We start from the raw sequence: 110,883 nt of genomic DNA on the forward strand, positions 1-110,883 counted from the left end.
GGGGTTGGGGGTGGGGTTGTGTTTCTGGGGCGGGGGGGTCTGGGTGGTGGGGGCGGGGGGCGGGGGCGGGGCGGGGGCGGTGGCGGGTTCGGGGCCCCTGTTGTCGCTCCGTTCTGGGCGCGCCGCGCCCCCCCCCCCGCCCCTCCTCGTGCACGTCGGCCGTGCGCGCCGAGGACTGGGGCCACGCGCCACGACCGTCCCTTCCGCCGCCGGTCGGCGTGGGAACGTGCCGAGGCCCGGCGCCCCTTTCGGGGGGCCGGGCCTCGGGGGTGACTTGCGTCAGTGGGAGTGGCCGTGGCTGTGACCACCGGCGGCCGGCTCCTCTTCTTCCTTCTTCTCGACGACCAGGGTCTCGGTCGTGAGGAGGAGGGAGGCGATGGAGGCGGCGTTCTCCAGGGCGGAGCGGGTGACCTTGACCGGGTCGATGACGCCGGCCTTGACCAGGTCGCCGTACTCGCCGGTCGCGGCGTTGAAGCCCTGGCCCTTGTCGAGCTCGGCGACCTTGGAGGTGATGACGTAACCCTCCAGGCCGGCGTTCTCGGCGATCCAGCGCAGCGGCTCGACGGCGGCCTTGCGGACGACCGCGACACCGGTGGCCTCGTCGCCGGTCTTGCCGAGGTTGCCCTCGAGGACCTTCACGGCGTGGACGAGCGCGGAGCCACCGCCGGAGACGATGCCCTCCTCGACCGCGGCGCGGGTCGCGGAGATGGCGTCCTCGAGGCGGTGCTTCTTCTCCTTCAGCTCCACCTCGGTGGCGGCGCCGACCTTGATCACGCAGACGCCGCCGGCCAGCTTCGCGAGGCGCTCCTGGAGCTTCTCGCGGTCCCAGTCGGAGTCCGTGTTCTCGATCTCGGCCTTGATCTGCGCGACGCGGCCGTGGACTTCCTCGGTCTTGCCGGCACCGTCGACGACCGTGGTGTCGTCCTTGGTGACGGTGACGCGGCGCGCGGAACCCAGCACGTCGACGCCGACCTGGTCGAGCTTGAGGCCGACCTCCTCGGAGATGACCGTGGCGCCGGTGAGGACCGCGAGGTCCTGCAGCATCGCCTTGCGGCGGTCACCGAAGCCGGGGGCCTTCACCGCGACGGCGTTGAACGTGCCACGGATCTTGTTCACGACCAGGGTGGAGAGCGCCTCGCCCTCCAGGTCCTCGGCGATGATCAGCAGCGGCCGGGAGGAGTTGGTCTGGATGACCTTCTCCAGCAGCGGCAGCATGTCGGCGATCGAGGAGATCTTGCCCTGGTTGATGAGGATGTAGGGGTCCTCGAGGACGGCCTCCATGCGCTCCTGGTCCGTCACGAAGTACGGCGACAGGTAGCCCTTGTCGAAGGCCATGCCCTCGGTGAAGTCCAGCTCCAGACCGAAGGTGTTGGACTCCTCGACGGTGATGACACCGTCCTTGCCGACCTTGTCCATCGCCTCGGCGATCAGCTCGCCGACCTGCGTGTCCTGCGCGGACAGCGCGGCCACGGCGGCGATGTCGGACTTCTCCTCGATCGGGCGGGCCGAGGCCAGCAGCTCGTCGGAGACGGCCCTGACCGCGGCGTCGATGCCCTTCTTGAGGAGGGCGGGCGACGCGCCGGCGGCGACGTTCTTCAGGCCCTCGCGGACCAGCGCCTGGGCGAGCACGGTGGCGGTGGTGGTGCCGTCACCCGCGATGTCGTTGGTCTTGGTCGCCACCTCCTTCACCAGCTGCGCGCCGAGGTTCTCGTACGGGTCATCGAGCTCGACCTCGCGGGCGATCGTGACACCGTCGTTGGTGATGGTGGGGGCACCGAACTTCTTGTCGATGACGACGTTGCGGCCCTTGGGGCCGATCGTCACCTTGACCGTGTCGGCAAGCTTGTTGACGCCGCGCTCGAGGGCGCGACGGGCGTCCTCGTCGAACTTCAGGATCTTCGCCATGACAGCGGGAGCCCTCTCGGGATCTGGTGGGTGAAAAAGACACTGCGCCCCGGGCGCCCGGGTTCTTATGTGGTCGCGGGGGCCAGGGGCGCAGCTTGAAGCGGAATGCTTCCGGTGAATCCGGGTGAATTACTTCTCGATGATCGCGAGAACGTCGCGAGCCGAGAGGACGAGGTACTCCTCGCCGTTGTACTTCACCTCGGTGCCGCCGTACTTGCTGTACAGAACGACGTCGCCGACCTTGACGTCGAGCGGCAGGCGCTCGCCGTTCTCGAATCGGCCCGGACCAACGGCGAGGACAGCACCCTCCTGGGGCTTCTCCTTCGCAGTGTCCGGGATGACCAGGCCAGAGGCGGTGGTCTGCTCGGCGTCGAGCGGCTGGACCACAATGCGGTCCTCGAGCGGCTTGATGGCAACCTTGGAGCTGGTGGTCGTCACGATCCGACCTCCCCCTTCGGAGATCTCACGGGGTTAACTGTCTGAGGTGGCGACCAGGTGGATCCGTCGTCGCGGGTGCCGGACCTGCCCGTCGCGTTGTTGGCACTCTCCACTGGGGAGTGCCAGAGCTGAGACTATGACCGTGGTTAGCACTCGGTCAAGCGGAGTGCCAGATCGGTGCGGCGGTTCAGCCTGGATCGGGGCTCCGGGCGGGCCGTCAGCCGGGGCCCGCCTCGGCCGAATCTTCTGACCGGCGCTCAGAGGTAGTTCTCCAGGCGCCCCACCGTCAGGCCCTGTCGCTGGATCTGCCGCAGCAGTCTCGCCGTGCGTTCTCGCAGGGGCGGGCCCCTCGTCTCGTCCGGGTCCACGGCGATGATGTCTCCGGGGCGCAGGCGGTGGGAGCCGTGGGTGTAGCTGAGGTCGGTGGGGCCCATCGAGGCCCGCCACAGGACGACCGCGGTGATCCCGCAGTCGGCGGCGGCCCGCAGGGTGGTCGTGTCGTATGTGCCGTAGGGCGGGCGGAACAGGCGGGGGCGCAGGCCGAAGCGGGACTTGAGCTTGTTCTGCTGGCCGCAGATCTCGGCGCGCTGGCCGGCGTACGGCAGGCCGCGCAGCGCGGCGTGGTCCAGCGTGTGGTTCTGGAGGCCGGCGCCCACCGACCGCAGCCGGGCGAAGTGGGCGTAGCCGGGGCCCACCACGCTGTCGGTGAGGAACATGCTGACGGGCAGGCGCAGCTCGCGGACCATGTCGACGAATCGGGGGTCGCGTTCGGCACCGTCGTCGTAGGTGAGGAAGACGACCTTGTCGCGGGTCGGGATCCGGTCGACGACCGGGGGAAGCGCCGGGTCCGCCGGGCGTCCCGGGCTGCCTGCGAGGGGGGCGGTCGCCGGGGTGGGGGCGGCGGCGAGCGGGGCGGTCAGGCCCCAGCGGCGGTACGGCTGCTGCGCGGCGGGCGCCGCCGACCGCACACGTTCCGTCGCCTTGCGGCCCAGGGGTTCGATCGGGTCGGCCGACCGGGCGCAGCCGGTCAGCGTCACGGTCATGGCCAGCGTCACGGCCGTCCCCGCCCCCGTGGCCCCCCGCCTCCTCACAGGTAGTCCTCCAGTCGGGCCACCGCGTAGCCCTTCTGGGTGACCAGGTCCATGAAGCGGCGGATCATGTCGGGCATGGTGCCCTTCCAGTCGGCGTGGCCGCGGAAGTGGGTGAGGACGATGTCGCCGGGGTGGAGGTCGCGGTCCCACTCCCGGTAGTCCCAGTGGTCGACGAAGACCTCCTCGCTCCACAGCGGGGCGTACTTCACGCCGCAGCTCTTCGCCGCGCGCAGGGTGTCGCGGTTGTAGTTGCCGAAGGGCGGGCGGAAGAGTTCGGGGCGTTTGCCGTAGTGCTTCTCGATGACGTCCTGCATGCCGCAGATCTCGTGTTTCTGGCGGCTGTAGGAGAGGTCGGGCAGGTAGGGGTGGTGGAGGGTGTGGTTGTTGAGGGTCACTCCCCTGTCCTGCATCTTCTTGAAGTAGCCGTAGTCCTCCTTGACGAGGTAGTCGCTGAGGAAGGCCGTGTAGGGGATCTTCAGGTCGCTCATCATCCGCAGGAACGCCGGGTCCTTCTCGGCGCCGTCGTCGATGGTGAGGAAGACGACCTTGTCCTTGGTGGGGACGGTGGTGAAGACCGGCGGGAGGTCCAGTTCCTCGTGGTCCTCCACCTCGAAGCCCTCGCGGGTGGTGATCGCCGGTTTGGTCGCGGGCGGCGCGGGGGGTGTCAGCGGGACCTTCCTCAGCCCCCAGCGTCTGGCCGCGGCGGCGCGGGCGGCGTAGGTGTGCTTGGCGCCGGCGGCCTGCTCCTGGGGTGACTGTCCGCCGGGGGCGGGACGGGTTCCGGCCGCGCCGGTGGCGCCGGGGCCCGTGGCGCCGGGCCCTGTCGTGCCCGGTGCGCAGCCGGAGGCGACGGCGGCCAGGGCGAGGACGGCGATGCCGGTCCTGACGCCCACACGCCGCATCCCCTTTTTGTCATTTTGTACGACTGATCCTGATCCCATGGCGCCGGATCCTCGCAGGCACCGCCGCCCAACCCCGCCCGACACCGCCGCCGGAGGCGCACCATCCACCGACTGGCCCACAATGACCCGGTGAACGACCTCGCCCCGCTCCTCACCCCCGAGGGCCGCGCCCTCCTCGACGCCGTACGCGGCACCGCCCCCGCCGACGAACTGGCCGTCGCCACCCGGCTGCGCCGCGAGCACCCCGCCGAGCTGGTCTCGGCGGCGCTCGGACAGGCCCGGCTGCGGCAGCGGGCGGCGGCGAAGTTCGGAGCCGAGGACGCGGGGCGGATGTTCTTCACGCCCAACGGGGTCGAGCAGTCGACCCGGGCGAGTGTCGCCGGCCACCGGGCCGAGCGGATGAGGGCGCTCGGCGTGACCTCGGTCGCCGACCTGTGCTGCGGGATCGGCGGCGACGCGATCGCGCTCGCGCGCGCGGGCATCAGGGTCCTCGCCGTGGACCGCGATCCGCTGACGGCGGCGGTGGCGCGGACCAACGCCGAGGCGCTGGGGCTCGCCGGCCTCATCGACGTACGGGAGGCGGACGTCACGGAGGTCGACACAGGGGGGTACGACGCCGTGTTCGTCGATCCGGCGCGGCGGGGCGGCCGGGGGCGGATCTTCGATCCGGAGGCCTACTCGCCGCCGCTCTCGTGGGCCATCGGGGCGGTTCTGAAGGCTCCGCACGGGGCGTTGAAGGTCGCGCCCGGCATCCCGCACGACGTCGTTCCCGCCGGTGCCGAGGCCGAGTGGATCTCCGACGGCGGGGACGTGAAGGAGGCCGTGCTGTGGTTCGGCACCGAGCCGGGGGCCGTGCGCGCCACCCTCCTTCCCGGCCCGCGCACCCTGCTCGGCACCGGCCTGCCCGACCCTCGGGTCCGGCCGGTCGGGCGTTATCTCTACGAGCCGGACGGTGCCGTCATCCGGGCCCATCTGGTCGCCGAGGTCGCACGGGACCTGGACGGCGGGCTCGTCGACGAGACCATCGCCTACATCACCGCGGACACGCTCCGGCCGACGCCGTACGCCACCGCCTACGAGATCACCGACCGGCTGCCCTTCAACGTGAAGAAGCTGAAGGCGCTGCTGCGGGAGCGCGGGGTGGGGATCCTGACCGTGAAGAAGCGTGGCTCGGCGGTGGAGCCGGAGGAACTGCGCAAGAAGGTCAAGCCGCAGGGGCCGCACTCGGCGACCGTGTTCCTCACCCGGGTCGCGGGGGCGCCGACGATGCTCGTCGGTCACCCGGCCTGAGCGGCCCGCCGCAGCATCAGCTCGCGTTCCCGTTCGTTGCCGGTCAGGCTCGCGGCCCGCTCGAACTCCGCGCGCGCCTCCGCCGTACGGCCCAGGCGCCGGAGCAGGTCGCCGCGGACGCTGGGGAGCAGGTGGTAGTCGCGCAGGGCCGGTTCGGCGGCGAGGGTGTCGACGATCCGCAGGGCGGGTTCCGGGCCCTCGGCCATGGACACGGCGACCGCGCGGTTCAGTTCGACGACCGGGGACGGGACGCGGGCCGCGAGGAGGCCGTACAGCGTGGCGATGGCACGCCAGTCGGTCTCCTCGTAGGAGTACGCGTGCGCGTGGCAGGCGGCGATGGCCGCCTGGAGGACGTAGGGGCCGGGCGCGCCGGTGGCGGCCGCCTCCGCGCGGCCGAGGGCGGTGATGCCACGGGAGATCAGCATGCGGTTCCAGCGGCGGCGGTTCTGGTCCTTCAGGAGGACGGGTGTGCCGTCGGGGGCGGTGCGGGCGGCCGTGCGGGAGGACTGGAACTCCAGCAGCGCGGCCAGGCCGTGCACCTCGGGCTCCTTCGGCATCAGGGCGGCCAGCCGACGGGCCAGCCGCAGGGCGTCCTCGCACAGGCCGGGCCGCAGCCAGTCGTCGCCCGCGGTGGCCGCGTACCCCTCGTTGAAGATCAGGTAGATGACCTCCAGGACCGACCCGAGCCGGGCCTCGCGGTCGGGCCCGTAGGGCACCTCGAAGGCGACGTTCTTCCTGGCCAGGGTGCGTTTGGCGCGGACGATGCGCTGGGCGACCGTCGGCTCGGGGACGAGGTGGGCGCGGGCGATCTCGGCCGTGGTGAGGCCGCCGAGCAGCCGCAGGGTGAGGGCGATGCGGGCCTCGGCGGACAGCACCGGGTGGCAGGAGGTGAAGACCAGGCGGAGCAGGTCGTCGTCGATGTCCTCGGGGTCCGAGGGCTCCGGCGCGGGCGTCGTCGTCTCCAGGTCCCGGCCGATCTCCGCCAGCTTGCGGGCGTACGTCTCCCGGCGGCGGACCAGGTCGACGGCGCGGTGCCTGGCGGTGGCGGTGAGCCAGGCTCCGGGGTTGTCGGGGACGCCCTCGCGGGGCCACCGTTCCAGGGCGGCGACCAGGGCGTCCTGCGCCAGCTCCTCGGCGATGCCGACGTCCCGGACGATCCGGGCGACGGCGGCGACGACGCGGGGCGACTCCAGGCGGAAGACGGTTTCGATGGCGGCCGTGGCGCTGCGGGGGCCGGCGGCGGGCTGTTGGTCCACAGCCCACCATCGAACACCCTGCCGGGGTCGCGGGGAAGGAACTTCAGCCCCCCTCGGTCTCAACGCCCCTCGATCTCAGCCCTCCTCGATCTCCCGGACCTCCAGGGTCAGGGTCCAGTCGTCGCCGTGGACCTTCAGGAAACGCTTGGCCCACTCGAGCGCCTCGGCCTTGTCCTTGCACTGCATGATCGCGTAGCCGCCGACGACCTCCTTGGTCTCGGTGAAAGGGCCGTCCGTGAAGGAGACCTCGCCACCCTTGAGGTGGGCGCGGGTGCCCTGCGCGGAGGGCAGCAGACCGGCGGTGTCGAGCATGACGCCGGCCTTGGTGATCTCCTCCAGCAGCTCGCCCATCCGCTGCATCAGCTCGGGGCTGGGACCCTCGGCCGGCACGTTCGACTCGTCGATCCTCACCAGGGACAGGTAGCGGGGCATGGTGGCTCCTCGGGTGGTGCGGGGACCGGGCTCCTCCCGGCCTCTCACCCATGCGTCGAACGGGGAACGGCCGGATCGACACCCTCGCCGACATTTTCCGAAGCTTTTTTCCGCAGGCCGCCGCCGAAGTCGTTTCCGCAGGTCGCGGCTCAGCCCTGCCGGAGCGACTCCCACAGGTCACTCGCCTCGGGCTCGTCGGGGACGACCCGGTTGCGGTCCGACGGCGCGGGCAGCACCGGCATGGTGACGGTGGTGACGTTCGCGGCGGACAGGCCCTTGAGGCTCTGGCCGAGTTCCATCAGCTGGGCGAGGGAGTCGAGGCCGGTGTCGGTGGTGAGGCTGCCGGTGACCGCGTCGGCGACGCGGTAGAGCCGGGAGGGGCTGGTCAGCAGGTCGGTCGCGGAGATCTGCTCCAGCAGGGCCTTCACCAGGGTCTGCTGGAGGCCGATGCGGCCGAGGTCGCTGCCGTCGCCGATGCCGTGCCGGGTGCGGGCGAGGGCGAGTGCCCGCGTGCCGTCGAGATGGTGGGTACCGGCCGCGAGGCTCAGGTGGCTGTCCTCGTCCTCGATGTCCTCGGTGGTGGTGACGGTGACCCCGCCGAGCGCGTCGACGAGCTTCGCGAAGCCGGCGAAGTCGACCTCGACGAAGTGGTCCATGCGGACGTCCGTGAGCGATTCGACGGTCTTGACCGCGCAGACCGGGCCGCCGAGCGAGTAGGCGCTGTTGAACATCGCGCCGTGGGAGACCTCGCTCGTGCCGCCGGAGGGCAGCGGGCAGGAGGGGCGGGTGACGAGGGTGTCGCGCGGGATGCTGACCACGGTGGCGCTGGTGCGGCCGGCGTCGATGTGCACGACCATCGCGGTGTCGGAGCGGGCCCCGGAGCTGTCGCCGCCGCCGAGTTGCTGGTTCTCGTCGCCGCTGCGCGAGTCCGAGCCGAGGACCAGGATGTTGACGGCCTCGGTGGGCAGCGGGGCGGCTGAGGCCGTACCGGACGGGGACGGGGTGGTGACCGCGCGGGGCGGGCGATTGTCGCCGAGCGCGCTGTCGACGTCGACGCTCCGGATGTTGTCGTTCAGTTGCCAGTACACCCCGCCCGCCGCCGCCACGCCCAGCACGAGGGTGCCGGCCAAGGTGAGGCCGACGGCCTTGAGCGTTCTCGACCGCCGGCCCCGCTGTCTTTCCCCGTGCCCGTCTCCGTGCCCGTCTCCGGGCTCGCGCCCGTGCCCGCTCGCATCGTGTCCCGTCACACAAGGAACGTACGTCCGAATTATTAGCGGACTGTTAGGAACGACGGCCCGAGCGGGATTTCTTCGGAAAATCTCACGCTCGGCGAGTCACCGTTGCCCCTCTCACCCCGCTCATCCCAGCGTCACCGTCGGCACCGGATTGCTGCCGCTCCACGAGCCGTTGAATCCGAAGGTCACCGAACCGCCGTCGGGAACCGTCCCGTTGTACGAGGCGTTGGAGCAGGTGACGGCCACCCCCGTCTGTGCGCAGGTCGCGTTCCAGGCCTGCGTGATCCGCTGCCCCGCACCGAAGTTCCAGCTCGCCTTCCACGACGACAGTGCCGCCCCCGAGCAGGCGACCCTCACCTGCCCGGTGAAGCCGGTGCTCCACTGGCTGGTGACGCTGTAGGCCGCCGTGCAGGCACCCGTGGGCGGCTCGGTCGTGGTCCCGCCGAGCGCCTCGGCGATCGCGCGGTACGCCGGTTTCGGCGCGTAGTTCTCGTCGTACGGCGTCGCCGCGCCCTGCCCCGGGAAGGTGTCCGGGATCCAGGAGTCGGAGTCGGTGAATCCCCACACCGTGACACCGGTGCAGCGGGTCACCGCCAGGCAGGCGTTCATGACGGCCTTGTAGTCGGCGGCCTGCTGGGTGAGCTTGGCGCTGTCCGAGGGCAGCTGCATCCGGATGTCCAGCTCGGTGATGGCCACGTCCACACCGAGGTCGGCGAAGCGCTGGATGTTCTGCTGGAAGGTGGACGGCACCTGACCGACGATCAGGTGAGCCTGGAGGCCGACGCCGTCGATCGGGACGCCCCGCTCCTTCAGCGACTTCACCAGGTTGTACAGGGCGGTGGACTTCGCGTTGACGCCCTCGACGTTGTAGTCGTTGATGTACAGCTCGGCGGCCGGGTCGGCGGCCCGCGCCCAGGTGAGGGCGCTGGCGATGTAGTCCGCGCCGAGGCCGTTGTACCAGAGGGTCGGGCGGTAGGTGCCGTCCTCGTTGAAGGGCTCGTTGACGACGTCCCAGGCGGCGACACGGCCCTTGTAGCGCCCGACCTCGGTGTTGATGTGGTTCTGCATCAGCGTGCTGAGCTGGGCGGGCGTCCAGCTGCCGTTGGCCAGCCAGTTGGGGTTCTGGCTGTGCCAGACCAGGGTGTGGCCGCGCACGTCCTGGTCGTGGGCCTCGGCGAAGTTCACGATCTGGTCGGCCTCGGCCCAGTTGAAGCTGCCCTGGGTGGGCTCGACCGAGCCCCATTTCATGGCGTTGCCCGGGGTGAGCCAGTTGAACTCCCGGCCGGCGATGTCGCCGTAGGTGCCGGTGAGCTTGGAGCCGGTGACCGCCGTGCCCATGACCTTGCCCTTGGCCGCGGCGAGGTCGCGCAGCGGCGTGTCGGCGGCGTGGGCGGTGGTGGCGCCGGCGGAGATCAGTGCGCCGACGGTGGCCACCCCGGCGAGCAGGGCGGCGAGACGGGTGCGGAACGACGGACCGGACGCTCTCGTGGACGGACCGGACGGTGCCCTGAGCGGACGGGAGGGTGTCGTTGACGGACTGGAGGTTCTCATTGCGGGTGCCTCCGAAAGTTTCGGTCGTACAACCGATTGACTTCGGAGGAGTGTGGAGGCCCCCTCCCCACCCGTCAATACGTCAACTTCCGGCCAACGGCGGTGCTCCCGTGCTCGCCCGCACCACCAGGCTGGTCGCCAGCTCCACCCGGGTCGCCGCGGGCGCCTCGACGGCCCGCCCCAGCTCCAGCACCAGCCGGGCCGCCGCCTCGGCCATCTCGGTCAGCGGCTGCCGTACGGTCGTCAGCGGCGGGCCGACCCAGCGGGCCACCGGCAGATCGTCGAAGCCGACCACGCTCACGTCCTCGGGGATGCGCAGCCCCAGCTCACGGGCGGCCTCGTAGAGGCCGAGCGCCTGGAGGTCGTTGCCGGCGAACACGGCCGTGGGCCGGTCGGGGCGGGCGAGGAGTTCGCGGCCGAGCCGGTAGCCGGTCTCGTGGTGGAAGTCGCCGGTCTTGACCATCTCGGGGTCGACCGGCAGCCCGGCCGTCTCCAGGGCGGCACGGTAGCCGTCGACCCGGGCCCGGCTGCACATCATCTGCGGGGGCCCGCTGATCGCCCCGATCCGCCGGTGGCCCAGTTCGACCAGGTGCCGGGTGGCGGCGAGGCCGCCCTGCCAGTTGGTGGCACCGATGGAGGGCACATCGGCGCCGGGGTCGCCCGCCGGGTCCATCACCACGAACGGGATGGACCGGCTGGTCAGCAGCGCCCGCTGGGACTCGTCGAGCCCGGACAGCACCAGCACCACGCCGTGCGGGCGGCGGGCGGCGACCTGGTCGGCCCAGGTCCGTCCGGGGGTGAGCCGCCCGGCGCTCTCGCTGAGCACCACGCTCAGCCCGGCGTCCCGCGCGACGTTCTCCACGCCCCGGATGACCTCCATCGCCCAGGCGCTCTCCAGCTCGTGGAAGACCAGGTCGATCAGGGGCGAGCGGGTCGCCTCGGCCCGGCGGCGCCGGTAGCCGTGGGCGCGCAGCAGCCCCTCGACGCGGGTCCGGGTGGCGGGGGCGACGTCGGCGCGGCCGTTGAGGACCTTCGAAACAGTCGGCGCCGAGACGCCCGCCTCGCGCGCGATCTCCGCAAGGGTGGCCGTCTGTGCCGCCGGTCGCCGTGTCGGCCGGTCTTCCGTCCGCGTCTCAGCGGGCTCCGAGGGTGTCATGGCGGCGATCGTATCCCCGCACTCCCTCTTGACGAACCCATGGGGACGCCATAGGTTCCCGGAACATTCGGAGTAAAGCTCGAAACATTCGTTGTGGTTGGATTCCAGCTCTGGTGGCTCACCGACCTCTGACAGGAGTTTCATGACCACCGCCCCCTGGCGTGACCCCGCCCTGCCCGCCGTCGCCCGCGTCGAGGATCTCCTCTCCCGGATGACCCTCGAGGAGAAGACCGCCCAGCTGTACGGCGTGTGGGTCGGCGCCGATACGGACGGCGACGGAGTCGCCCCGCACCAGCACGACATGACCGCGGAGTACGACTGGGACGAGCTGATCAGCCACGGCCTCGGCCAGCTGACCCGCTCCTTCGGCACGGCCCCCGTGGACCCGGCGCTCGGCGCTCGCGCCCTGGCCCGCGCGCAGCGCCGGATCGCCGCCGCGGGCCGCTTCGGCATCCCCGCGGTGGCGCACGAGGAGTGCCTGGCCGGTTTCACCGCCTGGCGCGCCACCGCCTACCCGGTCCCGCTCGCCTGGGGTGCCGCCTTCGACCCGCCGCTGGTCGAGGAGATGGCCCGGCGCATCGGCCGTGACCTGCGCTCGGTCGGCGTCCACCAGGGCCTCGCGCCCGTCCTGGACGTCGTACGCGATCCGCGCTGGGGACGGGTCGAGGAGACCATCGGGGAGGACCCGTACCTGGTCGGCACGGTCGGCGCGGCCTATGTGCGCGGGCTGGAGTCGGCGGGGATCGTCGCCACGCTCAAGCACTTCGCCGGGTACGCCTCCTCGGTGGGCGCGCGCAATCTGGCCCCCGTGCGGGCGGGCACCCGCGAGTTCGCGGACGTGACCCTGCCGCCGTTCGAGATGGCGCTGCGCGAGGGCGGCGCCCGCTCGGTCATGGCCGCCTACACCGAACGCGACGGCGTCCCGGCCTCCGCCGACCCGGAACTGCTCACCCGGCTCCTGCGCGAGGACTGGGGCTTCACCGGCACGGTGGTCGCCGACTACTTCGGCATCGGCTTCCTCCAGACCCTGCACCGGGTGGCGGGCACCCCCGCGCGCGCCGCCCACCTGGCGCTGGAGGCCGGCATCGATGTCGAGCTGCCGACCGTGAAGTACTACGGCGACGCGCTGATCGCGGCCGTCCGCGCGGGCGAGGTCCCCGAGGACCTGATCGACCGGGCCGCCCGCCGGGTCCTGCTCCAGAAGTGCGAGCTGGGCCTCCTTGACGAGGACTGGCAGCCGGAGACCCCGGAGACGGTCGACCTCGACTCGGCGGCGAACCGGGCGGTGGCCCGCCGGCTGGCCGAGGAGTCGGTGGTCCTGCTGGACAACCCGGACGGGCTGCTCCCCCTCGCCCCCGACACCCGGATCGCGGTCGTCGGCCCGAGGGCGGCGGACGCCCTGGCGATGCTCGGCTGCTACTCCTTCCCCTCCCACGTCCTCACCCACCACCCCGAGGCCGAGCTGGGCATCGAGATCCCGACGCTGCTGGAGTCGCTGCGCGCCCAACTCCCCGACGCCAAGGTCACGTTCGCCGAGGGCTGCCCGGTCTCCGACCCGGACACCACGGGCATCGAGGAGGCCGTCACGCGGGCCGCCGAGGCCGACGTGTGCCTGGCGGTCCTGGGCGACCGGGCGGGCCTGTTCGGCCGGGGCACCTCGGGCGAGGGCTGCGACGTGGCGGACCTGCGGCTGCCCGGCGTCCAGGGCGAGTTGCTGGACGCGCTGGTGGCGACGGGCGTCCCGGTGGTCCTGGTCCTGCTCACCGGCCGCCCCTACGCGCTCGGCCGCTGGCACGGGCGCCTGGGCGCCGTCGTCCAGGCGTTCTTCCCCGGCGAGGAGGGAGGTCCGGCGGTCGCGGGAGTGCTCTCGGGCCGCGTCAACCCCTCGGGCCGGCTGCCCGTGAGCGTGCCCCAGGTGACGGGCGGCCAGCCGTGGACCTACCTCCAGCCGCCCCTGGGCCTCGCCGGAGAGGTCAGCAACCTGGACCCGACCCCGCTGTACCCGTTCGGACACGGCCGCTCGTACACGACGTTCGCCTGGGAGGACGTCGACGGACCGGAGACCGCCCTCGGCACGGACGGCTCGTACGACCTCTCGCTGACCGTCCGCAACACCGGCGACCGGGCGGGCGCCGAGGTGGTCCAGCTCTACCTGCACGACCCGGTGGCCGGCGTGACCCGCCCCGACGTACGGCTGATCGGCTACCAGCGGCTGGAACTGGCCGCGGGCGGGTCGGCCCGCGTGACCTTCCACTTCCACACCGACCTGTCGGCCTTCACCGACCGCGGCGGGCGGCGCGTGGTGGAACCGGGCGACCTGGAACTTCGCCTCGGCACGTCCAGCGCGGACGTACGGCACACGACGCGGCTCAGCCTCACGGGGCCGGTACGGGTGCTGGGACCGGACCGGCGGATGCGCTGCGAGACGAGGGTGACGGGACAGGCGTAGAGCCCCGGCTCAGTCCGGTTCCACCGCCTCGAACCGCCATCGGTGCACGGCGCGCGCGACCAACTCGCCGTCGGGCTCCGGCAGTTCCGGGAGGTCCGCGTCGAAGTCCGCGTCCCACCAGGTGATGACGAGGACCCGGTCCTGCGGGGCGCGGAAGGTCTCGCGGCGTACGGGAGGGCGCGGGAGCCGCTGCTCCCGCGCCCACGCCAGCAGTTCCGCGCCCCGGCCGTCCGCCGCGCGGGCCTCCCACATCAGCGCCACCGTCATGAGTACAGGTTGTCCTTGCTGACCTCGTGCACATGGTCGTGATCGTGGTCGTGCGCGCGGCCGGGGACGTGCGGGTCGGTCACCGGCAGGGACGAGTCCGCCGACAGGTCCCAGTCGGAGGCGGACCGGTTGCGGGCCACCATCTCCGCGCCGAGCGCCGCGACCATCGCGCCGTTGTCCGTGCACAGCTTGGGCCGGGGCACGCGCAGCCGGATACCGGCCGCCTCGCAGCGCTCCTGGGCCAGGACGCGCAGCCGGGAGTTGGCCGCGACGCCGCCGCCGATCATCAGATGGTCGACGCCCTGGTCACGGCAGGCGCGGACGGCCTTGCGGGTCAGCACGTCCACCACCGCCTCCTGGAAGGAGGCCGCCACGTCCCGCACCGGCACCTCCTCGCCCGCGGCCCGCTTCGCCTCGATCCAGCGGGCGACCGCCGTCTTGAGACCGGAGAAGGAGAAGTCGTACGCCGGGTCGCGGGGGCCGGTCAGGCCGCGCGGGAAGGCGATCGCGGACGGGTCGCCCTCGCGCGCGTACCGGTCGATGACGGGGCCGCCGGGGAAGCCCAGGTTCAGCACGCGGGCGATCTTGTCGAAGGCCTCTCCGGCCGCGTCGTCGATCGTCGCGCCCATCGGGCGCACGTCGGAGGTGATGTCCGAGGAGAGCAGCAGCGAGGAGTGCCCGCCGCTCACCAGCAGGGCCATCGTCGGCTCCGGCAGCGGGCCGTGCTCCAGCTGGTCCACGCAGATGTGCGAGGCCAGGTGGTTCACGCCGTACAGCGGCTTGCCGAGGGCGTACGCGTACGTCTTCGCCGCCGACACGCCGACCAGCAGCGCGCCCGCCAGACCGGGGCCCGCCGTCACGGCGATGCCGTCGAGGTCCTTCGCGGAGACGCCCGCCTCCTTCAGCGCCCGTTCGATGGTCGGGACCATCGCCTCCAGGTGCGCCCGGCTCGCCACCTCCGGCACGACCCCGCCGAACCGGGCGTGTTCGTCGACGCTGGAGGCGACGGCGTCGGCCAGCAGAGTGGTGCCGCGGACGATGCCGACGCCGGTCTCGTCGCAGGAGGTCTCGATGCCGAGGACGAGCGGTTCGTCAGTCATTGATCTCGGTTCCTTGTACTGATGTCGATTCCGTGGCGGAGCCACTGTCGGATGCCATGGTCAGGCGCATCACGAGGGCGTCCACGTTCCCCGGCTGGTAGTAGCCGCGCCGGAAGCCGATGGGCTGGAAGCCGAAGCGCTGGTACAGCTTCTGCGCGCGGACGTTGTCGACGCGGCACTCCAGCATGACCTCGGCACACTCGAAGGCGGTCGCGGCCCGCAGCAGCTCGGCCAGCAGCCGGCCGCCCAGTCCGGTGCCCCAGTGGTCGGCCGCCACGGCGATGGTCTGGACGTCGGCGAGGTCTCCGGCGGAGGCGAGGCCCGCGTAGCCGACGACGCGGTCGCCGTTCTCGGCCACGACGTACCGGCGGGTCGCCTCGGGGCCGCGGGAGTGCGCCAGCTCGGACCAGAACATGCCGCGGGACCAGGCGTCCTCGGGGAAGAGGGCCTTCTCCAGTTCGAGGACGGGATCGATGTCCCACCAGCGCATCTCGCGCAGCGCGGGGATGACGGGCTCGGTCACTTGGGGGTGACCACCTTGTAGTTCTTGGGGACCTGGGCGTCGGGCCGGCGCAGGTAGAGCGGGCGGGGCTCCGCAAGCTCCTCCCCCGCGGCCAGCCTCTCGGCGGCCAGCGAGGCGAGGGCGGCGGCGGACACGTGCTCCGGCTCGTGCGCCGCGGGGAAGGTGTCGGGGTAGAGCAGCGCTCCGGCGCCGACCGCGGGGACTCCCGCCACCTGTTCGGCGATGTCGGCCGGCCGGTCGACGGCGGGGTCGGTGACGCGGGTGCGGGAGTCGGCGTAGCGCGCCCAGTAGACCTCCTTGCGGCGGGCGTCGGTCGCCACGACGAAGGGGCCTTCGAGGTCGGTGGCGTACGCGAGGCCGTCCAGGGTGCACAGGCCGTGCACGGGGACGCCGAGCGCGAGCCCGAAGGTGTCGGCGGTCATCAGGCCGACGCGCAGCCCGGTGTACGGGCCTGGGCCGATGCCGACGACGATCCCGGTGACGGCGTCGAGCCGCTGCCCCGCCGCGGCGAGGAGACGGTCGACGGCCGGCAGCAGCAGTTCACCGTGCCGACGGGCATCCACCTGGCCGGCCGAGGCGAGGACGTCCGTGCCGTCGTGCAGGGCGACGGTGACGGCGGGGGTGGCGGTATCCAGAGCGAGCAAGAGCACGCGAACAGCCTACGGCTCCGCGGGCTCCGGGCACGGCCGCCCGGGTAAGGGGCCCACCGGCTGCTAACGTCGCCGCGAGCACGGACGTACGACGAAGAGGTGGTCGCGGTGGCAGGCAGCAGCTCGACTTTCGTGGCCGCGCTCACCGCGGCGGCCGTCGCGACCGTCGGGTTCCTCGCCTTCCAGGCCTCGGCGAACGTGCCGGTCGAGCTCACCACGCCGCAGGCGGCCGCCTCCTCCACGACGACGAAGGCCCCGCGCGACACCAGGAACCCCACCGCGCTGCCGGCCCGCTCCGGCACCGGTGAGCGGGTCGTGTACTCGGTGGACGACGACCGGGTCTGGCTGGTGACCGAGGACGGCAGGCCCACGCGCACCTTCCAGGTCGCTCCCGGCAGCGTCGACCCGCTCCCCGGCACCTACGCCGTCACCTCCCGCTCCAGCGCCGTCACCGGCACCGACGGCACCCCCATCGAGCACGTGGTGCGCTTCACCGACGTCAAGGGCGTCTCGATCGGCTTCAGCGCGGCCGTCGACGGTTCGAGACCGGTCGTCGACCCGACCAGGAAGACGGGCGGCATCCGCGCCTCACGGGCGGACGCGAACGCGCTCTGGAACTTCGCGACGATCGGGCAGCGGGTCGTCGTGATCCGCTAGGGCCTGGACGGTCAGGCGGCTTCCCGGTGCTGGACGTGCCGCTTCTCGACGGTCGTCGTCGGGTCCGGCTCGCGCGGTGGCCGGGAGACGGCCTCCGCGGCGGCGCAGGACGCCAGCAGGTCGCGCATGGACACCCCGGCGAGGGCGGACGGCCGCCGCGGGGCCTTGGGCTCGGTGGCCGGCATGGGCGCCTCCTGAGGGCCGGGGCGGACCTAGTTAGGTAGACCTAACCAAGGGCGGGATACCATGTGACCACGCCCAGGACACCGAACGCAACATCTTGCCGACGTCTTGTCGGAACCGTTCATGTGCGGCACGATCCCGCCGGCCACCGCCGCGCGCTCAGGCCGACAGCACGCCCAGGTCCGCCGAAGCCCACCGTTCACCCAGACCGGTGACCGTCACCTGCCGGACCTCGTCCGTCGTGTCGCCCACGGCCCGGTGGATACGCACCTGGAGCCGCTCCTCGGTCAGCTCCTCGACCTTCCCCTCGCCCCACTCCACGACGATCACGGACTCGGGCAGGGACACGTCGAGGTCCAGGTCCTCCATCTCGTCGAGCCCGCCGCCCAGGCGGTACGCGTCGACGTGGACGAGCGGCGGACCGTCCCCGAGGGACGGGTGGACGCGGGCGATCACGAACGTCGGTGAGGTGACCGCGCCCCGTACGCCGAGACCCTCGCCGAGCCCGCGCGTCAACGTCGTCTTGCCCGCGCCCAGTTCCCCGCTGAGCATCACGAGATCACCGGCGCTCAACAGTCCGGCCAGGCGCCGGCCCAGGTCCCGCATCTGCTCGGGGGAGGTGACCGTCAGCTCGGTCTCAGCCTTGCGCGCTGCTGCTGGTGCTTCCATAGCCACCCACGGTAACGCCTGCCGGTACGGCGCCCGCGCGGGTGAGCAGGTCGGCGAGCCGGTCGGTGACGACCTCCGGGTGCTCCAGCATCACGAGGTGCCCGGCGTCGGGGACGAGGACCAGTTCGGCGTCCGGCAGCAGGCCGGCGATGGCCTCGCTGTGCTCGCTGGGCGTCACCAGGTCCCCGATGCCGGCCAGCACCAGCACCGGCATGTCCGTGAAGCAGGCGAGCGCCTCGGTCTTGTCGTGATCCGTGAAGGCCGGGTAGAACTCGGCCACCACGTCGATCGGCGTGCCCTCGATCATCCGCTCGGCGAACCGGGCGACGGCCGGATCGACGTCCCGCGACGCGAACGAGTACCGCTTGATGATCCCCGCGAACAGATCGGCGGTGGCCCGCCGGCCCTTCTCCACCAGCGCGGCCTGCTGCCCCAGCGCCTTCAGCACGCCCGGCAGCACCCGCCGCACGGCGTTCACCCCGGCGACCGGCAGCCCGAAGTTCACCTCGCCGAGCCGCCCGGACGACGTACCGACGAAGGCGGTGGCGACGACCCGCTCGCTGATCAGCTCGGGGAACTGGGCGGCCAGCGCCATGACGGTCATCCCGCCCATGGAGTGCCCGACGAACACGATCGGCCCCTCCGGCACGGCCGCGTCGACGACCGCCTTCAGGTCGCGCCCCAGCTGGTCTATGGTCAGCGGCTCGCCGTCCCGCAACTGGGCCGCACCGCGCGCGGACCGGCCGTGGCTGCGCTGGTCCCAGTGCACGGTCCGTACGACGCCCCGCAGGGCCGCCCGCTGGAAGTGCCAGGAGTCCTGGGAGAGGCAGTAGCCGTGGCTGAAGACGACGGTGACGGGGAGCGGGGACTTGCGGCCGAACAGGCGGCGCCGCCGGTTCGCCGGTCCGCCCTGCGGCTCGACGTCGTCCACCTCGTAGTACAGCTCGGTGCCGTCGTCGGCGTACGCCTTGCCGGGGGTGCCGCGCAGCGCGCCGTAGGGGCCCGTCGAGTCCAGGGCGAGGCGGGCCTTCGCCCGCATGCCCCGGCCGACGGTCATCCGCTCCAGGGCGACTCCGGCGGCGGCGCCCGCGGCGATCACACCTATCGCGGCGCCCGCGACGCCCGTCGCCCGGCGCCAGCCGCCGGCCCCCGTGGCGGAGGCGGCGTCGACGACCGCCGAGGCGGCACTCGCCACTGCCTCCGCGCTGCTCTCGCTCACGTACCGCTCCTCTTCACCTGGTGTCGCCGGATGCCGGGGTGCCCCGCGCGCGGGTACCCGTCTGGTTCCTCTGGTTCCTCGTTCACCTGAACCGCATGCACGCGCATGACATCCGCGGGAATGAGCGCGCGGGCGCGCTCAGGGAAACACGCTCACGGAGTCCGGTCCGCCTCGTCCGCCTCGTCGACGTAGACGCGGGGAACGCGCGATCCGATGCGCGTGACGATCTCGTAGGCGATGGTGCCCGCGGCCTGCGCCCAGTCCTCGGCGGTGGGCTCGCCGCGGTCGCCGGGCCCGAAGAGCACGGCTTCCTCGCCGGGGCCCGGCTCGTCGCCGCCGAGGTCGACGACGAACTGGTCCATCGCGATCCGCCCGGCGACCGTACGCCACTTGCCGCCGACGAGGACGGGACCGGTGCCGGAGGCGTGCCGGGGAACGCCGTCGGCGTATCCGAGGGGGACCAGGCCGAGGGTCGTCTCGCCGGGGGTCGTGTAGTGGTGGCCGTAGCTGACGCCGTGGCCGCCCGGGACGTGCTTCACCAGGGCCAGCGAGGCCGCCAGCGTCATCACCGGGCGCAGCCCCAGGTCGGCGGAGGAGCCCAGCTCGGGGCTCGGCGAGACGCCGTACATGGCGATGCCCGGCCGGATCAGGTCGAAGTGGGTCTCGGGGAGGGTGAGCGCGGCCGGCGAGTTGGCGATGTGCCGCACCTCGGGCCGTACGCCCCGCTCCTCGGCGTACGCCAGCATCTCGTGGAAGCGGGCGAGCTGGGCGGCGACGGAGGGGTGGCCGGGTTCGTCGGCGCAGGCCAAGTGGGACCAGAGGCCGGTGATCCGGACCAGGCCCTCGCGCTCGGCGTCCAGGGCCTCGGCGACCAGTTCGGGCCAGTCGGCGGGCTGGCATCCGTTGCGCCCGAGGCCCGTGTCGGCCTTGAGCTGCACGCGGGCGGCCCGCCCGGCGAGCCGTGCGCCCTCGACGGCCTCGCGCAGCGCCCACATGCCGCTCACGGACACGTCCAGGTCCGCCTCGACGGCCTCCCGCCAGGGGCCGCCCGGCGTCCACAGCCAGCACATGATCCGGATGTCCGCGGGCAGGCCCGCCCCGGCGCGCAGTGCGAGGGCCTCCTCCGGGGTGGCGGTGCCGATCCAGCCGGCGCCCGCGTCGACGGCGGCACGGGCGCAGGCGACCGCGCCGTGGCCGTATCCGTCGGCCTTCACGACGGCCATGAAGGCCGCACCGGGCGCCTTCGCGCGCAGCGCGCGCACGTTGGCCCGCAGCGCGGCCAGATCGATCTCGGCACGGGCACGCTGCGGGGCGGCGGTCGGCTGTGCAGTCTCACTCATCCCGCCCAGTCTCTCAGAGCCCCCGGACGCACCCTAAGAGCCGGGCCGCATCACCTGACCGCCACCTGGGGCTCCGCCGCCCCGGACCCCCGGCCCATGCCCACCCACCGGGGGCGGACTCGGAAGCACCGGCCGGCTACGACCCGCCCGTCGGGCGTTCGAGGACAAGGCCCGTTCAGGGCCGGCAGCGGGGGTCCGGGGCGGCAGCCCACAGGGACGGGAAGGGGCGCCGGGGTGAGGAAACGCCCCGCCCTCACCCCCGTACGACATCCCGCCAAGCCCCCGCCACCGCCTCCGCCACCTCATGCGCCCCCACCGGCGCCCCCGCCGCCGCGAACCGCCCCGCCAGCCCATGCAGATACGCCCCCACACTCCCCGCGTCCACCGCGGACAGCCCCGCCGCCAGCAACGACCCCGCCAGCCCCGACAGGACATCCCCGCTCCCCGCCGTGGCCAGCCACGCCGTCCCCGTCGGATTCACCCGCACCGCACCGCCGCCGCCCGCCCCCGCGACCACTGTCGTAGCCCCCTTCAGCAGCACCGCGGCCCCGTACCGCCCCGCCAACTCCCGCACCGCGGCCAGCCGCCCCGCCTCGACCTCCTCCCGCGACACGCCCAGCAGCGCCGCCGCCTCCCCGGCATGCGGAGTCATCAGCGTCGGCGCCGAACGCCCCCGCACCGCGTCCACGTCGGCGAGCCGCAGCCCGTCCGCGTCGATCAGCACGGGCACGTCGGCGGCGAGCACCTGCGCCACCGTGCCGGCGTCCTCCCCGGCGCCCGGCCCGACGACCCACGCCTGCACCCGCCCGGCCCGTTCGGGCCCCTGGTCGGACACGAGCGTCTCGGGGTAGCGCGCGAGCACGGCGTGCCCGGCGGGCCCGACGTACCGCACGGCCCCGGCGCCGCCCCGCAGCGCCCCGGCGACCGCGAGCACGGCCGCGCCCGGATAGCGCGCGGACCCGGCCGCGATCCCGACGACCCCTCGCCGGTACTTGTCGCTCTCGGCGCCCGGCACGGGCAGCAGCCGGGCCACGTCGGCGTGTTGGAGGGCCTCCAGTTCCGCCTCGCCGGGCAGGTCGAGGCCGATGTCGACGAGCCGCACCGACCCGGCGTACTCGCGCGCCGGATCGACCAGCAGCCCCGGCTTGTGCGTCCCGAAGGTGACGGTGAGGTCGGCCCGCACGGCGGCGCCCCGCACCTCCCCCGTGTCGGCCTCGACGCCGCTGGGCAGGTCGACGGCGACGACGGCGGCCCGGGACCCGTCGGCCAGAGCGGCGAGCCGTGCCGCGTCCTCACGCAGTCCGCCCCGCCCGCCGATGCCGACGATGCCGTCGAGGACGAGGTCGGCCCGCCGGATCGGCCCGGCGGCGTCCTCGGGCGCCACGGTCCGGCCACCGGCCCGCCGCAGGGCGGCCAGCCCGCCGGCGTGGGTGCGTCCGGGGGCGAGCGGTACGGCCGTCACGCCCGCGCCGCGCCGGGCCAGCCGGGCCCCGGCGTACAGGGCGTCACCCCCGTTGTCGCCGCTCCCGACGAGCAGCACGACCCGGCGCCCGTACACCCGCCCCACCAGGTCGGCACAGGCGGCGGCGAGCCCGGCGGCGGCCCGCTGCATGAGGGCCCCCTCCGGGAGCCGCGCCATCAGGTCCCGCTCGGCGGCCCGAACGGTGTCCACGCAATAGGCAGTACGCATACACCCAGTCAAACACCGAGCCCCCCGCCGGTCGCGGACCCGGCGGACCCGGCGGACCCGGCGGACCCGGCGGACCCGGCGGACCCTGAGGACCCGGCGGATCCACCCCGTCCGCCTACCCCTCCGCGACGACCACCGCCGAGGCGACGCCCGCGTCATGACTCAGCGACACATGCCATGACCGCACGCCCAGTTCGGCGGCCCGCGCGGCGACACTCCCCCGTACCCGCAGCCGCGGCTGCCCGCTGTCCTCCACGTACACCTCCGCGTCGGTCCACAGCAGGCCCGCGGGAGCGCCCAGCGCCTTGGCGAGGGCCTCCTTCGCCGCGAACCGGGCCGCGAGCGAGGCGGCCCCCCGCCGGTGCCCGCTCGGCAGCAGCAACTCGCTGTCCAGGAAGAGGCGTTTGGCCAGTCCGGGCGTGCGCTCCAGCGATGCCGCGAACCGGTCGATCTCGGCAACGTCGATGCCGACCCCGATGATGCTCATGCCGAGCACCCTATGGCGGCGGAACCGCCCACCCCGGTCGCCCACGCGATTGTCGGAGGCGACTGCTAGCCTGCGGCGACTTGATCACACAGTCGCACCGATCAAACAGATACCGACAACAGACGTCACGCATCATTCGCCACAGGTCACACCACACACGTCACACCATCACTTCACCGCCCGCGCCCTGGGGGGCCAGTCGGCGCGCGCGGACGGCATCGCCAGGGGGCGGGGGCATGAGCAGTACCACCAGCGGCAGATCCACGGGCTCTCCGGGACCGACCTTCGACCCGTACGACAACACACCCGAGCTGATCCCGCTGCGCACGGCCGCGCAGGCCGGTGACTGGCCCGCGGTCCGGGCCTTCGCCGCGCGCCAGGACTCCGCCGACCAGATCTCCGCGGTGTCGTCCGTCCTCGCCGAGATCCCCGGCGTCGAGACCTTCCTGGAGCGGGCGGCCGCCGAACTCCCCGGCGACCCGCTGCCCCGCACGCTGCTCGCCGAGCGGTACGTCCACATCGGCTGGGACATCCGCAGCGGCGCCCGCGCGCAGAACGTCTCGCAGGACCAGTTCGCGCAGTTCCACTCCTGGCTGCGCCGGGCCGAGCAACTGCTGATCGACGTGTGCGCGGAGCAGCCGGCGTACGCCCCCGCCTGGACCGTGCGGCTGACCACCGCGCGCGGCCTCCAGCTGGGGCAGGCCGAGGCGCGCCGCCGCTACGACCGGCTGGCCGCCCACCACCCGCACCACTACCGGGCGCAGACGCAGCTGCTCCAGCAGCTCTGCCCCAAGTGGGGCGGCACCTGGGAGGCCACGCACGGCTTCGCCCGCGAGTGCGCGACCGCCGCGCCGGACGGCTCCACCTCCGCGGCCCTGGTGGCCGTCGCCCACGTCGAGCACTGGCTGGACCTGGACAGCCCCGAGGACACGGCCTACATGCGGGGTGTACCGGTCCGCGACGATCTCCGGTTCGCCGCGCAGGTGTCGGTCCTGCACCCCGGCTACCGCCCCGACTGGTACTCCGTCGGCGCGCACAGCGTCTTCGCGTTCGCCTTCTCGGTCGGCGGCCACCACGCGGACGCGGCCCGTCACTTCGCCTTCCTCGGCGACCGGGCGACGGAGTTCCCGTGGCAGTACACGGGCGACCCGAAGGCGTCGTTCCTGAAGTTCCGCAAGCTCGCGGCACAGGCCTGAGGGGGCACCCGGCACATGACCACCGACCTGCACGACCAGAGCGGCCTGGCCGCCCTCGACGGCCTGCTGTCGCACACCACCACCCAGGGCGTCCCCACCCTCTACGCCGCCCGCTCCGGCCACGAGGTCACCGCCGGCCTCTTCTTCCGGGTGGGCCGCGCCGACGAGACCCTGGCCACCGCCGGGATCACCCACCTCGTCGAGCACCTCGCCCTGCACCGCCTCGGGCTGTCCGACCTGCACTACAACGGCACGACGGCGAACGCGTACACCCTCTTCCACGTCACCGGCAGCGAGGAGGAGGTCGTCACCTACCTCAACAGCGTCTGCGCCGGCCTGCGGGACCTGCCGATGGACCGGCTGGAGACCGAGAAGGAGATCCTGCGCACCGAGGCGGCGAGCCGCGGCAGCGGCCCCGGCTCCCCGCTCGCGCTGTGGCGGTACGGCGCCCAGGGCTACGGCCTGTCCAGCTACAGCGAGCTGGGCACCTGGGGCCTCACCCCCGACCGGGTACGGCACTGGGCCGAGACCCGCTTCACCCGGGACAACGCGGTGCTCTGGATCACCAGCGAGCGCATACCCGAGGGCCTCGACCTCAGCCTCCCCGCGGGCACCCGCTCGCCGGCCCCGGCCGCGACCAGCGCGCTGCCCGTCACCCCGGCCTACATCCACGGCGACGACGGCCAGGTCGTCCTCACCTCGGTGCTGCGCCGCTCCACCGCGGCCTCCGTCTTCGCGGACGTCCTCGGCCGGGCCCTCTTCCAGGACCTGCGCCAGGAGGGCGGCTACTCCTACACCGCGGAGGCCGACTACTCCCCGCGCGACGCCGAGTTCGCCACCCTCACCGCCTACGCGGACTCGCTGCCGAAGAAGCAGGACGCGGTCGTCGGTGGCTTCGTCGACACCCTCGCCCGGCTGCGCGCGGGCCGCATCGAGCAGTCCGAACTGGACTCCGCGCGCGGCAGACTCCTCAAGATGTACGACGCCCCCGACCTCGGCGCCGCCGGCCTCCCGTCGTACGCGCTGAGCCTGCTGCTCGGGCACCGGATCCTCTCCCCCGAGCAGCACAGGGCCGAGCTGGAAGCGGTGACGGTCGCCGATCTGCACGAGGTCGCCCGCCGGACGTGGGACGGCGCACTGCTCCAGGTGCCGGGCCGGGGCGTCGACTGGGCGGGCTTCACCCTCGCCCCGCAGTACTCGCCGGCCGCCGTCACCGGCACCCGGCACACCTCCCTGGAGGACGAGGGGGTCGCGCTGGTCATCGGCACCGAGGGCGTCACCCTGACGACCCCGAAGGGCCCGGTCACGGTCCGCTACGACGCCTGCGCCGCGATGACCACCCGGCCGGACGGCGCCCGCGCCCTCACCGGCCACGACGGCTTCGCGGTCACCGTCGAGCCGACCCTCTTCGAAGGCGTCACCGCCGAACGCGTCGCGGCCCTGGACGCGGCCGTTCCCGCCGAGTCCGTGGTCCCCATGCCGGCCCGCGACCCGGAGCAGATCCCGCAGCCACGCGAACGGACACGGGAGTCCGCCGTCAAGCGGCGCACGGCGGGCAGTTGGGGCTGGACGGCGCTCGCCGTCCTGCTGGCCGTGCTGGCCGTGGCCTGGGCCTCACTGGGCGTGTACCTGATCGTCGACCGGATCGACGAGGGCCGCATACCGCCGATCACCGGCACCCTGGGCATCATCGCCCTGGAGCTGGCCCTGCTCCGCTGGACCCGGACGGCGAACCGGCGCCGCAAGCAGGCACGCGGCTGACAGGCCGGGCCTTCCCACGGGTGGACGCCGTCGCCTCGACGGCACTCCACCCGTGGGAACGGCCACACCTCACTCCACCGTGACCGACTTCGCCAGGTTGCGGGGCTGGTCCACCTCGTTGCCCCGCGCCGTGGCCAGCTCGCACGCGAACACCTGCAAGGGCACCGTCGCCACCAGCGGCTGCAACAGCGTCGGCGTCACGGGAATCCGCACCAGATGGTCGGCGTACGGCACGACCTCCTCGTCCCCCTCCTCCGCGATCACGATCGTCCGCGCCCCGCGAGCCCGGATCTCCTGGATGTTGGACACGATCTTGTCGTGCAGCACGGACCGCCCCCGCGGGGACGGCACCACGACGACGACCGGCAGGTCCTCCTCGATGAGCGCGATCGGCCCGTGCTTCAGCTCACCGGCCGCGAAGCCCTCGGCGTGCATGTACGCCAGCTCCTTCAGCTTCAGCGCGCCCTCCAGCGCCACCGGATAGCCCACGTGCCGCCCGAGGAACAGCACGGTGTCCTTGTCGGCGAGCGACCGCGCCAGCTCCCGCACGGGCTCCATGGTCTCCAGCACCCGCTCGACCTCTCCGGAGATCCGCGCCAGGTCCCGCACGACGGCCCGGATCTCGTCCCCCCACTGGGTGCCGCGCACCTGGCCGAGGTACAGGGCGACCAGATAGCAGGCCACCAGCTGTGTCAGGAACGCCTTGGTGGAGGCGACGGCCACCTCGGGCCCGGCATGGGTGTACAGCACCGCGTCCGACTCGCGCGGGATCGTCGACCCGTTGGTGTTGCAGATCGCCAGCACCTTGGAGCCCTGCTCGCGGGCGTGCCGCAGCGCCATGAGCGTGTCCATGGTCTCGCCGGACTGCGAGATCGCGATGACCAGCGACCGCGCTCCCAGGATGGGGTCCCGGTACCGGAACTCGCTGGCCAGCTCCACCTCGCACGGGATGCGCGTCCAGTGCTCGATGGCGTACTTGGCGATCAGCCCCGCGTGGAACGCCGTACCGCAGGCGACGATGACCACCTTGTCGACCTCGCGCAGCTCGGCGGCCGGGATCCGCACCTCGTCGAGGGTCAGCGCCCCGGAGACGTCGATCCGGCCGAGCAGGGTATCGGCGACAGCCTTGGGCTGCTCGGCGATCTCCTTGAGCATGAAGTAGTCATAACCCCCCTTTTCCGCGGCCGACGCGTCCCAGTCGACGTGGTACGACCGCACCTCGGCCGGACTGCCGTCGAAGCCGGTGACCGTCACCCCGTCCCGGCGCAGCTCCACCACCTGGTCCTGCCCCAGCTCGATCGCCGACCGCGTGTGGGCGATGAACGCGGCGACGTCCGAGGCGAGAAAGGCCTCACCCTCCCCAACGCCCACCACCAGCGGCGAGTTCCGGCGCGCGCCGACCACCACGTCCGGTTCGTCGGCGTGCACCGCGACCAGCGTGAACGCCCCCTCCAGCCGCCGGCACACCAGCCGCATGGCCTCCGCGAGGTCGCCGGTGCCCGAGTACTCCTCGGCGAGCAGATGCGCCACGGCCTCGGTGTCGGTCTCGGAGAGCAACTCGTGGCCGCGTTCGGCAAGTTCGGCCCGCAGCAGGGCGAAGTTCTCGATGATCCCGTTGTGCACGACGCAGACACGTCCGGCGTTGTCGAGATGGGGATGGGCGTTGGCATCGGTCGGCCCGCCGTGCGTGGCCCAGCGCGTGTGCCCGAGGCCCGTCGTCCCGGCCGGCAGCGGCCGGGCCCCCAGTTCCTTCTCCAGATTGACGAGTTTCCCCGCCTTCTTGGCGGCGGCGAGCCCCCCGTCCGCCAGGACGGCGACACCCGCCGAGTCGTATCCCCGGTACTCCAGCCGCTTCAGCCCGGCCATGACGACGTCGAGAGCCGACTGAGACCCCACGTATCCCACGATTCCACACATGCCCGGCAGCGTACGGCGGGACAGCGCCCCGAAAGAGCCTCCACGTGCCCGAATTCGGAAATTCCCACGGGGGTACGCACGCCTCGAAGCTTCTCGACAGCTTCTCGGCAGTCACCCCGAAACTCCCTTGCCGCCTCGAACACGCGTACCTAGACTGGCTTCGCGCCCGGCTGATCTTGACCAGATCGGCCATCGCGCAGTCCGGTCGGCGACCGGGGGAACAGTGTCGCTACGGGGAGGACCTTGCATGTCGCAGTACCTGCGGGCGGTGTGTCTCACGCCTGCCCACGCGCAGCGTCTCGAACGGCGGGCATGGCCAAGTCGACTGTCGTCGACACCACTTGAGCCACGCTGACCGACCGTCATATCCAGGCGATCGACTTCTCGGCCCACGCCGGTCGACACATCCACGCCGGTCACGTCCACACCAGTCACGTCCACGCCGGTCACGCCGCCGTCCACACGTCCGGCGCCTTCAGCCTGAACGGCCAAGGGCGGAACCGGCACGACCTGCGTGCCCGGTGTGATCGGCATGCCCGGCGCGCCCGGCACAACCTGGACGTGGGCATCGGCGTGCCCGGCACGCCCCAGGCGCGGGCGTGTGCCGCCGAGATGAACCGCCGTCCCGACGATCACTGTCACCCCTCCAGCACGACGAGCATCTTGCGTCACGCTCGGGGCCGTTGCTCGGCCCCAGAAAAGAGGAACCCGATGATCAGGTCCACCATCACCCGCGTTGCCATGGTCGGCGCGGCTGCCGCCGCCCTGGCGGTCTCCATGGCGGCTCCGGCCCAGGCCGCCAGCGACAAGACCATCAACCTGCCGAGTGGCCGCGGCTACATGAAGTTCATCGACGACGGAGACGTCTTCCAGGCCTGCGACACCAAGGCCGACGGCTACGGCGTCTCGGGCACCCTCTTCGTCCGCAACGCCAGCGGCCTGGTGTCGGTGGCGACGACCGTCGACGACGGCGGCGACGCCGGCTGCGACAAGAAGGGCTACAACATCGGCCAGCTGGCCAGCTACCAGATGCGGATCTGCTGGAACGGCGGCGGCTGCGTCTCGTCCGAGTGGTTCAACGAGTGAGCCGCTGACCAGCGGGACCGCTGAGCAGCCCGGTGCCCGTGTCCCCTTCCCGGGGGCGCGGGCGCCGCGCGGGGTGACGGATCCCACCTGCCATCCCGTTCAAACTCCGTTAACAATGGACTGTGATCTCTCCGGTCTCCTCGGTACCGCGGAGCGCCCACCGGCAGAAGCCGGAGGCGACTCCCTACGTCGACCTCACCCGTTCCGAGTGGAGCGCGCTGCGCGACAAGACGCCGCAGCCACTCACCGCCGAGGAGGTCGAGCAGCTGCGCGGCCTCGGTGACGTCATCGACCTCGACGAGGTCCGTGACATCTACCTGCCGCTGTCCCGGCTGCTGAACCTCTACGTGGGCGCCACCGACGGCCTGCGCTCGGCCCTGAACACCTTCCTCGGCGAACAGGGCTCCCAGTCCGGCACCCCGTTCGTCATAGGAGTGGCCGGCTCGGTGGCGGTGGGCAAGTCCACGGTCGCCCGCCTCCTCCAGGCCCTGCTCTCCCGCTGGCCGGAACACCCGCGCGTCGAGCTGGTCACCACCGACGGCTTCCTGCTCCCCACCAAAGAGCTGGAGTCCCGCGGCCTGATGTCGCGGAAAGGTTTCCCCGAGTCCTACGACCGCCGCGCCCTCACCCGCTTCGTCGCCGACATCAAGGCCGGAAAGGACGAGGTCACCGCCCCCGTCTACTCCCATCTAATCTACGACATCGTCCCCGACCGGCGCCTCACGGTCCGCCGCCCCGACATCCTCATCGTCGAGGGCCTGAACGTCCTCCAGCCCGCGCTCCCCGGCAAGGACGGCCGCACCCGCGTCGGCCTCGCCGACTACTTCGACTTCAGCGTGTACGTCGACGCCCGCCTCGAGGACATCGAGCGCTGGTACCTCAACCGCTTCCGCAAGCTGCGCGCGACCGCCTTCCAGGACCCGCACTCGTACTTCCGGAAGTACACCCAGGTCTCCGAGGAAGAGGCACTCGACTACGCCCGCACGATGTGGCGCACCATCAACAAGCCCAACCTGACGGAGAACATCGCCCCCACCCGCGGCCGGGCCGCCCTCGTCGTCCGCAAGGGCCCGGATCACAAGGTGCAACGGCTGAGCCTGCGCAAGCTGTGATCTGAGCCTGTTAGAAAGGGCGCCATGCTGCACCTGCGCCTGATCACTCCGCCCGACAGCACCGACGACGCGGTCCGCCTGATCGAGAACACCGTCGGCACCACCCACCTCGTGGTGATGACGGGAGCCGCCCGCAACCCCGAGGGCGACGTCGTGACGTGCGACGTGGCCCGCGAGGCGGGCGACCAACTCCTCAGCGGCCTCCAGAAGTTGGGCCTGGACAAGAGCGGCTCGATCGCCGTGGAGAACATCGACCTGTCACTGTCCGCGCGGGCCGACAAGGCCGAGTCGGACGCTCCGGGCGAGGCCGCCGACGCGGTCCTGTGGGAGCACCTGGTGGACGCCACCCACGAGGAGTCGACGCTCTCGGTCACCTACGTCGCCTTCATCACGCTGGCCACGATGATCGCGGCCTGCGGTGTGGTGCTCGACAACGCGATCCTGATCGTGGGCGCGATGGCGGTCGGCCCGGAGTTCGGCCCCCTGGCCGGTATCTGCACGGCCGTCGTTCAGCGCGCCCCGCGCCTGGCGCTGCGTTCCCTGATCGCCCTGCTGGTGGGCTTCGCCGCGGCGATGGCGGTCACGGTGGTCTTCAGCTTCTTCATGGACGCCGTGGGCCTGTTCACCAAGGACCAACTGGAGGCCGACCGTCCGAACACGGGCTTCATCTACGCCCCGGACTGGTTCTCCTTCGTGGTGGCGGTCCTCGCCGGAGCCGCCGGCACCCTCTCACTCACCTCGGCGAAGTCGGGCGCCCTGGTCGGCGTCGCCATCTCGGTCACCACGGTCCCGGCCGCCGCCAACGCGGCCGTGGCCCTGATCTACGGCGACACCAACCAGACCCTGCGCTCGTCGGAACAACTCCTGCTGAACCTGCTGGGCATCGTCCTGGCGGGAACCCTGACCCTGCTGATGCAGAAGTGGCTCTGGAGCCGGCAGCAGAACAGCGCCGCAGCCCGTAACGCTCAGCTCTCCACCGAGAACCGCCCCCGGAATTAACCGAGCGCCGACTTCACCGCGTCAGCCAACCGCCCCGCGACAGACCGAGCCTGGTCGATGTCCGCCGCTTCCACCATCACCCGCACCAGCGGCTCGGTCCCGGAGGGCCGAAGCAGAACCCGCCCGGTGGCCCCCAGCTCCCGCTCCGCCTCGCCGACCGCGGCCGCGAGGTCGGCCGAGCTGGCGACCCGGGACCGGTCCACGTCGGGCACGTTGATCAGCACCTGCGGCAGCCGCTCCATGACGGACGCCAGCTCCCGAAGCGTCCGTCCGCTCTGCGCGACCCGCGCCGCCAGCATGAGCCCGGTCAGCGTGCCGTCGCCGGTGGTCGCGTGGTCGAGGATGATCACGTGGCCGGACTGCTCGCCGCCGAGGGCGTACCCGTGCTGCTTCATCTCCTCCAGCACGTACCGGTCGCCCACGGCGGCCTGCACGAGCGAGATGCCCTGGCGTTCCATCGCCAGCTTGAAGCCGAGGTTGGACATGACGGTCGCGACGACGGTGTCCGAGCGCAGGGCGCCCCGCTCCTTCATCGCGAGCGCGAGCACGGCGAGGATCTGGTCCCCGTCGATCTCCTCGCCGGTGTGGTCCACGGCGAGGCAGCGGTCGGCGTCACCGTCGTGGGCGATGCCGAGGGCGGCCCCGTGCTCGACGACGGCGGCCTTCAGCTTGCCCAGGTGGGTGGAGCCGCAGCCGTCGTTGATGTTGAGCCCGTCCGGCTCGGCACCGATCGTGACGATCTCGGCGCCGGCCCGGGTGAAGGCCTCCGGCGAGACACGGGCGGCGGCACCGTGGGCCTCGTCGAGGACGATCTTCATCCCGTCGAGCCGGTTCGGGAGTACGGCGATCAGGTGGGCGACGTAGCGGTCGAACCCCTCGTCGTACGAGCGCACCCGGCCGACGCCGGAGCCGGTCGGACGGTCCCAGGGAGCGCCGGTGCGGTGCTCGTCGTAGATCGCCTCGATCCTGTCCTCCAGCTCGTCGGCGAGCTTGTGGCCGCCGCGGGCGAAGAACTTGACGCCGTTGTCCGGCATGGCGTTGTGGCTGGCGGAGAGCATCACGCCGAGGTCGGCACCGAGCGAGCCGGTCAGGTAGGCGACCGCCGGCGTCGGCAGCACGCCGACCCGCAGAACGTCGACGCCCGCGCTGGCCAGACCGGCCACGACGGCCGCTTCGAGGAACTCCCCGGACGCACGCGGGTCCCGTCCGACGACTGCCACCGGCCGGTGGCCCTCGAACGTGCCCGCCTCGGCCAGCACGTGCGCCGCCGCGACGGAGAGGCCGAGCGCCATCTCCGCCGTGAGATCCACGTTGGCGACACCGCGCACGCCGTCCGTGCCGAAGAGTCGTCCCACTTGTCCTCCTGAGGAAGCGTCAGTTTCGAAAGCCGTGCGGCGCGTCGGTGGATCAGCGGCGGCTCCCGCGTTCAGGCATTTGATGCCCTGAACATCCGATCACACAAGCCTTTGAGCACCTTGTGCCGTTATACGCCCACGGCTGCGAGAAAACGAACGCCCCGGCGGCACTGTGGCGTGCCGCCGGGGCGTTCGGAGTACGTAGGAGCGGGCCGATCGGCCCACAGCCCGTACGAGCAGGCAGCGAAGCTTAACGCTTGCTGTACTGCGGGGCCTTGCGGGCCTTCTTGAGACCGGCCTTCTTGCGCTCGACCGCACGGTCGTCACGCGTGAGGAAGCCGGCCTTCTTGAGGGCGCCGCGGTTGTTGTCGACGTCGGCCTCGTTCAGCGCGCGGGCGACACCGAGACGGAGCGCACCGGCCTGACCGGAGACACCGCCACCCGAGATGCGGGCGATGACGTCGTAGCGACCCTCGAGCTCGAGGACCTTGAACGGCTCGTTGACTTCCTGCTGGTGCACCTTGTTCGGGAAGTAGTCCTCGAGGGTGCGACCGTTGATCTTCCACTTGCCGGTGCCCGGAACGATCCGGACGCGGGCGATGGCGTTCTTACGACGGCCCAGGCCGGCGGCCGGCTGCGGCTCGCCGAAGCGGGAGGCCAGCGACTCCGAGGTGTACTCGCCCTCGACGGGCACCTCGGACTCGGTGGTGTAGCTGTCGATGTCAAGCTCTTCGAGCGGCTGCTCGGCAGTGGTCTCGGCCACGGTTCTCCTCAGATTCTCTTAGCTTGGGGTGGTGTGGCCGGACTTACTGCGCGACCTGGGTGATCTCGTACGGCTGCGGCTGCTGCGCGCCGTGCGGGTGCTGGTCACCCCTGTAGACCTTCAGCTTCGAGAGCATCTGACGGCCCAGCGTGTTCTTCGGGAGCATGCCCTTGACGGCCTTCTCGATGGCCTTCTCGGGGTTCTTGTCCAGCAGCTCGTCGTAACGGACGGAGCGCAGACCACCCGGGTAGCCGGAGTGGCGGTAGGCCATCTTCTGGGTCCGCTTGTTGCCGGACAGGTGCACCTTGTCGGCGTTGATGATGATGACGAAGTCACCGGTGTCGACGTGAGGGGCGTAGATCGGCTTGTGCTTACCGCGCAGGATGGAGGCGGTGGTGCTGGCGAGACGACCCAGGACGATGTCCTGAGCGTCGATGACGTGCCACTGGCGCGTCACATCGCCGGGCTTGGGGCTGTACGTACGCACGGTTCGTAGCCTTCGCTTCGAGTGAGTGGTCCTGACAAGGTCACCGAAGACGATCACGACAGCCCTGACCGCACTGCGGTGACGCATACCGCGTGCAGGTCGCTGGTCATCGGCCCGGTGGACCGGTGTAAGGGCCCGTCCCGTGAGAATGAGCAAGCCAATACACAACGAAGATGCAGGATACCTGCGGTGGCTGGGCCGGGTCAAAACGAGGCCTTCGGCCGCCGGGCATCACTGCTTCTTCTCACCCAGTGTAAATGTGATCGCCGCCGGGAGCTGCCGCCCGCCGGCTCTCACCCGTCGGCCCGGACGGTCCCGTCCTCGGACGCCGGTCCGGCCGGTGCGCGGCCACCGTGACCATCAGCACGCACAACGTCACCGCGTCCTTGAAGGCCCGGCGCTGCACCTGTTCCAGATAAGGCCAGGTCAGACCGGGTAGCTGGGGCACCATCGCCAGCCAGAACCACGGCCCCCGCGCCACCGAGCCGGCGTACGGCAGCCCGGCCAGGAGCAGTGGCACGACGACGACCAGATAGTGGTCGTACGACGGTCGTGAGACCAGGAACACCGAAAGCATCAGCCCCGCCGCGGTCTCGGAGAGCCTCAGCGGGCCGGGATCGGCACGGCCCCAGCGCCGGTACGCCGCGGCCAGTCCCACCGCACAGGCCGCCAGCGCGAGCGTCCGGGCCGCGAGCCGCGGCACCCCCAGCCGCGGCAGCACGGCCCCCGGGGAAGCCTCGTAGAGCCGTACGAAGGCGTCCTGGCCGTGCAGCAGGAAGGGCAGGGTCCGGGTGAGGAAGCCGGCCGGGTCGGGCAGCAGCAGGGCGCACGCGCCCGAGAGCAGCGCCGGGACCGCGGCCAGGACGGCGAGCGCCTTCCAGCGGCCCGCGAAGAGGAACAGCAGCGCCAGCGGGGCCAGCAGCGGCTTCAGCGCCAGGGCCGTACCGAGCACCGCGCCCGCCGCCGTCCAGCGGCCCCGGCTCATCATCAGCAGCCCCAGCGGCAGCGCCAGGACCGCCGTCGCCGTCCAGTTGCCGAGCCGCACCAGGTGCCCGAAGGGCGCGAAGCCGGCCGCGAGCACGATCAGCCCGAGCGCCGAGAGCCGGCTGTCCAGCGGCACCCGGTGCAGCCTCAGCGCGCACGCCCAGCCGCCCACCAGGCAGGCCAGGACCGCCGAGGGCACCAGCACGCGCAGCAGATCCGGCGGCAGCAGCGCCTGCGGTACGGCTGCGAGCACCGCGCCCGGCAGATACAGGAAGTGCGGGTCGTCGTACGGGGAGTGCCCCGCCAGCCAGGCCTGTGCCGCCCGGACGACGATCGCGTTGTCCATGCCGCCGTCCGGGGTGGCCCGCGCCACATGCCCGGTCAGCGCGCCCAGCACCGCGACCAGGCCCAGCCACGGCGGCCAGGGAGAACGCCGTACCAACCACCCTGAGATGTCGTCTTTGCCCGTACTCATTCCCTGAACGCTAGGGGCAGCGGAGCTTGTTGAGGCGGAACAGCACACCTCCGGCCCCGTCTAAGATGCGGCCCATGAGCTATGGGCAGGGGGGACCTCAGTCCCAGTGGGATCCCTGGAAACGGAACTCCGAGCAGCCGTGGACCAGCGGCGCCACGGACCCGACGCCGGACTGGGCCGCGCTCGCCGAGGCGTCGGAGTCGCGCAACAAGCGCCGCCGGCTGCTGCTGATAGGCGGGGGCGTGCTCGCGACGCTCGGCGTCGGCACCGCCGTCGCCATGGCCGTGGTGTCGGCGAACGGCGGTGACGAGGCGTCCAACCGGCCGTCCTCCTCGCTGCCCGCCACCGCCGACCTGCCGAGCGCGTCCGCGACCCCGTCCTTCGCCCCGACCAGCGCCCCGCCGCCGCTGGACCCGAAGGAGTTCGTCTCCAGCAAGGCCAAGGACAGCGCGCCCAACGGCCCGGACATCATGTTCCCGGGCAGACAGTTGACGATGGGCTCGGCCGTCTACAAGAAGGCCGCGAAGGCCGACACCACCAACTGCGTCACCGCCGTCCAGGGCACCCTGCCCAAGGTGCTCACCGACAACGGCTGCACCCGCCTGATGCGCGTGACCTACGTCAAGGACGGCGTCGCCGTGACGGTCGGCGTGGCCGTCTTCGACACCGAGGCCCAGGCACTCAAGGCCAAGGGGCAGGCCGACAAGAGCAGCATCGTCAAGGCGCTGACCGGCACCGACGCCAAGTCCTTCTGCGCCGGCGCGATCTGCCGCTCGACGACCAACTCCTACGGCCGCTACGCCTACTTCACGATCACCGGCTTCACCGCCGGCAAGGACGTGACGACGAAGGACACCCAGGTCTTCGCCGCCGGGGACGGCCTCGCGGAGTTCACGTTCCAGCAGATCCGCCGCCGCGGCGAGACCCAGGCATCGGCGGCGGCGAACCAGTGACCCACTCCCCCGGGGCGGGTCAGCAGCACCCGGCCCCGGGCAGGGTGCGCCTGTTCCGCGCCTCCTTGTTGCGCGCGGCCAGCAGCTCGTCGGCCGGATAGCCGACCTCCTCCAGCGTCAGCCCGTGCGGCCGTACGACGTGCACCGCCGAGTCCCGTACGCCCGCGGCCAGCACCTTCCCCGGCCACTCCGGACCCCGGTGCCCGTCCCCCACGAACAGCAGCGCCCCGATCAGCGAGCGCACCATGTTGTGGCAGAAGGCGTCGGCCCGCACGGTCGCCGTGACGATCCCGTCGTCACCGCGCACCAGGCTCAGCTCCTGGAGGGTGCGGATCGTGGTCGCCCCCTCCCGCCGCTTGCAGTAGGCGGCGAAGTCGTGCTCCCCGAGCAGCCGCTCGGCGGCCTCGTTCATGGCGTCGACGTCGAGGGGCCAGTCGTGCCAGAGGACGTGACCGCGCAGCAGCGGGTCCACCCCGCCCGGGTTGTCGGTGACCCGGTACGCGTACCGCCGCCAGATCGCCGAGAACCGGGCGTTGAAGCCGCTGGGGGCCTCCCGCAGCGCCCACACCCGTACGTCCTTGGAGAGCCGTCCGGCGAGCCGCTTGAGCAGCTTCGCGTGATGCTCCGCCCAGACCTCGCGCGGCAGATCGACATGCGCGACCTGCCCCCGCGCGTGCACACCGGCGTCCGTACGCCCGGCCACGGTCAGCTCGTACGTCTCCCTCGACCGGGTGACCGTACGCAGGGCGTCCTCGATCTCCCCCTGCACGGTCCGCCGCCCGCCGGCCTGCTTGGCCCACCCGGAGAACTCCGCCCCGTCGTAGGACAGGTCCAGCCGCACCCGTACGAAACCGGGCTGTACTTCGTCACTCACCCCTAGATCCTCTCGACAACGCGAGAGCGGGCCCGCCCCGAAGGGCGGACCCGCTCACACGCAAGGCAGAGCCTCAGGCGTCCTTCGACTCCTCGGACGCGCCCTCGGCCTTGGCCTCGGCAGCGTCCTCGACGACCTCGTCGGACTTGGCCTCGACGGCCTCGTCCTTCTTCAGGGCGTCTTCCTTGACCGCGCGCTTCGTCGCGGCCTCGGCCTCACCGGTCGCCAGCTGCGCCACCGTCAGCGCCTCGACCAGCTCGATGACAGCCATGGGCGCGTTGTCGCCACGGCGGTTACCGATCTTGGTGATACGGGTGTAACCACCCGGACGGTTCTCGTAGCGCGGACCGATCTCGGTGAAGAGCGTGTGCACGATGCTCTTGTCCGAGATGACCTGGAGCACCTGGCGACGGTTGTGAAGGTCACCCTTCTTCGCCTTGGTGACCAGACGCTCGGCGTACGGCCGCAGACGGCGGGCCTTCGCCTCGGTGGTGGTGATACGGCCGTGCTCGAACAGCTGCTTCGCGAGGTTCGCGAGAAGCATCTTCTCGTGCGCGGCGCTGCCGCCCAGACGGGCACCCTTGGCGGGCTTCGGCATGGTCTTTCTCCTCAGTGTCTGCCCCGGCCGTACCAGGTACCGGAGTCAGTATCCGAGCGGGCGGTCGCCCGTCGGAGACCCCGCGCCCCCAGGGGGCGCGGGGAACTGCGCGACCAGCCGAAGCGGTCCCGCAGCCAAAAACGGATCAGTACTGCTCGGTCTCGACGAACCCGGCGTCCACGTCGTCATCCGCGCCGAAGGCGTCGGCAGCGGCCGTGGGGTCGAATCCGGGCGGGCTGTCCTTGAGCGCGAGGCCCATGCCGGCCAGCTTCGCCTTGACCTCGTCGATCGACTTCGCACCGAAGTTGCGGATGTCGAGCAGGTCGGCCTCGGAGCGGGCCACGAGCTCACCCACGGAGTGGATGCCCTCACGCTTGAGGCAGTTGTACGACCGAACGGTGAGCTCCAGCTCCTCGATCGGCAGCGCGAGATCAGCGGCGAGAGCGGCGTCCGTGGGAGACGGGCCCATGTCGATGCCCTCGGCGTCGATGTTCAGCTCGCGGGCGAGACCGAACAGCTCGACCAGGGTCTTGCCCGCGGAGGCCATGGCGTCACGGGGACGCATCGACTGCTTGGTCTCGACGTCGACGATCAGCTTGTCGAAGTCGGTGCGCTGCTCGACACGCGTCGCCTCGACCTTGTACGTGACCTTGAGAACCGGCGAGTAGATCGAGTCGACCGGGATGCGCCCGATCTCCTGACCGACCTGCTTGTTCTGCACGGCGGAGACGTAACCGCGGCCACGCTCGACCGTCAGCTCCATCTCCAGCTTGCCCTTGCCGTTGAGCGTGGCGAGGACCAGGTCGGGGTTGTGCACCTCGACACCGGCCGGGGGCGCGATGTCGGCGGCGGTGACCAGACCCGGACCCTGCTTGCGCAGGTACATCACGACCGGCTCGTCGTGCTCCGAGGAGACGACCAGCTGCTTGATGTTGAGGATCAGGTCGGTGACGTCCTCCTTGACGCCCGGCACGGTGGTGAACTCGTGCAGCACGCCGTCGACGCGGATGGACGTGACAGCCGCACCCGGGATCGAGGACAGGAGGGTCCGGCGGAGAGAGTTGCCGAGGGTGTAGCCGAAGCCCGGCTCCAGCGGCTCGATCACGAACCGGGAGCGGAATTCGTCGACGACCTCTTCGGTCAGTGACGGACGCTGAGCAATCAGCATGGTGCGTTCCTTCTGTCAGGGGCGACCGCTATTTGACGCCCTGATATGAGACAAGGGTACGGGCGATATGACTCAGAAGAGCCATACCGCCCGACAACCTCAGTCCGACAAGCAGCCGTGCGTCAGACGCGGCGGCGCTTCGGCGGACGGCAGCCATTGTGGGGCGTCGGGGTGACGTCCTGGATGGAGCCGACCTCGAGGCCCGTGGCCTGCAGGGAACGGATGGCGGTCTCACGACCGGCGCCCGGACCCTTGACGAACACGTCGACCTTGCGCATGCCGTGCTCCTGCGCGCGACGGGCAGCCGACTCGGCGGCCATCTGCGCGGCGAACGGCGTGGACTTGCGCGAGCCCTTGAAACCGACGTGGCCGGCGGAGGCCCACGAAATCACGTTTCCGGCCGGGTCCGTGATGGACACGATCGTGTTGTTGAACGTGCTCTTGATGTGCGCCTGGCCATGCGCGACGTTCTTCTTTTCCTTGCGGCGCACCTTCTTGGCAGCGCCCTGACGACCCTTGGGGGGCATCTAATACTCCTACGGGAGGTGGTCGGTCCTACAGCGAAGACCGCTGATGAGCGTCCGCTGAGGACTACTTCTTGCCCGGCTTCTTCTTGCCGGCAATGGCGCGACGCGGGCCCTTGCGGGTACGAGCGTTCGTGCTGGTGCGCTGACCGCGGACGGGCAGACCACGACGGTGACGGAGACCCTGGTAGCAGCCGATCTCGACCTTGCGGCGGATGTCGGCCTGGATCTCGCGACGGAGGTCACCCTCGGTCTTGATGTTGGCGTCCACGTACTCGCGGATCGCGACGAGCTGCTCCTCGGAGAGGTCGCGAACGCGGGTGTTCGGGTCGACGCCGGTCGCAGCCAGCGTCTCCTGGGACAGGGTTCGGCCGATGCCGAACACGTAGGTGAGGGCGACCTCCACGCGCTTTTCGCGCGGGATGTCAACACCGGAAACGCGTGCCATTCAATGGCTCCTGGTGATCTTCGGAGGTCTTCCGCAGAACCGTCTCCCAGCCGCCGGCCTCTTCCCTGGGAAGATTTGGTACGGACTGGGTCCCCGGCCTCCGAACCGGGGGTGTCAGACCAGAGGTCTGGGTTCTGCGTATGAACATATTCAGCTCGCGTCGCGCGAAGTTCTGCGTGATGCAGAGGGTGGGATCTGTGTGCGATCAGCCCTGGCGCTGCTTGTGGCGCGGGTTCTCGCAGATCACCATGACCCGACCATGACGGCGGATCACCCTGCACTTGTCGCAGATCTTCTTGACGCTCGGCTTGACCTTCATGGGATGTGAGGTTCTCCGGGTCAGTTGCCGGTCACCCCGTGCGGGAACGCACGGGGGGCCTGGGCAAGATCTACTTGTACCGGTAGACGATCCGGCCACGCGTCAGGTCGTACGGAGACAGCTCCACCACGACCCGGTCGTCAGGGAGGATGCGGATGTAGTGCATGCGCATCTTGCCGCTGATGTGCGCCAGGACCTGGTGGCCGTTCTGGAGCTCAACCCTGAACATGGCGTTCGGAAGAGACTCGACGACAGTGCCCTCGATCTCGATGGCACCTTGCTTCTTGGCCACGCTTCGCCCTTCGAATCGACTACCTTGATCGACTCCTGGGCTTTCCCTTACGGGCGCATACAGACATGCGGGTGCACAAGAGCCGACGAGTCAGTCTACGTCAGCACACCCGGAAACACGAATCGAGGAAGGAAGTGTGCCCCGCGAAGGAGATCCTTAAGCGGCCCTCGGCCCGTCCGGCGTTCGAGGACGAGGCCGACGCGGCCGTTCAGGGCCGGAAGGGGGGTCGGGGGGCACATGTCCGGGGGCACAGCCCCCGGGTTCTGGACGGAAGGGCGGCGGGGGCGAGCAGACCTCGAGCCCCCGCCCGCACTCTCTAGCCCAACGGGTCCGGCGCGGCCGCGACCCCGTGCTCGGCAAGCTTCGCCTTGCCACCGTCCACAGCCGTCAGCACCAGCGGCCCCTGCTCCGTCAACGCGACGGAGTGCTCCCAGTGCGAGGACCAGGTCCCGTCCGTCGTGATGACGGTCCAGTCGTCCGAGAGGACCTCCGTCCGCGGCGTCCCCAGCGACACCATCGGCTCGATGGCCAGGCAGAAACCGGGAACCAGCTTCGGCCCCTTGCCCCGCTTGCGGTCGACGTAGTTCAGCAGGTGCGGGTCCATGTGCATCTCGGTGCCGATGCCGTGGCCGCCGTAGTCCTCGATGATCCCGTAGCGACCGCCGCCCGGCTTCGGCTGGCGACGGATGTACGTCTCGATGGCCCGGGACACGTCCACCAGCCGGTTGCCCGGCTTCATCGCGGCGATGCCGGCCCACATCGACTCCTCGGTCACCCGGGAGAGCTCGATCAGCTCCGGCGCGTGACCGGAGCCGACGAAGGCGGTGTAGGCGGCGTCGCCGTGCCAGCCGTCGACGATCGCGCCGCAGTCGATGGAGATGATGTCCCCGTCCTTGAGGACGACCTCGTCGGAGGGGATGCCGTGGACGACGACGTCGTTCACGGAGGTGCAGATGGTCGCGGGGAATCCGCCGTAGCCGAGGAAGTTCGACTTCGCGCCGTGCTCGGCGAGGACCTTGCGGGCGACCTCGTCGAGGTCCTTGGTCGACGCCCCCGGCACCGCCGCTTCCCGCGTCGCCGCGTGGATGGCGGCGACGACCAGGCCCGCCGCACGCATCTTGGCGATCTGCTCGGGGCTCTTGATCTGGACCATGGGGGGCCTGCGCTCTCCGTCACTCAGGTCGGTCGATGACACATACGTACACAACAGTACGGCCGTGGCGTCCCGGAGGACTCCACGGCCGTACCCGGGACGGAACCTACTGGCCGTCGTCCTCGCGCTTCAGCGCCGCCAGCGCGCGGCCGGTGACCTCGTCCACCGGGCCCATGGCCTCGATCGTCACGACCAGACCCTGTGCCTTGTAGTAGTCGATGATCGGCTCGGTCTGCGTGTGGTAGACCTCCAGCCGCGTGCGGACGGTCTCCTCGGAGTCGTCGTCGCGCTGGTACAGCTCCCCGCCACAGACGTCACAGACGCCGTCCTTCGACGGCTGCTTGTACGTCACGTGGAAGACGTGCGAGGAGTCGTTACGGCAGATGCGCCGGCCGGCGATCCGCTTGACGACCTCCTCCTCGGGGGCCTCCAGGTCCAGTACCGCGTCCAGCTTGATGCCCTCGGTGGTGAGGAGCTCGTCCAGCGCCTCGGCCTGCGAGACATTGCGCGGGAAACCGTCGAGCAGGAAGCCGCGCTCGGCGTCCGGCTGCTCCATGCGGTCCTTCGCCATGGCGATGGTGACCTCGTCGGGGACGAGGTTGCCGGCGTCCATGTAGGACTTCGCGAGTTTCCCGAGTTCCGTCTGCCGGCTGATGTTGGCGCGGAACAGGTCGCCCGTGGAGATGTGCGGTACGCGCAGCTTCTCGGCTAGGCGAGTGGCCTGCGTTCCCTTACCGGCACCCGGCGGCCCGACGAGGACGATACGCATCAGCGGAGGAACCCTTCGTAATTGCGCTGCTGGAGCTGGCTCTCGATCTGCTTCACCGTCTCGAGCCCGACACCCACGATGATCAGGATGCTGGTGCCACCGAACGGGAAGTTCTGGTTTGCCCCGAAACCAGCCAACGCCATCGTCGGCACGAGAGCGATAAGCCCCAAGTACAGCGAACCCGGCCAGGTGATCCGGTTGAGTACGTAACTCAGGTACTCAGCGGTCGGTCGGCCAGCCCGGATGCCCGGGATGAAGCCACCATACTTCTTCATGTTGTCGGCTACTTCCTCGGGGTTGAAGGAAATGGCCACGTAGAAGAACGCGAAGAAGACAATCAGGAAGAAGTAGAGAGTGATGTGCGCGGGCGCCGCCGTGTCGGCCAGGTTCTGTGTGATCCAGGTCGCCCAGCCTGCCTGCGAATTGGAGAACTGGACGATGAGCGCCGGAATGTAGAGCAGCGACGAGGCGAAGATGACCGGGATCACGCCGGCCTGGTTCACCTTCAGCGGGATGTACGTCGACGTGCCGCCGTAGGACCGGCGGCCGATCATGCGCTTCGCGTACTGCACGGGGATGCGGCGCTGGGCCTGCTCGACGAAGACCACCAGGCCGACCATGACGAGGCCGACCAGGATGACCGTGCCGAACTCGATCCAGCCGCCGGCCAGCGTGCCCTGCTTCTTGATGGCCCACAGCGCGGAGGGGAAGGTCGCGGCGATCGAGATGAACATCAGGATCGACATGCCGTTGCCGATGCCGCGGTCGGTGATCAGCTCACCGAGCCACATGACCGCGGCCGTACCGGCGGTCATGCAGATGACCATCGTGATGGTGGTGAAGATCGCGCGGTCCGGGACGATCTGGCCGGCCACCGAGCAGCCCGAGAACAGCGCGCCACTACGGGCGGTGGCCACCAGGCCGGTGCCCTGGAGGATGGCGAGCGCCACGGTGAGGTACCGGGTGTACTGGGTGATCTTCGCCGTACCGGACTGGCCCTCCTTCTTGAGCGCTTCCAGCCGTGGAATGACCACGGTCAGCAGCTGAAGGATGATGCTCGCCGTGATGTACGGCATGATGCCCAGCGCGAAGATCGTGATCTGCAGCAGCGCGCCGCCGCTGAACATGTTGACCAGACCGAAGAGGCCCTGGTTGCCGGATGCCTCGTCCACGCAGGTCTGGACGCTCTTGTAGTCGACACCCGGGATCGGGACATGGGTGCCGACCCGGTAGACCACGATGATGCCGAGCGTGAAGAGCAGCTTGTTGCGCAGGTCGGGCGTCTTGAACGCCCGGGCGAACGCGGTGAGCACGGTGCCTCCTGCGACCCCCGCGCGTCTGCGTCAAGGGTGACGGTGTTGAGGTTCCAATAAGAACAACGACATGTGTAACGGTCGACTGCCGCCCAAGGTGCCCCATCGGAAGCACCTTGTGAAAGAGGGCAGTGCAGGCCACCTTACCGGCGAGACTGCCGCCCTAGGAACGACCAACCGGGGATACCCCATTTGTGGGGTATCCCCGGTCGGGATCGCTCAAGTCATCGAGACGCCTGTGGTGTTCAGACGAGCTCGGTGACGGTACCGCCCGCGGCGGTGATCTTCTCCTTGGCGGACCCGGAGACGGCGTCGACCGTCACCTGGAGCGCCACGGAGATCTCGCCCTGGCCGAGGACCTTGACGAGGCTGTTCTTGCGAACGGCACCCTTGGCGACGAGACCCTCGACGGTGACCTCGCCACCCTCCGGGTACAGCTCCGCCAGCTTGTCGAGGTTCACGACCTGGAACTCGGTCTTGAACGGGTTCCGGAAGCCCTTGAGCTTCGGAAGGCGCATGTGGAGGGGCATCTGCCCACCCTCGAAGCGCGCCGGAACCTGGTAACGGGCCTTCGTGCCCTTGGTACCACGACCGGCCGTCTTACCCTTCGACGCCTCACCACGACCCACACGGGTCTTGGCGGTCTTGGCGCCCGGGGCGGGACGGAGGTTGTGGATCTTGAGCGGGCTGTTTTCCGCCATGATCAGTCGACCTCCTCGACCGTCACGAGGTGGCGGACGGTGTGAACCATTCCGCGGAACTCGGGGCGGTCCTCCTTGACGACCACGTCGTTCAGGCGCTTGAGCCCGAGCGAACGCAGGGTGTCACGGTGGTTCTGCTTGCTGCCGATGTACGACTTCGTCTGCGTGATCTTGAGCTGAGCCATTACGCAGCACCAGCCCCGGCACGCGCACGCAGCAGAGCCGCGGGAGCGACGTCCTCGAGCGGCAGACCACGGCGAGCCGCGATCTCCTCGGGACGCTGCAGGCCCTTCAGGGCCGCCACGGTCGCGTGCACGATGTTGATCGCGTTCGACGAACCGAGCGACTTCGACAGGATGTCGTGAACGCCGGCGCACTCGAGCACGGCACGCACCGGGCCACCGGCGATAACGCCGGTACCGGGGGACGCCGGCTTGAGCAGGACGACGCCCGCCGCCTTCTCACCCGTGATCGGGTGCGGGATGGTGCCCTGGATACGGGGGACCTTGAAGAAGTGCTTCTTGGCCTCCTCAACACCCTTGGCGATGGCGGCCGGCACCTCCTTGGCCTTGCCGTAACCGACACCGACGGTGCCGTCACCATCGCCCACCACGACCAGCGCGGTGAAGCTGAAGCGACGACCACCCTTCACTACCTTGGCGACGCGGTTGATCGCGACAACGCGCTCAACGTACGCGGTCTTCTCGGCGGCAGCTGCGCCACCGTCACGGCCCTTCCGGTCCCGCCGCTCGCCGCCACCGGCACCGCCACCGCGGCGCTGGGGTCCAGCCATTGGAATTACCTCTCTCTGTCTCCGCTAGCTACGGAACCAGGACTCAGAACTTGAGTCCGGCCTCGCGGGCTGCGTCCGCCAGAGCGGCAATGCGCCCGGCGTACTGGTTACCACCACGGTCGAAAACGACGGCCTCGACACCGGCGGCCTTGGCACGCTCTGCGACCAGGGCGCCGACCTGCTTGGCCTGCGCCGACTTGTCGCCCTCCGCACCGCGGATCGACGTGTCCAGTGTGGACGCCGAAGCCAGGGTGTGACCCTTCAGGTCGTCGATCACCTGCGCCACGATGTGGCGGTTGGAGCGAGTGACGACCAGACGCGGGCGCTCCGACGTACCGGCGATCCGCTTGCGGATCCGGATGTGTCGGCGCTTGATCGCGGCGCGCTTGTAGGCGTCGCCCTTCAGAATCTTCTGCCCGTATGCCATGGCTTACTTACCCGCCTTTCCGACCTTGCGGCGGATGACTTCGCCCTCGTACTTGACACCCTTGGCCTTGTACGGGTCGGGCTTGCGCAGCTTGCGGATGTTGGCCGCAACCTCGCCGACCTTCTGCTTGTCGATGCCCTCGACCTGGAAACGGGTCGGGTTCTCCACCTTGAAGGTGATTCCCTCGGGGGCTTCGACGGTGATCGGGTGGCTGTAACCGAGCGCGAACTCGAGGTTCGAGCCCTTGGCGGTCACGCGGTAACCGACACCACTGATTTCGAGCTTCTTCACGTAACCCTGGGTCACGCCGGTGATCATGTTCGCCACCAGCGTGCGGGACAGGCCGTGCAGGGCCTTGCTCTGACGCTCGTCGTTGGGGCGGGTGACGTTCAGAACGCCGTCCTCACCCTTGGCGATCTCGATCGGCGCAACGACGGTGTGGGTCAGCGAGCCCTTGGGGCCCTTGACCGAAACCGTCTGGCCGTCGATGGTGACGTCCACGCCGGCGGGAACCGTGATAGGGAGCTTGCCAATGCGCGACATAGCTGTTTCCTCCGTTCCCTTCCGCTACCAGACGTAGGCGAGAACTTCTCCGCCTACGCCCTTCTTGCCGGCCTGCTTGTCGGTGAGGAGACCGTGCGACGTGGAGATGATCGCCACGCCGAGGCCGCCCAGCACCTTGGGCAGGGAGGTGGACTTCGCGTAAACCCGGAGACCGGGCTTGGAGATCCGCTTGATGCCCGCGATGGAGCGCTCACGGTTCGGACCGAACTTCAGCTCGAGGGTGAGGTTCTTACCCACCTCGGCGTCCTCGATCTTCCAGCCCGTGATGAAGCCCTCCTGCTGGAGGATCTCCGCGATGTGAGACTTGATCTTCGATGCCGGCATCGTCACGGAGTCGTGGTACGCCGAGTTCGCGTTCCGCAGACGCGTCAGCATGTCTGCGATCGGATCAGTCATGGTCATGAGTTGGCCTGTGGCCTCTCTCGCCGGGGTTTCCTGGTGCGCCATCCCTCTCCCCGATCCGAGACGGGACGGGTGCGGCGCGGTGGACCTACGGCGTAGTAAGTCGTACGGGCGTCAGGCGCCCAACCCTCCTAGCCTAAGCCATGGAGGGGCGGGCACCTGACACTGCCCTTTACTTACCGAGAGCTCAGGAATCCCGAATTACGGGATTACCAGGAGCTCTTGGTCACGCCCGGCAGCTCGCCACGGTGAGCCATCTCACGAAGGCACACGCGGCAGAGGCCGAACTTGCGGTACACGGAGTGCGGACGGCCGCAGCGCTGGCAGCGCGTGTAGCCGCGTACTCCGAACTTGGGCTTACGAGCAGCCTTGGCAATCAGAGCCTTCTTCGCCATCTCGCTCACGCCTCCTTGAAGGGGAAGCCGAGGTGACGAAGGAGCGCACGGCCCTCAGCGTCGTTGGTCGCCGTGGTGACCACGGTGATGTCCATACCCCGGACGCGGTCGATCTTGTCCTGGTCGATCTCGTGGAACATGACCTGCTCCGTGAGACCGAAGGTGTAGTTGCCACGGCCGTCGAACTGCTTGGGGGACAGACCACGGAAGTCGCGGATGCGCGGAAGCGCGAGCGACAGGGTGCGGTCCAGGAACTCCCACATGCGGTCGCCACGGAGCGTGACGTGAGCACCGATCGGCTGACCCTCGCGCAGCTTGAACTGCGCGATGGACTTGCGGGCCTTGGTGATGGCCGGCTTCTGACCGGTGATGGTGGTCAGGTCACGGACGGCACCGTCCATGAGCTTCGAGTCACGGGCGGCGTCGCCGACACCCATGTTGACCACGATCTTGACGAGACCGGGGATCTGCATGACGTTCTCGTACTTGAACTCGTCACGCAGCTTGCCCGCGATCTCCTCGCGGTACTTCGTCTTCAGACGCGGAGTGGTGGTGGTAGCCATCAGATGTCCTCACCCGTCCGCTTGGCAACGCGGATCTTGTTGCCCTCGTCGTCGAAGCGGTAACCGACACGCGTGACGACCTTGTTGCCGTCCTTCTCCACGACCAGCTGAACGTTGGACACGTGGATGGGGGCTTCGGTGGTCACGATGCCGCCGGCCTGGGAACCGCTGGCGGTGGGGCCGGCCTTGGTGTGCTTCTTGACCCGGTTGACACCCTCGACCAGGACACGGTCCTCACGGGGGAAGGCCGCAATGACCTTGCCCTGCTTGCCCCTGTCCTTACCGGTGATGACCTGGACCAGGTCGCCCTTCTTGATCTTCATGCTTACAGCACCTCCGGCGCGAGCGAGATGATCTTCATGAACTTCTTCTCGCGCAGCTCACGGCCGACCGGGCCGAAGATACGGGTGCCGCGAGGGTCGCCGTCGTTCTTCAGAATGACGGCGGCGTTCTCGTCGAAGCGGATGTACGAGCCGTCCGGACGGCGGCGCTCCTTGACGGTGCGAACGATGACCGCCTTGACGACGTCACCCTTCTTCACGTTGCCACCGGGGATCGCGTCCTTGACGGTGGCGACGATGACGTCACCGATGCCCGCGTAGCGGCGACCGGAGCCACCGAGCACACGGATGCAAAGGATTTCCTTCGCACCAGTGTTGTCGGCGACACGCAGTCGCGACTCCTGCTGGATCACGTCTATCTCCTGTTTGTCTGCCGGTTCCCGGCAGGGGCCGCCTCTTCACGAGGTGAAGCCCCTGCCGAGCCTGGCGGAACTGTCCTGCGGGGTTGCCCGCAGGCGTACTGGTGGAGGCTCCCTTGCGGGAACCGCCTACTTGGCCTTCTCGAGGATCTCGACGACGCGCCAGCGCTTCGTGGCGGACAGCGGACGCGTCTCCATGAGGAGGACACGGTCGCCGACGCCGGCAGCGTTCTGCTCGTCGTGAGCCTTGAGCTTGTTCGTACGGCGGATGACCTTGCCGTACAGCGCGTGCTTGACGCGGTCCTCGACGGCGACGACGACGGTCTTGTCCATCTTGTCGCTGACGACGAGACCCTCACGGGTCTTGCGGAAGCCGCGGGCCTCTGCAGTCTGCTCAGTCACGTTGTTCTCACTCATCAGGCGCTCTCCACCGTCTCGATGCCCAGCTCGCGCTCACGCATCAGGGTGTAGATCCGCGCGATGTCCTTTCGGACGGCCTTCAGCCGACCGTGGTTCTCGAGCTGACCGGTCGCCGCCTGGAAGCGGAGGTTGAACAGCTCTTCCTTGGCTTCGCGGAGCTTCGCGAGAAGCTCCTCGTCACCCAGTTCGCGCAGCTCGGACGCCTTGGTACCGGCCGACATCACGCTTCACCTGCCTCGCGCTTGACGATCCGGCACTTCATCGGCAGCTTGTGCGCTGCGCGAGTGAGGGCCTCACGGGCGATCTTTTCGTTGGGGTAGGACAGCTCGAACATGACCCGACCCGGGTGCACGTTCGCGATCCACCACTCGGGCGAACCCTTACCGGAACCCATGCGGGTCTCGGCGGGCTTCTTCGTGAGCGGGCGGTCCGGGTAGATGTTGATCCAGACCTTGCCGCCACGCTTGATGTGGCGGGTCATCGCGATACGAGCCGCCTCGATCTGGCGGTTGGTCACGTACGCCGGCGTGAGGGCCTGAATGCCGTACTCGCCGAACGCGACCGTCGTACCACCCTTGGCCTGACCGCGGCGCTTCGGGTGGTGCTGCTTGCGGTGCTTGACCCTACGGGGGATCAGCATGTCGGTCAGGCCTCCGTTCCGGTGCTCTCAGCCGGAGCGGCGGCGGGAGCCTCGGCCTTGGGGGCCTCGGCACCGGCAGCCTGCTGCGGCTTGCGACCGCGCCGCTCGCCACCGCCGCCACGGCCACCACGGGCCGGGCGGTCGGCGCCGCCGCCACCGCCACGGGCCGGGCGGTTGCCGGCGCGGGCAGCGGCGTTCTCGGCACGGACCTCGGCGATGTTCTTCACATCGCCCTTGTAGATCCAGACCTTCACACCGATGCGGCCGAAGGTCGTCTTGGCCTCGAAGAAGCCGTAGTCCACGTTCGCGCGGAGCGTGTGCAGGGGCACACGGCCCTCGCGGTAGAACTCCGAGCGGGACATCTCGGCGCCGCCGAGGCGGCCACCGCACTGGATCTTGATGCCCTTGGCGCCGGCCTTCATCGCCGACTGCATGCTCTTACGCATGGCGCGGCGGAAGGAGACGCGGGAGGAGAGCTGCTCGGCGACGGCCTGGGCCACCAGCTGCGCATCCGTCTCGGGGTTCTTGACCTCGAGGATGTTCAGCTGGACCTGCTTGCCCGTGAGCTTCTCGAGGTCGCCGCGGATGCGGTCGGCCTCGGCGCCACGGCGGCCGATGACGATGCCCGGACGAGCGGTGTGGATGTCCACACGCACGCGGTCACGGGTGCGCTCGATCTCCACCTTCGAGATGCCGGCGCGCTCCATGCCGGACGTCATCATCCGACGGATGGCGACGTCTTCCTTGACGTAGTCCTTGTACAGCTTGTCGGCGTACCAACGGGACTTGAAGTCCGTGGTGATGCCGAGCCGGAACCCATGCGGGTTAACCTTCTGGCCCATTACCGGGTTCCTTCCTTGCTGCTGACGACCACGGTGATGTGGCTGGTCCGCTTGCGGATCCGGTAGGCGCGGCCCTGGGCACGCGGCCGGAACCGCTTCAGGGTCGGACCCTCGTCGACGTAGGCCTCGGAGATGACAAGGCTGTCGACATCGGTGTGGTCGTAGTTGTGCGCGGCGTTGGCGATGGCGCTGTCAAGCACCTTGCCGACCGGCACGCTCGCGGCCTGCGGGGCGAAACGCAGGACCGCCTGAGCCTCCGTGGCATCCATGCCACGGATAAGGTCCACCACGCGGCGGGCCTTCATGGGCGTAACGCGGATGTACCGCGCCTGGGCCCTGGCTTCCATGGTTGTCCTTCCAGTGTCTGTCATGGTCGATTCCACCCCGCGTTAGCGGCGCTTCGACTTCCGGTCGTCCTTGACGTGACCCCGGAAGGTGCGCGTCGGCGAGAACTCGCCGAGCTTGTGGCCGACCATCGACTCGGTGACAAACACCGGAATGTGGGTCTTGCCGTTGTGCACCGCGATCGTGTGGCCGAGCATGGCCGGGATGATCATCGAGCGACGGGACCAGGTCTTGATGACGTTCTTGGTGCCTGCCTCGTTCTGTACGTCCACCTTCTTGATCAGGTGGTCGTCGACGAAGGGCCCCTTCTTGAGACTGCGCGGCATCTAAACCCGCTCCTAGCGCTTCTTGTTCGTCTTGCGGCGGCGGACGATGTACTTGTTCGAAGCCTTCTTCGGCGAACGAGTACGACCTTCCTTCTGACCCCAGGGGCTGACCGGGTGGCGACCACCGGAGGTCTTGCCCTCACCACCACCGTGGGGGTGGTCAACCGGGTTCATCGCCACACCGCGAACGGTCGGGCGGACGCCCAGCCAGCGCTTACGGCCGGCCTTGCCCCAGTTGATGTTGCTCTGCTCGGCGTTGCCGACCTCGCCGACCGTGGCGCGGCAGCGCTGGTCGACCAGGCGGATCTCACCGGACGGCATGCGGAGGTGGGCCATGGTGCCCTCCTTCGCGAGCAGCTGCACGGAGGCACCGGCGGAGCGGGCGAACTTGGCGCCGCCACCCGGACGGATCTCGATCGCGTGGATCGTGGTACCGACCGGGATGTTGCGGAGCGCCAGGTTGTTGCCCGGCTTGATGTCGGCCCCGGGACCGTTCTCGACGCGGTCACCCTGCTGCAGGTTGCGCGGGGCGAGGATGTAGCGCTTCTCGCCGTCCGCGTAGTGCAGCAGCGCGATGCGCGCGGTGCGGTTGGGGTCGTACTCGATGTGCGCGACCTTCGCCGGCACGCCGTCCTTGTCGTGACGACGGAAGTCGATCACTCGGTAGGCGCGCTTGTGTCCGCCACCCTGGTGGCGAACGGTCACACGACCGGCGTTGTTACGGCCGCCCTTGCTGTGCAGCGGGCGGACCAGCGACTTCTCCGGCGTGGACCGCGTGACCTCGACGAAGTCGGCGACGCTGGAGCCACGACGGCCCGGCGTAGTCGGCTTGTACTTGCGGATTCCCATTTCTCAGTCCTCGTCCGATATCGGACGATCCGACCCGCTTACGCGGTCGGACCGCCGAAGATGTCGATACGGTCGCCCTCAGCGAGGGTCACGATCGCGCGCTTGGTCGCAGCGCGCTGACCGAAACCGGTCTTGGTGCGCTTGCGCTTGCCCTGGCGGTTGATCGTGTTGACCCCGGTGACCTTGACCGAGAAGACCGCCTGGACGGCCTGCTTGATCTGGGTCTTGTTGGCGTTCGGGTCGACGATGAACGTGTACTTGTTCTCGTCGAGAAGCGCGTAGCTCTTCTCCGACACGACCGGCTTCAGCAGCACGTCACGGTGATCCGTGTACGCCTTGCTGGGCGCGGTGACGACGGTGTTCTTGCCCTCGGCGGCGTGGCGGCGGGCCTTCGCGAGACGCGCGGCCTTGGCGGCCTTCGCAGCCTTGGGGGCGATGCTCGGGTGACGCGTAGCCATCAGGCGTCACTCCCTTCGGTGTCGTTGGCCTTCGGGCCGGCGACGAAGGACTCGAGAGCGGCCTGGGTGAAGACCACGTCGTCCGAGACGATCACGTCGTACGTGTTCAGCTGGCCCGGCTCCAGGATGTGCACCTGGGGCAGGTTGCGGGCGGACAGCCACGCGGCCTCGTCGGAGCGGTCGATGACCAGGAGCACGTTCTTACGCTCCGAGATCTTGCCGAACAGCGTCCGAGCGGACTTCGTGGACGGAGTCTCACCCTCGATCACGCCGGTGACGACGTGGATCCGGTTGTGGCGGGCCCGGTCGGTGAGGGCGTGGCGCAGAGCGGCAGCCTTCATCTTCTTCGGGGTCCGCTGCGAGTAGTCACGCGGCTGCGGGCCGTGGACGACGCCACCGCCGGCGAACTGCGGCGCGCGGGTCGAGCCCTGGCGGGCGCGGCCGGTGCCCTTCTGGCGGTACGGCTTCTTACCGCCACCACGGACTTCACCGCGGCGCTTGGTCTTGTGCGTGCCCTGACGGGCAGCGGCGTTCTGCGCGACGACGACCTGGTGGATCAGCGGGATGCTGATCTTCTCCACGCCGAAGATCTCCGCGGGGAGCTCGACGCTACCGGTCTTCTCGCCTGCAGGCGAAAGGATGTCAACAGTGCTCATCGGTTACCTCAGGCCCCCTTGGCCGCGGTGCGGACCAGGACGAGGCCGCCGTTCGGACCGGGAACCGCGCCCTTGATGAGCAGCAGACCCTTCTCCGCGTCAACGGCGTGGACGGTCAGGTTCTGGGTGGTGACGCGCTCGTTGCCCATGCGACCCGCCATGCGGAGGCCCTTGAACACGCGGCCCGGGGTGGCGCAGCCACCGATGGAACCGGGGGAGCGGTGCTTGCGCTGGGTGCCGTGTCCGGCGCCGAGGCCCTTGAAGTTGTGACGCTTCATGACACCGGCGAAGCCCTTGCCCTTGCTCTTGCCGGTCACGTCGACCTTGATGCCGGCCTCGAACACCTCAGCGGTGATCTCCTGGCCGAGGGTGTACTCGCTGGCGTCAGCGGTACGGATCTCGACGAGGTGGCGGCGGGGAGTGACGTCGGCCTTGGCGAAGTGGCCCTTGAGGGGCTTGTTCACCTTGCGCGGGTCGATCTCGCCGAAGGCGATCTGGACGGACTCGTAGCCGTCGGCGTCGTTCGTACGGACCTGGGTGACGACGTTGGGTCCGGCCTTGACGACGGTGACGGGAACAACACGGTTGTTCTCGTCCCACACCTGCGTCATGCCGAGCTTCTCGCCCAGGATGCCCTTGATCTGCTTCGTCATCTTCAGATCACCGGCCTCAGAGCTTGATCTCGATGTCGACACCGGCCGGGAGGTCGAGTCGCATCAGAGAGTCAACGGTCTTGGGCGTCGGGTCGAGGATGTCGATCAGGCGCTTGTGCGTGCGCATCTCGAAGTGCTCGCGCGAGTCCTTGTACTTGTGCGGCGACTTGATGACGCAGTACACGTTCTTCTCAGTGGGCAGCGGCACCGGGCCCGCGACCGACGCACCAGTACGCGTCACCGTCTCGACGATCTTCTTCGCCGAGCTGTCGATGACCTCGTGGTCGTAGGCCTTGAGCCGGATGCGGATCTTCTGTCCCGCCATGGCTACTCAGTAGTCCTGTCTCTTCTAACGCTCTGGACCTGGTCGGCCCCTTACCGTTCTCCGACCCACGCGGTCGGGCGTGTCGCTCTCCCACTGACACGGATGTCCCACGTTCGAACATCCCTGCGGGGAATGCGCACGGCCCTACCGGAACCGCAGACCGAGGGCGGAAGGCCCACCGGGTGCCTGATCGGTGTCGCGCCCACGCTTCCCGGAAGATTCCCGTACGTCCGCCCCAGCGCTGCCGTGAGGCAGTTAGGGCGACGAGTACTGTGGGACTCGCTTCCAGTCCTCCCGGCGGGAGGCGCGCAGCATCAACACTCGACCGAGCAACTCGGACAGTCTGCCATATGGGGCAGCCCCTCCGCCAATCGAGCCGGAGACAATACCCCGGACGTGACGCAGGTCAAACGCGAGGCGCGACGGCGCCTGTGACCCCTGTGTGGAGGAGGCGTAGGGGCGTTGTGCGTTCCCGGCCCAGACTCCACCTCCTCACGAGCGGCCGCCATAATCGTCGGCATGTCTGAACACGGGGGCACAGGGAGCGAGCCGCCGGGGAAGATCGTTCCCAGGTCACGGCTCGCCGAGTACGCGGAGATGACGGTCCCCCCGGGCGATCCGGGCGATCCGGGCGACGGGCGGGTGCCGCCCCCCGCGGGGCCGGACACACGGCCGGCGCCGGAGCCGGCACCCGCTTCGGCGTCGGAGGACCCCGAGGTCGAGGCCCGTCGGCAGCGGTTCGGCGAGTTGCTGGAGGAGTTCCGCGTGACGCCGGTGCTGGTGCCACTCGGTGACGGCCCCGGCCCGGACGGCGAGCGGGGCCTGCTCACGGCCGACTGGAACGGCGTGCGGTTCATCCTGGCGTTCTCCGACGGACAGGCACTGGCCCGCTACGCCCGTGCACGGGGCGAATACCACCGCGAGTGGATCTACCAGACGATTCTCGGGGCCCGTCTGCTGGATGTGGCGGTGCCCGCCGCGGGCGTGCCCTGCGGGGTCGCGCTGGACTGCGCGGACGGCCCGGACGGCGTGGTGTTTCCGCCGGTGCTGGGCGTCGTACCGGACGCGGTGGCCGTGGACCGTGAGCGGGGGAACGGACTGTGACCGGCGGCGAGGTGCCGGTGAGCGGCGGTGGAGGTGCCCGTGAGCAGTGACGGCGTGCCCGTGAGCGGTGGCGGGGTGCCCTCGGACGGCGGCTGGGTGCCGGCGCAGGGCGGCGGCGGTCCCGACCTGAAGGCACAGGGCCTGAATCTGGTCGCCAAGGGCCTGACCGAGGCACTGGGCGAGCTGAAGGAACTGGGCATGGTCGGCATGGCCGGTGCCGGGCGCGGCTTCGGCGACATCGCCCTGAACGGGCTGGATCTCGGGCACGAGGGGCTGACCGGGACGTTCGGCTCGTTCTGTGAGCGCTGGGAGTGGGGGGTGCGCTCTCTGATCAACGAGGGCAACGCGTTCGCCGTCAAGACCGGCCTGGCCGCGGGCACCCTGCACGAGACCGAGGAGTACGTCGAGGGCACCTTCAAGGTCGTCACCAACGCGGCCATCGGCAATCCGTACGCCTCCGAGGACGAGGTCACGCAGATGGGCTGGGGCGACATCGCCACCTCCGGCGTGTACGGCGGTGACGTCGACTACAGCAAGGAGTCCTTCGAGGAGGCGCTGGCGAACAGCGGGCAGGGCTGGAAGGACGCGGGCCGCGACGTGATGACCTCGCACACCGTCGGCCCGGTCGGCCTCAACCCCCAGAACCTGCACGAGCAGTTCGGGGTCTCCGACGCCGAGTACGACAAGATGCTCGACGACACCTTCGGGCCCTCGCCCGAGGCCCGCGCCGAGGCCGCGCAGCGGCAGGCCGGGGCTGATCGCTGATGGGCATCGTCGGTGACATCAAGGACGGCCTCAACTCCGGTCTGGAGGTCGGCGAGGACCTCTTCGACGAGGGCAAGAAGAAGCTCGGCGAGGGCATCGACTACGTCACCGACAAGGCCGGTGACGGGCTCGACCACGTCGGTCTGCACGACGCGGCCGACGCGGTGGAGGACTTCGGCGACGAACTGGCCGCCGACCTCGGTGCCATGCCCGGCGAGCAGCAGCTGGGCGAGACCGAGGAGGCCGGCGAACTCGTCCACGGCAACCCCGCCAGGATCCGGGAGAGCGCCAAGCACCTCAAGGACTTCCAGGCCGCCTTCGACAAGGTCGGCACGGGGATGAAGAAGGTCGACTCCTCCGGCTGGAAGGGCGAGGGCGGCAGCGCCTTCCGCGAGAAGTTCGGCGTGCACCCCGCCAAGTGGCTGCACGCGGCCGACGCCTGCGAGACGGCCGCGGGGGCGCTGGACTCGTACGCCGAGACGGTCAAGTGGGCGCAGGGGCAGGCCAGGGAGGCCGTCGAACTCTACAAACAGGGCAAGAAGGCCTCCGTGCAGGCCGTGGAGGCCTACAACAAGAAGGTCGACGCCTACAACGCCAAGATCAGGGCGGACCAGGACCCCGGACCACAGCCCGGACCGTTCCACGATCCGGGCATCGACGACATCCGGGCGGCACGGGAGAAACTGGCCCAGGCCCGGAAGCAGCGCAACTCCGCCGCCACCGACGCACAGACCCAGGTCAAGGCCGCCCTCGCCCACGCTCCCGCCGAACCCCCGCCGCTCGACCGGCTCGGCGGCAACATGATCGACGGCTACCAGGCCCTCAACACCGAGCTGACCCATGTCGTCGGCGGCGCCCTGAAGGGAACCGCCGGCCTGCTCAACTTCGTCCGCGGCCTGAACCCCCTCGACCCCTACAACCTCACGCACCCGGCCGCATACCTCCAGAACGTCAGCATGACGCTCTCCGGCCTCGTCTCCACGGCCGCCCACCCCGAACGCGTCGTCCAGGCCGTCGTCGACGGCTTCAAGAAAGACCCCTCCGAATTCGTGGGCCGCCTCCTCCCCGAACTCATCGGCACCAAGGGCGCCGGGTTGGGACGCACGGCACTGCGCACCGGCCTCAAGGAAGGCGCGGAGGCCGGTGCGTCGAACCTGGCGTCCAAGGGGCTGAAATACGGGGACGAGGCGGTCGGCTCCGCACCGAAGGACTGGAGTGGACTGGCGAAATCCACGGATCAGGTCGGCGAGAAAGCCATTCACTATGATTCCGTGGATCCGAAGGCGGCCAAGGATTTCCTGGACAGCGAATACCCCTGGTTGAAGGACGTCAACAACACCGGTATGCCGGGTTACACGGACAACTGCAGTCACAATGTCGTCGCGGTGGACCGCAGGATGGACGGCGCGGAGGTCAGCGCCGCACCCAAGCAGGCGGGCGACCACATCCCGCCCGAGCAGCTCGGTCTGCCGAACCGGGCCAAGGGTCACTACGACATGGTCAACAGCTACGATGACATCGTCAAGGACCTCCAGGCCCGCGGCGAGGGTTCCCGCAGCGCCGTGTACATCAGCCGCCCGGACGGCACGGCACACGTCTTCAACGCTGTGAACACCAAACACGGTGTCGTGTTCCTCGACGGGCAGAGCGGGCAGCTCGGAATGCTGGAGAAAAACGTCTCCTCCATCGGGCACATCCCTTATCGCGACGGAGTCAAATAAATGGTGACCAAAGAAGAAGCCGTCCTGGCGGGAGCCCACTTCCTGAGGACCGCCGGATATCCGGACCGGCCGGACTCCATCGTCATGCTCCCGGAAACCGCAGTCGAATTCCCTTACGGCTGGACCGTGCGCTTCGATTTCAAGGAGCACATCGAGACCGGCGACTCCACGCAGGCCCCCTTCTCATCCGTCGTGGTCGTCCCCCACGACGGAACGCCTGCCCACTTCGCCCCGACGTTCCCTCCGGTGGCGACGTACATGGAGATGCGCGCCGCGGGCAACTGGCCCCCCAAGAAGGGATAGGGAGTGACTGTCCCGCACGACCGCGCCGCTGGCTGGCTCGCCGCCACCTACGGCGGTCTCGTCCAGCTCGCCGCCCCCCACCCTGTGCACGAGACCGCCACCGCCTGGCTGATGTCCTGCCGGACCGTGCCGCAGCCCGGCTATCCGCAGACGCCGATGCTGGCGGCCTCCGTGGTGGTGCCGAAGGACGGCGGCACCCCGTTCCACCCCGCGCCGAGCGATCCTCTCGCAGACCTGGCCCCGGCCTCCTCTCCCGAGGAGGCGGCGTTCCGGGTCGAGGGCCAGTCCCGCCGGATCAACTCCCGCGGCTGCACGGTCACCCTGCACAGCATGATCGGCGGCGCCCCGTCGGCTCCCCTGCCGTGGCGTCCGTCCGACGAGGCGCCGGGCTGGGTGGCGCGGCTCGCGCGCCGCTACTTTCCCGAGTTCACGCGTATCCCCGTCGACAGCTGGGACGACGTGGTGAAGGCCGTCGCCGAGCCCGGTCCGGACACCCGGGGCGTGGTCTGGGTACGCCGGGAGATCGGCGGCCAGGAGGCGACCGGCAACCTGCTCTACGCGCACAACAACAAGGGGCAGGTCGCCCTGCTGGACGGGGTGGCGTCGTCACTCGCCCGGCTCGACACCTCCTCGGTGCGCGAACTGCTCCTGCTCAGGGCCCTGCCCGCCGCCCAGGCACCCCGCCGGCTGCCGTGGGAACGGCCCGCGGCGGACTTCACCTCCGCGGTCGACAAGGCCCGCCTCTGGCTCGATGACGCCTACCACGGGCAGGTCGGCCTCGCGGCGCCGACGGCTCAGGACGAGATCCGGCGCGGCTGGGTCTTCTCCTGCAACACCGAACGCTTCCTGACCGACGGTCAGTGGCAGGACGCCCTGCTCGACGCGACGGTCGTCGTCCCCAAGGACGAGGCCGCGCCGTTCGGCCTGCCCAACTCGGATCCCTGGGCCTGGCTGGCTCGTTGGGACGCGGGCGGGAACCCCGGCTCGCCGGACCTTCCCGCCCCGCCTCGGCCCGGCCGTGCCTCCTGGTTCGAGCCGACGCTCTCGGCGCTGGGCCCCGTCCTGTCCGCTTCCACGCACGAGGACTGGCCGGGCGCCCTGGAAGCCCTGTCCGCCCTGCCCGCCGACGCGCGGGCGCTGGTCTGGGTGCGTCGTACGGACGGCCGGTCGCGGGAAGCGGTGGGGTGGCTGGTGAACGCCCTCAGGACCGCGGACGGCGTCATCCTGGTGGACGGCGCGACCGGCGCCCCGGCGGCTCTCGACGCGACGGGCGTCCACCGGCTGCACGTGATCCGCTACCGGTGATCGAGCGGACTCACGAGAATCCGGGTGCCGACCGCCCGCCGGCTCGGGTCTTCGCATCACGGCCCGTACAAGGAGGTCCCGTGCTCGTCGATCCCCTCTGGACGTCGGGCGGCAGGCCCAGTGACAGCGGATCGGAGACCCGCAGCGGGGTTCACGGGACCAGGTGAACGGGCTGGCGTCTGGCAGGCTGCCGATGACGTCGCCCGGCGTGGCGGCCTGCCGCCCTGGCCCGCGGCGTCCGCCGGCCTGCGGGACACCGGCACGCTCCTGGACCACCGGGGCGTGAGCCGGGTCCACCGGTTCGGCCCACGGCGCCTGGACGCCCGGGGCGCCTACGCCCTGGCCGTCCTCCGGACCGCGGGAGGCCCTCGCCGCCCCGTCCCCGGGGTCACCACTTGGACAGCACCCCGCGCCAGGTCCACCCCGCGTCGAGGACCGCCTCCACCAGGGGGTCCCGCATGTCCCGCGAGTCGAAGCGAAACGTCTCGACCCTGCGCCTGCGCCCGTCGGGCCCCCGCTCGTAGGCCCACCGCCGGGCGACCTTGGTCCCCGGTCCCCGCCCGTACCGCTTGCCGCCGCTCTCGGGCGAACGGTCCCACCGCTCGTCGAGGGTGCGCACCTCATGGCTCTCGGGCACGAGCCGCATCCGCGTCTTGAGCCGCAGGCGCAGCTCAGGAACCTGCCACTCCGCCACGACATCGGCCTTCTCCTCGGGAAGCGCGGCTCGCACCAGGAACGGCACACCGGCCGCGTTGACCGCGAGCAGCGCGTCACGGACCTCCCCGGCGGACAGCGGAGCGATCCCGCTGTCCGGGTACCTGGTGCCGGTTCGCCGGTCCCGGTATCTGCTCCAGAAGCCCATCGCTAAGCCGCCGTTCCGGTGTCCGGCCGCACCGTGCGCAGGAACTCCTGGAAGTCCGCGAGGACGGCGTCGTGCTGGGCCTCCGTCGCCGTCAGGGCCAGCCGGACGACCGCCCGCTTGTGCGGATCGTCCACGTCCGTCAGGGACAGGTACACCTGGGACTGGGCGAGGTCTCGGCGGGCGCCGCCGGTGACGGCCGAGAAGGTCAGCCGCTGTGTCAGGGCGGGCGCCTCGGCGGAGCCGACCTCGTGGCGCGCGGCCACCGACACCGACGTGGCGATCTCACGCAGGTGGTCCACGGACTCGTCGGCGAGATCGGCCAGCGTCGACGCGTCCGGCGGAATCTCGCCGTCGATGGTGATGTTGGCGCTGAACCCGGCGTCCGGTCGCGGGTGCACGGCGGCGAAGGCCACCCCCGGGGCGGCTTCCCACCCGTCTCCCGGCTCGGGACGGACCGGGAGCCAGCCGTCCGGCAGGCGGAACCGGATCGGCACCGGCAGTGTCGCGGGCATCTGGGGCCCTCCTTCCATACGGGAGTACATCAGAACCAGCCGCCGACGGTGTTCCTGACCGAGCCGGCGGTGTCCGTGACCGCGTCGATCCCGTCGCCCACCGCACCGGCAGCGGCGCCGACGCTCTGGGAAACCTTGTCCGGGTCGACGGTGATCTCGAGGCCCAGACTGCCGCCGAGGCCGGGAGAGACGCCCGCGTCCGCGCCGATCGTCCATACCCCGGTGTCCTCGTCCTTCTTCCAGCCCGCCCAGGCCTCCGCGCCGGGGCCTTTCCATCCCTCGGCCGATCCGCCGACACCGATCCCGAAGACCTCCACGCCGCCGGCCACACCGCCCTTCGCCCCGGCGAACGCCTTCGCGCCGACAGTGGCCTCCTCCTTGGTCGCCTTGAGGCTGACCCCCGCCTCCCCGCCGGCGAATCCCTCGGCACGCCCGTAGACGCCCCCGTACGGCCCGTACTCGGCGCGTCCCTCGGCCAGGGCACGGATGCCCGCGGACGCCTCCGCCTTGGCGACGAAACCCTTGTCGGTGAAGCCGTAGTTGGCGGTGGCTCTGGCTCCGCCGTAGACGTCGGTGATCCCGGAGAGCTTCCACGGCCCGTTGGTCAGCGTGCCCTTCGCGGTCAGGTGGAACAGGTCGGCGTACGCCTTGACCGTGCCCTCCTTGCCGTACTTGGGCCCGGTGGCGGTGAAGCCGACTCCGGGTCCGGTCACCGTGAACTCGCGGGACGAAACCCAGCCGTTGATCCTCAGTCCCGCCTCGGCCGCCGCCTTCTCGGCCTCGTACCGCTCGATGTCGCCGTAGGCCTTGCCGTTGAAGCCGTTGAGAGTGCCGTCGTTCACGTCGGAGTCGATCACGACCGCGGCGAGGGCGGTCTCGACGCCCCTGTCGGCCTCTGCCACGTCCTTCACGAGCTGGTCGATCCGCTGCTGCCAGGAGGCGGCGGCCTTGCGGCAGCTTTCCTGGTAGTCGGGGTCGTGGACGTAGGCGGTGTACTCGCCCCGGCTCAGCCGCTCCGTGTCGAAGGTGACCACGCCCTGGTCCGACACCTTCATCCCGGCGTCGACGGCGTCCTGACGGGCCGACCGCAGCTTGCCGCGCAGATCGACGAACTGCGCGTGCGCGTCCCGCAGGAGGGAGGCGATCGCCTTGGCCTCGACCTGGGCGTTCTGGAACTCCTTGAGCGTGGTGGCGAAACGCTTGCTGGCGGCGTACGCGCTCAGGCCCACCCAGGTATCGCCCATCGAGATGCGGTGCACATCCCGCCGGTAGGCCTTCTCCTGCTTGAGGAACTCCGCGGCCATGCCGTCCCAGCGGTCGGCGGCCGTCGTGAGCGTGGACAGGTCGGTGGTCATCACCTCGTGGTACGTCGGCATGTCAGTACCCCTCGATCGGTGAGATCCGGCGAACACCCGTCCCGACTCCGAGGTCCGTGTTCTGGAGCACGGTGTCGGTGCTCCGCAACGCCGACTTCTCCGACGCGAGACGGCTCATCAGGTTCCTCACCTGCCCGTCCCACGTCTCGTGGGCCTTCTTCAGCGCACCCGACGTGACCCACCCGTCGCCGTCCTTCGGCGCGAACGCCCTGACGGCCGCGTTCGTTTCGGTGTCCGCCCAGTCGCCGGCCTTCTTCGTGTCCGGTTCGATGTGGTCCTCGATGGCCTTCGCCGCGGCCTGCTTCTCCGCGGGCGACGACGCCAAGTCCTTCCGCCCGCCCGGAAGTTGACCTCCGCCGGAGGAGGAACCCCCGGGATCGAGCGGGACCTGGTTCAACCGCGTGCCTACGGCGCTCTGTTCCCCGCCGCCGGTTATGTCCGGCACTCCTGCCGACTGCGCCATGACTGTCAACCCCCGTGTGTTCAGTTGGCGTACGGCGGTCAGGTTAGCAACGTGAGTACAGCGGCACGAGGGACATGAGTACGCATCCCGATGGCCTCGGCGTCCGGCATCGATGGGATGGAACCCATGACGAACCCGACCGGAGCGTCCCGTCCGCACACCCCTGACCGGACCTGGTGGAAGGCCCCGCTCATCGCCTCCGTGCCCGGCCTGCCGCTGCTCGCGCTCGAGTACGGCGTGCTCCGGTCCCACGCCGGCATGGGTCAGTACGGAGGCGGGGTCCATACGGCCCTGGCCCTGTTCACCCTGGCCTGGGCCCTGCCCCACCGCCGCTCCCTGCGGACGCTGCGCGTGGTGGCAGCCGGCGCGGCGCTGGTGGTCACGGTGCTTCCGGTGGCGCTCGTCGTGATGGTCTCGGCCTGACGCGGAGGAGGGCGGGAGGTCCGTCCACGGGCCCTATCCCCCGGCCCGAGCCCGGGAGAACGCCGTCTCCAGTCCCCGCTTCACCGCCCCCGCCAACGGCCGTTCCACGAACCGGTGCACGGCCCAGCTCAGTGCCAGGAACCCGGTGATGACCGCCGCCACCAGCAGGCGGGCGTCCATGTCGTCGCGCAGGCGGCTGATGATCGCCGTACCGGCCGCGTAGTGCATGAGGTAGAGGGGATACGTCAGGCTTCCCGCCGTCACCAGCCAGCGCCACTGGATCCGGTCGGTGTAGCCCAGGGCCACCGCGACCATCAGCAGCAGGAACGCGGTGAAGATGAGTACCGCGCCCCGCCAGCTCGACACGTGTTCGACCTCGTCGACCCGCATGCCCAGCTCGCGCTGGCCCATCAGCCAGGCCATGGCGAGGATGCCCCAGAGGAGCAGGTCCTGGCCGAAGCGGTGCATGAGGTAGAGGGCGAGGCCGGCGATGAAGTACCAGGCGCCCTCGGGGTTGGCCACCAGGTCCAGCAGGGGCAGGCGGGACACCGGCGCGAGCATCGCGGCCGCGCCCCACACGCAGCAGAAGAGGACGACCTTGCGGTATGTCAGGCCGGTCGCGACGACCAGCAGGAACAGCAGGTAGAAGCGCAGCTCCGACCAGAGCGTCCAGTACACGCCGTCCACGTTGCGCACGCCCGAGCCGGACTGAAGCATCGTCAGGTTGAGGAGGACGTCCCGCGCCCGGAGCCGCTCCCACACCCCTGGCACCGCCGCCAGCACGCCCGTCGTGAACAACACCGCGAACCAGTACGCCGGATACAGCCGGATCACCCGGGAGACGAAGAACTGACGGGGCGTACGGCCCCAGCAGGACATGCAGATCACGAAGCCGCTGATGACGAAGAAGATCTCCACGCCGATCCAGCCGTACGTCGCCACATGGAACACCGTCGGCATGATGTCGGAGACCGGGCGGTCCCAGATCAGGTTGCCGGGCTGGTCCACCCGGTTGGTGCCCGCGAAGTGGTGGAGCGCGACCAGCAGCGCGGCCAGCAGGCGGATGCCGTCCAGGGCGTAGAGGCGGGGCCGCCGTTCGCGGCCGCGCGAGGTGTCGGCGAGCGGGATCTGCACGGCGAGCGGGGGAAGCGGCTGCGCGCCGCGTATGAGAGACAAGCCAGTCATCCTCGTCGGGGGGGTCCGACGAGTCACGCTACGGCCGTGACAAGCACCTCACAGGTCACGCACCAGAACGTTTGTCCATGATTCATCTGTCGCACATCCAGCAGCGCTCCGCCACCGCTCCGGGCACGCGAAAGGGCCCGTACGACCGAAGTCGTACGGGCCCTCTCAGGTGCTCGCAGTCGGAGCTACCAGGTCGAGATCACTTGGTGATCTTGATGACCTGGCCGGCGCCCACGGTCCGGCCACCCTCACGGATGGCGAACTTCAGGCCCTCCTCCATGGCGATGGGCTGGATCAGCGCCACCGTCATTTCGGTGTTGTCGCCCGGCATGACCATCTCGGTGCCCTCGGGGAGGGTCACGACGCCGGTCACGTCCGTCGTACGGAAGTAGAACTGCGGGCGGTAGTTGTTGAAGAACGGCGTGTGACGGCCGCCCTCGTCCTTGGACAGGATGTACGCCTGCGCCTCGAACTCGGTGTGCGGGGTGACCGAACCCGGCTTGATGATGACCTGGCCGCGCTCGACGTCCTCGCGCTTGATGCCGCGGAGCAGCAGACCGACGTTCTCACCGGCCTGGCCCTCGTCGAGCAGCTTGCGGAACATCTCGATACCGGTGACCGTGGTGGTGGTCTTCTCGGTCTTGATGCCGATGATGTCGACGGTCTCGTTGACCTTCAGGACACCACGCTCGATACGGCCGGTGACGACCGTACCGCGACCGGTGATCGTGAAGACGTCCTCGATCGGCATGAGGAACGCCTTGTCGACGTCGCGCTCCGGCTGCGGGATCGACTCGTCGACGGCCTGCATCAGGTCGAGGACGCTCTGGGCCCACTCCGGGTCGCCCTCGAGGGCCTTGAGTGCGGACACCTTGACGACCGGAAGGTCGTCGCCCGGGAACTCGTACTCGGAGAGGAGCTCACGAACCTCGAGCTCGACGAGCTCCAGGATCTCCTCGTCGTCCACCATGTCGGCCTTGTTCAGGGCGACGACGATGTACGGAACGCCGACCTGGCGGGCCAGGAGCACGTGCTCCTTGGTCTGCGGCATCGGGCCGTCGGTGGCGGCGACCACGAGGATGGCGCCGTCCATCTGGGCCGCACCGGTGATCATGTTCTTGATGTAGTCCGCGTGACCCGGGCAGTCGACGTGCGCGTAGTGACGCGTCTCCGTCTGGTACTCGACGTGCGCGATGGAGATGGTGATACCGCGCTGGCGCTCTTCGGGAGCCTTGTCGATCTGGTCGAAGGCCGAAGCCTCGTTCAGGTCCGGGTACTTGTCGTGCAGCACCTTGGTAATGGCGGCCGTGAGGGTCGTCTTACCGTGGTCGATGTGACCGATGGTGCCGATGTTGACGTGCGGCTTAGTCCGCTCGAACTTCGCCTTCGCCACTGGGGTCCTCCTGGGAGTGGTTCTGGTACGCCTACTTCATCGGCGCCAGGTGATCTTTGCTGGAATGCCCGGGTCCAGGGGCGAACGGCCGGAAATGCGGCCGTTTGCCCCCAGAGGCTCCGGAGTCAAGCCTACGGCGTGAAAACGGAGTGCGTTACTCGCCCTTGGCCTTCGCGATGATCTCCTCGGCGACGTTCCGCGGAACCTCGGCGTAGGAGTCGAACTGCATCGAGTAGCTTGCGCGACCCGAGGTCTTGCTGCGGAGGTCTCCGACGTAGCCGAACATCTCCGAAAGGGGCACGAGGCCCTTCACGACGCGAGCGCCGGCACGCTCCTCCATGGCCTGGATCTGGCCACGGCGGGAGTTGATGTCGCCGATGACCTCGCCCATGTAGTCCTCGGGCGTGGTGACCTCGACGGCCATCATCGGCTCGAGCAGCACGGGGCCGGCCTTGCGGGCGGCCTCCTTGAAGGCCTGCGAACCGGCGATCTTGAAGGCGAGCTCGGAGGAGTCCACCTCGTGGTAGCCACCGTCGAGCAGGGTGACGCGCACGCCGGTCATCTCGTAACCGGCGAGGATGCCGAACTGCATGGCCTCCTGCGCACCGGCGTCCACCGAAGGGATGTACTCCTTCGGGATACGGCCACCGGTCACCTTGTTCACGAACTCGTACGAGGCGTCGCCGCCCTCGATCGGCTCGATCGCGATCTGCACCTTGGCGAACTGGCCGGTGCCACCGGTCTGCTTCTTGTGCGTGTAGTCGAGCCGGTCGACCGTCTTGCGGATGGTCTCGCGGTACGCGACCTGCGGCTTGCCGACGTTGGCCTCGACCTTGAACTCACGCTTCATACGGTCGACCAGCACCTCGAGGTGCAGCTCGCCCATACCGCCGAGGATGGTCTGGCCCGTCTCCTCGTCCGAGTGAACGTGGAAGGAGGGGTCCTCCTCCGCGAGACGCTGGATGGCGACACCCAGCTTCTCCTGGTCACCCTTGGACTTGGGCTCGATGGCGACCTGGATGACCGGCGCCGGGAAGTCCATGGACTCCAGGATCACCGGGTTCTTGTCATCGCAGAGCGTCTCACCGGTCGTGGTCTGCTTCAGACCCATCACGGCGACGATGTCGCCGGCGCCCACCGCATCGATCTCCTCACGCTTGTTCGCGTGCATACGGTAGATCTTGCCGATGCGCTCCTTCTTGCCCTTGACGGAGTTCAGCACGGCGGTGCCGGTCTCCAGGCGGCCCGAGTACACCCGGACGAAGGTGAGCTTGCCCAGGTGCGGGTCGCTCATGATCTTGAACGCCAGTGCGGACAGCGGCTCGTCCACGGACGGCTTGCGCTTGACGACCAGCTCGGGGTCCTTCACGTCGTGGCCCTCGATGGCCTCGACGTCGAGCGGGGTCGGCAGGTAGCGCACGACCGCGTCGAGCAGGGGCTGGACGCCCTTGTTCTTGAACGCGGTACCGCAGAACACCGGGGTGACCGTGACGCCGTCGGACTTGCCGGACGCGATGGTGATGCGACGGATCGCGGCGTACAGCTGCTCCTCGGTGGGCTCCTGGCCCTCCAGGAACAGCTCCATGATCTCGTCGTCGTTCTCCGCGACGGTCTCGACCAGGCGGCCGCGGTACTCCTCGGCGGCCTCGGCGTGCGTGGCGGGGATGTCGACGACGTCGTACATCTCGCCCTTCGCCGCCTCGGCGGACCACACGAGCGCCTTCATGCGGACCAGGTCCACAACGCCCTTGAAGTCCATCTCGGCACCGATGGGGAGCTGCATGATGATCGGCACGGCGCCAAGCCGGTCCTTGATCATGTCCACGCAGCGGTGGAACTCCGCGCCGGTCCGGTCGAGCTTGTTGACGAAGCAGATACGCGGCACGCCGTAACGGTCGGCCTGACGCCACACCGTCTCGGACTGCGGCTCCACACCCGCGACGCCGTCGAACACGGTGACGGCACCGTCGAGGACGCGCAGCGAGCGCTCTACCTCAACGGTGAAGTCGACGTGCCCGGGGGTGTCGATGATGTTGATCGTGTAGTCGTTGTCCTCGAGCGGCCAGTGACAGGTGGTGGCAGCAGAGGTGATCGTGATGCCACGCTCCTGCTCCTGCTCCATCCAGTCCATGGTGGCAGCGCCGTCGTGGACCTCACCGATCTTGTAGCTGACGCCGGTGTAGAAGAGGATCCGCTCGGTGGTGGTCGTCTTGCCCGCGTCGATGTGGGCCATGATCCCGATGTTGCGGACCTTGGCCAGGTCAAGTGAAGTGGTAGCCATAAGGCTTTCGTCTTCTCTCGGTCTCGATGTGGGTAGCGACTACCAGCGGTAGTGCGCGAAGGCCTTGTTGGACTCGGCCATCTTGTGGGTGTCCTCGCGCTTCTTCACAGCCGCGCCGAGGCCGTTGGAGGCGTCGAGCAGCTCGTTGAGCAGACGCTCGGTCATGGTCTTCTCACGACGGGCGCGGGAGTAGCCGACGAGCCAGCGGAGCGCCAGAGTGCTCGCGCGGCCGGGCTTGACCTCGACCGGGACCTGGTAGGTCGCGCCACCGACACGGCGGGACTTGACCTCGATGGTCGGCTTGATGTTCTCGAGAGCGCGCTTCAGCGTGATGACCGGGTCGTTGCCGGTCTTCTCGCGGAGGCCTTCCATGGCGCCGTAGACGATGCGCTCGGCGGTGGAGCGCTTGCCGTTCAGCAGGACCTTGTTGATGAGCGACGTGACAAGAGGAGAACCGTAGACCGGGTCGATGATGACCGGGCGCTTCGGGGCAGGGCCCTTACGAGGCATGTCTTACTTCTCCTTCTTGGCGCCGTAGCGGCTGCGGGCCTGCTTGCGGTTCTTGACACCCTGGGTGTCGAGGGAGCCGCGAATGATCTTGTAGCGAACACCCGGCAGGTCCTTCACACGGCCACCACGCACGAGCACGATGGAGTGCTCCTGCAGGTTGTGTCCCTCACCCGGAATGTAAGCAGTGACCTCGATCCCGCTGGTCAGACGCACACGCGCGACCTTACGCAGGGCCGAGTTCGGCTTCTTCGGGGTGGTCGTGAACACACGCGTGCAGACGCCGCGACGCTGAGGAGAACCCTCGAGTGCGGGCGTCTTGTTCTTCTCGACCTTGTCCTGCCGGCCCTTCCGGACCAGCTGCTGGATCGTAGGCACTACTTCTCCGGTTTCTGTGTGCCGAATGTGAAGCTAACCTGGAACGTCGCCGACCCACGCGGTCGGGTGTGTCGAATCCCGCGGACTTCCGCCGCGAGACGGAAAGAGACGCAGATTGCGGTGGCCGCTTTTCAGGCCCCTGCGCGGTTGAAGGCACGCACGAGGGCCAGGGCACACCCCAGGCACAAGGTCTGAGCGTACCCAGCGCAATGACTCCGGTCAAAACAGAGGCAGCGCCGCCGACACACCGAGGTTACGTCCGCACCCCCGAGGACCCTTGTGGTAGCGGGGTTCCGGCCTCCGAGGGCGGCGGAATCGCGGCCCCGGCGTGAGCCGCGTCATGTCCGGCACCGGGCGTGGGCACGCGGTCCCCGGGTCCTCCGTTCGCCGTGTCATGGCCGATGAAGTACGTCGGACGGTTCTGTACGGCCGTATAGATGCGGCCCACGTACTCGCCGAGCAGGCCCACGCAGATCAGCTGGACCGCGCCGATGAACAGCACGCCGGTGAACAGGGACGTCCAGCCGGGGACGGTGTGCTCCAGGGCATGGGCGCTCAGCGTGTAGACCATCAGGGTCAGACAGACCAGGAAGGCGAAGCCCCCGAGCCAGGTGGCGATGCGCAGCGGGGCCGCCGAGAAGCCGGTGACGCTGTCCACCGCGAGGCGGATCATCCGGCCCAGCGGGTACTTGCTGCGGCCGGCCGGGCGCGGGGCGCGCTCGTAGCCGACCCGGCCGCTGGGGAAGCCGAGCCAGGGCACCAGAAGGCGGTAGACGCGCTGCTGGTCCGGCAGGGCCTTGAGCGCGTCGACGGCGGCGCGGCTGAGCAGCCGGAAGTCTCCGGCCTGGGCGGGCACGGAGGGGCCGGCCAGGCGGCGGACGAGCAGGTAGTACAGGCCCGCGGTCCACCGCTTGAAGCCGGTGTCGCTGGCCCGGTCGGCCCGGATGCCGTAGACGATGTCGAGGCCCTCGGCGCGGGCCAGCTCCAGCATCTCGGGGATCTTCTCGGGCGGATCCTGGAGGTCGGCGTCCAGGCTCACCACATACGCGCCGTGCGCCCGGTCCAGGCCCGCGGTCAGGGCGGCCTGGTGGCCGGAGTTCCGCCGCAGGCCGATCACGCGCAGCTCGGGCCAGCCGAGGCGGAACGCGGCGAGCAGCTCGGCGGTACGGTCGGTGCTTCCGTCGTCGACGGCGACGACCTCGTAGGCGACGCCCAGCTCGGCGAGGACCGGGCGCAGCCTGCTCACCAGCGCGGGAAGGACCTCTTCCTCGTTGTACATGGGTACGACGACCGACAGGACGGTCGTCGCCGCCGTGGTGTCCGGCGCTTCAGGCACCCGTCCTCCCCCAAGCTGTGACGCACATGTGCGACGCTGTTGCGATCTTATGACCACACTTCACGATCATCCGGACAGCGGTCGCGCGCCTGGCTCGGGCCGGTCGTCCGAGGGGGGACCCCAGTCATGAGCACGGCCCGCAGCGACGCGGCGACGGACTCCGCGATGCCCGACGAGCCCGGCGAGCCGGACGGACAGCGGGAGCGGCCACGGATGCCGCGCCGACTCACACTGCCGGATGGTCTACGACCGTACCGTGCCCCGCTGCTCCTGTACGGCGTCACCAAGCTGGTCGGGCTGACCGTCTTCGCGCTCCTGCTGGAGGCCGCCGGCGACTACCGGGAGAAGCAGCCCCGCTTCGGCGGCGGCGCCCACTGGTGGGACGTGCTCGCCACCTGGGACGGCTGGTGGTACCTCCAGGTCGCCGAAAAGGGGTACGACCCGCGGCCCCTGGAACGGCTCGACCCGGGCGGGCTGTTCACCGTCAAACAGAACTCCGTCGCCTTCTTCCCGCTGTACCCCGGGCTGATCCGGGGGGTGTCCGAGATCACCGGGCTCGGCCTGTTCGGGTCCGGGATCCTCGTCTCGGTGCTCGCGTCCTTCGTCGCCGCCGCCGGGATCTACGCCGTCGTCGCCACCCTCGCGGGCGTGCGGGCCGGCACGATCGCCGCCGGTCTGTGGGCGGTCGTGCCCGGGGCCGGCGTCGAGTGGGCGGTGTACTCGGAGTCCCTGTTCGTGGCCATCGCCGCCTGGTGCTGCTACAGCGTGATGAAGGGCCGCTGGCTGGCGGCCGGACTCCTCGCCTTCGTGGCCGGACTGAACCGGCCCACGTCCGCGGCACTGATCGGCGCGGTCGGGCTCGCCGCGCTGGTCACACTGGCCCGGCGCGACAGCAGACGGGAACACGGGGTGGCGGGACCGGTGTACGCCATGGTCGCCGCGCCGCTCGGCCTGCTCACCTATGTCGCCTGGGTCGGCCTCAGCATGGGCGATCTGACGGCCTACTTCACGCTCCAGCGAGAGGGCTGGGCGCACTACTTCGACTTCGGCGCCTACAGCCTCGACGTGCTGGGCAACACGGCCGTCGGCCACCACAACTACCTGTTCGCCTTCTCCGTCCCCGACCTCATCGCCGTCCAGGTGGTGCTGGCGCTGCCGTTCCTGATCGCGCTGATGCTGCGGAGGAAGCCGCCGCTGGTGCTGGTCGCGTACACCCTGGCGAGCATCGTGACCGTGCTCGGCACCCAGCAGATGTTCGGCAACACCCCGCGCTATCTGCTGCCCTGCTTCCCGCTGCTCCTGGCCCCCGCGGCGGCGATGGGCCGGCTGAAGTGGCCGAGCCTGGCGGTGTTCTTCACCACGGCGGCGGTGGCCTCGGGGTGGTATGCGCACTACGTCATGTTCGAGCTGGGCATTCCGTAGCGGGACGGGCCCGGCCGGGCCCGCTCCTCCCCGCTACGCGACCGCCGCCAGGAACAGGACGGCCACGAAGACCGCCCAGCCCGCCACCGACAGCCAGCCCAGCACGAGGCCGGCCATGGCGAAGCCTTCGCCGCCCTCTCCGGAGCGGCGGATCTCGGCTCTGGCCGAGTGCCCGAGGATCACCGCGGGGATGCCGGTGAGGCCCATCGTCATCGTGGTCAGGACACCGCAGACCATGGAGCCGACCGCCTTGCCGTTCGTCGGCGGCGGGGCGGCCAGGAAGGTCCGCGGAACCTGCATCGGATAGCCGTGCGACTGCGGGAGGGAGGGCTGCACGGCGACGGGGCCCTGCGGCAGGTCGGCGACGATCAGGGACAGCTCCCCGACCGTACGGGCCTCGTACGCCCGCGCCACCCGGCGCTCGAACTCCGACTGCTGGAGACGGCCCTCGGCGAAACCCGCTCTGAGGACGTCGACGGTGCGCTCCCGGTCCGCGTGGGCGGCCAGCATCGGTGGACTGCCCTGGCCCTGCCACGGCTGCCATGGCGACGGATACGACACGGACACCTCCCCCGCTCGGCGTGAACTGCCTCCCATCATTCTCCTACGCTCGGCGTCCCGCGATGGTTCCCCGCCGACCCGAGCCCATCGCATTCCCGCGGGCGGAAGCCGTGAGAGACCCCGAGCGGGCCGGGAACCCGGTGAGAGCTGCCAGGGGGCCCGGTACCGCGTCCGGGCGGCCACAACACCGCATACGGCCGCTGGGCACGCCGAAGGGCGGCCACCCGCACGGGTGACCGCCCTTCAGTGCTTCAGACGTACGCCTTACTGGTTGTACGGACCGTAGTCGTAGTCCTCCAGCGGGACGGCCTGGCCGGAGCCGGTGCCGAACGGCGAGTAGTCGATGTCGTCGTAGCCGACGGCCGAGTACATCGCGGCCTTGGCCTCCTCGGTCGGCTCGACCCGGATGTTGCGGTAACGGGACAGACCCGTACCGGCCGGGATGAGCTTACCGATGATGACGTTCTCCTTGAGGCCGATCAGGGAGTCGGACTTGGCGTTGATCGCCGCGTCCGTCAGAACCCTGGTCGTCTCCTGGAAGGACGCCGCCGACAGCCAGGACTCCGTGGCCAGCGAGGCCTTGGTGATACCCATGAGCTGCGGACGACCGGAGGCCGGGTGACCGCCCTCCTGCACCACACGACGGTTCTCGGTCTCGAACTTCGAGCGCTCGACCAGCTCGCCGGGCAGCAGCTCGGCATCGCCGGACTCGATGATCGTCACGCGGCGGAGCATCTGCCGGATGATGATCTCGATGTGCTTGTCGTGGATCGACACACCCTGCGAGTTGTACACCCGCTGGACCTCGGCCACCAGGTGGACCTGGACGGCACGCTGGCCCAGGATGCGCAGCACGTCGTGCGGGTTCTGGGTACCCACGGTGAGCTGCTGGCCCACCTCGACGTGCTCGCCCTCCTCGACCTTCAGACGGGAACGCTTCGAGATCGGGAACGCCGTCTCGTCGCTGCCGTCGTCCGGCGTGATGACGATCTTCTTGGTCTTCTCGGTCTCCTCGATCCGCACGCGGCCGGAGGCCTCGGAGATCGGGGCGACACCCTTCGGGGTACGGGCCTCGAAGAGCTCGACGACACGCGGCAGACCCTGGGTGATGTCGTCACCGGCCACACCACCGGTGTGGAAGGTACGCATCGTCAGCTGGGTACCGGGCTCACCGATGGACTGGGCGGCGATGATGCCGACCGCCTCACCGATGTCGACCAGCTTGCCGGTGGCCAGCGAACGGCCGTAGCACATGGCGCAGGTGCCGACGGCGGACTCGCAGGTCAGGACCGAGCGGGTCTTGACCTCCTCGACGCCGGCCTTGACCAGCTGGTCGATGAGGACGTCACCGAGGTCGACACCCGCCGGGGCGAGCACCTTGCCGTCGACGACGATGTCCTCGGCGAGGCAGCGCGCGTACACGCTGGTCTCGGCGTTGTCCGCCTTGCGCAGCACACCGTCCTCGCCGCGCTCGGCGATGGCCAGCTTGAGGCCGCGCTCGGTGCCGCAGTCCTCCTCGCGGATGATGACGTCCTGCGAGACGTCCACCAGACGACGGGTGAGGTAACCCGAGTCGGCGGTACGCAGGGCGGTGTCCGCCAGACCCTTACGGGCACCGTGGGTGGAGATGAAGTACTCCAGCACGGACAGGCCCTCACGGAACGAGGCCTTGATCGGACGCGGGATGGTCTCGTTCTTCGCGTTCGACACCAGACCACGCATACCGGCGATCTGACGCATCTGCATCATGTTTCCGCGGGCACCCGAGTTGACCATCATCGAGACGGGGTTGGTCTTCGGGAAGTTCGCGTTCATCGCCTCGGCAACCTCGTTGGTCGCCTTGGTCCAGATCGCGATGAGCTCCTGCGTGCGCTCTTCCTTGGTGATCAGACCGCGCTCGTACTGCTTCTGGACCTTCTCGTCCAGCGCCTCGTAGCCCTTGACGATCGCACGCTTCGCGTCGGGAACGACGATGTCGGAGATGGCCACGGTGACGCCGGAACGGGTCGCCCAGAAGAAGCCGGACGCCTTCAGGTTGTCGAGCGTCGCCGCCACGATGACCTTGGGGTAGCGCTCGGCGAGGTCGTTGACGATCTCCGAGAGCTGCTTCTTGCCGACCTCGTAGTCGACGAACGGGTAGTCCTCGGGCAGCAGCTCGTTGAAGAGCGCGCGGCCCAGGGTCGTCCGCAGACGGAACGAGTCACCCTGCTGCCACTCCGGCTCACCCTCCTCCTGCGCCGGCGGGGTCCAGCCGCGCGGCGGGATGGTGCCCACCGGGAAGCGGATGTCCACGCGCGACTGCAGCGAGAGCTCACCGGCGTCGAACGCCATGATCGCCTCGGCGACGGACGAGAAGGAACGCTCCTCGCCCTTGACGTCGCGCAGCGCACCGTCGGTGGTGAGGAAGAACAGACCGAGGACCATGTCCTGGGTCGGCATCGTCACCGGACGGCCGTCGGCGGGCTTGAGGATGTTGTTCGAGGACAGCATCAGGATGCGGGCCTCGGCCTGCGCCTCCGCGGAGAGCGGAAGGTGCACGGCCATCTGGTCACCGTCGAAGTCCGCGTTGAACGCGGTGCAGACGAGCGGGTGGATCTGGATGGCCTTGCCCTCGACCAGCTGCGGCTCGAAGGCCTGGATGCCGAGACGGTGCAGGGTGGGCGCACGGTTCAGCAGCACCGGGTGTTCGGCGATGACCTCTTCGAGGACGTCGTACACCACGGTGCGGCCACGCTCGACCATGCGCTTGGCCGACTTGATGTTCTGCGCGTGGTTCAGGTCGACCAGGCGCTTCATCACGAACGGCTTGAAGAGCTCCAGCGCCATCGCCTTCGGCAGACCGCACTGGTGGAGCTTCAGCTGCGGACCGACGACGATCACGGAACGCGCGGAGTAGTCCACACGCTTGCCGAGCAGGTTCTGACGGAATCGACCCTGCTTGCCCTTCAGCATGTCGCTGAGGGACTTCAGCGGACGGTTGCCGGGGCCCGTGACCGGGCGACCACGACGGCCGTTGTCGAAGAGGGCGTCGACCGCCTCCTGGAGCATGCGCTTCTCGTTGTTCACGATGATCTCGGGCGCACCGAGGTCGAGAAGGCGCTTCAGGCGGTTGTTGCGGTTGATGACACGGCGGTACAGGTCGTTCAGGTCGGAGGTCGCGAAGCGGCCACCGTCCAGCTGCACCATCGGACGCAGGTCCGGCGGGATGACCGGCACGCAGTCCAGCACCATGCCCTTGGGGCTGTTGCTGGTCTGCAGGAACGCGGAGACGACCTTGAGGCGCTTCAGCGCACGGGTCTTCTTCTGGCCCTTGCCGGTACGGATGATCTCGCGGAGCTTCTCGGCCTCTTCGTCGAGGTCGAAGGACTCCAGGCGCTTCTGCAGCGCCGCGGCACCCATCGAACCGTCGAAGTACGTGCCGAAGCGGTCACGCAGCTCGCGGTAGAGCAGCTCGTCGCCCTCGAGGTCCTGGACCTTGAGGTTCTTGAAGCGGGTCCACACCTCGTCGAGACGGTCGATCTCGCGCTGGGCGCGGTCGCGCAGCTGCTTCATCTCCCGCTCGGCGCCTTCGCGCACCTTGCGGCGCACATCGGCCTTGGCGCCCTCGGCCTCGAGCTCGGCCAGGTCGGTCTCGAGCTTCTTGGCGCGGGCCTCCAGGTCGGAGTCGCGACGGTTCTCGACCTGCTGACGCTCGACGGAGACGTGCGCCTCCAGCGAGGGCAGGTCACGCGTGCGGCGCTCCTCGTCGACGTACGTGATCATGTACGCCGCGAAGTAGATGACCTTCTCGAGGTCCTTCGGAGCCAGGTCGAGCAGGTAGCCCAGACGGCTCGGGACGCCCTTGAAGTACCAGATGTGCGTCACCGGAGCGGCCAGCTCGATGTGGCCCATCCGCTCACGGCGCACCTTGGCGCGAGTCACCTCGACGCCGCAGCGCTCACAGATGATGCCCTTGAACCGGACACGCTTGTACTTGCCGCAGTAGCACTCCCAGTCCCGGGTCGGACCGAAGATCTTCTCGCAGAAGAGTCCGTCCTTTTCGGGCTTGAGGGTGCGGTAGTTGATGGTCTCTGGCTTCTTGACCTCGCCGTGGCTCCACTGACGGATGTCGTCAGCGGTGGCCAGACCGATCCGGAGCTCATCGAAGAAGTTGACGTCGAGCACTATGCGTCAATCCCTCTCAGGGTTGTAAGTCTGTGGTCTGAAACGGGGGTCGCGGGGTCGGTGGGGCCTCTGCTGGAGAGGCCCCACCGGACTCCCGTCAGACCTCTTCGACGCTGCTCGGCTCACGCCGGGACAGGTCGATGCCGAGCTCTTCCGCCGCGCGGAAGACGTCCTCGTCGGTGTCGCGCATCTCGATGGACATGCCGTCCGAGGACAGCACCTCCACGTTGAGGCACAGGGACTGCATCTCCTTGATGAGCACCTTGAAGGACTCGGGGATGCCGGGCTCGGGGATGTTCTCGCCCTTGACGATGGCCTCGTAGACCTTCACGCGGCCGGTCACGTCGTCGGACTTGATGGTCAGCAGCTCCTGGAGGGCGTACGCGGCGCCATAAGCCTCCAGCGCCCACACCTCCATCTCACCGAAGCGCTGGCCACCGAACTGGGCCTTACCACCCAGCGGCTGCTGGGTGATCATCGAGTACGGACCGGTCGAACGGGCGTGCAGCTTGTCGTCGACCAGGTGGTGGAGCTTCAGGATGTACATGTAGCCGACCGAGATCGGCTCCGGGAACGGCTCACCCGAGCGGCCGTCGAACAGCGGGGCCTTCCCGGACGGGAGCACCATGCGCTCGCCGTCGCGGTTCGGGATGGTGTGCTGGAGCAGACCGGTCAGCTCGTCCTCGCGGGCGCCGTCGAACACCGGGGTGGCGACGTTGGTGCCGGGGGCGACGCTGTCGGCGCCGATCGACTGGAGGCGCTGGGCCCAGTCCTCCGCGAGACCGGAGACGTCCCAGCCGCGGCTGGCGAGCCAGCCGAGGTGGATCTCCAGAACCTGTCCCGGGTTCATTCGGGACGGCACACCGAGCGGGTTGAGGATGATGTCGACCGGGGTGCCGTCCTCCAGGAACGGCATGTCCTCGATCGGCAGGATCTTCGAGATGACACCCTTGTTGCCGTGGCGGCCGGCGAGCTTGTCACCGTCCGTGATCTTGCGCTTCTGCGCCACGTAGACACGAACCAGCTGGTTCACGCCCGGCGGCAGCTCGTCGCCCTCTTCACGGTCGAAGACGCGGACGCCGATGACCTTGCCGATCTCACCGTGCGGCACCTTCAGCGAGGTGTCGCGCACTTCGCGCGCCTTCTCACCGAAGATCGCGCGGAGCAGGCGCTCCTCCGGGGTCAGCTCGGTCTCGCCCTTGGGCGTGACCTTGCCGACGAGGATGTCGCCGGCGACGACCTCGGCACCGATACGGATGATGCCGCGCTCGTCGAGGTCGGCGAGGACCTCCTCGGAGACGTTCGGGATGTCCCGGGTGATCTCCTCGGGGCCGAGCTTGGTGTCACGGGCGTCGACCTCGTGCTCCTCGATGTGGATCGAGGAGAGGACGTCGTCCTGCACGAGGCGCTGCGACAGGATGATCGCGTCCTCGTAGTTGTGACCCTCCCACGGCATGAACGCCACGAGCAGGTTCTTGCCCAGCGCCATCTCGCCGTTCTCGGTGGCGGGACCGTCGGCCAGGACCTGGCCGGTGATCACGCGGTCACCCTCGTTGACGATGACCTTCTGGTTGACCGAGGTGCCCTGGTTGGACCGGGAGAACTTGGCCAGGCGGTACGTGATGTACGTGCCGTCGTCGTTGGCCGTGGTGATGTAGTCCGCGGAGACCTCCTGGACCACACCGTCCTTCTCGGCCCTGACCACGTCGCCGGCGTCGACGGCGGAGCGGTACTCCATGCCGGTGCCGACCAGCGGGGCCTCGGACTTGATCAGCGGCACCGCCTGACGCATCATGTTCGCGCCCATGAGGGCACGGTTGGCGTCGTCGTGCTCGAGGAACGGGATCATGGCGGTCGCGACCGACACCATCTGGCGCGGGGAGACGTCCATGTAGTCGACGTCGTCACCGGGGACGTAGTCGACCTCACCGCCACGACGGCGGACCAGGACGCGGGCCTCCTCGAACTGGAAGTCGTCATTGAGCGGCGCGTTGGCCTGCGCGATGACGAACCGGTCCTCCTCGTCGGCCGTGAGGTAGTCGACCTCGTCGGTGACGACACCGCCGGTGACCTTGCGGTACGGGGTCTCGATGAAACCGAACGGGTTGATCCGGCCGTACGAGGCGAGCGAGCCGATCAGGCCGATGTTCGGGCCTTCCGGCGTCTCGATCGGGCACATGCGGCCGTAGTGCGACGGGTGAACGTCGCGGACCTCGAAGCCGGCCCGCTCACGGGACAGACCACCCGGGCCGAGCGCGTTGAGACGACGCTTGTGCGTCAGACCCGACAGCGGGTTGTTCTGGTCCATGAACTGGGACAGCTGGCTGGTGCCGAAGAACTCCTTGATGGAGGCGACGACCGGCCGGATGTTGATCAGGGTCTGCGGCGTGATCGCCTCGACGTCCTGAGTGGTCATGCGCTCACGCACGACCCGCTCCATACGGGCGAGACCCGTACGGACCTGGTTCTGGATCAGCTCGCCGACGCTGCGGATACGACGGTTGCCGAAGTGGTCGATGTCGTCGGTCTCGACCATGATCGAGCGGCCCGACTCACCGAGCGTCTCGGTCTCACCGGCGTGCAGCTTCACCAGGTACTTGATCGTGGCGATGATGTCGTCGGTGGTGAGCACACCGGCGTCCAGCGGCTCTTCCGCGCCGAGCTTCTTGTTCACCTTGTAGCGGCCGACCTTCGCGAGGTCGTAGCGCTTGGGGTTGAAGTAGAGGTTCTCGAGCAGCGTCTGAGCGGCCTCGCGGGTCGGGGGCTCGCCCGGACGCAGCTTGCGGTAGATGTCCAGGAGCGCGTCGTCCTGGCCCTGGGTGTGGTCCTTCTCCAGGGTGGCGCGCATCGACTCGTACTCGCCGAACTCCTCGAGGATCTGCTCGGTGGTCCAGCCGAGAGCCTTCAGGAGGACGGTGACGGACTGCTTGCGCTTGCGGTCGATGCGGACACCGACCATGTCGCGCTTGTCGATCTCCATCTCCAGCCAGGCACCCCGGGACGGGATGATCTTGGCGGAGAAGATGTCCTTGTCGGACGTCTTGTCGATGGAGGAGTCGAAGTAGACACCGGGCGAGCGGACCAGCTGCGACACGACGACACGCTCGGTGCCGTTGATGACGAAGGTGCCCTTGTTGGTCATGAGCGGGAAGTCGCCCATGAAGACCGTCTGGGACTTGATCTCGCCGGTCTCGTTGTTCGTGAACTCGGCCGTCACGAAGAGCGGGGCCGCGTACGTGAAGTCGCGGTCCTTGCACTCGTCGATGCTGTTCTTCGGCGGCTCGAAACGGTGGTCGCGGAAGGTCAGCGACATCGACCCGGAGAAGTCCTCGATCGGGGAGATCTCCTCGAAGATCTCCTCGAGGCCGGACTTGGTGGGGACGTCCTGACCGTTCTCGAGAGCCTCCTCGACGCGAGCCTTCCACGCTTCGTTGCCGAGCAGCCAGTCGAAGCTCTCGGTTTGCAGGGCGAGAAGGTTCGGAACCTCGAGGGGCTCCTTGATCTTTGCAAAGGAGATGCGCAGCGGGGCAGTGCTGGCAGCATTGTTCGTATTCGCGGTCGAGGCATTGCGCGAGGCGGCCAAGAGGGGGTCCTTCCGAGGGCTCGGACTCACTACGCGCGTACCGGCCCCTCCCCCACACAACGAGACAGACTCCCCTGAATCGGCCGACAGGCCAGGTCAGAGACGGTCCAATCATCGATGTTCGGGCGAGGGCATGCCCCTGGTGACGGGCAGGGGACAGCTAACAGGCAGCGCAAAGGGTCAGTGTAGCCAAGTGGCACACTGATGTCCAGTGCGGGTTTTTCGAGACCCTCGTAGCTCTCAACGCCCTCGGTCCGGTTGCCCTCAACGCACGTCGTACTCGACGCACGGTGATACTGCCCTCTTCGTCGTCGATCCATGCCTCGGATACGGATCCTTGTGACGACGCGTCCTGAGAATTGCGCGCTGCGTGCGGTTCGTCAAGGCCCCCATGCCCGAACGCCGGCCGCCCGGAGACACGACGAAGATCACCATACCCCTCGCGAACTCGGGTGCAAGGTAACCGTGGCCGGACCCTCGGCAACGCCGAAGAGCGACCACCCGGATGGATGATCGCTCTTCGGTGCGTCAGCGTTACAGCCCCGAGGGGACTGTTTCGGCCTTCGCCGCGGTCGTCGCCGACCGGGGGGTGTTACTTGACCTCGACCGAGGCGCCGGCGGCCTTGAGGGACTCGGCGGCCTTCTCGGCGGCGTCCTTGGCGACCTTCTCGAGGACCGGCTTCGGAGCGCCGTCCACGAGGTCCTTGGCCTCCTTGAGGCCCAGGGAGGTCAGCTCACGCACGACCTTGATGACCTGGATCTTCTTCTCGCCGGCACCGGTGAGGATGACGTCGAACTCGTCCTGCTCCTCGACGGCCTCGGCGGCGGCGGCCGGGCCCGCGGGGGCGGCGGCGACCGCGGCGGCGGCGGTGACGTCGAACTTGTCCTCGAAGGCCTTCACGAACTCGGAGAGCTCGATGAGGGTCATCTCCTCGAACTGCGCGAGCAGGTCTTCCTGGCTGAGCTTCGCCATGGTGGGCGATCCTTCCACTAATTCGGCTGGTGCCGGATGTACTTGTTCGGCGGGCGTACGTTCGGCCCGCTAAGACCGCTGCCTCAGGCGGCGGTCACTGCGCGAGCCGAATTACTCGGCACCGCCCTGCTCTGCCTGCTTGGCACGAAGAGCGTCCACGGTGCGGACGAGCTTCGAGGGAAGCGCCTGGAAGAGCTGAGCAGCCTGGGACTGCTTGCCCTTGAAGGCACCCGCCAGCTTGGAGAGCAGAACCTCGCGGGACTCGAGGTCCGCAAGCTTCTTGATCTCGTCGGCGGACAGCGCCTTGCCGTCAAGGACACCGCCCTTGATGACGAGGTTCGGGTTGTCCTTGGCGAAGTCACGAAGACCCTTCGCCGACTCCACCGGGTCACCGGTGACGAAGGCAACTGCCGTCGGACCGTTGAACAGGTCGTCGAGCGTCGAGATCCCGGCCTCGTTGGCCGCAATCTTGGTCAGCGTGTTCTTCACCACGGCGTACTGGGCGTTCTCACCGAGCGAACGACGCAGCGTCTTGAGCTGCGCCACGGTGAGACCCCGGTACTCGGTCAGCACGGCGGCGTTCGAGCTGCGGAACTGCTCCGCGAGCTCGGCTACCGCGGCAGCCTTGTCGGGCCTTGCCATGAGCGTCGGCCTCCTTCCGGGTGTTGACGACCGCTCGGAAGGGGCTGGGCAAACGAAACGCCCCGGCGCAGGCGCACGGGGCGAGAGCTCGACCGAACAAGATCCATGGGGCGGATCACGGTCCGGGAGCACTTCCACAGTCACCTGCGCGGGTCGTCCGCGTATCAGCGGATCCTTCGGCCACCGCGCCCTCTCACGAGCACACGGCAACGACCAGCGGTCTTTGGCTTCTGTAGGAGCGTACGTGAACGGGTCGCCGTCAAGCAAATCCGCCCGTAAGGGGGTTCAGCGCCGTCTTCAGCGCCCGGCCTTCTTCATCTCCTCGGCCAGGTCGAAGGTGTCCGAGGCGGGAGGGGCCTGCACGGTGACCGGCTTGTCGAAGTCGAGGAAGGTGACGGTGAGGTCGAGCTCGCCCTTGCGGCCGAAGCCCTGGAACCGCTGCTGCTTGGTGCGGCCGGACTCGTCGATCCAGACGTCCATGTCCATCTCGTCGACGCCGAGCTTCTCGTACTGCGCGAGGGCCTGCTCGCGGAGCTGGCGGACGCTCTTGGCCTCGTCCTGGTAGGACGCACGGATCTCGTCGATGGTGGCCGTGCCCTCGTAGTGCGTGGTGGTGACGCCGTCGACGGTCTCGGTGCCGGTCTTCCTCAGATCCTCGGCCGCGGTGAGGAAGGTGCTCTCGTGGGCCGGGTTGCGGCGGACCTTGTCGGCCATCGGGGCGGTGTCGACCTTGACGCCGCTCGGGGTGTCGGAGCTGCCCGGCGCCCCGAACTTCATCCAGTGCTTGCCGTCCTCGGTGGCCTCGTCGCTGCCGACGTACACCACTCCGTCGACCAGGCGGACCTCGCCCTCCCCCTTGTCGGGTCCGCCGAGGATCGTCGTCTTCAGGCTCATGGCCGGCGGGTTCACGGCCATCGCGGCCTCGGCCCTGAGCCGGCCCTCCTCCGGCATCCGGCCGGTCATCCGGTAACGCAGGGAGCCGACCTGCTCCGTCTTCTCGGCGGCTCGCGCGACGGCCGTGGCCGCGGCCTTCGCGTCGCCCCCGCCCGCCGTGTCCTCCGAAGCCGCACAGCCCGTGACGAGCAGGGCGGACAACCCGAGGACACCCACGGAAAACCTCATGCACATTCCCCCACGCAGCACACAGTGAACACCTGATCGATTCACAGGGATGGTGTGAAGGTATCCCAGCAGTGCGGGTGAGGTCCCGTGAATTCCCCGCGGCCCCCGTCAGGACGTGGGACCGGCCCCCTGCTGCTGGAGCAGCTCCGAGAAGTCGGCGGTGTCGGCCACCGGGGGAACCTCGGTGTCGACCGGGGTGCCGTAGTCGCTGTAATAGGCGGTCTGGCTGTACGTGCCGTTCGCCGACTGACCCTTCTCGACCTTCTTGACCAGCAGGTTCTCGTCGTCGACCCAGATGTCGACGGTCTCCGTGGTGACGCCGGCCTGCTCCAGCTGCTCCTTCAGGTCGGCGAGCTGGCTCTCGCTGAGGCTGGAGTTGCGGGTGGCGAGGTCGGCGACCTCGACGGTGCCCGAGTAGTGCGTGGTCCGCTCGCCGCGCACCTTCTCCTCGCCGACCCTGCGCACGTCCCCGGAGGCCAGCAGGAGCTTCACCGACTGGTTCGGGGTCGAGTTCTCCATCTGGTCCTTGAGATAGGCCCCGGAGCCGCCGCCAAGGGTCTCCAGTGCCTCGTACGGGTATTTGATCCAGTGCTTGCCGCCGGCCTGCTCGGCGAAGGCGTCGCCCATGCGCGCGTAGTACGCGTCGGGCAGGTAGCGGGCCTCCATCGAGGTGGTGCCCATCTGCCGCATGGTGTCGGCCATGGTGCCGCCGGTGTAGGTGATGGTGAGGGTGCCGGTGAGGCCGTCGCCCCAGCCGAGGGAGCCGTCGGCCGTCATCGCCATCACCGAGCCCATGGTGGTGGTCGACTCGACCTTGGCGGAGTCGGCGCCGTCGGTGGACTTCTCGGCGGTGCGCAGGGCGGCTATCGGGCTGACGCCGGTGCCGGCGCCCGCACCCGAGGAGGAAGAAGAGGACGAGGACTCCTCGCCCCCGCCCGATCCCCCTGAGCCCCCCGCGCTACAGGCCGTCACCCCGGTCAGCAGGGTCACCGCGACGATCGAGAGGCCCGCCCGGCGCACATTCGTGCCCTTCATACCTTCACCCCCAACTAGTCCCCGCGTTCGCAAGGTAACGCACGGCACTGACACCCGTACGGCAAAAGGGACGAGCCCCGCACCTCGAAAGGTTGCGGGGCTCGTCGCCGACTGGGGCGAACCGTCAGGTTCAGACCGCGGCCGGGTCCTCCTCGACGAGGAGGTTCCGGGTGCGGTTCGGGTCGATCAGGATGCCGGGGCCGATCGTGGTGCTGATCGCGGCCTTCTTGATGTAGCGACCCTTGGCGGCGGACGGCTTCAGACGGAGGATCTCGTCCAGGGCCGCGCCGTAGTTCTCCACCAGCTGCGTGTCGTCGAACGACGCCTTGCCGATGATGAAGTGCAGGTTCGAGTGCTTGTCGACGCGGAACTCGATCTTGCCGCCCTTGATCTCCGTGACGGCCTTGGCCACGTCGGGGGTGACGGTGCCGGTCTTCGGGTTCGGCATCAAACCACGCGGACCGAGCACACGGCCGAGGCGGCCGACCTTGCCCATGAGGTCCGGGGTGGCGACGACGGCGTCGAAGTCCAGACGGCCCTTCGCGACCTCGTCGATCAGTTCGTCGGAGCCGACGATGTCGGCGCCCGCGGCCTCTGCGGCCGCAGCACGGTCACCGGTCGCGAAGACCAGGACCCGGGCGGTCTTGCCGGTGCCGTGCGGCAGGTTCACGGTGCCACGGACCATCTGATCGGCCTTGCGCGGGTCGACACCCAGACGGAAGGCGATCTCGACGGTGCCGTCGAACTTGGAGGTGGAGGTCTCCTTGGCGAGACGGACGGCCTCGAGCGGGGCGTAGAGCTTCTCCCGGTCGATCTTGGCGTCCGCAGCGCGGAGAGACTTGCTGCGCTTGCTCACTACTGCTCCTGGGGGTTCTGAGGAGTCGTGGTACGGGCCGAGCAGGCCCTGCCACGTGCGGCCGGAGCCGCGACTACGAAGGTGCTACGAGGCTGGGGCTCAGCCCTCGACCGTGATGCCCATGGAACGGGCGGTGCCGGCGATGATCTTCGACGCGGCGTCCAGGTCGTTGGCGTTCAGGTCGGGAAGCTTGGTCGTGGCGATCTCACGGACCTGCGCCTGGGTGATCTTGGCGACCTTGGTCTTGTGCGGCTCGCCCGAGCCCTTCTCGACACCCGCGGCCTTGAGGATCATCTTCGCGGCGGGCGGCGTCTTGGTGATGAAGGTGAAGGAGCGGTCCTCGTAGACCGTGATCTCCACCGGGATCACCCAGCCACGCTGCGACTCGGTCGCGGCGTTGTAGGCCTTGCAGAACTCCATGATGTTGACGCCGTGCTGGCCGAGCGCGGGGCCGACCGGCGGAGCGGGGTTAGCCGCACCGGCGTTGATCTGGAGCTTGATGAGCCCCGTGACCTTCTTCTTCTTGGGAGGCATTCCGGGTCCTCTTTCGTTTTCGCCTTCCTACGTCCGAGTCGCCCCGGACGGCTGCCTTCAACCGAGGTAACAATCCGGATGGAGGCATACCGCACAACGATAACGGGTATCCGTGCGCGGCCAAAAACCGAGCAGGTCAGGCACCGCGCGAGCGGCCACCTGACCTGGTCGGAGGCTTGTGTTCCAGAAGGGGCTAGTTCTTCTGGATCTGGTCGAAGCTCAGCTCGACCGGGGTCTCGCGGCCGAAGATCTCGACGAGGCCCTTGACCTTCTTCGAGTCGGCGTTGATCTCGTTGATCGTGGCCTGGAGCGTGGCGAACGGGCCGTCCGTGACGGTGACCGAGTCGCCGACCTCGAAGTCCAGCACCTGGACCTCGACCTTGCGCTGCGGAGCCGGCTTGCCCTCGGCCTCGGCGGCCTCGCGGGCGGCCTTCTCCTCGGCCTCCGGGGCGAGCATCTTGACGATCTCGTCCAGGGTCAGCGGGTACGGGTCGTAGGCGTTGCCCACGAAGCCGGTGACGCCGGGGGTGTTGCGGACGACGCCCCAGGACTCGTTCGTCAGGTCCATGCGCACCAGCACGTAGCCGGGGAGCTTGTTCTGACGGATGGTCTTGCGCTCGCCGTTCTTGATCTGCGCGACCTCTTCCTGCGGCACCTCGGCCTGGAAGATGAAGTCCTCGACGTTCAGCGAGACGGCGCGCTGTTCGAGGTTGGTCTTCACGCGGTTCTCGTAACCGGCGTAGGTGTGGATGACGTACCACTCGCCGGGCAGGGTGCGCAGTTCCTCGCGCAGGGCGGCGACGGGGTCGACGGGCTCGGCCGGCTCTGCTTCCTCGGCCTCTTCCGCGACGGCTTCGCCGTCCTCGGACTCTTCGTCGTCAGCGGCGTCCTCATCGGTGGACGCGACGGACTCGTCGGAGTCGGCCGCCTCGTCGGCGGCGTCTTCCTCGTCCTCGACGTGCAGCGCGGCTTCCTCCGCGGGCTCGCCCGCCTCGGCATCTGCAGCCTCGAACTCGTCCAGGTCCTCGTCAGCGCCCTCGACGATGTCGAGCTCGTCGTCAGCCGACTCATCCGGCTCGATGGCGTCGTTCAGGTTCTGGTCAGACACGGTGGCTGCTTCTTCCTGGATACATAGGGGTGGAACACGCGAAAGAGGCGCCGATCACCCGGCGCCCTTCGCTCTCGGCTCAGCCGAATACGTACTTCGCGGCGTGGTCGAGTCCATAGTCAATCACGGTCACCAGACCGATCATGATGACCACAAAGATGATCACGACCATGGTGTACGTGCTCAGCTGGCCCCGCGTCGGCCAGACGACCTTGCGAAGCTCCGCGACGATCTGGCGGTAGAAGAGCGCCAGCCGCTTCAGCGGGCCCTTCTTTGCGCGCTTGCCGCCCTTGCGGGACTTCTTCTGCGCCTCAGGCACCTCGTCCTGGGCATCAGGCGTGTCGATGGAGCCCACGGCGTCCGCCATTCGTCCTCACCTGTTCCCGGGTCGTGGCCGTGCCGCGCCCGGTCTGAGCCGCACGGCAGTGCATTTCTGTACGTACATGCGCACACATCCTGGCGAAGGAGTGTGTAGCAGGGCCGGAGGGACTTGAACCCCCAACCGCTGGTTTTGGAGACCAGTGCTCTACCAATTGAGCTACGACCCTTTGTGTGTTCCCCAACGTACCGCATCCGGCCGGATGCTCGGTGTGCACCGGTTGTGGCACGGCTGTTGAAGGCCAACGACGTAGGAGTGTACGTGTTCCCGGGCGCCTCGTCGAACGGAAAGTGCCCGTGAGCGCCCCGACGCCGGAAGATCGTCGGGAAAACTCCGGGAGATCACCAGGCCATCGCCCGGATCAGCACGGACGTTCAAAAGAGGGCCCTTCCTTGTTCAGTCCGTGAAACCCGTGTGCCGGGCCGGTTTCCTGTCTGAAAACATGGGGCCATGAGCGCTGCAACCCCTCCCACCGAGCGCCGGGTCTCCGCCCGGGTCGGTGCGATCTCCGAGTCCGCCACCCTCGCCGTGGACGCCAAGGCCAAGGCCCTGAAGGCTGCCGGGCGGCCGGTGATCGGCTTCGGCGCCGGTGAGCCCGACTTCCCGACCCCGGACTACATCGTCGAGGCCGCGATCGAGGCCTGCAAGAACCCGAAGTACCACCGCTACACGCCGGCCGGCGGTCTGCCCGAGCTGAAGGCCGCGATCGCCGCGAAGACGCTGCGCGACTCCGGCTACCAGGTCGACGCCTCCCAGATCCTGGTCACCAACGGCGGCAAGCAGGCCATCTACGAGGCCTTCGCCGCGATCCTCGACCCGGGCGACGAGGTCATCGTCCCGGCGCCGTACTGGACGACGTACCCGGAGTCGATCCGGCTGGCCGGCGGTGTTCCGGTGGAGGTCGTCGCGGACGAGACGACCGGCTACCGGGTCGGCGTCGAGCAGCTGGAGGCGGCGCGCACGGAGCGGACGAAGGTCGTCCTGTTCGTCTCCCCGTCCAACCCGACCGGCGCCGTCTACACCGAGGCCGAGGCCGAGGCGATCGGCCGCTGGGCCGTGGAGCACGGCCTGTGGGTGCTGACCGACGAGATCTACGAGCACCTCGTCTACGGCGACGCGAAGTTCACCTCGCTGCCGGCGATCCTGCCCGAGCTGCGCGACAAGTGCATCGTGGTCAACGGTGTCGCCAAGACGTACGCGATGACCGGCTGGCGGGTGGGCTGGATCATCGGTCCGAAGGATGTGGTGAAGGCGGCGACGAACCTCCAGTCGCACGCCACCTCGAACGTCTCCAACGTGGCCCAGGCCGCCGCGCTGGCCGCCGTCTCCGGTGATCTGGCGGCGGTCGCGACGATGCGGGAGGCGTTCGACCGCCGCCGCAGGACGATCGTGCGGATGCTCAACGAGATCGACGGCGTGCTCTGCCCGGAGCCCGAGGGCGCGTTCTACGCCTACCCTTCGGTGAAGGGCCTGCTCGGCAAGGAGATCCGCGGGAAGCGTCCGCAGGACTCCGTCGAGCTGGCGGCGCTCATCCTGGAGGAGTCCGAGGTCGCGGTCGTCCCGGGCGAGGCCTTCGGCACGCCGGGCTATCTGCGGCTGTCGTACGCGCTCGGTGACGAGGACCTCGTCGAGGGCGTGAGCCGGATCCAGAAGCTGCTGGCGGAGGCCAGGGACTGATCCAGCCTACTCACGTGAGTGGTCTGCGGGCCGTTTCCTTCGGGAGGCGGCCCGCTGCCGTGTGCGAGCAAGACCACGTTCGGGGAAACGGCTACCCGGACGGCCTCGGCGTACGGCAGGATTCCGGAATGGAGCGTGTACGTGATGTCTCTGAGCTGCCGAAAGCCCATCTGCACCTGCACTTCACCGGGTCGATGCGGCCCGGCACCGTGCTGGAACTCGCCGACAAGTACGGCGTGCATCTGCCGGAGACGCTGAGCGAGGCCCTGACCAGCGGGGAGCCGCCCCAGTTGCGGGCGACCGACGAGCGGGGCTGGTTCCGCTTCCAGCGGCTGTACGACGCGGCGCGCTCCTGCATCAGAGAACCCGAGGACATCCAGCGGCTGGTGCGCGAGGCCGCCGAGGAGGATGTGAAGGACGGCTCGGGCTGGCTGGAGATCCAGGTGGACCCGACGTCGTACGCGCCGCGGCTGGGCGGGCTGATTCCGACGCTGGAGATCATCCTGGACGCCGTGCGGTCGGCGTCGCGGGAGACCGGGCTCGGGATGCGGGTGCTGGTGGCGGCGAACCGGATGAAGCATCCCCTCGACGCCCGCACCCTGGCCCGGCTGGCGGTGCGGTACGCCGACCAGGGCGTGGTGGGCTTCGGGCTGTCGAACGACGAACGCCGGGGCATGGCCCGGGACTTCGACCGGGCCTTCGCCATCGCCCGGGAGGGCGGACTGCTGTCGGCCCCGCACGGCGGCGAGCTGGCCGGGCCCTCGTCGGTCCGGGACTGCCTGGACGACCTGCACGCCACCCGGATCGGGCACGGGGTGCGGGCGGCGGACGACCCCCGGCTGCTGAAGCGGCTCGCCGAACGGGGCGTGACCTGCGAGGTCTGCCCCGCCTCGAACGTGGCCCTGGGCGTGTACGAGAAGCCCGAGGACGTGCCGCTGCGCACCCTGTACGAGGCCGGTGTGCCGATGGCCCTGGGCGCCGACGACCCACTGCTGTTCGGCTCCCGCCTGGCCGACCAGTACGAGCTGGCCCGTCGATGTCACGCCTTCACGGACGAGGACCTGGCCGAGCTGGCCCGCCAGTCGATCCGTGGCTCGGCCGCCCCGAAGGACGTACAGGAGAAGCTGCTGACGGGGGTGGACGACTGGCTGGCTTCCTGACCGGGGGACGCCCCGGTCAGTGCGCGATGCCCGCCAGGATCGTCCGGGCCAGGCGGGGGGCGAAGTCGTCCACCGGGGGACATTCCGTCGCCGCGTCGTAGGCGAAGGCTCGCTGGGCGCAGGCGCCCATCAGGAGGGAGGCCGCGGCGAAGGGGTCCGCGGCCCGGCTGACGCGGCCGGCGTCCTGTTCGGCGCGGAGGTAGGTCTCCAGGGCCTGGATCGGTACGTGCGCGCCCGCGCCCATGCCGCGCATCGCCTCGTCGTGCCGCCGTTTGAGCTGGGTCTCGGCGTAGAGGGAGGCCGCGATCGGGAAGCTCTGCTCGTAGAAGAGGGCGGCCTGGCGGGCGATCTCGGTGAGGTTCTCCTCCAGGGTGCCGCGGCCCGGCTCGGCCGCGAGGCTGCCGAGCAATGGGGTGAGCGCCGGGAGGCGTTCGGTCAGGACGCGGACGAACAGCTCCTCCTTGCTCGGGAAGTACTTGTAGAGGGCCGCTTCGGAGCAGCCGGCCGCGCGGGCGATCTCCTTGGTCGTGGCGCGGGACAGTCCGACCGTCAGCATCAGTTCGTGGGCGGCGTCGAGGATCCGGACGCGGGCCGGCTTGGTCTCCATGGTTCGCCTCTCGGCCTTGACCTGGGGGTGAGTGCGTGCTCACCTTAATGGGCAGCAGGGTGAGTGAATACTCACCCACCTTCGCGTCCGTCCCTGGAGGGACCCATGAAACTCACTGTTCTCGGCGCCACCGGAGGCATCGGCGGGGAGGTCGTGCGCCAGGCGCTGAACGCGGGCCACGAGGTCACGGCCGTGGTCCGGGACCCGTCCCGGCTCTCCGTCACCGGCGACCGGCTGCGGGTGGTCACCGCCGACCTCACCGCCCCCGAGGACCTGGTCCCGGCCCTCACCGGCCGCCACGCGGTCCTGTCCGGCCTGGGCGCCCGCACCCGCAAGGAAGCCGGCGTGGCGACCCGCCTGACCCGCACGCTCCTGACGGCCATGGAGACGACGGACGTACGCCGGCTCGTGGTCGTCAGCGCGGCGCCGGTCGGCCCGGCCCCCGCCGACGACGGCTTCCTCGACCGGACGACCCGCGCCGTGGTCTCGGCGGTCCTGAAGGACATCTACACGGACCTGCGCGCGATGGAGACGGCCGTGGCCGGCAGCGCCACCGAGTGGACGGTCGTCCGCCCGCCCCGCCTCCAGAACAAGCCCCTCACCGGCGGCTACCGGACGGTGATCGGCGGCTTCCCGGCCAAGGGCCGGTTCATCGGCCGGGCCGACGTGGCGCACGCCATGCTGGGCCTGACGAACGACCCGGCGGCGGTGAAGCAGGGCGTGGGCGTGGCCTACTGACCACGCCCACGTCCTGGCCCCTGTGCTCGCGGAGCGGGTCAGAGTGCGGCCCGCGCCCTGGTGGGGACGGGCTCCGGCAGCAACGGGTAGCGGGCCGACAGGCGCATCGCGCCCTCGGTGACCGCCGGATCGTGCGACGCCGCCTGCACGCCGTCGAGGTAGGCGTGCGCGGCCGCCTCGAACACGGCGTCCACCGCGGCCAGTTCGGCGGCCAGCGCCTCGCCGCGCTCCCTGGCCCGCGCCTCCTGCGTGTCCTGGTCCCGCCGGGCTCCCGCCGACGCGGCCACGGCGCGCACGAGTGCCGCCTCGGCCTTCTCCCCGTTGCGGTGGTGGTGGCGGTAGGCGGCGACGAAGGGGTGCTCCTCGGACAGGGCCAACAGGAACGCGATCCCGCCGGAGAGCAGCAGCAGCGAGATGAAGGTGACGCCGACGGTGTGCTGGTCCAGGTGGAGCTGCTCCAGCACGGTGGGTGCCGGGGGCAGTTCGACGCCCATCTGGCGGGCGAGGTCCTCCATGCCCGCGTCGGGGGTCTCCCGGAACACGATCCGCGCCCGCAGGTCGCCCAGGTACCAGGCGGCCCACGCCCACACCGAGGCCAGCGCGGCCGCCACCGGCAGGACCACCCACAGCGAGGCGGTGGCCCCGCGGCGGCGCCACTGGCGTCCGGCCTGGAAGGGCCCTGCCGTCATGACGACGCCGACGGCTGCCGACAGCAGGTACGCGCTCAGCCTGCCCTCCGGCGTCCCCTCGTGGATCGCCAGGAACAGCGTGACGTAGACCGGGAGTTCGACCAGTACGAGCAGTGCGGCGAGGGCCAGCCGGGGCCGGCGGGCCATGGCCGCGGTCTCGGTGAGCCCCTCCCAGTGCGCGCCCGGCGCGGCGGGAGCGGGAGCGGGCTCCGGCTCGAAGTCGTCGTCCGGGTCGGAGGCGTACGGCGTGGCGGGCTCCGGCGCCGGGTCGCGGCCGGGGTCGCGGTCCGGGCCGCCGGTGGCGACGCGCCTCGTCATCCAGGGCAGCAAGCGGTCACGGCTGTCCTCGCGGGCGGCGATCCGGGCGGCCGCCCGGTCCAGCTGGGCGGTGGCCGCGAGCCGCCGGCGCGTCTGCTCCGCCTGGGCGTCGCGAGCCCGCCGGGCGTCCTCCTCGCGGGCCGCGGTGTCGGCGTACAGGCGCGCCGACTCCCGCAGTTCGCGTTCCTCGCGCTCGTGGTGGCGGGCCACGGTCCGGTCGCGGGCGTGGCCGCGCAGCCCGGTCAGCCTGCCGAAGTAGGGCAGGCGGTGGACGGAGCCGAGGACGTACGGGTTGAGCGTGCCGTCGCCCGCGGCGCGGCGGCCGGCGGACTCGGCCTGCGAGAGAAGCTGTCTGGCCTCCCTGCTCTCGGTCGGCGGGACGGGCCCGCGCGGTGCGGCGGCGCCGCCGGTGCGGCCGAGGCCGGGGGCTCGGCCCTCGCCGCGCCGGAAGGGCAGGCCGTACCTGAGCCTGCGGGGCTCCTCAGGCCCCGTATCCGTCGTCGACACCGACCTTCACCTCCTTCTCCAGGACCTGCTGCCAGAACTGGCCCATCTGCTCGACGCGTTCGGGTGTGGTCCTGCCGCCGCGCATGGCGAAGCCGACGCGGTGGACCGTGGTGTCGGGCAGTTCGGGCAGTCCGCGTACGGCGACCAGCGCGTCGACGGCCCTGTCCCGCTGCGCGGGCGTCTCCAGCTCGAACTTGGAGAGCCGGAAGTCGGGGTCGGACTGGTCGAAGTCGCTGATCACGAGCACGTGGTAGGTGCCGTCGCCGTCGCGGGGCACCTTGGCGGCGCGTTCGAGTCCGCCGAGCACGTCCGAGCCGGGCTGGCGCCGGCGGGCGCAGTCCAGCATCTTCTCGGCGCCCGCCTGGGCGAGGACGCGGGTCTGTTTCCACAGGCTCTCGCGGTCGGAGCGCTTGTCGGCGTCCGGGTCGAGGTCCATCCGCGGCACCTGACAGGAGGAGGCGGTGGAGGCCGCGGTGATGGGCGCGTAGGAGACGTACCGGCATTTCTGGTCGGCCAGGAAGCCGGGCACGGTCGCCTTCAGTTTCTCCTTGGCGCGGAAGCCGTTCTCGCTGTCGGCGCCGGAGCCGGAGCCGTCGACGACGACCGTGCAGTCGGCGGAGAGCCGGTCCGGTCCGTCGAGTTGGCCGCACGCCGTCAGGAGGAGGGCCGTCGCGCCCAGTGCGGCGGTCAGCCGGGTGGCGCGGCGGGCGGTCTGCCGTGCGGTGTCTCGTACGGTGTGGTCCGTGGCAGGGCGCGTGGCGTGGTGTGCGGCCTTCTGTGCGGTGCTCATCGGGTCCCCCGTTCTCCCCGGCCGGCGGCCGCGGCCGCCGGCCCGATCCTCTGCTCCAGGATGTGCAGGGCCCTGCGGACCAGGGCCTCGTCGAGCATCCAGTCCGGTGCTCCCGTCCATATCTCGTCGGGCCCCGCTATGACCGCGCCGGCCGTGTCCGGCTCCGGTTGCTCCAGTGGCTCCGGCGGCTCGGGGCGGGGTTCGCCGCGCGCGTCGGCGCGGCGTTCGGCTTCGCGCCGGGCCCGGCGCCGGGTGCGTGCCTCGGCTCGGTGCCGGGCGCGCGTGTAGGCGGCTTCGTAGTGGGCGAGTTCCTGGTCGGCGCAGGCGGCCAGGGCCAGGCCGCGCTGCTGGCAGGCCGTCACCTCCGTGCGCCACTGCGACACCCAGCCGCCGAAGCGGGCCAGAGCCGCGGGCACGTCCTCGCGCCGGTGGTCGTACTCCGTCACGATCCGCGCGGACTCCGCGTGGACGCGGTCGATGTGGGCCGCGTTCCGTGTGACGAACCGGTACCGCAGGTCCTCCAGTGCCATCCGCAGCCCGCGTTCGAGCTGGCGGGCGTAGTGCTCGGGGCCGATGCCGACCCGTCCGTCCCGCTTCCCGCGGCGGGCTGCCCGCCAGCGGGTGCGCGCGGTGAGGCGGCTGCGGCCGTAGTCCGTCGGGACGGACTTCACCTCGCTCATGGGATCTCCCTCGTCGATTTCCCGGACCGCCCTCCTGGGCCGCGTGCAGGCACGCGACGGTGCCCTCGCCGGGGTGAAGGCCCCGCCGGAATCCGGGATTTCGCGCAGCCTAGGGGAAAAACGAACGCCGAAGGGAGGGATTTCCGACACCGGATTTCCGGTCATCCGGAAATCAGCCGGAGATCGACCGGAGGGCGACCGGAGTGGTGCCGACGTTCCTGGAAAACTTCCGAAAACACCGGTGGGGCGGGCGGGACTCCGAATAGTCTTCCCTTCCGCTTCGGGCCGTGGGGACTCAGGAATGCGAATGGATCTTCGAATACACACCGGTGCACGCCGGGTGCATTCGGGGAGTACAGGGGCGCAAGGGGGGCGCATGGCCGAATACGACGCCGACGCGGCGCGGGAGGTGCGGATCGCCGACGGGTACTTCCCCGTCGAGACGCTCGGCCCCGGCCGCCGGCTGGCCCTCTGGTTCCAGGGCTGCGCCCTGGCCTGCCCCGGCTGCATGTCCCGGCACACCTGGGACCCGGCGGGCGGACGGAAGGCGACCGTGGGCGAACTGCTCCGGCTGTGGGAGGCCGCCCTGGACCGTGGCGCGCAGGGCCTGACGGTCAGCGGCGGGGAACCGCTGGCCCAGCCTGCCGCACTGGCCGCGCTGCTGCGGGGCGCCCACCGGCTGCGTCGCCGCGGCGACGGCCCCCGCGCCGACCTGCTCGTCTACACCGGCCACGAGCCGGAAGAGGTGTCGGCCGGGGTGTGGTCGGCGCTGACCGGCGCGGACGCGGTGGTGACGGGCCGCTTCCGGGTCGCCGAGCCGACCGACCTGGTCTGGCGCGGCTCGGCCAATCAGCGCCTCGTCCCCCGAACCCGCCTGGGCACCGCCCGCTACGGCCCCCACCTCACCCGCACCTACGCCCCCGGCCCGCGGGTCACCCTGCGCACCGACGGCACGGCCACCCGCCTGTACGGCGTCCCCGCGCGCGGGGAACTGCGGCGGCTGGAACTCGGCCTGGCGGCGACGGGCGTACGGCTGAGGGGGCCGAGTTGGCGGGGGTGAGGGGAGGGGTGCTGGAGGGAGGAGCGCTGGGGGGACGGGCGCTGGGGGGACGGGCGCTGGGGGGCGCGTCCTCCTCCGGCACCGGTGTCGCCGTACGCCCCCTATGCCCCCGGTGTCTCCGGCGTCCCCGGCACCTCCGCGTCGAAGTAGCCCGCGGCCTCCGGATACCGGGTCACGATGTGTACGGACCAGTCGGGGTCGGCGGTGAGGGCGTCCTCTATCGACCAGCGGAGCCATTCCGCGCTGGTGCGGCGGTCCAGGCCGCCACGGCCCGCGCCCAGCAGGGGGAAGCAGATCGACCGCAGGCCGGCGGCGCGTTCCTGGCGGGCGCGGGCGAAGCAGGCGGCGACCGCGGTGGCGATGCTCTGCGGGTCGACGCGGTAGCCGAGGCCGTCGGGTATGGCGAGGGCCGCGTGGTAGACGCGGCGCACGCCGCGCTCGGCGAGGGCGCCGGGTCCGGTGGGGACGACGGTGCCGGGACGCAGGGGCAGGACACCGGGCCGGGCCCGCACCCAGGCGGCGAGTTCCTCGGCCAGGACGTCGGTGTCCGGCCCCTCGGTGGCGCAGCCGACGACCGCGGAGCGGCGCAGCGCCCCGGAGACCGTGGGCCGGAACGACTTGGACATCTCCAGGTGGACGTTCTCGGAGGAGACGAGGACGTCGATGTCCCGCAGCAGTTCGATGGGCGAGACGTGCACGGTCACCGGCCGGCTTCCGGCCCGTCCCGGCAGCCCGGTGTGCGGCACCGGGGTGGGCCGCGCCCCGGCCGGGCGGGGCGGACGGGGTCTGGGCAGGACGGCGGGGCGGGGGGTGCGCCCGGCCGGTTCGCGGGCCTCGGCGAGGATCGCTCCCGCGAGCTGCTCGATGACCCGCCGCTCCTGGCTGTGCCGGAACCGCTCGTCGCTCACCCCGTAGACCAGGGCCGCCGCCCGGCGGCGGTCCGCGGCCGGGTCGCCCCGGTGACCGGGCAGCAGGCCGAAGGTGCACTGGGCGGCGCGGCCGATGAGGTCGTCGGTGCCGAGCCGTTCGGCGGCGGCGCGGACGAGCCGTTCCGCCCCGTCGGCCAGGTCGTCCTCGCCCTGGGCGTATCCGGAGTGTCGGGTGACCGCGCGCAGCGCCCGGGGCACCAGCGACTGCAGTGCGGGCAGGCCGCCACGGCGCAGGTTCCGCAGTTCCCGTTCGAGGTCGGCACGGTCCGGCAGACCATCAGGGTTCATGCCGGTCAACATATCGGCGCCGATGCCGCGACCGCCGGGTGTTCGGCAAGCGCGGGCAGGACCGGGGCGGAGTTCGTGCGGCGGCCTCTTTTCCCTTCCGCCGGGCACCGGTCCGCCGCCGCGCGACGCCGTCGCCGTACCACTGAATTACCCCCGCTCCGCGCCCCTCGCCGAAATCGCATGCACATCCGAATTCCTTTTCTCCAGTCCGGGCCGGTCGGCCTTCACTCATGGATCCGCCCGTTCCGCCCGTTCCACCCGTCCGCCCCCGGACCGCTCGGTCCTTTTCAGTCCGCAGGTGAATTCCATGACGTTTCCTGCTGATCCCGGTGGCCCCGGCGAGGACCTCGTCCCGCCGACGCTCTTCGAGCCCGAAACGGCGTCCGGCGGCGGCCTGCCCGCACCCGACCCGCGAGGCGATCCGGGCACGCTGCCGCCCACTCTGGCCGCCCGCTTCCTGGCACGCGAGCGCCTCCCCAGGCGCGGCGAGCAGACCGTGCACCGGGCCGGTGAGGAGGGCCGCTCCGCCGAGCTGCGCGCGGCCGTGTTCCGGGTGCTCGACCAGAAGGCCGTCGGGCCGGACACCGAGCGGGTGCTGAAGTGGTTCCACCCCGACGCGGCCCCCGACGACGAGGTGACCGCCCTGCTGTCCGAGCCGCTGCACGACGGGCTGTCGTACGTCCTGGAGCGGGGGACGGTCCACGGGGCCCCCTTCCATGTGCTGCCCTCGCACGGGAGCACCGACTTCGCCACCTTCCTGCGCGACCGCGGGAAGCTGTCGTCGGAGGAGATCCAGGGGCTCGTGGGCCGACTGCACGGGGCCCTCACCGCGCTGCACACGGCGGGCGTGGTGCACCGGGACCTGAAACCGTCCAACCTGGTCCTCGGCGACTACGCCCGGCCCGCCGAGGGCCTGGTGCTGATCGACTTCGGCATCTCGCTCGTGGCCCGCTCGCCGCGCGAGGCGTCCGGCGCCTGGGCCGCGACCCCGCGCTACGCCTCGCCGCAGGCGCTGCTGCGCAAGCCGATCGTGCGCGCGGCGGACGACTGGTGGTCGCTCGGGGTCCTGGTCGCGGAGGCCGCCCGCGGCCGGCACCCGGTCGAGAGGCACCACGAGCCGGCGTCCGTGATGGACGCGGTGCAGGCGGGCGCCCTCGACCTCGACGACATCACCGACGGGCACGTGCGGCTGCTCTGCCAGGGCCTGCTGGCCCACCACCCGGAGGACCGCTGGGGGTCGGAGCAGGTCGCCGAATGGCTGGCCGGGCACAGCCCGAGGGTGGTGTCCCGGCTGGGGCCCGCCCCGCGCACGGCCGAGCGTACGGCGGACCACCCGGCCGCCCCGCCCGGCCCCGCCCCGGAGACACCCCGCTTCGAACACGCGGGCCGCGCCTTCACCGACCCGGCGCGCCTCGGCGAGGAGTTCGACGCCGACTGGCCGGCCATGATCCGCCGGCTGGCCCGCGGCAAGGAGCGGGAACGGCTCGGCCACTGGCTCACCGAGTTCCGCCCCGAGCGCGACCCGGTCCGCGCCGAGGCCCTCGACGAACTGCTGCGGGAAGGGCTGCGACGCAGGCCGGACGCGGGAACGCTGATCGACCTGATCGGCTGGATGGCACCGCAGCAGGAACCCGGCTACCGGGGCATCCCGCTCGGCGTCGGCGACCTGCCGGCCTTCGCGGGACGGGCGGCGGCCGGTGACCGGCAGTGCGTGGACGTGATGGGCGAGCTGCGCCGGCACCGCCTGCTCGGCCGACTGGCCGCGCGGCGCGGCGGCGAGGAGCTGGCCCACGTCGACCGGCGCTGGCAGGACCACCACGCCCAGTGGGACGCGGCCGTCGCCCGGCTGTCCGCGATACCCGAGGTCACCGACGACCGCGACGGCCTGCGCGCCGCGACGGGCACCGGTCCGGCCCTGACCGCCGAACTCCTCCACCTGGCCGCGGCCCCCGCCCCGGCCACCCGCCGGCTCCGCGCCGACCTGGAGCGGGCCCGGCGCAGCCTGCCCGCCCACGTGTCCTGGTTCGCCCGGCTGGCCGAGGACGCCCGCGAGCCCGTACCGCTGCTGCTCGCACTGCGGCTGTATCCGCTGGCCCTGGCACAGGCGCGGGAGATCCGGCGGGAACGCGAGCGGAACCGGCAGCTCGCGGCGACGGACGCCCACTCGCGGCACTTCCGGCTGGTGCAGCGGCGGCTGGAGCTGCCGGTGATGCTGGGCCGGGCCGCGGGCGGGGCGCTGCTGCTGTTCTTCCCGCACGCGTTCGTGGTCGGGCTGGCCGATGTGACCGGCCGCGCGCCGCAGCCGACCGTGCTGACGGCCTGGCTGCTGAGCGTGCCCTCGCTGGCGGCGCTGCTGGCCGTGGAGTGCTGGACGGCCTGGTACATCGGCCCGCGCTACCACCCCGACCACTCGGTGATGGGCCAGCTCACCCGCCGGTCCCTGCCGGTGACCCGCCGTATCACGCGCCGTGGGTGGCGGGGCCGGCTGTGGGCGGGGCTGGCCCTGGCGGCCGTGGCGGGGACGGTGGTGGGGACGTTCCTGCTCGCGGTGTGGATCTGGCCGACGGCCACCGTGCTGGCCCTGCTGGTCTCGTCGGTGCTGCGGGTGCGGGCCTGGAACGCCCGGCTCGCGGCGGCACGCGGGGCCGGGCGGCCGCTCACGGGGGCGGGCTCCGCGAGTGGTGCCGGGGGCGGGACCGTGCCGGGCGCCAGGCGGCCCCTGGGCTCCGCCGGCCTCGGGACACCTTCCGGGGGCGGGACACCCTCCGCCCCCGGGTCCCCTTCCGATCCCCGTACCGGTTCCCCCGCCGGGGCCCCTTCTGGTTCCCCATCTGGTTCCCCCTCTGGAGGAGTGGCGTGAGCAGCGCGTTCGCCGGCACCGATCTGCTGACCGTGATGCCGGACATCTCGGCGTACGGCTACCCGCCCGACCCGGCGGGCCTGACCCTGGACACGGGCATCCCCGACGTGGCCGGCACCGGCATCCCCGACGTGGCCGGCACCGGCGTCCCTGACCTGACGGCCGTCACCGACCCGGCCACGCACGTCAGCGACGCCGTCGGGCACCTGGCGGACCAGGCCCAGGACATGATCGTGCCCGCCCTCGTCGGGCTGGCCGACCTCAGCGGGGCGCTGCTCGTCACGCGGCTGGCGCTGCGCGGCACGGTGGCGCTGGCGGCGTTCAACAACAAGGTCGCCGCCGAGCAGGAGGCCCTCTCCCGGCGCCAGATGTCGCTGGAGACGGGCAGCGAGTGCTGGCGGCGCGCGGCGGAGGCCGCGGCCGGGCTCAACGCGCGGATCACCGTGCTGGGCCTGGACCCCTCGGGGCCCGGCGACCCGCCGCCGCCCGCCCCGGTACAGCCCGTCGGCGTCCCCCTCGACCTGCTGTGGAAGCGGCTCGCGGAGACCGAGCGCGCGCTGCGCCGGGCGGAGGCCCGGCGCGCGTCCCGGGCGACCGCCCGGCTGCCGTTCGACCACGCGCAGGACCCGGAGCACGCCGACTGGTACGACCGGCTGCGCGAGCGGCGCCGCCAGGTCCTGATCCGGTACGCCGAGGGCGGCCCCGAGCCCGAGGCGACGGTCCAGGAGCACACCGAGCCCACCACGCTCACCGAGGCGACCGCGCTCTCCGAGGACGACGTCCTGCGTGAGGGCGCCGAACTGCTGGCCGGGCTGCCGCTGGTGTTCACCTCCGCAGGCCGGGAAATGATCGACGACTGCCTGGCGGAGGCCCGGCGGGCCGTGGGCCGGCGGCCCAAGGCGGTGCGGCGCTACCTCGACGAGGCCGCGCTGATCGCCCGCAAGGAGTCGGAACGGGCGCTGCTCGCCGACCGGGCCCGTCAGGACGCGGCCCTCCGCCTCGGCGCGCTCCAGGCCACCGCGCCCGAGGGCGTGGACACGCTGCCGGACACGTCCGAGGCCGTCGAGGTGCTCCAGCGGGCCCTGCGGGACGGTGTCGCTCCCTCGGGGCCTGCCGAGCGCACGGTCCGGCAGGCTCTGGTGAGCCGCTCGGCCGCCCTCCAGCGGGCGTACCTGGTGGCGGCGCTGCGCCGGGCGACCGAGCGGTGGGGGGAGGGTTCGGTGCAGGACCGTATGGACGCCGACCACTGGGACTTCGCCCCGGCGGCCTGGGGCGGCGAGTACTGGCTGCGGGTCCGGCTCACGTCCACCGGCCAGGCCCGTGTCTTCACCATGCGCCGGCCGCTGGCCCCGGAGGAGGAGGCCGACCCGGCCACGGCGGCCCGGGACGCGGAGCGGTGCGCCGAGAGTTCCGGATACGTCGACGAACTGGGCCGGCTCACCGAGGCGGAGGGCGTCCGCGCGGAGTTCGCCTGGTCCAGCGGCCAGGTCCGCACGGGCGAACCGGCACCGGGCCTGTCCGGCCGCAGGTCCGCGCGGCGACGCCCGCCGCCGCCCAGGCACCGCCACCACTGACCGGCGCCCGCGTCACCGCCTTCCCCGGAGGACCCTTGACCAGCTTCCCCGTCCAGACGCCGCCGCACCTGACCAAGGCGGCCGTCACCCAGACCGTCCAACCGCCCTTCGCCGCCGAGCTGTTCACCACGCTCAGCGTCCACTCCCAGTACGTCCTGCACGGCAACGTCCGCGACGACCACCTGGTCGCCGACGTCCGGGACGACGGCACCCGCCGCAACCGCGCGCTGTGTCTGGAGGACCTGCTCTGGGAAGGGCTGCGGCGGGCCGGCTACAAGTGCCTGCTGCGCTACGACCAGGTGGCCGGCTTCACCGTCGCGCGCAGCGAGGACGGCCTCGACATGAACACCCTGCTCCAGCGCAACACACGCCGGGTGCCGGGCCGTCCGGACGAGGACGACGGCAGTCAGGCGGCCCGGGTCTTCGAGTCCTTCGCCCGCGGCTGGGTCGGCGAGCGGCCCGGCCCCCCGAAGGACAATCCGCGCTACGACGACTACCAGAAGCCGGTCCACGCCGCCCTGCTGGTCGACTTCGCCTCCCGGATCCCCACCCAGGCCAACCAGCTCAGCGACGAGGAACGGACGTTCTTCCTGCGCTGTCTGAAGATCGCCGAGGAGTCCCGGCCCTTCCCCCGCACCAGGACGGGCCGCGCCCTGTTCAACCCGGTGATCTGGCTCGCCGACGGCGAACGGGACCTGCCGGCCTGGCTGGTGACGAGCAGCGTACGGGTGCGCAGCATCGGGGTGCCGATGCCGGACCTCGGGCAGCGTCGCCGTATGGCGGAACTGCTCGCCAGGCAGGCGGGCGTACCCGAGACCGCCACCACACTGGACGTGGGCCCGCTGCTGAAGGGGGCCGAGCGGGAGGAGCCGGCGGACGAGGACGTGACGCGGTTCGCGCGGGCGGCCGGCGGGCTCACGCTGCGCGCCATGCGGGAGAGCATGCGGCTGGCCCGCGCCCGCCGGCTGCCGTTCGCCGAGATGGACCAGGCGGTCCGCCTCTACGAACTGGGCGTCAGCCGCAATCCGTGGACCGGCGGCGCGGTCGCCGACAGCATCCGGGACGGCGAGACGGTCATCGGCGAGCGGGTGCGCGGCCAGGAGAAGGCCGTCACCCAGACCCTGGACGTGCTCAAGCGGGCCGCGCTCGGGCTGTCCGGCGCCCAGGCCGCGTCGACGTCCGTGCACCGGCCGCGCGGTGTCCTGTTCTTCGCCGGACCGACCGGCACCGGCAAGACCGAGCTGGCGCGGGCGGTCGCGACCACCCTGTTCGGCTCGGAGGACGCCTGTCTGCGCTTCGACATGAGCGAGTTCTCCGCCCCGCACTCCGCCGACCGCCTGGTGGGCGCCCCGCCCGGGTACGTCGGCTACGAGGCGGGCGGCGAGCTGACCCGCGCGGTGCGCGAGGACCCGTTCCGGGTGGTCCTGTTCGACGAGATCGACAAGGCGGACAAGGGCGTCCTCGACAAGTTCCTCCAGGTCCTGGAGGACGGCCGGCTGACCGACGGCCAGGGTGTGACGACGTACTTCAGCGAATGCGTCCTCATCTTCACGTCCAACCTGGGGGTGCACGGCCCGTCGGGCGCGGACGGGCGGCCCCTGTCCTCCCCGGCCGGGCGCGACCGGCTGCCCGAGACCCCGGACGAGCGGGCCGCCTTCGAGCAGGAGATCCTCGGCAACGTCCGCCACCACTTCGAGCACACCCTGAAGCGGCCCGAGCTGCTGAACCGGCTCGGCGGGAACATCGTCGTCTTCCAGTACATCGACGGGCCCACCTCCCACCTCATCTTCAAGGGGCAGCTGCGCAACATCGTCGAGCACATGCGGCGCCAGGGCGGCCTGTCACTGGAGGTCCTCCCCGAGGCCGAGAAGGTCCTCGCCGACGAGTGCACCCGTGACCTGCACAACGGCGGCCGGGGCATCGGCATGAAACTGGAGACCCACCTGATCAACCCGCTCGCCCGCGGCCTGTTCGACCTCGGCGTGCACCTGACCCCCGGCACGGTCGTCACCGTCTCACGGGTCACCGTCCAGCCGGACGGCAGCGTGCGCCTCGGCATCGAGGCCGTACCGGGCGAACGGACCCAGGACCGGCGGCCGTCGTGGTGAGGGACGAGTGGCAGCGCCCTCCGCGCCACGTCGACAAGTCGCTCGCGGAGGACGTGGACCTCGACGACGAGAACGGCGACGACGGCAACGAGGGGACGGAGCCGACACCGCCTCCCTGGCCGACCGGCCCGCAGGAGCCCGTCGCGCCGCCGTCCCGGGCCCACTCCTGCTGGTCCTGCGCCGCGGACGTCCCCTCCGGTGCGGCCGCCTGTCCAGAGTGTCAGGAGTCGGCCCGTCATCTGCGGCTGATCAGCACCCGGCCGCCGGTCGACGTGCTGCACGGCAGCTGCGGCCCGCTGAACCTGGGCCGGAATCCCGCCTGGGCGGCGCCCGACGTGGCCGCCGCCCTCGACGGCGAGCAGGGCGTCTCGCGGCGCCACGCGAGCGTCGAGATGACCCCGGACGGCGGTCTGTGGCTGACGGAACACCCGGCCGGCACCCTGAACGGCACCTTCGTCAACGGCGAGCGGGTGCCGACGGGCGACCGGGTCCCCGTGGCGGACGGGGACACCGTACGGCTCGGCAGGCACTGCACGTTCAAGGTGATGGTGGTGGAGCCGCCCGTATAGGGCGGCCCCGGACCGGCGGGAGCAGGGGGGGGGCGGTCAGTCCGCGGGCTCCGGCGGCACGATCACCGCGCGCAGGGGGGCCAGCAGCCGGTTCGCCGCGTCCACCCCGGCGAACGTGGCGAGGTCGTAGGAGACCAGCGGCTCGCTGTGGAGGGGCACGCCGTCGCAGCGGTCCCCGAACAGCACGAGCGCCTCCCGCGGCCGGTGCCGCCGGGACTGCCAGAGCAGACCGTGCGCCTCCTTGGCCTGACGCCGCAGTTCCTGGGCCCAGTACCGGGTGCGCGGGTAGTCGTCGGGCTCGCAGTCGAGCAGCCAGCTCGTCTGGCAGACGGCCGCCAGGTCCTCCTCGGTGCGCAGCGACACGAAGGTCAGCTCGGTGTCCGTGACGACCTGGGCGAGCGTGTACCGGCTGGCCTGCGCCCACGGCACCAGCCGGGCGCCGACGACCGGGTCGAAGTCCATGGACCTCAGCAACACCTCGGCCAGCGCGGTGGTGGGTTCACGGGTGGCGTACAGGTACGGGTAGGGGTCCTCGGCCGTGCAGTCGAAGCGGCTGCCGCCGAACTGCGTGTGCGCCTCGACCGACTTGAAGCCGGTCGCCGGGTAGCGGGTGCGGTGGCAGCGCCAGAGCGCGGTGCCGGCGGGGAGCATCGTGACCCGGGGGACCATGGTGATCTCCGGGGGGATCTGCCGTGTCATCGGCCGCCCTCCTCGACGAGGGCCAGCGCGGCGTCCGCCAGGCGGTCGTCCGGTACCCGGCCGAGCAGCGAGGCCGGCGGCCCGCCCAGCCAGGAGTTCCGGCCCAGCCACCAGTCGGCGGCCCCCCAGGGGTCGCGGTCGGCGAGCAGGATGCGGTTGATCCGTACGACGATGTCCCGGGGCTGCCCGGTGTCCGGATCGAACTGGAACTCGGGGCTGCGCGGCCCGTCCTCGGGATCGGCCAGCACGATGACGTCGGCGGGCCCCTCGCCCGCGGCCGGGCTCCCGGCCGGCGCGGCGGCCCGGGACGGCGCGGTGAGCAACCGCCGCCGCACCGCGGCGATGACGGCGGCGACGGGGTCGGCGACCTCTCCCTCGGGAAGGTCCGGCTCCCCCGCCGCCGGCGCCGCGTACAGCTCCTCCAGCGCAGCGAGGACCGCCTCCGGCGTCGGTACGGTCGTCGCCGTGGCGATCGAGCGGTGATCGGCGGCGTGCAGCAGTTCGGCCAGTACGCCCGCCTCGTCCGGGACGGGCCACAGGGCGCGGACGATCGCCATCACGGCCATGCCGGCCCGCTCGGGGTCGTCGCCGACCTCCCGCAGCCGTTCCGTCATGGCCAGGAAGTGCCGGTACTGGTCCTCGTCCAGCCATTGCCGAAGCTCTTCCCGGTGTCTGACGAGAAGGGCCAGCAGCTCATTCGTGTCCAACGGTGTTCCCTTCGGGTCGGACCGGTGCGGGGTTGCCCTGATGGATGAAGGGGGCCCAGGCGTCCGCGGACAGGGCCGGCTTGCCCTCGATCCGGACGGCCAGCGGCCCGGGAAGGCGCGGAAGCGCGGGCCGGTCGGCGTCCAGCGCCCACAGCTGGGCCCGCCGCAACGCCTGTGCGGGGTCCGCGCCCTGGGCGAGGAAGTGGTGCAGGGCGTACATCAGGACGGCGGAACTGGCGTCGGCGACGGACCACTTGGAGCCGATGACATCGGCGGCCCCGCGCGCGACGAACGCGGTGGTGAGCGTGAGCGTCTCGTCGTGGTCCCGGGTACTGAGGTCGGTCTCGCAGGCGCTGAGCACCACCAGCGGCCCGGCGCCGCCGCCCCCGTCCACGGCGGGCGCCCCGAGCAGCCGCCGTACGGTGAGCAGGCCCGCGTCCTCGGCGGCGCCGCGCGGCCGGTGCAGCAGCAGCCTCGACACGGTGGGCAGCTCACCGGCGATCCCGTGGACGCTGAACTCCACCAGCGTGGCGGGCCGTTCGGAGGTGCCGCCGGGCAGCAGCGGCAGCAGCTCGTCGGGGGTGCCGTCGACGTCGAACACGTTCCGGCTGAGGAAGCCGAAGCAGCGGGCCTCCGGATAGAAGGCGGCACGCAGCGCCTCGACCTCGTGCTCCGCGTACGCCAGCGTGGCACGCGGGTCGGCGACCAGGACCGGGGCCTCGGCCAGGGGCAGCCGGGTCCGGGCGGCGGACCGTACGAACTCCGCCCCGGACGCGGCGTAGCTGAGGACGGCGTGGTCGAGGGCGTACACGGGCCGCTCCCCCGCACCCGCGCCGAGCCGGGCCGCGTGCCAGGGCACGATGCCGAGGTTCCCGGCGGGCAGCAGCACCAGCCGTACGGGGTCGTCGGGGCGGGCCGGGCGGCCGGGTCGGACCACGTCCAGGACCGGACCCATCACGGCGGGCCCCGCCCAGTCGCACAGCTCCTCCAGGGCCGCCGCCCAGGCCGCCACCGCCTCCGCACGACCGGGCGCCGAGGGCGGTACGTCGGGTGCGGTGACGGCGGAACGGGCCCGTGCCGCGTCCACGTACCGTTCCAGGGGCGCGCGTTCCGCCGCGGCGAGCCCGGTCAGCTCCAGCGACAGCGGCGCCAGTCCGGGCCGTACCACCAGCGCCCGGCCGGGCCCTTCGCCCTGCCCGACGAGCAGATGCACCACGGCGTCGACCCCGGCGGCCTCCGCCGCGTCGGACACCTCCTGCCAGCCCGGCCCGGCCGAGATCCCGGCGGTGCGCAGCGTCCTCAGGGCACGGCGCCGCAGGGTGCTGGGGATGAGGGTGTCGGCGTCCTTGCGGACGGCGGCCGTACCGGCGTCCGCGCCCGCGCGGGCGGCCTCGCGCCACCGGCCGGCGAGGTCCGTCTCGCCGCACGCCTCCAACTGCTCCGGCACGCTCGCCGAGGCCGCGACCGCGCGCAGGACGAGGGCGCGCCCCGCCTCCAGGACGCGCAGCGCGGTGGCGGCGTCGCCGGACTCCGCCGCCCACACGGCGGCCGCGACCCCACGGTCGGCCGCCGCCCGCGCGGCCTCCAGACCGTGCTCGGCGCCGATCTGGAGCAGCACGTCCTCGGCGACCTTCTCCAGCAGCCGCTCGGTCGCCTCCAGCGCCCGCTCGGTGTCGCCGGGGCCGCCGCGGCGCCGGTACTGGTCGGCCAGCTTGCGGTACACCTCCTGCGCGGTGCCGCACCCGGTGAGGTCGCCGATCTCGGCGCGGGCCGCCTCCAGTTCCGCGAGCGCCGCCGCCAGGGCCGCCGGATCGCCCCGCCGGTCGTACTCGATGTCGAGGACGAGGGCCATGCCGAGCCGCGAGCGGATGTCCTGGTCGGCGGTGACGCGGGGACCGCCGAGCGCGGCGCGCAGCTGCTCGACGTCGTCCAGGAGGCTGCCGGCGGACGGGTCGATGTACTGTTCCAGCGCCTTGCACATGGCCCCGACGGGCGCCACGATCCCGCGCAGCGCGATCGGCATGCCGGGGTGCTCCTTCGACTCGCGCAGATACATCAGCGCCCGCCGCAGCGGCGGGCCCACCGTTCCGCCGGCCCGGCCGATGGCCATGGTCCGACGCAGCTGCAGGAAGCCGAGGACGAAGAGGACGATGCTCGCCGAGCCGCTGTCCTCGGACAGCTCCTGACGCATCGCCAGGAGGCGTTCGCCGATGTCGTCGAACGCGTCGAGGTCGTCCTCGGGCGCGTCGCAGACCCGCTGGTACTCCAGGAGGGCTCGGCCCGTCTCCATGAACTCCCGGCCGGCCGTGCCCGAGGCCATGCCGTCGGCGAGCGCCGCCAGGTCGATGTCCTCGGTGAGCAGGCGCTGCGCGGCCTTGGCGTCCTCGATGTTGCCGCCGTTGAGGGAGGCACCGGAAAGCAGCGCCGCCTGGAGGACGGCCGCCACGCCCGGCGGGACGTCCTGGTCCTGTCCGGCCTGGAGCAGCGGCTTGGCCGCCTCCACCAGGTCCTCGGGGTTGCCCGTGCGCATCGCCACGCCGAAGCGGGCCAGCCCCGCCGTGGTCTGTTCCTGCCAGGAACCGCGCGGCAGCCCCTCGACCGCGCTTTCCAGCTCCTCGGGACGCAGGATGCCGGGCGCGAACAGCTCCATCAGCGGAAGCATGTCGTTCGCGGCGAGTTCCACCTGCTCTCGGATCTCCTCCTGCGCGCCGCCCATCTCCACGGGCGTGGCGTCGGGCAGGCCCTTGAGCAGTTCCATCGCCGCGCCCATGAACATCTGGAGCTGCGGCGGCATCGCGCCGGTCGCGGTGGCGAAGTTGCCCAGCTCCAGCAGGGAGTCCCGGTCGCGGGCGGTCTGCATCATCCGCAGCAGCGTGGTCCAGCGTTCCAGGTCCGGTTGGTCGGCCGGGTCGGCGGTCTCCGCCAGTTCCGTGAGCAGGGCACCGACCTCGGCGAGATCCTCGCGCAGCACGGTGCTGTCGGGTGCCATGAAGGTGGCGCCGACCGTCAGTACGTCGATCATGTCCCGCCGGCCCTGGAACGAGAGGTCCGGCAACTGCGGCACCAGGAGCCTGATCAGCAGCTTGGTGACGGCCGTCCGGGACCGCGTCTCCCGCTCGTCGACGGGTTCCTGCTCCCGGGCCTCGCGCAGCAGGACGAGGGCCTCGGCCCGGTCGGCCGTCGGGTCGGCCGACCCACCGTGCGTCGCGTCGGCCAGGTGACGGACGGCCAGCAGCGTGCCGCGCGCCATGCGCAACGCGCGCCCCCCGACCCCGTCCGTCTCCCGCTCGGCGTCGGCCAGTTCGCGCAGCATCCGCTCGGTCGCGGCCCCGTCCGGCGGCACGCCCCCCTCGCGGGCGTCGGCCCACTCCTGACTGACCGCGGTGGCCCGCCGGAACAGGTCCCGCGTCCGCGCTTCGCCCTCGTCCCCTCCGGCCGTCCCCTGAGTCCCGCTCACCGTCACGCGCGCCTCCCCGGATCCCTGTCGCCCACATACTGGCGCCGCCGCAGGGCCCGCGAGGCGGTTTCGGCCGCATTTCAGCCGCCACGACCGGGAAACAACCGTGCTGTGGGGGAGTCAGGAGACACAGGAAGCGCCCACCATCGAGGCAGGGGGCGCCCGCGGCCGCCGGGGCTACGGATCGGGGGAGGCCCTTGGCCCGCGGCCGCCCCCTGCCCAGGGCGCCAGACGCGTGTGGAACGTGGCTAGAGCCCGACCCCCACCATCACCGGCTCGTTCACCAGCGTGACGCCGAACGCCTCCCGCACCCCGGCCACGACTTCCCGGGCCAGGGCCAGCAGGTCCTCCGTGGTGGCCTCGCCGCGGTTGGTGAGGGCGAGGGTGTGCTTGCCGGAGATGCGCGCGGGTCCGCTGCCGTAGCCCTTGGTGAAGCCGGCCTTGTCGATCAGCCAGGCCGCGGAGGTCTTGGTGCGCCCCTCCCCCGCCGGGTAGGCGGGCGGTACGGCGTCCTCGCCGAGCCGCTCCTTCACGCGCGCGTGGAACACCGCGAAGTCGGCGTCGGTGAGGATCGGGTTGGTGAAGAAGGACCCGGCGGACCAGGTGTCGTGGTCCTCGGGGTCCAGGACCATCCCCTTCCCCGCACGCAGCTTCAACACGGTCTCGCGGGCCTGCGTCAGCGGCACCCGGTCGCCGGGTTCCACGCCCAGCGCGCGTGCCGTCTCGGCGTACTTGACCGGCGCGGACAGCCCGTCGGCGTCCTCCAGGGCGAAGCGGACGCGCAGCACGACATAGCGCTCGGGGTCGGCCTTGAAGCGGCTGTGCCGGTAGGAGAAGGCGCATTCCTCGTTGCCGAGGGTGACCGTCTCGCCGGCGCGGCGGTCGTAGGCGATCACTTCGGTGATCGTGGCGGAGACCTCCTGGCCGTACGCGCCCACGTTCTGGATCGGGGTCGCGCCCGCCGAACCAGGGATGCCGGCCAGGCATTCGACGCCGGCCAGCCCGGCCTCGACGGTGCGGGCGACGGCGTCGGTCCACACCTCACCGGCGGCCAGCTCCAGTGTCGTACCGACGAGGTCGAAGCCGCTGGTGGCGACGCGCAGGGCGGTGCCCGCGAAGCCCTTGTCGCCGATGACGAGGTTGGAGCCGCCGCCGATGACGAGCAGCGGCGTGCCGGCGGCGTCGGCCTCACGCACGGCGGCGACCACCTCGGCGTCGGTCGTCGCGGTCACCAGCCGGGTGGCGGGGCCGCCCAGCCGGAAGGTGGTCAGCGGGGCGAGCGGGGCGTCGTGGATTTCCAGCACCCGCCCAGCCTACGAGACGGCACCGACAGCCTCGCCCGCGCACTCACCCCGACCCTGGCCATGAGTAAGGGGCGCCCCTCAAAGGAGGACGCCCCTTACCTCACCGGTCCCGGCGAGGACATCCCAAGGCCCGGACGTGCCCGCTCGGGCCGGCCCGCCTCAGGCCAGCCGTACGACCGCCCGTGACATTCCCAGCACCTTCTGCCCGCCGCTGGTCGCCGTCAGGTCCACGCGGACCGTGTTGTCGTCGAGCTTGGCGCCGATCTTGCCGCTGACCTCGATGGTCGCGCCCTGCTCGTCGTTCGGGACGACGACGGGCCGGGTGAAGCGGACGCCGTACTCGACGACCGCGCCCGGGTCGCCGACCCAGTCGGTGACGACCCTGACCGCCTCGGCCATGGTGAACATGCCGTGCGCGATGACGTCCGGCAGGCCCACCTCCTTGGCGAACTTCTCGTTCCAGTGGATCGGGTTGAAGTCCCCGGAGGCACCCGCGTACTGGACGAGGGTGGCACGGGTCACGCCGAACGACTGGGCCGGCAGCTCGGTGCCGACCTCCACGTCGTCGTAGGAGATCTTCGCGGTCATGTCAGCCCTCCTCCGCCGCGCGGGCGACGAGCTTGGTCCAGGCGGTCACGACGTGCTCGCCGGTCTCGTCGTGGACCTCGCCCCGGACGTCCACGATGTCGTTGCCCGCCATGGACTTGATCGCCTCGATGGTGGAGGTCACCGTGAGCCGGTCACCGGCCCGCACCGGGCGCCGGTAGGCGAACTTCTGGTCGCCGTGCACCACCCGGCTGTAGTCCAGACCGAGCTGCGGGTCCCGGACGACCTGGCCCGCGGCCTTGAAGGTGATGGAGAACACGAAGGTCGGCGGGGCGATCACATCGGAATGCCCGAGCGCCTTGGCGGCCTCCGGGTCGATGTATGCCGGGTGGGTGTCCCCCACGGCCTCCGCGAACTCGCGGATCTTCTCCCGGCCGACCTCATAGGGATCGGTGGGCGGGTAGGTCCGCCCGACGAAGGACTGGTCGAGCGCCATCGGCTCGGCACCTCCTGGTTGCTCTGCGTCGCTCTACTGACCGGTACTGGTCGCTCAACGACGTGAGGCCGCCCCCGATCACTCGGGGACGGCCTCACGTACGAGCCTGTAACTACTAACTATCGCGTTTCGCGATGCGCGGTGTGCGCATTGCAACGCGGGCAGTGCTTCTTCATCTCCATGCGATCCGGGTTGTTACGCCGGTTCTTCTTGGTGATGTAGTTCCGCTCCTTGCACTCCACGCAGGCCAGCGTGATCTTCGGGCGGACGTCGGTGGCAGCCACGTGAGTGCTCCTTGACGAACGGATGGGACATATACACAAAGAAGAGTAGCCGATCGAAGGACCGACCCCACAATCGGCTACTGTCAGTAGCGGTGACCGGACTTGAACCGGTGACACAGCGATTATGAGCCGCTTGCTCTACCGACTGAGCTACACCGCTTTGATGGGATCAGGTCCCGTCTCGCGACGGGAACCTCACCCACCAGAGCCCCAATACGGAATCGAACCGTAGACCTTCTCCTTACCATGGAGACGCTCTACCGACTGAGCTATTGGGGCGAGCGATGAAGACATTACACGGTCCGCAGCCGTTCACCCAAATCCGTTTACCCGGCCCCGTCCGACCCCGTTCCGCCCAGGCGGCACAAGGCTCCTGAGCCCCTCGGACCCACCGGACCACACCGGTACGACTATTGCGCTCCTCCCCGTCGGCTCCGGACGGCCGCCCTAGGCTCGACTCACTCTGTGTGATCTTGCCCGAGCCCTCGGGCACCGAGCCCCCACTCTCTGCCGAGCCCCTGGAGCGCGATGCCCGACAGCCAGCCGCAGCCGCCCCCGTCCTCCGGTACGCCCGGAGGCTCCCCGGACGGGCGGCCGGACCCCGGCACCCTCCTGCTGTGCGGCGCCCGCCTCACGGACGGCCGGACCGTGGACGTACGGCTGGGCCGTGGCCGCATCGAGGCGGTCGGCACCGCAGGCAGCCTGACGGCCGGCCCCGCCCACACCCCCGGCACCCGCCTGGACCTCGGCGGCTACCTCCTCCTCCCCGCCCCCGCCGAACCCCACGCCCACGCCGACATCGCCCTCTCCGCGGACACCGACGGCCCCGTCTCGTACGCCCCCGAGGACGTGCAGCGCCGCGCCACGGAGGCCGCACTGCTGCAACTCGGGCACGGGTCGACGGCGTCCCGCGCGCACGTCCGCGTCGGCGACGTCCAGGGGCTCGGCGCGCTGGCGGCCGTCCTCCAGGCCCGGCGCTCGCTGCGCGGCCTGGCCGAGCTGACGACGGTGGCGATGCCCCGGCTGCTCACCGGGGCGGCGGGCGCCGACGGGCTCGCGATGCTGCGGGACGCGCTGAAGATGGGCGCCTCGGTGGTGGGCGGCTGCCCGGACCTGGACCCCGACCCGACCGGCTACGTGGAAGCCGTCCTGGAGGTCGCCTCCGAACACGGCTGCCCCGTAGATCTGCACACCGACGCCGCCGACCCGGCCCGGCTCGCCCGGCTGGCCGCCATGGCGGGCGGCCTGCGCCCCGGCGTCGCCCTCGGCCCCTGCGCGGCCCTCGCCCGCCTCCCCGCCGAGTCCGCGGGCCGCACCGCCGACCAACTCGCCGCGGCCGGCATCACGGTGGTGTGCCTCCCCCAGGGCGGCTGCGGCGCCACGGACCGCCGCGGGACTCCTCCCGTACGGCTGCTGCGCGCGGCCGGCGTCCGGGTCGCGGCCGGCAG

113 protein-coding genes and 3 tRNA genes (1 of these 116 cut by a window edge) are annotated in these 110,883 nt (G+C 70.5%); 25 read left to right on the plus strand and 91 right to left on the minus strand.

Going from position 1 to position 110,883, the window contains the following annotated elements; genetic code table 11:
• Positions 1-279: 279 nt before the first annotated feature.
• The 4 genes from groL to ACFWJX_RS13355 form a co-directional block, all read right to left on the minus strand.
• Positions 280-1,905, minus strand: coding sequence for a chaperonin GroEL (gene groL / locus ACFWJX_RS13340; RefSeq protein WP_383241225.1), 1,626 nt, complete (start codon positions 1,903-1,905; stop codon positions 280-282).
• Between the two features lie 129 nt (positions 1,906-2,034).
• Positions 2,035-2,343 (minus strand): co-chaperone GroES, encoded by a 309-nt coding sequence (gene groES, locus ACFWJX_RS13345; protein ID WP_020132158.1) that lies wholly within the window; start codon positions 2,341-2,343, stop codon positions 2,035-2,037.
• A gap of 257 nt (positions 2,344-2,600) precedes the next feature.
• On the minus strand, positions 2,601-3,434 hold the full coding sequence (locus ACFWJX_RS13350) for a polysaccharide deacetylase family protein (RefSeq protein WP_383241228.1): 834 nt from the start codon (positions 3,432-3,434) through the stop codon (positions 2,601-2,603).
• A complete protein-coding gene (locus ACFWJX_RS13355; protein ID WP_383241231.1) occupies positions 3,431-4,336 on the minus strand; it encodes a polysaccharide deacetylase family protein in 906 nt (301 codons plus the stop codon). Before ACFWJX_RS13355 ends, ACFWJX_RS13350 begins: the two co-directional genes overlap by 4 nt.
• A 129-nt stretch (positions 4,337-4,465) precedes the next feature.
• On the opposite strand from ACFWJX_RS13355, the gene ACFWJX_RS13360 reads away from it, so the two are divergent.
• Complete coding sequence (locus tag ACFWJX_RS13360; protein WP_383241234.1) at positions 4,466-5,626, plus strand: methyltransferase domain-containing protein; 1,161 nt, start codon at positions 4,466-4,468, stop codon at positions 5,624-5,626.
• Here ACFWJX_RS13360 and ACFWJX_RS13365 read toward each other — a convergent pair.
• From ACFWJX_RS13365 to ACFWJX_RS13385, 5 genes are all read right to left on the minus strand, one after another.
• Complete coding sequence (locus ACFWJX_RS13365) at positions 5,614-6,882, minus strand: RNA polymerase sigma factor (protein WP_383241237.1); 1,269 nt, start codon at positions 6,880-6,882, stop codon at positions 5,614-5,616. The two genes, ACFWJX_RS13360 and ACFWJX_RS13365, sit on opposite strands and share 13 nt — an antisense overlap.
• A gap of 75 nt (positions 6,883-6,957) precedes the next feature.
• Complete coding sequence (locus tag ACFWJX_RS13370) at positions 6,958-7,314, minus strand: YciI family protein (protein ID WP_383241240.1); 357 nt, start codon at positions 7,312-7,314, stop codon at positions 6,958-6,960.
• A gap of 149 nt (positions 7,315-7,463) precedes the next feature.
• Positions 7,464-8,444: an LCP family protein gene (locus ACFWJX_RS13375; protein ID WP_383241882.1), complete on the minus strand. Its 981-nt coding sequence runs from the start codon at positions 8,442-8,444 to the stop codon at positions 7,464-7,466.
• 228 nt (positions 8,445-8,672) lie between these two features.
• The gene (locus ACFWJX_RS13380; RefSeq protein ID WP_383241243.1) at positions 8,673-10,100 is read right to left on the minus strand and encodes an endo-1,4-beta-xylanase; all 1,428 of its coding nucleotides are present in this window, start codon (positions 10,098-10,100) and stop codon (positions 8,673-8,675) included.
• Between the two features lie 82 nt (positions 10,101-10,182).
• Entirely contained in the window at positions 10,183-11,256 is a 1,074-nt protein-coding gene (locus ACFWJX_RS13385; RefSeq protein ID WP_383241245.1) for a LacI family DNA-binding transcriptional regulator, read from the minus strand.
• Between the two features lie 142 nt (positions 11,257-11,398).
• Here ACFWJX_RS13385 and ACFWJX_RS13390 point away from each other — a divergent pair, with 142 nt between their 5' ends.
• Positions 11,399-13,705 carry a glycoside hydrolase family 3 N-terminal domain-containing protein gene (locus ACFWJX_RS13390; protein ID WP_383241248.1) on the plus strand — a complete coding sequence of 769 codons (2,307 nt, stop codon included), beginning with the start codon at positions 11,399-11,401 and terminating at the stop codon, positions 13,703-13,705.
• A 9-nt stretch (positions 13,706-13,714) separates the two neighbouring features.
• Here the strand turns inward: ACFWJX_RS13390 and ACFWJX_RS13395 are convergent, their stop codons facing one another.
• The 4 genes from ACFWJX_RS13395 to tsaB are packed head-to-tail and all read right to left on the minus strand — an operon-like array spanning position 13,715 to position 16,245.
• Positions 13,715-13,972, minus strand: coding sequence for a hypothetical protein (locus tag ACFWJX_RS13395; RefSeq protein WP_383241251.1), 258 nt, complete (start codon positions 13,970-13,972; stop codon positions 13,715-13,717).
• On the minus strand, positions 13,969-15,072 hold the full coding sequence (gene tsaD / locus ACFWJX_RS13400) for a tRNA (adenosine(37)-N6)-threonylcarbamoyltransferase complex transferase subunit TsaD (RefSeq protein ID WP_383241254.1): 1,104 nt from the start codon (positions 15,070-15,072) through the stop codon (positions 13,969-13,971). Before tsaD ends, ACFWJX_RS13395 begins: the two co-directional genes overlap by 4 nt.
• Positions 15,065-15,595: a ribosomal protein S18-alanine N-acetyltransferase gene (gene rimI, locus ACFWJX_RS13405; RefSeq protein WP_383241257.1), complete on the minus strand. Its 531-nt coding sequence runs from the start codon at positions 15,593-15,595 to the stop codon at positions 15,065-15,067. The genes tsaD and rimI overlap by 8 nt, the downstream gene beginning before the upstream one ends.
• On the minus strand, positions 15,592-16,245 hold the full coding sequence (gene tsaB, locus ACFWJX_RS13410) for a tRNA (adenosine(37)-N6)-threonylcarbamoyltransferase complex dimerization subunit type 1 TsaB (protein ID WP_383241260.1): 654 nt from the start codon (positions 16,243-16,245) through the stop codon (positions 15,592-15,594). Before tsaB ends, rimI begins: the two co-directional genes overlap by 4 nt.
• Before the next feature lie 108 nt (positions 16,246-16,353).
• On the opposite strand from tsaB, the gene ACFWJX_RS13415 reads away from it, so the two are divergent.
• Positions 16,354-16,902, plus strand: coding sequence for a L,D-transpeptidase (locus ACFWJX_RS13415; protein ID WP_383241263.1), 549 nt, complete (start codon positions 16,354-16,356; stop codon positions 16,900-16,902).
• 11 nt (positions 16,903-16,913) lie between these two features.
• Here the strand turns inward: ACFWJX_RS13415 and ACFWJX_RS13420 are convergent, their stop codons facing one another.
• The 6 genes from ACFWJX_RS13420 to ACFWJX_RS13445 all read right to left on the minus strand — a co-directional run bounded on the left by ACFWJX_RS13420 (position 16,914) and on the right by ACFWJX_RS13445 (position 22,490).
• The gene (locus ACFWJX_RS13420) at positions 16,914-17,087 is read right to left on the minus strand and encodes a hypothetical protein (protein WP_383241266.1); all 174 of its coding nucleotides are present in this window, start codon (positions 17,085-17,087) and stop codon (positions 16,914-16,916) included.
• A 157-nt stretch (positions 17,088-17,244) separates the two neighbouring features.
• Positions 17,245-17,754, minus strand: coding sequence for a tRNA (adenosine(37)-N6)-threonylcarbamoyltransferase complex ATPase subunit type 1 TsaE (tsaE, locus tag ACFWJX_RS13425; RefSeq protein WP_383241269.1), 510 nt, complete (start codon positions 17,752-17,754; stop codon positions 17,245-17,247).
• Complete coding sequence (locus tag ACFWJX_RS13430; RefSeq protein ID WP_383241272.1) at positions 17,723-18,973, minus strand: alpha/beta fold hydrolase; 1,251 nt, start codon at positions 18,971-18,973, stop codon at positions 17,723-17,725. The genes tsaE and ACFWJX_RS13430 overlap by 32 nt, the downstream gene beginning before the upstream one ends.
• 152 nt (positions 18,974-19,125) lie before the next feature.
• Complete coding sequence (alr, locus tag ACFWJX_RS13435) at positions 19,126-20,313, minus strand: alanine racemase (RefSeq protein WP_383241275.1); 1,188 nt, start codon at positions 20,311-20,313, stop codon at positions 19,126-19,128.
• A 253-nt stretch (positions 20,314-20,566) separates the two neighbouring features.
• The gene (locus tag ACFWJX_RS13440) at positions 20,567-22,003 is read right to left on the minus strand and encodes an NAD(P)H-hydrate dehydratase (RefSeq protein ID WP_383241278.1); all 1,437 of its coding nucleotides are present in this window, start codon (positions 22,001-22,003) and stop codon (positions 20,567-20,569) included.
• A 115-nt stretch (positions 22,004-22,118) separates the two neighbouring features.
• Positions 22,119-22,490, minus strand: coding sequence for a holo-ACP synthase (locus ACFWJX_RS13445; protein ID WP_094103913.1), 372 nt, complete (start codon positions 22,488-22,490; stop codon positions 22,119-22,121).
• Between the two features lie 236 nt (positions 22,491-22,726).
• Here ACFWJX_RS13445 and ACFWJX_RS13450 point away from each other — a divergent pair, with 236 nt between their 5' ends.
• A complete protein-coding gene (locus ACFWJX_RS13450) occupies positions 22,727-23,686 on the plus strand; it encodes a hypothetical protein (RefSeq protein ID WP_383241282.1) in 960 nt (319 codons plus the stop codon).
• Positions 23,687-23,701: 15 nt separating this feature from the next.
• Positions 23,702-25,447, plus strand: coding sequence for a M16 family metallopeptidase (locus tag ACFWJX_RS13455; protein ID WP_383241284.1), 1,746 nt, complete (start codon positions 23,702-23,704; stop codon positions 25,445-25,447).
• 69 nt (positions 25,448-25,516) lie between these two features.
• Here ACFWJX_RS13455 and glmS read toward each other — a convergent pair whose 3' ends face one another.
• Complete coding sequence (glmS, locus tag ACFWJX_RS13460) at positions 25,517-27,364, minus strand: glutamine--fructose-6-phosphate transaminase (isomerizing) (RefSeq protein WP_383241287.1); 1,848 nt, start codon at positions 27,362-27,364, stop codon at positions 25,517-25,519.
• A 711-nt stretch (positions 27,365-28,075) separates the two neighbouring features.
• Here glmS and ACFWJX_RS13465 point away from each other — a divergent pair.
• The 3 genes from ACFWJX_RS13465 (at position 28,076) to ACFWJX_RS13475 (ending at position 30,561) form a co-directional block, all read left to right on the plus strand.
• Positions 28,076-28,450 carry a hypothetical protein gene (locus ACFWJX_RS13465; RefSeq protein WP_383241289.1) on the plus strand — a complete coding sequence of 125 codons (375 nt, stop codon included), beginning with the start codon at positions 28,076-28,078 and terminating at the stop codon, positions 28,448-28,450.
• Positions 28,451-28,572: 122 nt separating this feature from the next.
• On the plus strand, positions 28,573-29,562 hold the full coding sequence (coaA, locus tag ACFWJX_RS13470; RefSeq protein ID WP_383241291.1) for a type I pantothenate kinase: 990 nt from the start codon (positions 28,573-28,575) through the stop codon (positions 29,560-29,562).
• 24 nt (positions 29,563-29,586) lie between these two features.
• The gene (locus ACFWJX_RS13475; protein WP_383241294.1) at positions 29,587-30,561 is read left to right on the plus strand and encodes a DUF389 domain-containing protein; all 975 of its coding nucleotides are present in this window, start codon (positions 29,587-29,589) and stop codon (positions 30,559-30,561) included.
• Here ACFWJX_RS13475 and glmM read toward each other — a convergent pair.
• From glmM to ACFWJX_RS13495, 4 genes are all read right to left on the minus strand, one after another.
• Positions 30,558-31,916: a phosphoglucosamine mutase gene (gene glmM / locus ACFWJX_RS13480; protein WP_252545598.1), complete on the minus strand. Its 1,359-nt coding sequence runs from the start codon at positions 31,914-31,916 to the stop codon at positions 30,558-30,560. The genes ACFWJX_RS13475 and glmM overlap by 4 nt on opposite strands.
• A 250-nt stretch (positions 31,917-32,166) precedes the next feature.
• Positions 32,167-32,679, minus strand: a complete 513-nt coding sequence (gene rpsI, locus ACFWJX_RS13485) for a 30S ribosomal protein S9 (RefSeq protein ID WP_073498032.1) — start codon at positions 32,677-32,679, stop codon at positions 32,167-32,169.
• A 43-nt stretch (positions 32,680-32,722) separates the two neighbouring features.
• Positions 32,723-33,166: a 50S ribosomal protein L13 gene (gene rplM / locus ACFWJX_RS13490; protein WP_073498030.1), complete on the minus strand. Its 444-nt coding sequence runs from the start codon at positions 33,164-33,166 to the stop codon at positions 32,723-32,725.
• A gap of 244 nt (positions 33,167-33,410) precedes the next feature.
• Positions 33,411-34,625 carry a glycosyltransferase 87 family protein gene (locus ACFWJX_RS13495; RefSeq protein ID WP_383241299.1) on the minus strand — a complete coding sequence of 405 codons (1,215 nt, stop codon included), beginning with the start codon at positions 34,623-34,625 and terminating at the stop codon, positions 33,411-33,413.
• 74 nt (positions 34,626-34,699) lie between these two features.
• Between ACFWJX_RS13495 and ACFWJX_RS13500 the strand changes: the two genes are divergently transcribed.
• Complete coding sequence (locus tag ACFWJX_RS13500) at positions 34,700-35,578, plus strand: hypothetical protein (RefSeq protein WP_383241302.1); 879 nt, start codon at positions 34,700-34,702, stop codon at positions 35,576-35,578.
• A gap of 19 nt (positions 35,579-35,597) precedes the next feature.
• Here ACFWJX_RS13500 and truA read toward each other — a convergent pair whose 3' ends face one another.
• The 31 genes from truA to rpsJ form a co-directional block, all read right to left on the minus strand.
• Positions 35,598-36,452 (minus strand): tRNA pseudouridine(38-40) synthase TruA, encoded by an 855-nt coding sequence (truA, locus tag ACFWJX_RS13505; protein WP_383241304.1) that lies wholly within the window; start codon positions 36,450-36,452, stop codon positions 35,598-35,600.
• Positions 36,453-36,525: 73 nt separating this feature from the next.
• Positions 36,526-37,050 carry a 50S ribosomal protein L17 gene (rplQ, locus tag ACFWJX_RS13510; protein ID WP_383241307.1) on the minus strand — a complete coding sequence of 175 codons (525 nt, stop codon included), beginning with the start codon at positions 37,048-37,050 and terminating at the stop codon, positions 36,526-36,528.
• 145 nt (positions 37,051-37,195) lie between these two features.
• A complete protein-coding gene (locus ACFWJX_RS13515; RefSeq protein WP_252545593.1) occupies positions 37,196-38,218 on the minus strand; it encodes a DNA-directed RNA polymerase subunit alpha in 1,023 nt (340 codons plus the stop codon).
• 122 nt (positions 38,219-38,340) lie between these two features.
• The gene (rpsK, locus tag ACFWJX_RS13520) at positions 38,341-38,745 is read right to left on the minus strand and encodes a 30S ribosomal protein S11 (RefSeq protein WP_010354218.1); all 405 of its coding nucleotides are present in this window, start codon (positions 38,743-38,745) and stop codon (positions 38,341-38,343) included.
• A 64-nt stretch (positions 38,746-38,809) separates the two neighbouring features.
• Positions 38,810-39,190 (minus strand): 30S ribosomal protein S13, encoded by a 381-nt coding sequence (gene rpsM, locus ACFWJX_RS13525; RefSeq protein ID WP_020132619.1) that lies wholly within the window; start codon positions 39,188-39,190, stop codon positions 38,810-38,812.
• Between the two features lie 205 nt (positions 39,191-39,395).
• Positions 39,396-39,509, minus strand: a complete 114-nt coding sequence (gene rpmJ, locus ACFWJX_RS13530; protein ID WP_003998809.1) for a 50S ribosomal protein L36 — start codon at positions 39,507-39,509, stop codon at positions 39,396-39,398.
• A gap of 70 nt (positions 39,510-39,579) precedes the next feature.
• Complete coding sequence (infA, locus tag ACFWJX_RS13535; protein ID WP_004927214.1) at positions 39,580-39,801, minus strand: translation initiation factor IF-1; 222 nt, start codon at positions 39,799-39,801, stop codon at positions 39,580-39,582.
• Positions 39,802-40,117: 316 nt separating this feature from the next.
• Entirely contained in the window at positions 40,118-40,954 is an 837-nt protein-coding gene (gene map / locus ACFWJX_RS13540; RefSeq protein WP_383241313.1) for a type I methionyl aminopeptidase, read from the minus strand.
• Between the two features lie 106 nt (positions 40,955-41,060).
• A complete protein-coding gene (locus tag ACFWJX_RS13545; protein WP_383241316.1) occupies positions 41,061-41,723 on the minus strand; it encodes an adenylate kinase in 663 nt (220 codons plus the stop codon).
• Complete coding sequence (gene secY, locus ACFWJX_RS13550; protein WP_150472366.1) at positions 41,723-43,036, minus strand: preprotein translocase subunit SecY; 1,314 nt, start codon at positions 43,034-43,036, stop codon at positions 41,723-41,725. Before secY ends, ACFWJX_RS13545 begins: the two co-directional genes overlap by 1 nt.
• A 245-nt stretch (positions 43,037-43,281) precedes the next feature.
• A complete protein-coding gene (gene rplO / locus ACFWJX_RS13555) occupies positions 43,282-43,737 on the minus strand; it encodes a 50S ribosomal protein L15 (RefSeq protein ID WP_383241319.1) in 456 nt (151 codons plus the stop codon).
• A 2-nt stretch (positions 43,738-43,739) separates the two neighbouring features.
• Positions 43,740-43,922: a 50S ribosomal protein L30 gene (rpmD, locus tag ACFWJX_RS13560; RefSeq protein WP_030788246.1), complete on the minus strand. Its 183-nt coding sequence runs from the start codon at positions 43,920-43,922 to the stop codon at positions 43,740-43,742.
• Entirely contained in the window at positions 43,922-44,530 is a 609-nt protein-coding gene (rpsE, locus tag ACFWJX_RS13565; protein WP_007384078.1) for a 30S ribosomal protein S5, read from the minus strand. Before rpsE ends, rpmD begins: the two co-directional genes overlap by 1 nt.
• A 43-nt stretch (positions 44,531-44,573) precedes the next feature.
• Entirely contained in the window at positions 44,574-44,957 is a 384-nt protein-coding gene (gene rplR / locus ACFWJX_RS13570; protein ID WP_073491925.1) for a 50S ribosomal protein L18, read from the minus strand.
• 3 nt (positions 44,958-44,960) lie between these two features.
• Positions 44,961-45,500 (minus strand): 50S ribosomal protein L6, encoded by a 540-nt coding sequence (rplF, locus tag ACFWJX_RS13575; RefSeq protein WP_073491924.1) that lies wholly within the window; start codon positions 45,498-45,500, stop codon positions 44,961-44,963.
• 24 nt (positions 45,501-45,524) lie between these two features.
• Positions 45,525-45,923 (minus strand): 30S ribosomal protein S8, encoded by a 399-nt coding sequence (rpsH, locus tag ACFWJX_RS13580; protein WP_073491923.1) that lies wholly within the window; start codon positions 45,921-45,923, stop codon positions 45,525-45,527.
• Positions 45,924-46,132: 209 nt separating this feature from the next.
• Positions 46,133-46,318: a type Z 30S ribosomal protein S14 gene (locus ACFWJX_RS13585; RefSeq protein WP_003948630.1), complete on the minus strand. Its 186-nt coding sequence runs from the start codon at positions 46,316-46,318 to the stop codon at positions 46,133-46,135.
• Between the two features lie 5 nt (positions 46,319-46,323).
• Positions 46,324-46,881, minus strand: coding sequence for a 50S ribosomal protein L5 (rplE, locus tag ACFWJX_RS13590; protein WP_053753925.1), 558 nt, complete (start codon positions 46,879-46,881; stop codon positions 46,324-46,326).
• Entirely contained in the window at positions 46,881-47,204 is a 324-nt protein-coding gene (rplX, locus tag ACFWJX_RS13595; protein ID WP_073491922.1) for a 50S ribosomal protein L24, read from the minus strand. The genes rplE and rplX overlap by 1 nt, the downstream gene beginning before the upstream one ends.
• A gap of 2 nt (positions 47,205-47,206) precedes the next feature.
• Complete coding sequence (gene rplN / locus ACFWJX_RS13600) at positions 47,207-47,575, minus strand: 50S ribosomal protein L14 (RefSeq protein ID WP_003998823.1); 369 nt, start codon at positions 47,573-47,575, stop codon at positions 47,207-47,209.
• 135 nt (positions 47,576-47,710) lie between these two features.
• Positions 47,711-47,998 (minus strand): 30S ribosomal protein S17, encoded by a 288-nt coding sequence (gene rpsQ, locus ACFWJX_RS13605; RefSeq protein WP_009327090.1) that lies wholly within the window; start codon positions 47,996-47,998, stop codon positions 47,711-47,713.
• Entirely contained in the window at positions 47,998-48,222 is a 225-nt protein-coding gene (gene rpmC, locus ACFWJX_RS13610) for a 50S ribosomal protein L29 (protein WP_003998824.1), read from the minus strand. The genes rpsQ and rpmC overlap by 1 nt, the downstream gene beginning before the upstream one ends.
• Positions 48,222-48,641, minus strand: coding sequence for a 50S ribosomal protein L16 (rplP, locus tag ACFWJX_RS13615; RefSeq protein WP_004927269.1), 420 nt, complete (start codon positions 48,639-48,641; stop codon positions 48,222-48,224). Before rplP ends, rpmC begins: the two co-directional genes overlap by 1 nt.
• 5 nt (positions 48,642-48,646) lie before the next feature.
• Positions 48,647-49,483: a 30S ribosomal protein S3 gene (rpsC, locus tag ACFWJX_RS13620; protein ID WP_252545591.1), complete on the minus strand. Its 837-nt coding sequence runs from the start codon at positions 49,481-49,483 to the stop codon at positions 48,647-48,649.
• Positions 49,483-49,830 carry a 50S ribosomal protein L22 gene (gene rplV / locus ACFWJX_RS13625; RefSeq protein WP_026252021.1) on the minus strand — a complete coding sequence of 116 codons (348 nt, stop codon included), beginning with the start codon at positions 49,828-49,830 and terminating at the stop codon, positions 49,483-49,485. The genes rpsC and rplV overlap by 1 nt, the downstream gene beginning before the upstream one ends.
• A 42-nt stretch (positions 49,831-49,872) precedes the next feature.
• Positions 49,873-50,154: a 30S ribosomal protein S19 gene (rpsS, locus tag ACFWJX_RS13630; protein ID WP_005481224.1), complete on the minus strand. Its 282-nt coding sequence runs from the start codon at positions 50,152-50,154 to the stop codon at positions 49,873-49,875.
• 12 nt (positions 50,155-50,166) lie between these two features.
• A complete protein-coding gene (rplB, locus tag ACFWJX_RS13635) occupies positions 50,167-51,003 on the minus strand; it encodes a 50S ribosomal protein L2 (protein WP_030039757.1) in 837 nt (278 codons plus the stop codon).
• 38 nt (positions 51,004-51,041) lie between these two features.
• Positions 51,042-51,461: a 50S ribosomal protein L23 gene (gene rplW / locus ACFWJX_RS13640; RefSeq protein ID WP_073491921.1), complete on the minus strand. Its 420-nt coding sequence runs from the start codon at positions 51,459-51,461 to the stop codon at positions 51,042-51,044.
• On the minus strand, positions 51,461-52,117 hold the full coding sequence (gene rplD / locus ACFWJX_RS13645) for a 50S ribosomal protein L4 (protein ID WP_073491920.1): 657 nt from the start codon (positions 52,115-52,117) through the stop codon (positions 51,461-51,463). Before rplD ends, rplW begins: the two co-directional genes overlap by 1 nt.
• Positions 52,118-52,125: 8 nt before the next feature.
• Positions 52,126-52,770 carry a 50S ribosomal protein L3 gene (gene rplC / locus ACFWJX_RS13650; protein ID WP_073491919.1) on the minus strand — a complete coding sequence of 215 codons (645 nt, stop codon included), beginning with the start codon at positions 52,768-52,770 and terminating at the stop codon, positions 52,126-52,128.
• A 16-nt stretch (positions 52,771-52,786) separates the two neighbouring features.
• On the minus strand, positions 52,787-53,095 hold the full coding sequence (gene rpsJ / locus ACFWJX_RS13655; RefSeq protein ID WP_003948644.1) for a 30S ribosomal protein S10: 309 nt from the start codon (positions 53,093-53,095) through the stop codon (positions 52,787-52,789).
• 519 nt (positions 53,096-53,614) lie between these two features.
• Between rpsJ and ACFWJX_RS13660 the strand changes: the two genes are divergently transcribed.
• From ACFWJX_RS13660 to ACFWJX_RS13680, 5 genes are read left to right on the plus strand one after another with little or no spacing between them, the layout of a single operon-like run.
• Positions 53,615-54,199, plus strand: a complete 585-nt coding sequence (locus ACFWJX_RS13660; protein ID WP_383241333.1) for a hypothetical protein — start codon at positions 53,615-53,617, stop codon at positions 54,197-54,199.
• A gap of 39 nt (positions 54,200-54,238) precedes the next feature.
• On the plus strand, positions 54,239-54,964 hold the full coding sequence (locus ACFWJX_RS13665; protein WP_383241336.1) for a hypothetical protein: 726 nt from the start codon (positions 54,239-54,241) through the stop codon (positions 54,962-54,964).
• Positions 54,964-56,685: a putative T7SS-secreted protein gene (locus ACFWJX_RS13670; RefSeq protein ID WP_383241339.1), complete on the plus strand. Its 1,722-nt coding sequence runs from the start codon at positions 54,964-54,966 to the stop codon at positions 56,683-56,685. Before ACFWJX_RS13665 ends, ACFWJX_RS13670 begins: the two co-directional genes overlap by 1 nt.
• The gene (locus ACFWJX_RS13675) at positions 56,686-56,988 is read left to right on the plus strand and encodes a YrhB domain-containing protein (protein WP_383241342.1); all 303 of its coding nucleotides are present in this window, start codon (positions 56,686-56,688) and stop codon (positions 56,986-56,988) included.
• Positions 56,989-56,991: 3 nt separating this feature from the next.
• Positions 56,992-58,293 carry a YrhB domain-containing protein gene (locus tag ACFWJX_RS13680; RefSeq protein WP_383241344.1) on the plus strand — a complete coding sequence of 434 codons (1,302 nt, stop codon included), beginning with the start codon at positions 56,992-56,994 and terminating at the stop codon, positions 58,291-58,293.
• A gap of 388 nt (positions 58,294-58,681) precedes the next feature.
• On the opposite strand, the gene ACFWJX_RS13685 is transcribed toward ACFWJX_RS13680, so the two are convergent.
• From ACFWJX_RS13685 to ACFWJX_RS13700, 4 genes are read right to left on the minus strand one after another with little or no spacing between them, the layout of a single operon-like run.
• Complete coding sequence (locus ACFWJX_RS13685; RefSeq protein WP_383241347.1) at positions 58,682-59,155, minus strand: hypothetical protein; 474 nt, start codon at positions 59,153-59,155, stop codon at positions 58,682-58,684.
• Positions 59,156-59,157: 2 nt separating this feature from the next.
• A complete protein-coding gene (locus ACFWJX_RS13690) occupies positions 59,158-59,667 on the minus strand; it encodes a hypothetical protein (protein WP_383241349.1) in 510 nt (169 codons plus the stop codon).
• Positions 59,668-59,696: 29 nt separating this feature from the next.
• Positions 59,697-61,043, minus strand: coding sequence for a hypothetical protein (locus ACFWJX_RS13695; RefSeq protein WP_383241351.1), 1,347 nt, complete (start codon positions 61,041-61,043; stop codon positions 59,697-59,699).
• Position 61,044: 1 nt separating this feature from the next.
• Positions 61,045-61,368, minus strand: a complete 324-nt coding sequence (locus ACFWJX_RS13700; RefSeq protein ID WP_383241354.1) for a hypothetical protein — start codon at positions 61,366-61,368, stop codon at positions 61,045-61,047.
• A gap of 264 nt (positions 61,369-61,632) precedes the next feature.
• Here ACFWJX_RS13700 and ACFWJX_RS13705 point away from each other — a divergent pair, with 264 nt between their 5' ends.
• A complete protein-coding gene (locus ACFWJX_RS13705; protein ID WP_383241357.1) occupies positions 61,633-61,929 on the plus strand; it encodes a hypothetical protein in 297 nt (98 codons plus the stop codon).
• A gap of 33 nt (positions 61,930-61,962) precedes the next feature.
• On the opposite strand, the gene ACFWJX_RS13710 is transcribed toward ACFWJX_RS13705, so the two are convergent.
• The 6 genes from ACFWJX_RS13710 to ACFWJX_RS13735 form a co-directional block, all read right to left on the minus strand.
• Positions 61,963-63,114 carry an acyltransferase family protein gene (locus ACFWJX_RS13710; protein ID WP_383241360.1) on the minus strand — a complete coding sequence of 384 codons (1,152 nt, stop codon included), beginning with the start codon at positions 63,112-63,114 and terminating at the stop codon, positions 61,963-61,965.
• A gap of 199 nt (positions 63,115-63,313) precedes the next feature.
• A complete protein-coding gene (gene tuf, locus ACFWJX_RS13715) occupies positions 63,314-64,507 on the minus strand; it encodes an elongation factor Tu (protein ID WP_086767450.1) in 1,194 nt (397 codons plus the stop codon).
• Positions 64,508-64,661: 154 nt separating this feature from the next.
• Complete coding sequence (gene fusA, locus ACFWJX_RS13720) at positions 64,662-66,788, minus strand: elongation factor G (RefSeq protein ID WP_383241362.1); 2,127 nt, start codon at positions 66,786-66,788, stop codon at positions 64,662-64,664.
• Positions 66,789-66,827: 39 nt separating this feature from the next.
• Positions 66,828-67,298, minus strand: a complete 471-nt coding sequence (rpsG, locus tag ACFWJX_RS13725) for a 30S ribosomal protein S7 (RefSeq protein WP_030788318.1) — start codon at positions 67,296-67,298, stop codon at positions 66,828-66,830.
• A gap of 3 nt (positions 67,299-67,301) precedes the next feature.
• Entirely contained in the window at positions 67,302-67,673 is a 372-nt protein-coding gene (gene rpsL / locus ACFWJX_RS13730; protein WP_003948652.1) for a 30S ribosomal protein S12, read from the minus strand.
• Positions 67,674-67,926: 253 nt separating this feature from the next.
• Positions 67,927-69,009: a glycosyltransferase family 2 protein gene (locus ACFWJX_RS13735; RefSeq protein WP_383241365.1), complete on the minus strand. Its 1,083-nt coding sequence runs from the start codon at positions 69,007-69,009 to the stop codon at positions 67,927-67,929.
• Between the two features lie 126 nt (positions 69,010-69,135).
• Between ACFWJX_RS13735 and ACFWJX_RS13740 the strand changes: the two genes are divergently transcribed.
• Positions 69,136-70,431, plus strand: a complete 1,296-nt coding sequence (locus ACFWJX_RS13740) for a hypothetical protein (protein ID WP_383241367.1) — start codon at positions 69,136-69,138, stop codon at positions 70,429-70,431.
• 33 nt (positions 70,432-70,464) lie between these two features.
• Here ACFWJX_RS13740 and ACFWJX_RS13745 read toward each other — a convergent pair whose 3' ends face one another.
• The 12 genes from ACFWJX_RS13745 to ACFWJX_RS13800 form a co-directional block, all read right to left on the minus strand.
• Positions 70,465-70,941 carry a DUF1707 and DUF4190 domain-containing protein gene (locus ACFWJX_RS13745; RefSeq protein ID WP_383241885.1) on the minus strand — a complete coding sequence of 159 codons (477 nt, stop codon included), beginning with the start codon at positions 70,939-70,941 and terminating at the stop codon, positions 70,465-70,467.
• 315 nt (positions 70,942-71,256) lie between these two features.
• Positions 71,257-75,156, minus strand: coding sequence for a DNA-directed RNA polymerase subunit beta' (locus tag ACFWJX_RS13750; protein WP_252545582.1), 3,900 nt, complete (start codon positions 75,154-75,156; stop codon positions 71,257-71,259).
• A 97-nt stretch (positions 75,157-75,253) separates the two neighbouring features.
• Positions 75,254-78,739, minus strand: coding sequence for a DNA-directed RNA polymerase subunit beta (gene rpoB, locus ACFWJX_RS13755; protein WP_383241370.1), 3,486 nt, complete (start codon positions 78,737-78,739; stop codon positions 75,254-75,256).
• A gap of 592 nt (positions 78,740-79,331) precedes the next feature.
• Positions 79,332-79,712, minus strand: a complete 381-nt coding sequence (gene rplL, locus ACFWJX_RS13760) for a 50S ribosomal protein L7/L12 (RefSeq protein ID WP_086767463.1) — start codon at positions 79,710-79,712, stop codon at positions 79,332-79,334.
• Between the two features lie 111 nt (positions 79,713-79,823).
• Positions 79,824-80,354 (minus strand): 50S ribosomal protein L10, encoded by a 531-nt coding sequence (rplJ, locus tag ACFWJX_RS13765; RefSeq protein WP_073491907.1) that lies wholly within the window; start codon positions 80,352-80,354, stop codon positions 79,824-79,826.
• A 297-nt stretch (positions 80,355-80,651) separates the two neighbouring features.
• A complete protein-coding gene (locus tag ACFWJX_RS13770; protein ID WP_383241375.1) occupies positions 80,652-81,476 on the minus strand; it encodes an LppX_LprAFG lipoprotein in 825 nt (274 codons plus the stop codon).
• Between the two features lie 108 nt (positions 81,477-81,584).
• Positions 81,585-82,511: a hypothetical protein gene (locus ACFWJX_RS13775; protein ID WP_383241378.1), complete on the minus strand. Its 927-nt coding sequence runs from the start codon at positions 82,509-82,511 to the stop codon at positions 81,585-81,587.
• A gap of 130 nt (positions 82,512-82,641) precedes the next feature.
• Positions 82,642-83,367, minus strand: coding sequence for a 50S ribosomal protein L1 (rplA, locus tag ACFWJX_RS13780; RefSeq protein ID WP_073491906.1), 726 nt, complete (start codon positions 83,365-83,367; stop codon positions 82,642-82,644).
• Positions 83,368-83,466: 99 nt separating this feature from the next.
• Positions 83,467-83,901 carry a 50S ribosomal protein L11 gene (gene rplK / locus ACFWJX_RS13785; protein ID WP_006383482.1) on the minus strand — a complete coding sequence of 145 codons (435 nt, stop codon included), beginning with the start codon at positions 83,899-83,901 and terminating at the stop codon, positions 83,467-83,469.
• A 193-nt stretch (positions 83,902-84,094) separates the two neighbouring features.
• Positions 84,095-85,009 (minus strand): transcription termination/antitermination protein NusG, encoded by a 915-nt coding sequence (nusG, locus tag ACFWJX_RS13790; protein WP_383241383.1) that lies wholly within the window; start codon positions 85,007-85,009, stop codon positions 84,095-84,097.
• Between the two features lie 79 nt (positions 85,010-85,088).
• The gene (gene secE / locus ACFWJX_RS13795; RefSeq protein WP_383241386.1) at positions 85,089-85,376 is read right to left on the minus strand and encodes a preprotein translocase subunit SecE; all 288 of its coding nucleotides are present in this window, start codon (positions 85,374-85,376) and stop codon (positions 85,089-85,091) included.
• Positions 85,377-85,484: 108 nt separating this feature from the next.
• A tRNA-Trp gene (locus ACFWJX_RS13800) sits at positions 85,485-85,557 on the minus strand.
• A gap of 281 nt (positions 85,558-85,838) precedes the next feature.
• Between ACFWJX_RS13800 and ACFWJX_RS13805 the strand changes: the two genes are divergently transcribed.
• Positions 85,839-87,065: a pyridoxal phosphate-dependent aminotransferase gene (locus tag ACFWJX_RS13805; RefSeq protein WP_383241388.1), complete on the plus strand. Its 1,227-nt coding sequence runs from the start codon at positions 85,839-85,841 to the stop codon at positions 87,063-87,065.
• 128 nt (positions 87,066-87,193) lie between these two features.
• Positions 87,194-88,225 carry an adenosine deaminase gene (locus ACFWJX_RS13810; RefSeq protein WP_383241391.1) on the plus strand — a complete coding sequence of 344 codons (1,032 nt, stop codon included), beginning with the start codon at positions 87,194-87,196 and terminating at the stop codon, positions 88,223-88,225.
• Positions 88,226-88,241: 16 nt separating this feature from the next.
• Here the strand turns inward: ACFWJX_RS13810 and ACFWJX_RS13815 are convergent, their stop codons facing one another.
• Positions 88,242-88,832 (minus strand): TetR/AcrR family transcriptional regulator, encoded by a 591-nt coding sequence (locus tag ACFWJX_RS13815; RefSeq protein WP_383241394.1) that lies wholly within the window; start codon positions 88,830-88,832, stop codon positions 88,242-88,244.
• Between the two features lie 105 nt (positions 88,833-88,937).
• On the opposite strand from ACFWJX_RS13815, the gene ACFWJX_RS13820 reads away from it, so the two are divergent.
• Positions 88,938-89,570 carry an NAD(P)-dependent oxidoreductase gene (locus ACFWJX_RS13820; protein WP_383241397.1) on the plus strand — a complete coding sequence of 211 codons (633 nt, stop codon included), beginning with the start codon at positions 88,938-88,940 and terminating at the stop codon, positions 89,568-89,570.
• A gap of 38 nt (positions 89,571-89,608) precedes the next feature.
• Here the strand turns inward: ACFWJX_RS13820 and ACFWJX_RS13825 are convergent, their stop codons facing one another.
• From ACFWJX_RS13825 to ACFWJX_RS13835, 3 genes are read right to left on the minus strand one after another with little or no spacing between them, the layout of a single operon-like run.
• Entirely contained in the window at positions 89,609-91,084 is a 1,476-nt protein-coding gene (locus tag ACFWJX_RS13825; RefSeq protein ID WP_383241400.1) for a hypothetical protein, read from the minus strand.
• On the minus strand, positions 91,059-91,874 hold the full coding sequence (locus ACFWJX_RS13830) for a hypothetical protein (RefSeq protein ID WP_383241402.1): 816 nt from the start codon (positions 91,872-91,874) through the stop codon (positions 91,059-91,061). The genes ACFWJX_RS13825 and ACFWJX_RS13830 overlap by 26 nt, the downstream gene beginning before the upstream one ends.
• Positions 91,871-92,554, minus strand: a complete 684-nt coding sequence (locus ACFWJX_RS13835; RefSeq protein ID WP_383241404.1) for a hypothetical protein — start codon at positions 92,552-92,554, stop codon at positions 91,871-91,873. The genes ACFWJX_RS13830 and ACFWJX_RS13835 overlap by 4 nt, the downstream gene beginning before the upstream one ends.
• 376 nt (positions 92,555-92,930) lie before the next feature.
• Between ACFWJX_RS13835 and ACFWJX_RS13840 the strand changes: the two genes are divergently transcribed.
• On the plus strand, positions 92,931-93,614 hold the full coding sequence (locus ACFWJX_RS13840; protein ID WP_383241407.1) for a 4Fe-4S single cluster domain-containing protein: 684 nt from the start codon (positions 92,931-92,933) through the stop codon (positions 93,612-93,614).
• 101 nt (positions 93,615-93,715) lie between these two features.
• Here the strand turns inward: ACFWJX_RS13840 and ACFWJX_RS13845 are convergent, their stop codons facing one another.
• A complete protein-coding gene (locus tag ACFWJX_RS13845) occupies positions 93,716-94,831 on the minus strand; it encodes a macro domain-containing protein (protein ID WP_383241410.1) in 1,116 nt (371 codons plus the stop codon).
• 307 nt (positions 94,832-95,138) lie between these two features.
• Between ACFWJX_RS13845 and ACFWJX_RS13850 the strand changes: the two genes are divergently transcribed.
• Genes ACFWJX_RS13850 through ACFWJX_RS13865 form a run of 4 tightly spaced genes read left to right on the plus strand, consistent with a single transcriptional unit; the run spans position 95,139 to position 101,942 of the window.
• Complete coding sequence (locus ACFWJX_RS13850; protein ID WP_383241413.1) at positions 95,139-97,691, plus strand: serine/threonine-protein kinase; 2,553 nt, start codon at positions 95,139-95,141, stop codon at positions 97,689-97,691.
• Positions 97,688-99,265: a hypothetical protein gene (locus tag ACFWJX_RS13855; protein WP_383241416.1), complete on the plus strand. Its 1,578-nt coding sequence runs from the start codon at positions 97,688-97,690 to the stop codon at positions 99,263-99,265. Before ACFWJX_RS13850 ends, ACFWJX_RS13855 begins: the two co-directional genes overlap by 4 nt.
• A gap of 35 nt (positions 99,266-99,300) precedes the next feature.
• The gene (locus ACFWJX_RS13860) at positions 99,301-101,373 is read left to right on the plus strand and encodes an AAA family ATPase (RefSeq protein WP_383241419.1); all 2,073 of its coding nucleotides are present in this window, start codon (positions 99,301-99,303) and stop codon (positions 101,371-101,373) included.
• Positions 101,367-101,942 (plus strand): FHA domain-containing protein, encoded by a 576-nt coding sequence (locus ACFWJX_RS13865; RefSeq protein WP_383241422.1) that lies wholly within the window; start codon positions 101,367-101,369, stop codon positions 101,940-101,942. Before ACFWJX_RS13860 ends, ACFWJX_RS13865 begins: the two co-directional genes overlap by 7 nt.
• A 36-nt stretch (positions 101,943-101,978) precedes the next feature.
• Here the strand turns inward: ACFWJX_RS13865 and ACFWJX_RS13870 are convergent, their stop codons facing one another.
• The 9 genes from ACFWJX_RS13870 to ACFWJX_RS13910 all read right to left on the minus strand — a co-directional run bounded on the left by ACFWJX_RS13870 (position 101,979) and on the right by ACFWJX_RS13910 (position 109,714).
• The gene (locus ACFWJX_RS13870; protein WP_383241426.1) at positions 101,979-102,641 is read right to left on the minus strand and encodes an RES family NAD+ phosphorylase; all 663 of its coding nucleotides are present in this window, start codon (positions 102,639-102,641) and stop codon (positions 101,979-101,981) included.
• On the minus strand, positions 102,638-103,348 hold the full coding sequence (locus ACFWJX_RS13875) for a hypothetical protein (protein WP_383241429.1): 711 nt from the start codon (positions 103,346-103,348) through the stop codon (positions 102,638-102,640). Before ACFWJX_RS13875 ends, ACFWJX_RS13870 begins: the two co-directional genes overlap by 4 nt.
• Positions 103,335-106,805, minus strand: a complete 3,471-nt coding sequence (locus ACFWJX_RS13880; protein WP_383241432.1) for a CHAT domain-containing protein — start codon at positions 106,803-106,805, stop codon at positions 103,335-103,337. The genes ACFWJX_RS13875 and ACFWJX_RS13880 overlap by 14 nt, the downstream gene beginning before the upstream one ends.
• Before the next feature lie 248 nt (positions 106,806-107,053).
• Complete coding sequence (locus ACFWJX_RS13885; protein WP_383241435.1) at positions 107,054-108,109, minus strand: UDP-N-acetylmuramate dehydrogenase; 1,056 nt, start codon at positions 108,107-108,109, stop codon at positions 107,054-107,056.
• A gap of 159 nt (positions 108,110-108,268) precedes the next feature.
• The gene (locus ACFWJX_RS13890) at positions 108,269-108,697 is read right to left on the minus strand and encodes a MaoC family dehydratase (RefSeq protein ID WP_150472338.1); all 429 of its coding nucleotides are present in this window, start codon (positions 108,695-108,697) and stop codon (positions 108,269-108,271) included.
• Position 108,698: 1 nt separating this feature from the next.
• Positions 108,699-109,151 carry a MaoC family dehydratase N-terminal domain-containing protein gene (locus ACFWJX_RS13895; RefSeq protein WP_383241437.1) on the minus strand — a complete coding sequence of 151 codons (453 nt, stop codon included), beginning with the start codon at positions 109,149-109,151 and terminating at the stop codon, positions 108,699-108,701.
• Positions 109,152-109,270: 119 nt separating this feature from the next.
• Complete coding sequence (gene rpmG / locus ACFWJX_RS13900) at positions 109,271-109,435, minus strand: 50S ribosomal protein L33 (RefSeq protein ID WP_018834916.1); 165 nt, start codon at positions 109,433-109,435, stop codon at positions 109,271-109,273.
• 87 nt (positions 109,436-109,522) lie between these two features.
• A tRNA-Met gene (locus ACFWJX_RS13905) sits at positions 109,523-109,595 on the minus strand.
• A gap of 46 nt (positions 109,596-109,641) precedes the next feature.
• Positions 109,642-109,714: transfer RNA gene (locus ACFWJX_RS13910), tRNA-Thr, on the minus strand.
• A gap of 249 nt (positions 109,715-109,963) precedes the next feature.
• Between ACFWJX_RS13910 and ACFWJX_RS13915 the strand changes: the two genes are divergently transcribed.
• Positions 109,964-110,883, plus strand: the 5' portion of a protein-coding gene (locus ACFWJX_RS13915) for an amidohydrolase family protein (protein WP_383241440.1). 346 nt of this gene lie beyond the right edge of the window; only the first 920 of its 1,266 coding nucleotides appear in the window; it begins with the start codon at positions 109,964-109,966; the stop codon falls past the right edge of the window.

It is taken from the genome of Streptomyces sp. NPDC058335, from assembly GCF_042723915.1.
Classification (GTDB): Bacteria; Actinomycetota; Actinomycetes; order Streptomycetales; family Streptomycetaceae; genus Streptomyces.

Bases quoted from the DNA above. Each gene is read 5' to 3' on its own strand.
- ACFWJX_RS13370 (WP_383241240.1), bottom strand. From the start codon at position 7,314: ATGCCCCGCTACCTGTCCCTGGTGAGGATCGACGAGTCGAACGTGCCG.
- groL (WP_383241225.1), bottom strand. From the start codon at position 1,905: ATGGCGAAGATCCTGAAGTTCGACGAGGACGCCCGTCGCGCCCTCGAG.
- ACFWJX_RS13390 (WP_383241248.1), top strand. From the start codon at position 11,399: ATGACCACCGCCCCCTGGCGTGACCCCGCCCTGCCCGCCGTCGCCCGC.
- rplO (WP_383241319.1), bottom strand. From the start codon at position 43,737: ATGGCGGAAAACAGCCCGCTCAAGATCCACAACCTCCGTCCCGCCCCG.
- alr (WP_383241275.1), bottom strand. From the start codon at position 20,313: ATGAGTGAGACTGCACAGCCGACCGCCGCCCCGCAGCGTGCCCGTGCC.
- ACFWJX_RS13585 (WP_003948630.1), bottom strand. From the start codon at position 46,318: ATGGCGAAGAAGGCTCTGATTGCCAAGGCTGCTCGTAAGCCCAAGTTC.
- tsaE (WP_383241269.1), bottom strand. From the start codon at position 17,754: ATGGAAGCACCAGCAGCAGCGCGCAAGGCTGAGACCGAGCTGACGGTC.
- ACFWJX_RS13685 (WP_383241347.1), bottom strand. From the start codon at position 59,155: ATGGGCTTCTGGAGCAGATACCGGGACCGGCGAACCGGCACCAGGTAC.
- ACFWJX_RS13770 (WP_383241375.1), bottom strand. From the start codon at position 81,476: ATGAGGTTTTCCGTGGGTGTCCTCGGGTTGTCCGCCCTGCTCGTCACG.
- rpmJ (WP_003998809.1), bottom strand. From the start codon at position 39,509: ATGAAGGTCAAGCCGAGCGTCAAGAAGATCTGCGACAAGTGCAGGGTG.
- ACFWJX_RS13870 (WP_383241426.1), bottom strand. From the start codon at position 102,641: ATGACACGGCAGATCCCCCCGGAGATCACCATGGTCCCCCGGGTCACG.
- rpsK (WP_010354218.1), bottom strand. From the start codon at position 38,745: ATGCCCCCCAAGGGTCGTCAGGGCGCTGCCAAGAAGGTGCGCCGCAAG.
- fusA (WP_383241362.1), bottom strand. From the start codon at position 66,788: ATGGCTACCACTTCACTTGACCTGGCCAAGGTCCGCAACATCGGGATC.
- rplC (WP_073491919.1), bottom strand. From the start codon at position 52,770: ATGACGAAGCAGATCAAGGGCATCCTGGGCGAGAAGCTCGGCATGACG.
- ACFWJX_RS13710 (WP_383241360.1), bottom strand. From the start codon at position 63,114: ATGACTGGCTTGTCTCTCATACGCGGCGCGCAGCCGCTTCCCCCGCTC.
- rpsE (WP_007384078.1), bottom strand. From the start codon at position 44,530: ATGGCTGGACCCCAGCGCCGCGGTGGCGGTGCCGGTGGCGGCGAGCGG.
- rplD (WP_073491920.1), bottom strand. From the start codon at position 52,117: ATGAGCACTGTTGACATCCTTTCGCCTGCAGGCGAGAAGACCGGTAGC.
- ACFWJX_RS13475 (WP_383241294.1), top strand. From the start codon at position 29,587: ATGCTGCACCTGCGCCTGATCACTCCGCCCGACAGCACCGACGACGCG.
- ACFWJX_RS13805 (WP_383241388.1), top strand. From the start codon at position 85,839: ATGAGCGCTGCAACCCCTCCCACCGAGCGCCGGGTCTCCGCCCGGGTC.
- ACFWJX_RS13690 (WP_383241349.1), bottom strand. From the start codon at position 59,667: ATGCCCGCGACACTGCCGGTGCCGATCCGGTTCCGCCTGCCGGACGGC.
- map (WP_383241313.1), bottom strand. From the start codon at position 40,954: ATGGTCCAGATCAAGAGCCCCGAGCAGATCGCCAAGATGCGTGCGGCG.
- ACFWJX_RS13675 (WP_383241342.1), top strand. From the start codon at position 56,686: ATGGTGACCAAAGAAGAAGCCGTCCTGGCGGGAGCCCACTTCCTGAGG.
- rpmC (WP_003998824.1), bottom strand. From the start codon at position 48,222: ATGTCGGCCGGTACCAAGGCGTCCGAGCTGCGCGAACTGGGTGACGAG.
- ACFWJX_RS13385 (WP_383241245.1), bottom strand. From the start codon at position 11,256: ATGACACCCTCGGAGCCCGCTGAGACGCGGACGGAAGACCGGCCGACA.
- ACFWJX_RS13380 (WP_383241243.1), bottom strand. From the start codon at position 10,100: ATGAGAACCTCCAGTCCGTCAACGACACCCTCCCGTCCGCTCAGGGCA.
- rplJ (WP_073491907.1), bottom strand. From the start codon at position 80,354: ATGGCAAGGCCCGACAAGGCTGCCGCGGTAGCCGAGCTCGCGGAGCAG.
- ACFWJX_RS13835 (WP_383241404.1), bottom strand. From the start codon at position 92,554: ATGAGCGAGGTGAAGTCCGTCCCGACGGACTACGGCCGCAGCCGCCTC.
- tsaD (WP_383241254.1), bottom strand. From the start codon at position 15,072: ATGACTGACGAACCGCTCGTCCTCGGCATCGAGACCTCCTGCGACGAG.
- rpsQ (WP_009327090.1), bottom strand. From the start codon at position 47,998: ATGAGTGAGAACAACGTGACTGAGCAGACTGCAGAGGCCCGCGGCTTC.
- ACFWJX_RS13830 (WP_383241402.1), bottom strand. From the start codon at position 91,874: ATGAGCACCGCACAGAAGGCCGCACACCACGCCACGCGCCCTGCCACG.
- ACFWJX_RS13820 (WP_383241397.1), top strand. From the start codon at position 88,938: ATGAAACTCACTGTTCTCGGCGCCACCGGAGGCATCGGCGGGGAGGTC.
- rplB (WP_030039757.1), bottom strand. From the start codon at position 51,003: ATGGGAATCCGCAAGTACAAGCCGACTACGCCGGGCCGTCGTGGCTCC.
- rplX (WP_073491922.1), bottom strand. From the start codon at position 47,204: ATGAAGATCAAGAAGGGCGACCTGGTCCAGGTCATCACCGGTAAGGAC.
- rplE (WP_053753925.1), bottom strand. From the start codon at position 46,881: ATGGCTACCACCACCACTCCGCGTCTGAAGACGAAGTACCGCGAGGAG.
- ACFWJX_RS13450 (WP_383241282.1), top strand. From the start codon at position 22,727: ATGAGCAGTACCACCAGCGGCAGATCCACGGGCTCTCCGGGACCGACC.
- ACFWJX_RS13420 (WP_383241266.1), bottom strand. From the start codon at position 17,087: ATGCCGGCCACCGAGCCCAAGGCCCCGCGGCGGCCGTCCGCCCTCGCC.
- rpsG (WP_030788318.1), bottom strand. From the start codon at position 67,298: ATGCCTCGTAAGGGCCCTGCCCCGAAGCGCCCGGTCATCATCGACCCG.
- ACFWJX_RS13845 (WP_383241410.1), bottom strand. From the start codon at position 94,831: ATGAACCCTGATGGTCTGCCGGACCGTGCCGACCTCGAACGGGAACTG.
- rplF (WP_073491924.1), bottom strand. From the start codon at position 45,500: ATGTCGCGCATTGGCAAGCTCCCTATCACGGTTCCCGCCGGCGTGGAC.
- ACFWJX_RS13545 (WP_383241316.1), bottom strand. From the start codon at position 41,723: ATGCGTATCGTCCTCGTCGGGCCGCCGGGTGCCGGTAAGGGAACGCAG.
- ACFWJX_RS13810 (WP_383241391.1), top strand. From the start codon at position 87,194: ATGGAGCGTGTACGTGATGTCTCTGAGCTGCCGAAAGCCCATCTGCAC.
- secE (WP_383241386.1), bottom strand. From the start codon at position 85,376: ATGGCGGACGCCGTGGGCTCCATCGACACGCCTGATGCCCAGGACGAG.
- ACFWJX_RS13895 (WP_383241437.1), bottom strand. From the start codon at position 109,151: ATGGCGCTCGACCAGTCCTTCGTCGGGCGGACCTACCCGCCCACCGAT.
- ACFWJX_RS13660 (WP_383241333.1), top strand. From the start codon at position 53,615: ATGTCTGAACACGGGGGCACAGGGAGCGAGCCGCCGGGGAAGATCGTT.
- rplV (WP_026252021.1), bottom strand. From the start codon at position 49,830: ATGGAAGCCAGGGCCCAGGCGCGGTACATCCGCGTTACGCCCATGAAG.
- ACFWJX_RS13395 (WP_383241251.1), bottom strand. From the start codon at position 13,972: ATGACGGTGGCGCTGATGTGGGAGGCCCGCGCGGCGGACGGCCGGGGC.
- ACFWJX_RS13445 (WP_094103913.1), bottom strand. From the start codon at position 22,490: ATGAGCATCATCGGGGTCGGCATCGACGTTGCCGAGATCGACCGGTTC.
- ACFWJX_RS13775 (WP_383241378.1), bottom strand. From the start codon at position 82,511: ATGAAGGGCACGAATGTGCGCCGGGCGGGCCTCTCGATCGTCGCGGTG.
- ACFWJX_RS13515 (WP_252545593.1), bottom strand. From the start codon at position 38,218: ATGCTGATTGCTCAGCGTCCGTCACTGACCGAAGAGGTCGTCGACGAA.
- ACFWJX_RS13455 (WP_383241284.1), top strand. From the start codon at position 23,702: ATGACCACCGACCTGCACGACCAGAGCGGCCTGGCCGCCCTCGACGGC.
- rpsH (WP_073491923.1), bottom strand. From the start codon at position 45,923: ATGACCATGACTGATCCGATCGCAGACATGCTGACGCGTCTGCGGAAC.
- ACFWJX_RS13745 (WP_383241885.1), bottom strand. From the start codon at position 70,941: ATGCTGGCCGCCCACGCGGACCGGGAGCGCACCGTCGACGTCCTCAGA.
- rpsC (WP_252545591.1), bottom strand. From the start codon at position 49,483: ATGGGCCAGAAGGTTAACCCGCATGGGTTCCGGCTCGGCATCACCACG.
- ACFWJX_RS13465 (WP_383241289.1), top strand. From the start codon at position 28,076: ATGATCAGGTCCACCATCACCCGCGTTGCCATGGTCGGCGCGGCTGCC.
- rplR (WP_073491925.1), bottom strand. From the start codon at position 44,957: ATGGCATACGGGCAGAAGATTCTGAAGGGCGACGCCTACAAGCGCGCC.
- rplL (WP_086767463.1), bottom strand. From the start codon at position 79,712: ATGGCGAAGCTCAGCCAGGAAGACCTGCTCGCGCAGTTCGAGGAGATG.
- ACFWJX_RS13495 (WP_383241299.1), bottom strand. From the start codon at position 34,625: ATGAGTACGGGCAAAGACGACATCTCAGGGTGGTTGGTACGGCGTTCT.
- ACFWJX_RS13840 (WP_383241407.1), top strand. From the start codon at position 92,931: ATGGCCGAATACGACGCCGACGCGGCGCGGGAGGTGCGGATCGCCGAC.
- ACFWJX_RS13695 (WP_383241351.1), bottom strand. From the start codon at position 61,043: ATGCCGACGTACCACGAGGTGATGACCACCGACCTGTCCACGCTCACG.
- ACFWJX_RS13850 (WP_383241413.1), top strand. From the start codon at position 95,139: ATGACGTTTCCTGCTGATCCCGGTGGCCCCGGCGAGGACCTCGTCCCG.
- ACFWJX_RS13815 (WP_383241394.1), bottom strand. From the start codon at position 88,832: ATGGAGACCAAGCCGGCCCGCGTCCGGATCCTCGACGCCGCCCACGAA.
- ACFWJX_RS13890 (WP_150472338.1), bottom strand. From the start codon at position 108,697: ATGACCGCGAAGATCTCCTACGACGACGTGGAGGTCGGCACCGAGCTG.
- rpsM (WP_020132619.1), bottom strand. From the start codon at position 39,190: ATGGCACGCGTTTCCGGTGTTGACATCCCGCGCGAAAAGCGCGTGGAG.
- ACFWJX_RS13500 (WP_383241302.1), top strand. From the start codon at position 34,700: ATGAGCTATGGGCAGGGGGGACCTCAGTCCCAGTGGGATCCCTGGAAA.
- rpmD (WP_030788246.1), bottom strand. From the start codon at position 43,922: ATGGCTCAGCTCAAGATCACGCAGACGAAGTCGTACATCGGCAGCAAG.
- ACFWJX_RS13355 (WP_383241231.1), bottom strand. From the start codon at position 4,336: ATGCGGCGTGTGGGCGTCAGGACCGGCATCGCCGTCCTCGCCCTGGCC.
- ACFWJX_RS13705 (WP_383241357.1), top strand. From the start codon at position 61,633: ATGACGAACCCGACCGGAGCGTCCCGTCCGCACACCCCTGACCGGACC.
- rplK (WP_006383482.1), bottom strand. From the start codon at position 83,901: ATGCCTCCCAAGAAGAAGAAGGTCACGGGGCTCATCAAGCTCCAGATC.
- rpsS (WP_005481224.1), bottom strand. From the start codon at position 50,154: ATGCCGCGCAGTCTCAAGAAGGGGCCCTTCGTCGACGACCACCTGATC.
- glmS (WP_383241287.1), bottom strand. From the start codon at position 27,364: ATGTGTGGAATCGTGGGATACGTGGGGTCTCAGTCGGCTCTCGACGTC.
- ACFWJX_RS13440 (WP_383241278.1), bottom strand. From the start codon at position 22,003: ATGCGTACTGCCTATTGCGTGGACACCGTTCGGGCCGCCGAGCGGGAC.
- rplW (WP_073491921.1), bottom strand. From the start codon at position 51,461: ATGGCTACGCGTCACCCGAGCATCGCCCCCAAGGCTGCGAAGGCCGCC.
- ACFWJX_RS13670 (WP_383241339.1), top strand. From the start codon at position 54,964: ATGGGCATCGTCGGTGACATCAAGGACGGCCTCAACTCCGGTCTGGAG.
- rplP (WP_004927269.1), bottom strand. From the start codon at position 48,641: ATGCTGATCCCCCGTAGGGTCAAGCACCGCAAGCAGCACCACCCGAAG.
- ACFWJX_RS13740 (WP_383241367.1), top strand. From the start codon at position 69,136: ATGAGCACGGCCCGCAGCGACGCGGCGACGGACTCCGCGATGCCCGAC.
- rplQ (WP_383241307.1), bottom strand. From the start codon at position 37,050: ATGCCGAAGCCCGCCAAGGGTGCCCGTCTGGGCGGCAGCGCCGCGCAC.
- rpsJ (WP_003948644.1), bottom strand. From the start codon at position 53,095: ATGGCGGGACAGAAGATCCGCATCCGGCTCAAGGCCTACGACCACGAG.